This window comes from Microvirga ossetica, from assembly GCF_002741015.1.
GTDB lineage: Bacteria > Pseudomonadota > Alphaproteobacteria > Rhizobiales > Beijerinckiaceae > Microvirga > Microvirga ossetica.
The window spans coordinates 1,870,514-1,983,886 of sequence record NZ_CP016616.1 but is presented as its reverse complement, the minus strand read 5'-3'; the positions used below and the strand labels follow the sequence as shown (position 1 = coordinate 1,983,886).

General features: G+C 65.1%; 104 protein-coding genes, 1 tRNA gene, 1 other RNA gene and 1 pseudogene (2 of these 107 only partly in view). 63 read left to right on the top strand and 44 right to left on the bottom strand.

Annotation, left to right across the window (positions count from 1 at the left end; genetic code table 11):
- Positions 1-200: the 5' end (the start) of an OpgD/OpgG family glucan biosynthesis protein gene (locus BB934_RS09290; protein WP_099512714.1), read on the bottom strand. It extends 1,378 nt beyond the left edge of the window; only the first 200 of its 1,578 coding nucleotides appear in the window; its start codon is at positions 198-200; its stop codon lies off the left edge, out of view.
- Between the two features lie 171 nt (positions 201-371).
- Here BB934_RS09290 and BB934_RS09285 point away from each other — a divergent pair, with 171 nt between their 5' ends.
- The 3 genes from BB934_RS09285 to BB934_RS09275 all read left to right on the top strand — a co-directional run bounded on the left by BB934_RS09285 (position 372) and on the right by BB934_RS09275 (position 4,088).
- On the top strand, positions 372-1,325 hold the full coding sequence (locus tag BB934_RS09285; protein WP_162299209.1) for a TAXI family TRAP transporter solute-binding subunit: 954 nt from the start codon (positions 372-374) through the stop codon (positions 1,323-1,325).
- Positions 1,326-1,419: 94 nt separating this feature from the next.
- A complete protein-coding gene (locus tag BB934_RS09280; RefSeq protein ID WP_099509373.1) occupies positions 1,420-3,714 on the top strand; it encodes a TRAP transporter permease in 2,295 nt (764 codons plus the stop codon).
- A complete protein-coding gene (locus BB934_RS09275; protein WP_099509372.1) occupies positions 3,711-4,088 on the top strand; it encodes a DUF1850 domain-containing protein in 378 nt (125 codons plus the stop codon). Before BB934_RS09280 ends, BB934_RS09275 begins: the two co-directional genes overlap by 4 nt.
- Before the next feature lie 212 nt (positions 4,089-4,300).
- On the opposite strand, the gene BB934_RS09270 is transcribed toward BB934_RS09275, so the two are convergent.
- Positions 4,301-4,498 (bottom strand): hypothetical protein, encoded by a 198-nt coding sequence (locus BB934_RS09270; protein ID WP_099512713.1) that lies wholly within the window; start codon positions 4,496-4,498, stop codon positions 4,301-4,303.
- A gap of 147 nt (positions 4,499-4,645) precedes the next feature.
- Between BB934_RS09270 and BB934_RS09265 the strand changes: the two genes are divergently transcribed.
- Complete coding sequence (locus BB934_RS09265) at positions 4,646-6,241, top strand: gamma-glutamyltransferase family protein (protein ID WP_099509371.1); 1,596 nt, start codon at positions 4,646-4,648, stop codon at positions 6,239-6,241.
- Here the strand turns inward: BB934_RS09265 and BB934_RS09260 are convergent.
- Positions 6,238-7,254, bottom strand: coding sequence for a nickel/cobalt transporter (locus BB934_RS09260; protein WP_099509370.1), 1,017 nt, complete (start codon positions 7,252-7,254; stop codon positions 6,238-6,240). The two genes, BB934_RS09265 and BB934_RS09260, sit on opposite strands and share 4 nt — an antisense overlap.
- Positions 7,245-7,886 carry a DUF1007 family protein gene (locus BB934_RS09255; protein ID WP_099509369.1) on the bottom strand — a complete coding sequence of 214 codons (642 nt, stop codon included), beginning with the start codon at positions 7,884-7,886 and terminating at the stop codon, positions 7,245-7,247. The genes BB934_RS09260 and BB934_RS09255 overlap by 10 nt, the downstream gene beginning before the upstream one ends.
- 193 nt (positions 7,887-8,079) lie before the next feature.
- On the opposite strand from BB934_RS09255, the gene BB934_RS09250 reads away from it, so the two are divergent.
- Positions 8,080-11,580: an indolepyruvate ferredoxin oxidoreductase family protein gene (locus BB934_RS09250; protein ID WP_099509368.1), complete on the top strand. Its 3,501-nt coding sequence runs from the start codon at positions 8,080-8,082 to the stop codon at positions 11,578-11,580.
- A gap of 241 nt (positions 11,581-11,821) precedes the next feature.
- Here BB934_RS09250 and BB934_RS09245 read toward each other — a convergent pair whose 3' ends face one another.
- Both BB934_RS09245 and ung read right to left on the bottom strand, forming a co-directional pair.
- Positions 11,822-13,021 (bottom strand): amino acid aminotransferase, encoded by a 1,200-nt coding sequence (locus BB934_RS09245; RefSeq protein ID WP_237050229.1) that lies wholly within the window; start codon positions 13,019-13,021, stop codon positions 11,822-11,824.
- Between the two features lie 81 nt (positions 13,022-13,102).
- Positions 13,103-13,810 (bottom strand): uracil-DNA glycosylase, encoded by a 708-nt coding sequence (gene ung / locus BB934_RS09240; protein WP_099509367.1) that lies wholly within the window; start codon positions 13,808-13,810, stop codon positions 13,103-13,105.
- Between the two features lie 200 nt (positions 13,811-14,010).
- Between ung and BB934_RS09235 the strand changes: the two genes are divergently transcribed.
- The 5 genes from BB934_RS09235 to BB934_RS09215 all read left to right on the top strand — a co-directional run bounded on the left by BB934_RS09235 (position 14,011) and on the right by BB934_RS09215 (position 20,757).
- On the top strand, positions 14,011-15,522 hold the full coding sequence (locus tag BB934_RS09235; RefSeq protein ID WP_237050228.1) for a bifunctional metallophosphatase/5'-nucleotidase: 1,512 nt from the start codon (positions 14,011-14,013) through the stop codon (positions 15,520-15,522).
- A gap of 185 nt (positions 15,523-15,707) precedes the next feature.
- A complete protein-coding gene (locus BB934_RS09230) occupies positions 15,708-17,915 on the top strand; it encodes a sensor histidine kinase (protein ID WP_099509366.1) in 2,208 nt (735 codons plus the stop codon).
- 109 nt (positions 17,916-18,024) lie between these two features.
- Positions 18,025-19,086: a ferrochelatase gene (gene hemH / locus BB934_RS09225; RefSeq protein WP_099509365.1), complete on the top strand. Its 1,062-nt coding sequence runs from the start codon at positions 18,025-18,027 to the stop codon at positions 19,084-19,086.
- Between the two features lie 238 nt (positions 19,087-19,324).
- A complete protein-coding gene (locus BB934_RS09220; protein WP_099509364.1) occupies positions 19,325-20,311 on the top strand; it encodes an SPFH domain-containing protein in 987 nt (328 codons plus the stop codon).
- Entirely contained in the window at positions 20,308-20,757 is a 450-nt protein-coding gene (locus tag BB934_RS09215; protein WP_099509363.1) for an NfeD family protein, read from the top strand. Before BB934_RS09220 ends, BB934_RS09215 begins: the two co-directional genes overlap by 4 nt.
- Positions 20,758-20,909: 152 nt before the next feature.
- Here BB934_RS09215 and BB934_RS09210 read toward each other — a convergent pair whose 3' ends face one another.
- Together BB934_RS09210 and BB934_RS09205 are read right to left on the bottom strand one after the other, a co-directional pair.
- Positions 20,910-21,902 (bottom strand): KpsF/GutQ family sugar-phosphate isomerase, encoded by a 993-nt coding sequence (locus BB934_RS09210; protein ID WP_099509362.1) that lies wholly within the window; start codon positions 21,900-21,902, stop codon positions 20,910-20,912.
- A gap of 61 nt (positions 21,903-21,963) precedes the next feature.
- Positions 21,964-22,830, bottom strand: coding sequence for a UTP--glucose-1-phosphate uridylyltransferase (locus BB934_RS09205; protein ID WP_099509361.1), 867 nt, complete (start codon positions 22,828-22,830; stop codon positions 21,964-21,966).
- A gap of 306 nt (positions 22,831-23,136) precedes the next feature.
- Between BB934_RS09205 and BB934_RS09200 the strand changes: the two genes are divergently transcribed.
- Positions 23,137-24,363 (top strand): lytic murein transglycosylase, encoded by a 1,227-nt coding sequence (locus BB934_RS09200; RefSeq protein ID WP_173909434.1) that lies wholly within the window; start codon positions 23,137-23,139, stop codon positions 24,361-24,363.
- 56 nt (positions 24,364-24,419) lie between these two features.
- A complete protein-coding gene (locus BB934_RS09195; protein WP_157934103.1) occupies positions 24,420-25,679 on the top strand; it encodes an SGNH/GDSL hydrolase family protein in 1,260 nt (419 codons plus the stop codon).
- A gap of 177 nt (positions 25,680-25,856) precedes the next feature.
- Here the strand turns inward: BB934_RS09195 and BB934_RS09190 are convergent, their stop codons facing one another.
- Entirely contained in the window at positions 25,857-27,278 is a 1,422-nt protein-coding gene (locus tag BB934_RS09190) for a glutamate synthase subunit beta (RefSeq protein WP_099509359.1), read from the bottom strand.
- An 18-nt stretch (positions 27,279-27,296) separates the two neighbouring features.
- Entirely contained in the window at positions 27,297-32,015 is a 4,719-nt protein-coding gene (gene gltB, locus BB934_RS09185) for a glutamate synthase large subunit (protein WP_099509358.1), read from the bottom strand.
- A gap of 666 nt (positions 32,016-32,681) precedes the next feature.
- Here gltB and BB934_RS09180 point away from each other — a divergent pair.
- Entirely contained in the window at positions 32,682-33,758 is a 1,077-nt protein-coding gene (locus tag BB934_RS09180; protein ID WP_099509357.1) for a threonine aldolase family protein, read from the top strand.
- 174 nt (positions 33,759-33,932) lie between these two features.
- Here the strand turns inward: BB934_RS09180 and BB934_RS09175 are convergent, their stop codons facing one another.
- The gene (locus BB934_RS09175; RefSeq protein WP_099509356.1) at positions 33,933-34,391 is read right to left on the bottom strand and encodes an Hsp20 family protein; all 459 of its coding nucleotides are present in this window, start codon (positions 34,389-34,391) and stop codon (positions 33,933-33,935) included.
- A 190-nt stretch (positions 34,392-34,581) separates the two neighbouring features.
- On the opposite strand from BB934_RS09175, the gene BB934_RS09170 reads away from it, so the two are divergent.
- Positions 34,582-35,643 carry an alpha/beta fold hydrolase gene (locus BB934_RS09170; RefSeq protein ID WP_237050227.1) on the top strand — a complete coding sequence of 354 codons (1,062 nt, stop codon included), beginning with the start codon at positions 34,582-34,584 and terminating at the stop codon, positions 35,641-35,643.
- Here BB934_RS09170 and hisN read toward each other — a convergent pair.
- Entirely contained in the window at positions 35,563-36,345 is a 783-nt protein-coding gene (hisN, locus tag BB934_RS09165; RefSeq protein WP_099509354.1) for a histidinol-phosphatase, read from the bottom strand. The two genes, BB934_RS09170 and hisN, sit on opposite strands and share 81 nt — an antisense overlap.
- Before the next feature lie 145 nt (positions 36,346-36,490).
- On the opposite strand from hisN, the gene BB934_RS09160 reads away from it, so the two are divergent.
- Positions 36,491-37,750 (top strand): MFS transporter, encoded by a 1,260-nt coding sequence (locus BB934_RS09160; protein WP_099509353.1) that lies wholly within the window; start codon positions 36,491-36,493, stop codon positions 37,748-37,750.
- Between the two features lie 197 nt (positions 37,751-37,947).
- On the opposite strand, the gene BB934_RS09155 is transcribed toward BB934_RS09160, so the two are convergent.
- Positions 37,948-38,838, bottom strand: coding sequence for an N-formylglutamate amidohydrolase (locus BB934_RS09155; RefSeq protein WP_099509352.1), 891 nt, complete (start codon positions 38,836-38,838; stop codon positions 37,948-37,950).
- Between the two features lie 172 nt (positions 38,839-39,010).
- Between BB934_RS09155 and cpdR the strand changes: the two genes are divergently transcribed.
- The 5 genes from cpdR (at position 39,011) to BB934_RS09130 (ending at position 41,386) form a co-directional block, all read left to right on the top strand.
- Positions 39,011-39,367 carry a cell cycle two-component system response regulator CpdR gene (gene cpdR, locus BB934_RS09150; protein WP_099509351.1) on the top strand — a complete coding sequence of 119 codons (357 nt, stop codon included), beginning with the start codon at positions 39,011-39,013 and terminating at the stop codon, positions 39,365-39,367.
- Positions 39,368-39,456: 89 nt separating this feature from the next.
- Positions 39,457-39,531: transfer RNA gene (locus BB934_RS09145), tRNA-Val, on the top strand.
- A gap of 43 nt (positions 39,532-39,574) precedes the next feature.
- Entirely contained in the window at positions 39,575-39,700 is a 126-nt protein-coding gene (gene ykgO / locus BB934_RS09140; protein WP_009763379.1) for a type B 50S ribosomal protein L36, read from the top strand.
- 72 nt (positions 39,701-39,772) lie between these two features.
- Positions 39,773-40,378, top strand: a complete 606-nt coding sequence (locus tag BB934_RS09135) for a tetratricopeptide repeat protein (protein WP_099509350.1) — start codon at positions 39,773-39,775, stop codon at positions 40,376-40,378.
- Positions 40,379-40,393: 15 nt separating this feature from the next.
- On the top strand, positions 40,394-41,386 hold the full coding sequence (locus BB934_RS09130; RefSeq protein ID WP_099509349.1) for an alpha/beta fold hydrolase: 993 nt from the start codon (positions 40,394-40,396) through the stop codon (positions 41,384-41,386).
- Positions 41,387-41,573: 187 nt separating this feature from the next.
- Here the strand turns inward: BB934_RS09130 and pyk are convergent, their stop codons facing one another.
- The 3 genes from pyk to BB934_RS09115 all read right to left on the bottom strand — a co-directional run bounded on the left by pyk (position 41,574) and on the right by BB934_RS09115 (position 44,613).
- Positions 41,574-43,010: a pyruvate kinase gene (gene pyk / locus BB934_RS09125; protein WP_099512709.1), complete on the bottom strand. Its 1,437-nt coding sequence runs from the start codon at positions 43,008-43,010 to the stop codon at positions 41,574-41,576.
- A gap of 2 nt (positions 43,011-43,012) precedes the next feature.
- Positions 43,013-43,420: a DUF1036 domain-containing protein gene (locus BB934_RS09120; RefSeq protein ID WP_099512708.1), complete on the bottom strand. Its 408-nt coding sequence runs from the start codon at positions 43,418-43,420 to the stop codon at positions 43,013-43,015.
- A gap of 224 nt (positions 43,421-43,644) precedes the next feature.
- Positions 43,645-44,613: a DMT family transporter gene (locus tag BB934_RS09115; RefSeq protein WP_099509348.1), complete on the bottom strand. Its 969-nt coding sequence runs from the start codon at positions 44,611-44,613 to the stop codon at positions 43,645-43,647.
- 108 nt (positions 44,614-44,721) lie between these two features.
- On the opposite strand from BB934_RS09115, the gene BB934_RS09110 reads away from it, so the two are divergent.
- The 3 genes from BB934_RS09110 (at position 44,722) to BB934_RS09100 (ending at position 46,212) form a co-directional block, all read left to right on the top strand.
- A complete protein-coding gene (locus BB934_RS09110) occupies positions 44,722-45,570 on the top strand; it encodes an N-formylglutamate amidohydrolase (RefSeq protein ID WP_099509347.1) in 849 nt (282 codons plus the stop codon).
- A 17-nt stretch (positions 45,571-45,587) separates the two neighbouring features.
- Positions 45,588-45,890: a DUF1244 domain-containing protein gene (locus BB934_RS09105; RefSeq protein ID WP_099512707.1), complete on the top strand. Its 303-nt coding sequence runs from the start codon at positions 45,588-45,590 to the stop codon at positions 45,888-45,890.
- Positions 45,891-45,951: 61 nt separating this feature from the next.
- Complete coding sequence (locus tag BB934_RS09100) at positions 45,952-46,212, top strand: DUF2312 domain-containing protein (RefSeq protein WP_099509346.1); 261 nt, start codon at positions 45,952-45,954, stop codon at positions 46,210-46,212.
- Positions 46,213-46,485: 273 nt separating this feature from the next.
- On the opposite strand, the gene BB934_RS09095 is transcribed toward BB934_RS09100, so the two are convergent.
- Positions 46,486-46,968 carry an acyl-CoA thioesterase gene (locus tag BB934_RS09095; RefSeq protein ID WP_099512706.1) on the bottom strand — a complete coding sequence of 161 codons (483 nt, stop codon included), beginning with the start codon at positions 46,966-46,968 and terminating at the stop codon, positions 46,486-46,488.
- Positions 46,969-47,097: 129 nt separating this feature from the next.
- Here BB934_RS09095 and BB934_RS09090 point away from each other — a divergent pair, with 129 nt between their 5' ends.
- Complete coding sequence (locus BB934_RS09090) at positions 47,098-47,958, top strand: urea carboxylase-associated family protein (protein WP_099509345.1); 861 nt, start codon at positions 47,098-47,100, stop codon at positions 47,956-47,958.
- Positions 47,959-47,992: 34 nt separating this feature from the next.
- Here the strand turns inward: BB934_RS09090 and BB934_RS48825 are convergent, their stop codons facing one another.
- The 3 genes from BB934_RS48825 to BB934_RS09075 form a co-directional block, all read right to left on the bottom strand.
- A complete protein-coding gene (locus tag BB934_RS48825; RefSeq protein ID WP_210422141.1) occupies positions 47,993-49,672 on the bottom strand; it encodes a peptidoglycan L,D-endopeptidase MepK in 1,680 nt (559 codons plus the stop codon).
- A 231-nt stretch (positions 49,673-49,903) separates the two neighbouring features.
- Positions 49,904-51,676, bottom strand: coding sequence for a L,D-transpeptidase family protein (locus BB934_RS09080; RefSeq protein WP_099509344.1), 1,773 nt, complete (start codon positions 51,674-51,676; stop codon positions 49,904-49,906).
- 106 nt (positions 51,677-51,782) lie between these two features.
- Positions 51,783-52,811 (bottom strand): sigma-54-dependent transcriptional regulator, encoded by a 1,029-nt coding sequence (locus tag BB934_RS09075; protein ID WP_099509343.1) that lies wholly within the window; start codon positions 52,809-52,811, stop codon positions 51,783-51,785.
- A gap of 170 nt (positions 52,812-52,981) precedes the next feature.
- On the opposite strand from BB934_RS09075, the gene BB934_RS09070 reads away from it, so the two are divergent.
- The 10 genes from BB934_RS09070 to BB934_RS09025 all read left to right on the top strand — a co-directional run bounded on the left by BB934_RS09070 (position 52,982) and on the right by BB934_RS09025 (position 65,127).
- A complete protein-coding gene (locus tag BB934_RS09070) occupies positions 52,982-54,832 on the top strand; it encodes a M3 family oligoendopeptidase (RefSeq protein WP_099509342.1) in 1,851 nt (616 codons plus the stop codon).
- A 94-nt stretch (positions 54,833-54,926) separates the two neighbouring features.
- Positions 54,927-56,864: a PQQ-dependent sugar dehydrogenase gene (locus BB934_RS09065; RefSeq protein WP_099509341.1), complete on the top strand. Its 1,938-nt coding sequence runs from the start codon at positions 54,927-54,929 to the stop codon at positions 56,862-56,864.
- A 111-nt stretch (positions 56,865-56,975) separates the two neighbouring features.
- Complete coding sequence (locus BB934_RS09060) at positions 56,976-58,298, top strand: adenylate/guanylate cyclase domain-containing protein (protein WP_099509340.1); 1,323 nt, start codon at positions 56,976-56,978, stop codon at positions 58,296-58,298.
- A gap of 76 nt (positions 58,299-58,374) precedes the next feature.
- Positions 58,375-59,742: an ABC1 kinase family protein gene (locus tag BB934_RS09055; protein ID WP_099509339.1), complete on the top strand. Its 1,368-nt coding sequence runs from the start codon at positions 58,375-58,377 to the stop codon at positions 59,740-59,742.
- Positions 59,743-59,800: 58 nt separating this feature from the next.
- Entirely contained in the window at positions 59,801-61,018 is a 1,218-nt protein-coding gene (locus BB934_RS09050) for a glycosyltransferase (protein ID WP_099509338.1), read from the top strand.
- A gap of 113 nt (positions 61,019-61,131) precedes the next feature.
- Positions 61,132-61,425: an aa3-type cytochrome c oxidase subunit IV gene (locus BB934_RS09045; protein WP_099509337.1), complete on the top strand. Its 294-nt coding sequence runs from the start codon at positions 61,132-61,134 to the stop codon at positions 61,423-61,425.
- A gap of 77 nt (positions 61,426-61,502) precedes the next feature.
- Complete coding sequence (locus BB934_RS09040) at positions 61,503-62,639, top strand: Re/Si-specific NAD(P)(+) transhydrogenase subunit alpha (protein WP_099509336.1); 1,137 nt, start codon at positions 61,503-61,505, stop codon at positions 62,637-62,639.
- A gap of 21 nt (positions 62,640-62,660) precedes the next feature.
- Positions 62,661-63,110 carry a proton-translocating transhydrogenase family protein gene (locus tag BB934_RS09035; protein ID WP_099509335.1) on the top strand — a complete coding sequence of 150 codons (450 nt, stop codon included), beginning with the start codon at positions 62,661-62,663 and terminating at the stop codon, positions 63,108-63,110.
- A 4-nt stretch (positions 63,111-63,114) separates the two neighbouring features.
- Positions 63,115-64,512: an NAD(P)(+) transhydrogenase (Re/Si-specific) subunit beta gene (locus BB934_RS09030; RefSeq protein WP_099509334.1), complete on the top strand. Its 1,398-nt coding sequence runs from the start codon at positions 63,115-63,117 to the stop codon at positions 64,510-64,512.
- Between the two features lie 135 nt (positions 64,513-64,647).
- The gene (locus tag BB934_RS09025; protein ID WP_099509333.1) at positions 64,648-65,127 is read left to right on the top strand and encodes a GNAT family N-acetyltransferase; all 480 of its coding nucleotides are present in this window, start codon (positions 64,648-64,650) and stop codon (positions 65,125-65,127) included.
- Between the two features lie 279 nt (positions 65,128-65,406).
- Here the strand turns inward: BB934_RS09025 and BB934_RS09020 are convergent, their stop codons facing one another.
- The 5 genes from BB934_RS09020 to BB934_RS09000 all read right to left on the bottom strand — a co-directional run bounded on the left by BB934_RS09020 (position 65,407) and on the right by BB934_RS09000 (position 68,888).
- Positions 65,407-66,264, bottom strand: coding sequence for a tetratricopeptide repeat protein (locus BB934_RS09020; RefSeq protein ID WP_099509332.1), 858 nt, complete (start codon positions 66,262-66,264; stop codon positions 65,407-65,409).
- A gap of 222 nt (positions 66,265-66,486) precedes the next feature.
- Positions 66,487-66,720, bottom strand: coding sequence for a 30S ribosomal protein S21 (gene rpsU, locus BB934_RS09015; protein ID WP_036355008.1), 234 nt, complete (start codon positions 66,718-66,720; stop codon positions 66,487-66,489).
- Positions 66,721-66,887: 167 nt separating this feature from the next.
- Complete coding sequence (locus BB934_RS09010; protein ID WP_099509331.1) at positions 66,888-67,967, bottom strand: 5-(carboxyamino)imidazole ribonucleotide synthase; 1,080 nt, start codon at positions 67,965-67,967, stop codon at positions 66,888-66,890.
- A gap of 7 nt (positions 67,968-67,974) precedes the next feature.
- Positions 67,975-68,481 carry a 5-(carboxyamino)imidazole ribonucleotide mutase gene (gene purE / locus BB934_RS09005; protein ID WP_099509330.1) on the bottom strand — a complete coding sequence of 169 codons (507 nt, stop codon included), beginning with the start codon at positions 68,479-68,481 and terminating at the stop codon, positions 67,975-67,977.
- 206 nt (positions 68,482-68,687) lie between these two features.
- Positions 68,688-68,888: a YdcH family protein gene (locus BB934_RS09000; protein WP_099509329.1), complete on the bottom strand. Its 201-nt coding sequence runs from the start codon at positions 68,886-68,888 to the stop codon at positions 68,688-68,690.
- 178 nt (positions 68,889-69,066) lie between these two features.
- On the opposite strand from BB934_RS09000, the gene BB934_RS08995 reads away from it, so the two are divergent.
- The gene (locus tag BB934_RS08995) at positions 69,067-69,249 is read left to right on the top strand and encodes a YdcH family protein (RefSeq protein ID WP_099509328.1); all 183 of its coding nucleotides are present in this window, start codon (positions 69,067-69,069) and stop codon (positions 69,247-69,249) included.
- Positions 69,250-69,326: 77 nt separating this feature from the next.
- Here the strand turns inward: BB934_RS08995 and BB934_RS08990 are convergent, their stop codons facing one another.
- Positions 69,327-70,085: a sulfite exporter TauE/SafE family protein gene (locus BB934_RS08990; RefSeq protein ID WP_099509327.1), complete on the bottom strand. Its 759-nt coding sequence runs from the start codon at positions 70,083-70,085 to the stop codon at positions 69,327-69,329.
- Positions 70,086-70,198: 113 nt separating this feature from the next.
- On the opposite strand from BB934_RS08990, the gene BB934_RS08985 reads away from it, so the two are divergent.
- Positions 70,199-72,127: a propionyl-CoA synthetase gene (locus BB934_RS08985; RefSeq protein ID WP_099509326.1), complete on the top strand. Its 1,929-nt coding sequence runs from the start codon at positions 70,199-70,201 to the stop codon at positions 72,125-72,127.
- A 33-nt stretch (positions 72,128-72,160) separates the two neighbouring features.
- On the opposite strand, the gene BB934_RS08980 is transcribed toward BB934_RS08985, so the two are convergent.
- Positions 72,161-72,469, bottom strand: a complete 309-nt coding sequence (locus BB934_RS08980; protein ID WP_237050224.1) for a tautomerase family protein — start codon at positions 72,467-72,469, stop codon at positions 72,161-72,163.
- A gap of 203 nt (positions 72,470-72,672) precedes the next feature.
- Between BB934_RS08980 and BB934_RS08975 the strand changes: the two are divergent.
- Together BB934_RS08975 and BB934_RS08970 are read left to right on the top strand one after the other, a co-directional pair.
- Positions 72,673-73,630: pseudogene (locus BB934_RS08975) on the top strand (IS630 family transposase).
- A 123-nt stretch (positions 73,631-73,753) separates the two neighbouring features.
- Positions 73,754-73,966 carry a hypothetical protein gene (locus BB934_RS08970; RefSeq protein WP_099509324.1) on the top strand — a complete coding sequence of 71 codons (213 nt, stop codon included), beginning with the start codon at positions 73,754-73,756 and terminating at the stop codon, positions 73,964-73,966.
- A gap of 107 nt (positions 73,967-74,073) precedes the next feature.
- Here BB934_RS08970 and BB934_RS08965 read toward each other — a convergent pair whose 3' ends face one another.
- Both BB934_RS08965 and BB934_RS08960 read right to left on the bottom strand, forming a co-directional pair.
- Positions 74,074-74,790 (bottom strand): DUF1013 domain-containing protein, encoded by a 717-nt coding sequence (locus BB934_RS08965; RefSeq protein WP_099509323.1) that lies wholly within the window; start codon positions 74,788-74,790, stop codon positions 74,074-74,076.
- 262 nt (positions 74,791-75,052) lie between these two features.
- Entirely contained in the window at positions 75,053-76,051 is a 999-nt protein-coding gene (locus tag BB934_RS08960; RefSeq protein ID WP_099509322.1) for an NAD(P)H-quinone oxidoreductase, read from the bottom strand.
- A 102-nt stretch (positions 76,052-76,153) separates the two neighbouring features.
- On the opposite strand from BB934_RS08960, the gene BB934_RS08955 reads away from it, so the two are divergent.
- Together BB934_RS08955 and rcdA are read left to right on the top strand one after the other, a co-directional pair.
- Positions 76,154-76,360 carry a DUF1192 domain-containing protein gene (locus tag BB934_RS08955; protein WP_099509321.1) on the top strand — a complete coding sequence of 69 codons (207 nt, stop codon included), beginning with the start codon at positions 76,154-76,156 and terminating at the stop codon, positions 76,358-76,360.
- Between the two features lie 285 nt (positions 76,361-76,645).
- Positions 76,646-77,182, top strand: a complete 537-nt coding sequence (gene rcdA, locus BB934_RS08950; RefSeq protein WP_418294736.1) for a protease adaptor protein RcdA — start codon at positions 76,646-76,648, stop codon at positions 77,180-77,182.
- Positions 77,183-77,251: 69 nt separating this feature from the next.
- Here rcdA and rpmE read toward each other — a convergent pair whose 3' ends face one another.
- Positions 77,252-77,491: a 50S ribosomal protein L31 gene (rpmE, locus tag BB934_RS08945; RefSeq protein WP_099509319.1), complete on the bottom strand. Its 240-nt coding sequence runs from the start codon at positions 77,489-77,491 to the stop codon at positions 77,252-77,254.
- 163 nt (positions 77,492-77,654) lie between these two features.
- On the opposite strand from rpmE, the gene BB934_RS08940 reads away from it, so the two are divergent.
- Positions 77,655-79,454 (top strand): ABC transporter transmembrane domain-containing protein, encoded by a 1,800-nt coding sequence (locus BB934_RS08940; RefSeq protein ID WP_099509318.1) that lies wholly within the window; start codon positions 77,655-77,657, stop codon positions 79,452-79,454.
- Between the two features lie 112 nt (positions 79,455-79,566).
- Positions 79,567-79,734, top strand: coding sequence for a DUF3606 domain-containing protein (locus BB934_RS08935; protein ID WP_157934102.1), 168 nt, complete (start codon positions 79,567-79,569; stop codon positions 79,732-79,734).
- A gap of 7 nt (positions 79,735-79,741) precedes the next feature.
- On the opposite strand, the gene BB934_RS08930 is transcribed toward BB934_RS08935, so the two are convergent.
- Positions 79,742-80,164 carry a GFA family protein gene (locus tag BB934_RS08930; RefSeq protein ID WP_099509316.1) on the bottom strand — a complete coding sequence of 141 codons (423 nt, stop codon included), beginning with the start codon at positions 80,162-80,164 and terminating at the stop codon, positions 79,742-79,744.
- 199 nt (positions 80,165-80,363) lie between these two features.
- On the opposite strand from BB934_RS08930, the gene pip reads away from it, so the two are divergent.
- On the top strand, positions 80,364-81,317 hold the full coding sequence (gene pip, locus BB934_RS08925) for a prolyl aminopeptidase (RefSeq protein ID WP_099509315.1): 954 nt from the start codon (positions 80,364-80,366) through the stop codon (positions 81,315-81,317).
- 1 nt (position 81,318) lies between these two features.
- On the opposite strand, the gene BB934_RS08920 is transcribed toward pip, so the two are convergent.
- The 9 genes from BB934_RS08920 to tkt all read right to left on the bottom strand — a co-directional run bounded on the left by BB934_RS08920 (position 81,319) and on the right by tkt (position 91,588).
- Positions 81,319-82,347 carry a peptidoglycan -binding protein gene (locus tag BB934_RS08920; protein ID WP_099509314.1) on the bottom strand — a complete coding sequence of 343 codons (1,029 nt, stop codon included), beginning with the start codon at positions 82,345-82,347 and terminating at the stop codon, positions 81,319-81,321.
- Positions 82,347-83,309, bottom strand: a complete 963-nt coding sequence (locus tag BB934_RS08915) for a flagellar motor protein MotA (RefSeq protein WP_099509313.1) — start codon at positions 83,307-83,309, stop codon at positions 82,347-82,349. Before BB934_RS08915 ends, BB934_RS08920 begins: the two co-directional genes overlap by 1 nt.
- Positions 83,310-83,423: 114 nt before the next feature.
- Entirely contained in the window at positions 83,424-84,218 is a 795-nt protein-coding gene (locus BB934_RS08910) for an inositol monophosphatase family protein (RefSeq protein ID WP_099509312.1), read from the bottom strand.
- A 129-nt stretch (positions 84,219-84,347) separates the two neighbouring features.
- Positions 84,348-85,247 carry a tetratricopeptide repeat protein gene (locus tag BB934_RS08905; RefSeq protein ID WP_099509311.1) on the bottom strand — a complete coding sequence of 300 codons (900 nt, stop codon included), beginning with the start codon at positions 85,245-85,247 and terminating at the stop codon, positions 84,348-84,350.
- A complete protein-coding gene (locus BB934_RS08900; protein WP_099509310.1) occupies positions 85,247-85,897 on the bottom strand; it encodes a thiamine phosphate synthase in 651 nt (216 codons plus the stop codon). The genes BB934_RS08905 and BB934_RS08900 overlap by 1 nt, the downstream gene beginning before the upstream one ends.
- A gap of 293 nt (positions 85,898-86,190) precedes the next feature.
- Positions 86,191-87,279, bottom strand: coding sequence for a class II fructose-bisphosphate aldolase (fba, locus tag BB934_RS08895; protein ID WP_099509309.1), 1,089 nt, complete (start codon positions 87,277-87,279; stop codon positions 86,191-86,193).
- Positions 87,280-87,397: 118 nt separating this feature from the next.
- Entirely contained in the window at positions 87,398-88,588 is a 1,191-nt protein-coding gene (locus BB934_RS08890; protein ID WP_099509308.1) for a phosphoglycerate kinase, read from the bottom strand.
- 13 nt (positions 88,589-88,601) lie between these two features.
- On the bottom strand, positions 88,602-89,609 hold the full coding sequence (gene gap, locus BB934_RS08885; protein ID WP_099509307.1) for a type I glyceraldehyde-3-phosphate dehydrogenase: 1,008 nt from the start codon (positions 89,607-89,609) through the stop codon (positions 88,602-88,604).
- Between the two features lie 44 nt (positions 89,610-89,653).
- Positions 89,654-91,588: a transketolase gene (gene tkt / locus BB934_RS08880; protein WP_237050305.1), complete on the bottom strand. Its 1,935-nt coding sequence runs from the start codon at positions 91,586-91,588 to the stop codon at positions 89,654-89,656.
- 497 nt (positions 91,589-92,085) lie between these two features.
- Between tkt and BB934_RS08875 the strand changes: the two genes are divergently transcribed.
- The 11 genes from BB934_RS08875 to ybgC all read left to right on the top strand — a co-directional run bounded on the left by BB934_RS08875 (position 92,086) and on the right by ybgC (position 99,405).
- Positions 92,086-92,382 (top strand): DUF4164 domain-containing protein, encoded by a 297-nt coding sequence (locus tag BB934_RS08875; protein WP_099509305.1) that lies wholly within the window; start codon positions 92,086-92,088, stop codon positions 92,380-92,382.
- Positions 92,383-92,384: 2 nt separating this feature from the next.
- Entirely contained in the window at positions 92,385-92,753 is a 369-nt protein-coding gene (locus BB934_RS08870) for a cell division protein ZapA (RefSeq protein ID WP_099509304.1), read from the top strand.
- Between the two features lie 205 nt (positions 92,754-92,958).
- A non-coding RNA gene (ssrS, locus tag BB934_RS08865) (6S RNA) lies at positions 92,959-93,115 on the top strand.
- A 6-nt stretch (positions 93,116-93,121) separates the two neighbouring features.
- Entirely contained in the window at positions 93,122-93,709 is a 588-nt protein-coding gene (locus tag BB934_RS08860) for a 5-formyltetrahydrofolate cyclo-ligase (protein ID WP_099512705.1), read from the top strand.
- Between the two features lie 9 nt (positions 93,710-93,718).
- Positions 93,719-94,540 (top strand): TIGR00282 family metallophosphoesterase, encoded by an 822-nt coding sequence (locus BB934_RS08855; protein WP_099509303.1) that lies wholly within the window; start codon positions 93,719-93,721, stop codon positions 94,538-94,540.
- A gap of 195 nt (positions 94,541-94,735) precedes the next feature.
- A complete protein-coding gene (locus tag BB934_RS08850) occupies positions 94,736-95,428 on the top strand; it encodes an exopolysaccharide biosynthesis protein (RefSeq protein WP_157934101.1) in 693 nt (230 codons plus the stop codon).
- 143 nt (positions 95,429-95,571) lie between these two features.
- Complete coding sequence (locus BB934_RS08845; protein WP_099509301.1) at positions 95,572-96,318, top strand: YebC/PmpR family DNA-binding transcriptional regulator; 747 nt, start codon at positions 95,572-95,574, stop codon at positions 96,316-96,318.
- Positions 96,319-96,822 (top strand): crossover junction endodeoxyribonuclease RuvC, encoded by a 504-nt coding sequence (gene ruvC / locus BB934_RS08840; protein WP_099509300.1) that lies wholly within the window; start codon positions 96,319-96,321, stop codon positions 96,820-96,822.
- A gap of 253 nt (positions 96,823-97,075) precedes the next feature.
- Positions 97,076-97,693: a Holliday junction branch migration protein RuvA gene (ruvA, locus tag BB934_RS08835; RefSeq protein WP_099509299.1), complete on the top strand. Its 618-nt coding sequence runs from the start codon at positions 97,076-97,078 to the stop codon at positions 97,691-97,693.
- Between the two features lie 208 nt (positions 97,694-97,901).
- Entirely contained in the window at positions 97,902-98,948 is a 1,047-nt protein-coding gene (gene ruvB, locus BB934_RS08830; protein WP_099509298.1) for a Holliday junction branch migration DNA helicase RuvB, read from the top strand.
- A 19-nt stretch (positions 98,949-98,967) separates the two neighbouring features.
- Complete coding sequence (gene ybgC, locus BB934_RS08825) at positions 98,968-99,405, top strand: tol-pal system-associated acyl-CoA thioesterase (protein WP_173909507.1); 438 nt, start codon at positions 98,968-98,970, stop codon at positions 99,403-99,405.
- Here the strand turns inward: ybgC and BB934_RS50205 are convergent.
- The 3 genes from BB934_RS50205 to BB934_RS08815 all read right to left on the bottom strand — a co-directional run bounded on the left by BB934_RS50205 (position 99,402) and on the right by BB934_RS08815 (position 102,068).
- Positions 99,402-99,536: a hypothetical protein gene (locus tag BB934_RS50205; RefSeq protein ID WP_257792370.1), complete on the bottom strand. Its 135-nt coding sequence runs from the start codon at positions 99,534-99,536 to the stop codon at positions 99,402-99,404. The two genes, ybgC and BB934_RS50205, sit on opposite strands and share 4 nt — an antisense overlap.
- 93 nt (positions 99,537-99,629) lie before the next feature.
- Complete coding sequence (locus tag BB934_RS08820; protein ID WP_099509297.1) at positions 99,630-101,309, bottom strand: thiamine pyrophosphate-binding protein; 1,680 nt, start codon at positions 101,307-101,309, stop codon at positions 99,630-99,632.
- Positions 101,310-101,339: 30 nt separating this feature from the next.
- On the bottom strand, positions 101,340-102,068 hold the full coding sequence (locus tag BB934_RS08815) for a CapA family protein (RefSeq protein WP_099509296.1): 729 nt from the start codon (positions 102,066-102,068) through the stop codon (positions 101,340-101,342).
- A 216-nt stretch (positions 102,069-102,284) separates the two neighbouring features.
- Between BB934_RS08815 and BB934_RS08810 the strand changes: the two genes are divergently transcribed.
- The 9 genes from BB934_RS08810 (at position 102,285) to BB934_RS08770 (ending at position 112,627) form a co-directional block, all read left to right on the top strand.
- The gene (locus BB934_RS08810; RefSeq protein WP_162299150.1) at positions 102,285-102,911 is read left to right on the top strand and encodes a GntR family transcriptional regulator; all 627 of its coding nucleotides are present in this window, start codon (positions 102,285-102,287) and stop codon (positions 102,909-102,911) included.
- Between the two features lie 93 nt (positions 102,912-103,004).
- Positions 103,005-104,630 carry a CapA family protein gene (locus BB934_RS08805; RefSeq protein WP_237050223.1) on the top strand — a complete coding sequence of 542 codons (1,626 nt, stop codon included), beginning with the start codon at positions 103,005-103,007 and terminating at the stop codon, positions 104,628-104,630.
- Positions 104,631-104,741: 111 nt separating this feature from the next.
- The gene (locus BB934_RS08800; RefSeq protein WP_099509293.1) at positions 104,742-105,752 is read left to right on the top strand and encodes an ABC transporter ATP-binding protein; all 1,011 of its coding nucleotides are present in this window, start codon (positions 104,742-104,744) and stop codon (positions 105,750-105,752) included.
- Positions 105,749-106,693 (top strand): ABC transporter ATP-binding protein, encoded by a 945-nt coding sequence (locus tag BB934_RS08795; protein WP_099509292.1) that lies wholly within the window; start codon positions 105,749-105,751, stop codon positions 106,691-106,693. The genes BB934_RS08800 and BB934_RS08795 overlap by 4 nt, the downstream gene beginning before the upstream one ends.
- 4 nt (positions 106,694-106,697) lie before the next feature.
- Positions 106,698-107,651, top strand: coding sequence for an ABC transporter permease (locus BB934_RS08790; protein WP_099509291.1), 954 nt, complete (start codon positions 106,698-106,700; stop codon positions 107,649-107,651).
- Positions 107,648-108,598, top strand: coding sequence for an ABC transporter permease (locus BB934_RS08785; RefSeq protein WP_099509290.1), 951 nt, complete (start codon positions 107,648-107,650; stop codon positions 108,596-108,598). Before BB934_RS08790 ends, BB934_RS08785 begins: the two co-directional genes overlap by 4 nt.
- A gap of 35 nt (positions 108,599-108,633) precedes the next feature.
- Positions 108,634-110,325 carry a peptide ABC transporter substrate-binding protein gene (locus BB934_RS08780; protein WP_099509289.1) on the top strand — a complete coding sequence of 564 codons (1,692 nt, stop codon included), beginning with the start codon at positions 108,634-108,636 and terminating at the stop codon, positions 110,323-110,325.
- A 60-nt stretch (positions 110,326-110,385) separates the two neighbouring features.
- A complete protein-coding gene (locus BB934_RS08775) occupies positions 110,386-111,369 on the top strand; it encodes a D-2-hydroxyacid dehydrogenase family protein (RefSeq protein WP_099509288.1) in 984 nt (327 codons plus the stop codon).
- Positions 111,320-112,627, top strand: coding sequence for an MFS transporter (locus BB934_RS08770; protein WP_099509287.1), 1,308 nt, complete (start codon positions 111,320-111,322; stop codon positions 112,625-112,627). The genes BB934_RS08775 and BB934_RS08770 overlap by 50 nt, the downstream gene beginning before the upstream one ends.
- Positions 112,628-112,638: 11 nt before the next feature.
- Here the strand turns inward: BB934_RS08770 and BB934_RS08765 are convergent, their stop codons facing one another.
- A protein-coding gene (locus BB934_RS08765) for a LysR family transcriptional regulator (RefSeq protein WP_099509286.1) crosses the window boundary here: on the bottom strand, positions 112,639-113,373 show its 3' portion. Its footprint extends 162 nt past the window's final position; the window shows 735 of its 897 coding nt (coding positions 163-897); its start codon lies beyond the right edge, outside the window; the stop codon is at positions 112,639-112,641.

Here is a 113,373-nt window from a genome sequence, read left to right as displayed (position 1 = left end):
ATCTCCGGCGAAGGGCTCGGCGGCGCCACGTAAGGCATGCGCGACATGGTCTGGGCGCGCCGCTTCAGCTCCTCGAAGGAGAACGGGGCGGGCGCTGCCATTTTCAGGCCTTGCTGTGCCAGGACCTGGCCGGAAAAGCCTTGCGCAGCAAGGGCGGCCGTGGCGGTGGCGGTTTGAAGGAAGCGGCGGCGATTGATCATGGATGAGCGCATGTGATCTCTGGGAAGGACGCACCCCTACCGACCAAGGTGGCAGGATTAAGTCCCTCTTAGCCTCTTGAGAAATCTTCGTCAGCGGTCAATGTAGGCCCACACACAGGCGTAGCGGAAGCCGCGCCATAAATTAGGGAGTACGCCATGTATCGAAACGTCATGCGCCGCGTCATCGGCGCAGCGGCCGCCCTTGCGCTTGCGGGTGCGAGCGTGCCGGCCCAGGCCCAAGACTTCATCAACGTCCTGACCGGCGGCACCTCCGGCGTCTATTACCCGCTCGGCGTCGCGCTTTCCAAGGTCTTCACCGACAAGGTGCAGGGCTCCCGTCCGTCGGTCCAGGCCACCAAGGCTTCGGTGGAAAACCTCACCCTCCTGCAGCAGGGCAAGGGCGAGATCGGCTTCACCCTCGGCGACAGCCTCGCCATGGGCTGGGCCGGCGACGAGGAAGCCGGCTTCAAGGGCAAGCTCGACAAGCTGCGCGGCATCACCGCCATCTATCCCAACTACATCCAGGTGGTGGCGACCCAGGAATCCGGCATCAAGTCGCTGGCGGATCTTAAAGGAAAGCGCCTCTCCGTCGGCGCGCCGAAATCCGGCACCGAGCTCAACGCCCGGGCGATCCTCCAGGGCGCGGGCCTGACCTACAAGGATCTCGGCAAGGTCGAGTATCTGCCCTTCGGCGAATCCGTCGAGCTGATGAAGAACCGCCAGCTCGACGCCACCCTGCAATCGGCAGGCCTCGGCGTCTCCTCGATCCGCGACCTCGCCACCTCGGTGCCGATCGTCGTGGTGGAGATCCCGGCCGCCGTCGTGGACAAGGTCGGATCGCCCTACGTGAAGGTCACGATCCCCGCCAACACCTATGGCGGCCAGACCGCTCCCGTGCAGACGGCCGCTGTGGTGAACTACCTCGTCACCCATTCCGGCATGAAGGACGAGGCCGTCTACCAGATGACCAAGGCGATCTACGACAGCCTGCCAGATCTTGCCGCAGCCCATGCCGCAGCCAAGGACATCAAGCTGGAAAGCGCGCTCTCCGGCATGCCTGTCCCGATGCATCCGGGCGCGCAGCGCTATTTCGACGAGAAGGGCGTGAAGAAGCAGGGCTCCTAAACCCTTCGGACCATTTACAATCAGGCCGGGGCAGGTGAACTGCTCCGGCCTTTTTTATGAGACTGAAGAACGATCATCGAGGAGACGCTGCGCGATGAGCCAGGGTGTGAACACGTCGGAAATCGCTCAGATGGAAGCGCCGGCCGAATCCGTAAATCCCGAGCATGGGCTGCCGGAGAGCTTCGGCGAAGGCCTCACCGGCCGGCTTCTGTTCTGGATCGCCGTCTCGTTCTCCACCTTCCAGATCATCACCTCCTTCGGCATTCCCCTCGACCAGCCCTTCATCGCGGGCTTGAGCCTCACGCATCTCTGGGGCGTCGCCATGGTGGCCTGGGCGGCCTGGCTGATCGGGCTTGCCGTGCGCCGCCGCAGCATCGTCGACGGCGCCATGGCCTGGCTTGCCGTTGCCGGCGCCTTCGGGCTCGTCCTCTGGTTCGGCGGCAGCATGCCGAGCCAGGTCGTGCGCACCATCCATGTGGGCTTTCTCTGCCTCGTCGCCGGAGCGATGATCGCCAACCACCGCTCCGGCTCGTCGTCCCTGCGCGCCGTCGGCTGGATCGTCGGCGTCGCCAGCTTCCTGGTCGGGCTGTACCATTGGGCGCTCTACGAGGAGCTGATCGTTCGCGCGGGCGAACTCACCACGCTCGATCTCGTCGTCGGCATCGCCGGGATCGCCATCCTGATCTATCTCATCTGGCGCGTTATGGGACCGGCCCTTCCGATCGTCGCCGGCCTGTTCCTGTCCTATTGCCTGTTCGGACATTGGCTTCCGGCCCCTCTCGACCATCGCGGCTATTCCCTCGAGCAGGTGGTCGAGCACATGGCGTTAGGAACGGAGGGCATCTACGGCACGCCGACGCTTGTTTCGTCCACCTACATCTTCCTGTTCATCCTGTTCGGCGCCTTCATGGAGAAGGCCGGCGTCATCGATTTCTTCAACGACATCTCGATGGCGGTGTTCGGCGACAAGCAGGGCGGCCCCGGCAAGGTCTGCGTGGCCTCCTCCGCGCTCATGGGCACGGTCTCCGGCTCCGGCGTCGCCAACGTGGTGGCCTCGGGCCAGTTCACGATTCCCCTGATGAAGCGCTTCGGCTTCACTTCTGCCTTCGCCGGCGGCGTCGAGGCGACCTCGTCCATGGGCGGCCAGATCATGCCGCCGGTCATGGGAGCGGTCGCCTTCATCATGGCCGAGACCATCGACGTGCCGTATTCGAAGATCGTCGAAGCCGCGATCATTCCCGCAATCCTCTATTTCGCGGCCTGCTATCTCGCGGTGCATCTGGAAGCCGGCAAGCGCAACCTGCGCGGCCTGCCGAAGAGCGAATTGCCGAACGCCTGGACCGAGCTGAAGACGAAATGGTTCCTCATCGCTCCGCTCGGGGTGCTCGTCTATCTGCTCTTTACCGGCTACACGCCGCTCTTCGCCGGCGCGGTGGGCCTGTCGCTCACCGTGGCGCTCATTCTTGGCACCGCCATCGCCACCGGTCTCGGCACACAGGCTCTTCGCATCGCATTCTGGGTCGGGCTTGCCCTGGTGGCCGCTTATTCGCTCGCCTCGACCGTGACCCTCGTCGTTCTCGTCGTGGCGGCCCTGTCCCTATGGAACGCCTTCTCCGGCCGCGGGCGCACGACGCTTCAGGCCTGCGTCGAGGCCATGGCGGACGGTGCGCGCCAGGCCTTGCCCGTTGGCCTCGCCTGCGCCGTGGTCGGCATCGTGATCGGCACCATGACGCTCACCGGGCTCGGCACCATCGTCGGAACCTGGATGATCTCCATCGGCAAGGAGAACATCTTTGCGGCCCTCGTGCTCACGATGATCTTCAGCCTGATCCTCGGCATGGGCATCCCGACGATCCCGAACTACATCATCACCTCGTCGCTCGCTGCCCCCATCCTGCTGCAGCTCGACGTGCCGCTCATCGTCTCGCACATGTTCGTGTTCTATTTCGGCATCATGGCAGACCTGACGCCGCCGGTGGCGCTCGCGGCCTTCGCGGCGGCGCCGATGGCGAAGGAATCGGGCCTCAAGATCGGCGTCCAGGCGGTCCGGATCGCGCTGCCCGGCTTCGTCATTCCCTACATGGCCGTCTACGACCCGACCCTGATGCTGCAGCCGGTGCCTGGGCTCGAAGGCGTGGGCTACTGGCTCGCGGTGGTCTACATCGTGCTCAAGGCGACACTTGCCATGACATTGTGGGGAACAGCCTCCATCGGCTATTTCCTGAAACCCCTGTCCTGGTGGGAGCGCCTCTGGGCGACCGTCGCAGCGGCTCTGCTCGTGGCGGCGATCCCGCTCACCGACGAGGTCGGCTTCGTGCTCTCCGCCCTCTTCGTCGGGTTCCACGTCTGGCAGACGCGCCGGGTCGCTACGCCTGCCATTAGTCGATGATCTGCCTGCTCGCCGGCTCCACGATCGCGCCCCTCATGGCGGGCGCGATCACGCTCGCCTGGACCCATTCGGTCGAGAAGATCGTGTGGGAGGAGGATTGGCGCTCGACGCCGGCGGGGCTCGAGCTCGTCGAGGCGCGGGTGCGCGGCTTCGGGGCCGGCATGGAGCCGCCGCCGGAGGCGAGGCTCGTCAACGGGGTCTGGTCGTGGAGGCCGAACCTGCCGCCTCAAGCCCAGGTGATCATGCGCCGCTCGGGCGGGACGGCAGATTGGCGGATCTGCATCGCGGGCCAGTGCCGTCCGATGGAGGCTTATGTGCCGCCTGCGGCCGACCCGGTGGTGATGAAGATTTGCGAAGGCGTTCGACAGCCCTAATGAACACCGTTCTCATCCTGAAAGTCTGGCCTGATCCCTAAGCCCTCATCCTGAGGGCCGCCGGAGGCGGCGTCTCGAAGGATCAGGGCGCCTCCAGAGAACACTGGAGCCTCCTTCGAGACGCAGCTGCGCTGCTCCTCAGGATGAGGTCGAGAGTTTGATAAGCCAGCCTCTTAGGATGAGGTTCTGGTAATGACCTTGCTGAATGCCGATTAGGCCCGGCCCGTGAGCGGCTCGACGGCGACGCAGCGGCGCCAGAGATGGACCAGGGTGTAGATGGCGAAGAGGCTGAAGAGGACCATCAGCGCGTAGCCGACATAGTCGCCGAGCTCGAACAGGCCCGCGATGGCCCAGCCGGCGGCGATCGCCACGCCGAAGACTTCCGCGCCCACCAGGATCATGATGCTCATGATGGTGATCACGTTGCGCCAGTTGGTGCTTTTCGCCTGAGCCAAGGTTGCCTCACTCCGTTTCTTGCAGATGGGACTACCCTAAACGCCCCCTCGGGTGCAAGGTCTCCCCGAATCTCATTCTGTCGCGCCCCACATTCAAGGCCCATGCCCGAAACCCCCGTCTTCTCGACCGCCGCCGTCGCGGCTCCTCATCGGCTCGCAGCCGAGACCGGCCAGACGATCCTGGCTGCCGGCGGCAATGCGGTCGAGGCCATGGTCGCCATGGCGGCGACGATTGCCGTGGTCTATCCGCACATGAACGGGCTCGGCGGAGACGGCTTCTGGCTCGTACGCGAACCGAGAGGCCGTATCCATGCCCTCGACGCCTCGGGGCCGGCCGGCTCGCTCGGCACCATCCGGCGCTACCGGGACAAGCACTACGACGCCATCCCGCCGCGCGGGCCCGATGCTGCGCTCACTGTCGCAGGGGCCGTGAGCGGATGGGGGCTGGCGCTGGAGCTCGCCCGGGCGCTCGGCGGGCAGATGCCCCTCGATCTCCTGCTCGGCGATGCCATCCGCTTTGCCCGCGAAGGCCATGCCGTCGCTGCGGCGGAGGGGCGAAATCCGCTTCTGGAGGAGGCCGCCCTGTTTGCCGCTCCCGGCTTTGCCGAGGCCTTCCTCGTCGAGGGCAAGCTCCCGGAGGCCGGCACGCAGCGAAAGAGCCTCAAGCTCGCCGATACCCTCGACCGGCTCGCCCATGCGGGCCTGGCCGATTTCTACCGGGGCGATGTGGGACGCGAGATCGCCGCGGATCTGGAGAGGATCGAGAGCCCCGTCACCCGCAAGGACCTGGAACGTTACCGCGCCCGGGTGGTGCAGCCCCTGTCGGTCCGGCTGGGGCATTCGACCGTCTACAACCTGCCGCCGCCGAGCCAGGGGCTGGCCTCGCTCCTGATCCTCGGGATGTTCGAACGGCTGAACGTGAAGCATGGTGAGACGCCGGAGCACCACCACGGACTGATCGAGGCCGTCAAGCGCGCCTTCGCCATCCGCGACCGGGTGGTGACCGATCCTAGGGAACTCACCCACAACCCGGCCGACTTCCTCACCCCCGCCGCGCTGGAACGGGAGGCGTCCATGATCGAGAGCCGCCGCGCCGCGCCTTACCCGCCACGTTCGGCCGAGGGCGATACGGTCTGGATGGGCTGCATCGACAGGGACGGGCTGGCGGTGTCCTACATCCAGTCCGTCTACTGGGCCTTCGGCTCCGGCTGCGTGCTGCCGGCAACGGGCGTCCATTGGCACAACCGGGGCCTCGGTTTCTCCCTCGACCCCAAGAGTCTCAGAGCCCTGGAGCCGGGCCGCAAGCCCTTTAACACCCTCAATCCGGGCCTTGCCGTCTTCAATGACGGGCGCGTGCTCTCCTACGGAACCATGGGCGGCGACGGGCAGCCGCAGACCCTGGGCCAGATTTTTACCCGCTATGCCGATTTCGGCATGAGCCTCGCCGATGCGGTGGACGCGCCGCGCTGGCGCTTCGACAAAGCATGGGGTGCGTCCTCCGCAACCCTGAAGGTGGAGGATCGCTTCGATCCAGGCCTGCTGCGAGCCTTGTCCGGCTTCGGCCATCCTATCCAAGAACTGGGCAAGCCCTATGCCGATGCGCTCGGCCATGCGGGTATGCTGGTGAAGCACCCGCGCAACGGGCGCGTCGAGGCCGTGCACGATCCGCGTTCGGATGGCGGATCGCTCGGCCTCTAGCCAACCGCCCAGAGGCCGTAGAGGAGGCTTGCTCCCAGGACGAGCACGAAGGCGGCCGCCAGAAGCTCGAGCCCCGCGATGGCGATGGCGCCCGAGGCTCCGCGTCCGCCGGCGATTCTCAAAGCCGCTGCCTTGAAGAAGACCGCGAGCGCGGCGATGGCGCCGGTGGTGAGCGCCGTGCCGAGCGCCATGGCGAAGGCGGCGGCGATGCCCGCCGCGAAGACGCCTTGCGACAGGGCGAAGACCAGGACGATGAGGGCCCCCGCGCAGGGGCGGATCCCGGCGGCGATCGCCACGCCCGCCATGTCGCGAAAGCGCGTCAGGCGGCCGAGTTCCTCGGGCGGCGGCATGTGGACGTGGTCGCAATCGTCCTGAACCAGGGCGAGCGGGTTGCGGCTCAAGGCCAGCACGCCCAAAAACTTGCCCGCCTTGCGCCAGGCGATGACCGCGCCGAGCAGGGCGACGGCGAGAAAGCTCGCCAACTCCACGTTCATCGCGAGCTTGTTCATGGTGGAGGCGGTGGCGCGCAGCAGGATGCTTACGACGGACACGATGGCGATGGCGACCAGGGCCTGCACGAGGGCGGCCGCGAGGCTCAAGGCGAAGCCCTTGCGCAGGGCCTTCTCGTCGGCCACGAGATAGGCCGAGATCACGCCCTTGCCGTGCCCGGGGCCGGCGGCATGGAAGATCCCATAGGCGAAGCCGACAAGAAGGAGGGAGTACAGCGCCGAGCCGTTCTGCTTCATCTCCCGCACGCCCGCCTGCAGGTTGCCGTAGAAGCCGGATTGCACCGACAGGATCCAGGCGCCGAGGCTTCCCGACGGCGTCGCCTCGCGCAGGCCCATGCCGAACGGGTTGCGCGGCGGCGGCTTGCTCACCGGTCCGAGCCAGAGGCCGATCAGCCCCATCGCCAGGGCGATGATGGCGACGGCCGCCAGCATGATTCCGAGCCGCCGCCACAGCGGTGCGCGAGCGGGGTTCGGAAGGGCAGGGGCGTCGGATATCAGGGACATGCGATGATGGCCCTGTTGGAATATTCGATGCCGATATCCTGCGTCTGGATCGCGCCTTCGTCCTGCAGGATCTGCTGCATGGTGGCATCGAGCGGCTTGGCCTTGGCGATGCTGGTCACGCAGCCCTGCGGCGCATCGGCGAGTGAGATGGGCGCCTGGCCCTCCGAGAGGCTGAAATAGACGAAGAAGGTCGGATCCTCGATCTCGATGGAGACGGCCCCCGAGGGCACCGCCGGCGCTTTCAGCGGCAGGAAGAAGGACATGGAAACTTGGGTCTTCTCCATGCTCATCCGAGCCTCACGCGGCGGATCGAAGGCCTGCGGCTTGCCGCGGGCTTTGAGCACCGTGAAATAATCGAACTCGTTCAGGGAGGCGGCATTCTCGGTGGCGAGGTCCTGGAGCTCTTCCGGGGAGAGCTTGCCGTCGTTGTTCGTGTCGAGCCCTTGCGTAACGTAAGCCGTATAGGCCTCGTCGAAGGTCCAGTGGTGGCGCACGCCGGTCACCTTCCCGTCGGGCGCGAAGACGACCTCCGCCTTGGCGGTGACCCAGACATGGGGATGCGCGAGCGCCGGCGAGGCCAGTCCCATGCCTACGGCGGCCAGGGAGGATTTCAGACCGAGACGGCGTTTCATGCGTTGACCCTGGAAAAGCGACGCTCCGAAAGCGATATGCCGCTTTCATGGTTAACAGAGGCGAAACGAAGGCGCGACCGAGACGGCTCGATTGACGGCCTCCGGAAAATATGTCAGCATTACTGACATATTTCATGACAAGAAGACCGGAACACCGGCAGCGGGGCAAAAGGCTCCAGGAGGACAACGGGTCATGGCCGACGGTCAGGTGGCGCTCCGTAACGTTACGCTCGACGACAAATACGATCTCTCCAAGGATCACGTCTTCATCACCGGCACGCAGGCCGTCATCCGCATGCTGCTGATGCAGCGCGAGCGCGACAGGCTCGCGGGCCTGAGCACGGCCGGTTTCGTCTCCGGCTATCGCGGCTCCCCCATCGGCGGCCTTGACCAGAATCTCTGGCGCGCCCGGAAATGGCTGGAGTCCTCCAACATCGTCTTCCAGCCGGGCCTCAACGAGGAGCTTGCCGCGACCGCCGTCTGGGGCTCGCAGCAGGCCGAGATTCGCGGCGACGGCAAGTATGACGGCGTGTTCGGCCTCTGGTACGGCAAGGGGCCCGGCGTCGACCGCTCCGGCGACGTGTTCCGCCACGCCAACATGGCCGGCTCCTCGAGGCACGGCGGCGTGCTGGCGCTGATGGGCGATGACCACACGGCGGAATCCTCCACCGTCGCGCATCAATCCGAATTCCACTTCGTCGACGTGATGATCCCGATCCTGAATCCGGCGGGCGTTCAGGAGATCCTCGATTACGGCCTCTACGGCTACGCCATGAGCCGCTTCTGCGGCACCTGGGTCGCCTTCAAATGCGTGAAGGACAACATCGAATCGACCGCCTCCGTCGATGCGTCCCTCGACCGGGTGAAGATCGTCATCCCCGACGACTTCACCATGCCGCCGGGCGGGCTGAACATCCGCAACCGCGACGGCGTGCTCGACCAGGAGGCGCGGCTTCAGGATTTCAAGCGCGACGCCATGCTGGCTTTCGTGCGCGCCAACAACCTCAACCGCATCGTTCTCTCCGGCGGCCGCAACGCGAAGATCGGCATCATCACCGTCGGCAAGTCCTATCTCGACGTGCGCCAGGCTCTCGACGAGCTCGGCCTCGACGAGGTCAAGGCGAACGACATGGGGCTCCGCCTCTACAAGGTCGCCTGCCCGTGGCCACTCTCGCAACGCGAGCTCGTCGATTTCGCGCGCGGCCTCGACAAGGTCATCGTGGTCGAGGAGAAGCGCTCCCTCATCGAGGTGCAGCTGCGCGAGGAGCTTTACGGCACCGCCAACCAGCCGCTCTGCATCGGCAAGAAGGACGAGGAGGGCCGCTGGCTCTTCCCGGTGAAGGGCGCGCTCGATCCCAACGACATCGCCATCGTCATCGGCGAGCGGCTGCTCGCCTATCACAACAACGACGACCTGCGCGGCCGCGTGGCGCGGCTTCGCCATGCGCAGGAGGTGCTCGTCGCCACCAGCGACGTGGCGACCCGCACGCCGCATTTCTGCTCCGGCTGCCCGCACAATTCCTCGACCAAGGTGCCGGACGGCATGCGCGCCTATGCGGGCATCGGCTGCCATTACATGGTGCAGTGGATGGATCGCTCCACCGAAGGCTTCACGCAGATGGGCGGCGAGGGCGCGAACTGGATCGGCGAGGCGCCGTTCTCGAAGCGCGGCCACGTGTTCCAGAATCTTGGCGACGGCACCTACAACCATTCCGGCGTTCTGGCCCTGCGCTGGTCGATCCACACCAAGACCAACGTCACATATAAAATCCTGTTCAACGACGCGGTCGCCATGACCGGCGGGCAGCCGCATGAGGGCAAGCTCACCGTCGACATGATCGCCCGACAGGTGCGCGAGGAGGGCGTCGAGCGCATCGCGCTGGTCACCGACGAGCCGGACAAATATCCCAAAGAGATGCGCTGGCCGTCCGGCATGACGATCCATCACCGCAGCGAGCTCGATTCCGTGCAGCGCCGGCTGTCGGAAGTCTCCGGCGTGACGGTGATGATCTACGATCAGACCTGCGCCTCGGAAAAACGCCGCCGCCGCAAGCGCGGCGAGTTCCCGGATCCGGACAAGCGCGTCATCATCAACGACCTCGTCTGCGAGGCCTGCGGCGATTGCTCCGTGCAGTCGAACTGCGTCGCCGTGCAGCCGGTCGAGACCGAGTTCGGCCGCAAGCGCCAGATCGACCAGTCGAACTGCAATAAGGACTTTTCCTGCGTGAACGGCTTCTGCCCGTCCTTTGTGACGGTGCACGGCGCCGAGATCAGGAAGGCGGTCCCCGAGACCGCCTCGACGGACGGCGCGGCGTTCAAGCCGCTGCCCGATCCGGCGATCCCCTCCATCGACCGCACGTTCAATGTGATCGTCACGGGTGTGGGCGGCACGGGCGTCGTGACGATCGGCGCGATCCTCGGCATGGCGGCCCATCTCGAAGGCAAGGGGCTGGGCATGATCGATATGGCCGGCCTCGCCCAGAAGGGCGGCGCGGTCTACAGCCATGTGCGGCTCGCCAACAACCAGGACGACATCCATGCCATCCGCGTGAGCGCGGAATCGGCGCATCTCGTGCTCGGCTGCGATCTCGTGGTCACCGGCACCAAGAAGGTGCTGGCCTCCGTGAAGGAGGGACAGACCGCGCTCGTGGTGAACACGGCGGAGGTGATGCCGGGCGAGTTCACCCGCAACGCCGATTTTTCCCTGCCGACCGAGCGCCTGAAGCGCGCAATCAAATCGGCCGCGGGTGCGGATGGCGTGTCCTTCGTCGACGCGACGGCGGTTGCGACTGCGCTTCTCGGCAATGCGATCGCCGCCAACATGTTCATGCTGGGCTATGCCTACCAGACCGGCCGCGTTCCGCTCTCCGGTGAAGCCATCGAGAAGGCGATCGCGCTCAACGGTGAAGCCGTGAAGATGAATCTTTCCGCCTTCACCTGGGGCCGCCGCGCGGCTGCGGAACCCGAGCTGATCGCCGCCATGATGAGCGAACTGAAGGCGCCGACGGAATCGCGCAAGCTCTCCGAGACGCTGGATGAAGTGATCGAGCGCCGCGTCGCGTTCCTGTCGGATTATCAGAACGCGCGTTACGGTCGGCGCTACGGCAATCTCGTCGGGCGCGTGCGTGAAGCGGAAGAGAAGGCGGTGCCGGGTTCGACCGCGCTCACCGACGCGGTGGCACGCTCGCTGTTCAAGCTCATGGCCTACAAGGACGAGTACGAGGTGGCGCGTCTCTACACGAACGGCCATTTCGAGAAACAGGTGGCATCCGCCTTCGAGGGCGACAACCTGCGTTACGAGTTTCACATGGCGCCGCCGATCCTCGCCACGAAGGACCCGGTCACGGGCCTGCCGCGCAAGATGAGCTTCGGGCCGTGGATGCTCAAAGCCATGGGCGTGCTGGCGAAGTTCAGGCGGCTTCGCGGCACGCCTCTCGACGTCTTCGGCTACAATCACGAGCGCCGCACCGAGCGCCAGCTCGTTCGCGAGTTCGAGGGGCTGATCGCGGAGATCGTGGCGAAGCTCGATGCCGGCAATCATGCTGCCGCTGTCGGGCTCGCGGGCATCCCGCAGAAGATCCGCGGCTTCGGTCACGTCAAGGAGCGTAACTTGAAAGCGGCGAAGGCGGAGGAGGCGGACCTGCTGGCCAAGTTCCGCGCCGATCCGCAGCCGCTGCCGATTGCGGCGGAGTAAACGGTTCAACTATCGTCATCCCGGACGAGCGAAGCGAGATCCGGGATCGCTTTCAGAATTGAGCGCCTGAATCACCACTGTCATCCCCGCGCAGGCGGGGATCCATAAACACCATTCTGCGAGAATGAAGTACCGTCACCGGTTATGGATTCCGGGCTCCGCTGCGCGGCCCCGGAATGACAGTGCTTTGCTGGTCTTGCGATCCCGGATCGGCTGACGCCGTCCGGGATGACTGCATTATTCACCCCTGCGTCGCCTCGACGAAGCTCTTCGCCACCTTCGGCACGTTCGCCTCGTTGAGGCCCGCCACGCACATGCGGCCGGAGCCCACGAGATAGACGCCGTCGCGCTCGCGCATGGTGTCGACCTGTTGTGCGCTCAGTCCCGTATAGCTGAACATGCCGCGCTGGGTCGTGAGGAAATCGACGTCGATCTCGTTCGAGATGGCGCGGATCTCGTCGGCGAGACGCTTGCGCACGGAATCCATGCGATTGCGCATGGTCCCGACCTCGCGCTCCCATTGCGCGCGCAGGTCGTCGTTGCCGAGCACGGTGGCGACGAGGAGCCCGGCCGTCATCGGCGGGCTCGAATAGCTGCGGCGGACCGCGAGCTTCAATTGCCCGAGCACGCGCTCGGCCTCGTCCGCATCGCGGCAGACGACGCTCAAGCCGCCGCAGCGCTCGCCGTAGAGCGAGAAGTTCTTCGAGAAGGAATTGGCGACGAGGCAGCTCGCGCGCTCCGCATAGCGGCGCACGAAGGCGGCGTCCTCGTCGAGGCCGGTGCCGAAGCCCTGATAGGCCATGTCGAACACCACGATGTGGTGCTTGGCGACGAGCACGTCGGTGACGGCTTGCTGCTGGCGCTCGTCGAGATCGACGCCGGTCGGGTTGTGGCAGACCGGCTGAAGCACGACGATGGAGCCGTTCTCCGCGGTTTCCAGCGCCTTGACCATGCCGTCGAAATCGACCGAGCGGTTGGCGCGGTCCCAATAGGGATAGGTGGTGGTCTTGAAGCCCGCCCGCTGGAACAGGCCGTGATGGTTCTCCCAGGTCGGGTCGCTGACGAGGACGCTCCGGCCGGGGCAGTGCTTGGCGAGGAAGTCGGCGGCGATGCCGACCGCTCCCGTGCCGCCGATGGTCTGGATCGTCGCGACGCGCTTCTCGGCAACGGCCGGATGCCCGGCGCCGAAGACGAGCTTCTGCACACCCTCGCGATAGAGCGGGTGCCCTTCCATGGGCAGATAGGGCCGCTCCGCGAAGCCTGTCCGCTCATAGGCAGCCTTGACCGCAGCCAGCACCGGAATGCGGCCGTTCTCGTCCGTGTAGACGCCGATGCTGAGATTGACCTTCTCCGTTCGTGGGTCGGCCTTGAAGCTGTCGTTGAGAGACAGGATTGGGTCTCCAGCGAAGGCTTCGACCTGTCCGAACAGTGATTCCGTCATGATGATCTCCAGGGCCATCGTGGCCGCATCGATTCCGTGCCGGCAGACCTAGCTCCGGTGGAGGGCTCTTCGCAAGGTTCTTCAGGCATCCAGGCGCCAGTCTATCGGCTCCAACCCCTTCCCCGCGAGCCATGCATTCGCCCGGCTGAAGGGCTTCGTGCCGCGGAAATCGTTGAGGCGGTTGAGCGGGGAGGGGTGGCCCGCCTCGATCACGAGATGCTTCGTCCGGTCGACGAGCGCTGCCCGCTTGCGGGCCGGGCCGCCCCAGAGCAGGAAGACGACGGCAGGCTGCTGCGCCGAGATCGCGGCGATGGCCTGGTCGACCAGGGCCGACCAGCCGAACTTCATATGCGCGCCCGATCGCCCGGCCTCGACGGTCAGCGCCGTGTTGATCAGGAGCACACCCTGCCTGGCCCATTTCGACAGGTCGCCCGATTTCGGCATCGGCACGTCCAGGTCTTGCGCCATCTCGGCGAGGATCGTGCGTAGGGATGCGGGCAGCCGGCGGGAGCCGCGATAGGAGAAGGCGAGGCCGTGGGAATCGCCCGGCGTCGGATAGGGGTCCTGGCCCAGAACGACCACCTTGACCTTGTCGAGCGGCGTCAGGGAGATGCTGGTGAACACCGCCTCCGGCGGCGGCAGCACCTGGGCGCCGGAGGCGACGACCGCGTCGACCTTGGCCGCGACACGATCCGCGCTCCCGTCCTGGAAGAAGGGGAGGCCGAGCCATCCCGAGACCTGGGGGGCGACGCGGAACGCGGCGAGCGCTTGGCTGATGGGTCCGGTCATGGGGAGAGAATGCCTTTGAGTGAGGTCGGGCACAATCGATGTGCCGGCTAAGGGATCTGGCGGCGGCGGATGAAAAAGACGTCGGGAATGCCACGAATCCGGGCGTGGAATCCGTCGACAGAATGTTACTTCTGTGACACGTTGCCGGTCTAGGTTCCATGGCCCTCACCCACGGATCCAACCTTCTACGAGGACCTTACATGATGCTTCAGAGCCGCCCTTCCGCTGCGTTTCGCGCCGGGTTCCTTGGATTGTCCATGCTGCTGTCGGGCACGGCCCTAGCGCAGGAGGCCGTCACGATCCGCTTCGTCCAGACCAACGACATCGACCGCATGAGCCCCGAGAAGGGCCGCGGCGGCTTTGCCAAGCTGGCCACCGTCATCAAGGAGGAGAAGGCGAAGGGCAATGCCTTCTTCGTCCATGCCGGCGACACGATTTCGCCCTCGCTCCTGTCGGGCTTCGACAAGGGTGCCCACGTCATCGACATCCTGAACCGCATGGGCGTCGATGCCATGGCGCCGGGCAACCACGAATTCGATCTCGGCGACGCGGCCTTCCGCGCCCGCATGGCCGAGGCCAAGTTCGACGTGCTGGCCACCAACATCGTCGACGGCAACGGCCTGCCGGCCAACACCAAGCCCGACAAGATGGTCGAGGTGCAGGGCATCAAAGTCGCGTTCTTCGGCCTCACCACCGAGGAGACCCCGATTGCGTCGAGCCCGGGCACCATCAAGTTCTCCTCCACCATCGACACGGCCCGCGCCAAGGCGAAGGAGCTGCGCGAGAAGGGCGCCGACATTGTCGTCGCCGTGGCCCACACGCCGCTCGAAGTTGACATGATCGTCGCCCGCTCCGCCGGCGTGGACCTGATCATCGGCGGCCATGACGAGCACCTGCTCGCCTTCTACGACGGCAAGGTCGCCCTCACGGAATCGGAGTCTCAGGCCAATTACGTGGTGATCACGGAGCTCGCCGTCACCAAGGCCACGAAGGACGGCAAGACCTCCGTCACCTGGTCGCCGAATTTCCGCATCATCGACAGCGCCACCGTGAAGCCCGATCCGGAGATCGAGGCCGTGGTGAAGGGCTATGAGGACAAGCTCTCCAAGGAGCTCGACGTCGAGATCGGCATGACCGAGACGGCGCTCGACAGCCGCCGCGCCACCGTGCGCGGAGGCGAGGCCGCCATGGGCAACCTGATCGCCGATGCGCTCAAGGCGGCGGTCGGCGCCGATGTCGCTCTCACCAATGGCGGCGGCATCCGTGCCGACAAGCAATATCAGGCCGGTCAGAAGCTGACCCGCCGCGATATCCTCTCGGAAATGCCCTTCGGCAACACCACCGTGCTGATCGAGGTGACCGGCGCGCAGATCAAGGATGCGCTCGAGAACGGCGTCAGCCAGGTGCGCGAGCTCGGCGGCCGCTTCCCGCAGGTCGCCGGCATCGTGGCCGAGGTCGAGGTGAAGGAGCCGGTCGGAAGCCGCGTGAAGTCGGTCAAGATCAATGGTGCGCCGCTCGATCCGGCCAAGACCTACAAGCTCGCCACCAACGACTTCGTGTCGCGCGGCGGCGACGGTTATCGTTCGTTCATCGGGGCCAAGTCGCTGATCGACGTCGCGGCAAGCCAGCTCATGGCAAGCCAGGTGATCGATTACGTGACCAAGGCCGGCAAGGTGTCGCCCAAGGTCGAAGGCCGCGTCGTCCTTCGCTGATCGGGCGACGTTTCACGTTCTCGCGCCGGAACCTGCAAGGGTTCCGGCGTTTTCATTAGGGCGGTGAGGCAATCTCCCGTCATTGGGTTCGATGGAGGTGGCGCAAATTCCCTCTCCATCAACGGTCGCTGCTGTGCCATTCTCGATGAGTACGGCGAATCTGCATTTCGATACGGTCTTATTACTTGCACGTCTCATCGCGCTCGGACCACATCAGCCTGGCTCAAAAACGCCGCCGCCGCTCGCTGGCGCGCGGCCGGCTGACCTTGTTCATGGGCCTGTTCGGGGTCGCGTTCATTCTCCTGACCTTCGGCTACATCGCCTGGGAGCAGCGCAACCGACTGATCCAGCGCAACGAGGACGACCTCGGGAACGCCGCCTTCTTCCTGGCCGATCACACGGCGCGGCTCCTCGAGGTGACGGACCTGACACTCAAACAGACCATCACCCTGGTGCAGGGACGCAACTGGGACGAGGTCGAAACCTCGAGGCCGCTCTGGCAGCAGATTCATGCGATCCAGGATTCCCTGCCCTATATCGAGGACATCTGGCTCAACGACCCGAGCGGCCGGCTTCGCCTGACATCGGCGCAGTTCCCGCCTCCCGCTGCGAAGGCGTCCGGTCGCGACGTCTTCAGCGCTCAGGCGAGCGAGGATCACGGCCTGTTCGTCGGCGAGCCGATGCTGGGGCGGGTCTCGAAGGTGCCGACCTTCATGATCAGCCGCCGTCTTTCGAGCGCGAACGCGGAGTTCGGCGGCACCGCCTCCGTCACCGTCTCCCTGTCCTATTTCTACGATTACTGGTCGAAGGTCCGGCTGCCGAGAGGAGGCCGGGTCGCCCTGATGCGGGCCTCCGACGCAGCGGTCATCGCGCAATATCCGCCGCCGCCCGATGGGCTCTCTTTCGCGCCAATCGACAAAGCGGCCTTCGATGAAGCGCTGCGGACCACCGCTCAGGCAGGCCTGTATTCGTACATCGCCGAAGGCAGAGAGCGGACAGGGGCCTATCGCCAGGTTGGCGGGGTGCCTCTGTACATGAATGTGAGCATGCCGGTCGATGCCTATTGGACGCCCTGGTATGTCCAAACGCGGCTCTACGGCGCCTTCGCGCTCATTGCCCTTCTGGCCTTGCTGGCGCTGACCGCGCTCGCTTCCGAGCAGTTTCACGAGCAGGCAGCCAATGCGGCGCTGCTGGAACGCCAGGTGTCGGTGCGGACGAACGAGCTGCGCACCGAGACCGCCGCGCTGGAAATCCTCAACCGGACGGGGAGCGCGCTCGCGGCGGAACTCGACCTCGACCGCATCATCGAGAATGTCGTCGATGCCGGGATCGAGCTGACCGGGGCGCAGTTCGGCGCCTTTTTCTGCGGCCTGTCCCAGGACGGCAAGGAGCATTACGCGACATTCGGCACCAGCGGATTCAGCGAGGCCTTCGCCGCCCTGAACGTCCGGGAGATCGCCGCGCCGGCCTTCAAGGACGGCGAGACGGTGCGCCTCGACAATATCGCGGTCGAGCAGGGTCATGACGGGACGCCTTTCACGGCGGAGGCCGCACCCGAGGCTCCCGTGATCCGCAGCCTCATGGCGGTTCCCATCCTGCTGCGGACCGGCGAGATCCATGGCATTCTCGTCTTCGGGCACGAGAGGCCGCAGATGTTCAGCCAGCGCACGGAGCGGCTGCTCGGGGGCCTGACGGCCCAGGCCGCCATCGCGCTCGAGAACAGCCGCCTCTATCGCAACGCCCAGAGCGAGATCGAGGAGCGCAAGCAGGCCCAGACGCAGCAATCGCTGCTGATCCGCGAACTGCATCACCGTGTCAAGAACACGCTCGCCACCGTCCAGGCGGTGGTGGGCGCCACCGCCCGCTCGGCCCTGAGCATCGACGACTTCTACCATGCCTTCGTCGGGCGCATCATCTCGCTCGCCAACACGCATTCGCTGCTGACGGAGGCCGTGTGGCAGACCGCATCCCTGCGCGAGATCATGGAGAAGGAGCTGCGTCCCTATAACGATACCAGGGGCGAGCGCGTCAGGCTGGAGGGCCCCGCCGTGGAGCTGCCCTCAGAGGCTGCGGTGCCAATCGGCATGGCGATCCATGAACTGACCACCAATGCCGCCAAATATGGCGCCCTGTCGGTGCCGCGCGGACAGGTATCGGTCTCCTGGCAGGCCGAGCCGGTCGAGGATGGAACGCGGCTCAAGCTCGTCTGGCAGGAGCGGGGCGGGCCGAAAGTCTCCGCTCCCGCCAGGCAGGGCTTCGGCTCGCGCCTCCTGCACCGGGTGCTGGCGACGCAGCTCAACGCGAAGGTCGAGATGGATTTCGATCCGGAGGGGCTGCGCGTCGCCATCGACACCGTTCTCAAGCAGGCCCGGTTTCCCGAGATGGGCGTCTGACCCGGGCCGATGCGCTGAGGCGTCCTGTTGGCGGAACCGCCGCAACCTCTTATCTAGAGCCGATCCAAGAGCGGGATTCGCCGAGAATTCTGCGGCCAAGGGGCTGTTGATGAACGAGAGCGTGAAACTGACCGATCTGCGCCAGGGCGTCCGCCCGGTGGACCACCCGCCTGCGAGGGCCGGGCGGATCGGCGTTCTTCTGATGAACCTGGGAACGCCGGAGGGCACCGGCTACTGGCCGATGCGGCGCTACCTGAAGGAGTTTCTCTCCGATCGGCGCGTCATCGAGACTCCGCGCCTCATCTGGTGGCCGATCCTCAACCTCATCATCCTCACCAAGCGCCCCGGCCCCAAGGGCCGCGATTACGCGTCGATCTGGAACAACGAGCGTGACGAGGGCCCACTCAAGACCATCACCCGCAACCAAGCCGAGAGGGTCGCCGAGCACCTGAGGACCGTCGCCGGTGACAGGGTCACTGTCGATTGGGCCATGCGCTACGGCAAGCCGGAGGTGCGCGAGCGTATCCAGGCCCTCCTCGATCAGGGTTGCGACCGCATTCTCCTGGTGCCGCTCTACCCGCAATACGCGGCTGCGACTTCGGCCACCGCCTGCGATCAGGCCTTCCGCGCGCTCATGGACATGCGCTGGCAGCCGAGCGTGCGCGTCTCGCCGCCCTACCACGACGATCCGGTCTATATCGACGCCCTCGTCGCTTCCATGAAGAAGGAGCTGGCGAAACTCACCTTCGAGCCGGAGGTCATCCTCGTCTCCTTCCACGGCGTGCCGAAGGAATACCTGCTCAAGGGCGATCCCTACCATTGCCAGTGCGTGAAGACCTGGCGCCTGATGCGCGAGGCCTTCGGCTGGCCCGAGGACAAGCTCCGCATGAGCTTCCAATCCCGCTTCGGCAAGGCGGAATGGCTGCAGCCCTACACGGACAAGACAGTGGAGGCTCTGGCTTCCAGCGGCGTGAAGCGCATGGCCATCGTCGCGCCAGGATTCTCGGCGGATTGCCTGGAGACCCTGGAAGAGCTCGACGTCGAGAACCGCGAGATCTTCATGCATCACGGCGGCGAGCAATTCGCCTATCTGCCCTGCCTCAACGACGGCGACGACGGCATGCGCGTCATCAATCATGTCGTCGAGCGCGAGCTTCAGGGGTGGATCTAGCAATCGCTAAAACTCACACCTCATCCTGAGGAGCCGCTGAAAGCGGCGTCTCGAAGGAGGGTCCAGAGAGCACTGGAACATCCTTCGAGACGGTCACTTCGTGACCTCCTCAGGATGAGGACAGAGGATTATCCAAGTAGCGAAGGACCGGCCATCGAGCTGACGATGCACCGCTCTAGGACGCGAAGCCTGTTTGCGTTAGCGTGAGCCCTCTGCAACGGGGTTGCCTGGGGGGCTCATGCCGCTGAGTGGTTTCGACATCTTCGTCATCGTCCTGGTCCTCGTCGTCATCGTGACGATCGCCATGGGCATCAGGACGGTCCCGCAGGGCTATGCCTATACGGTCGAGCGGTTCGGGCGCTATTCGCGCACGCTCACGCCGGGCCTCGGCCTGATCGTGCCCTATATCGATCAGATCGGGAAAAAGGTGAACGTCATGGAGCAGGTGCTCGACGTTCCGAGCCAGGAGGCCTTCACCCGGGACAATGCGGGCGTCACCATCGACGCGGCCGCCTTCTATCAAATCCTGGATGCCGCCAAGGCTTCCTATGAAGTCTCGAACCTGAACCAGGCGCTCCTGGTGCTGACGATGACCAATATCCGCACGGTCGTCGGCTCCATGGATCTCGACCAGCTTCTCTCCCATCGCGATGAGATCAACGAGCGGCTGCTGCGCGTCGTCGATGCCGCCGCCTCGCCCTGGGGCGCCAAGGTCACGCGCGTCGAGATCAAGGACATCCTCCCGCCGCAGGATCTCGCCGGCGCCATGGCGCGGCAGATGAAGGCCGAGCGCGAGAAGCGCGCCGCCGTGCTCGAGGCGGAAGGCCTGCGCCAGGCGGAGATCCTGCGCGCCGAGGGTCAGAAGCAGTCGCAGATCCTCGCTGCCGAAGGCCGCAAGGAAGCGGCCTTCCGCGATGCGGAGGCGCGCGAGCGGCAGGCGGAGGCCGAGGCCAGGGCCACCGGCATGGTCAGCGAGGCGATCACGAAGGGCGATCTCGCCGCGGCGAATTTCATCGTGGCGGAAAAATACATCGACGCGATCCGCGCTCTCGCCTCGGCGCCGAACCAGAAGGTGGTGATCGTGCCCATCGAGGCGGCCGGTCTTGCCGGAACGCTCGGCGGCATCGCGGAGCTGACCAGATCCGTGTTCGGCGAAGGTGGGGCGGGTCTCAACAAGCCCGCCCGCACTGTTCCTACGGTGACGGGAGGAAGTGAGCGTCCATGATCCAGAACGCTTTCATCAGCCTGGGAGCCTGGGCCTGGATCATCCTCGGCGTCGTCTTGATCGGCGTCGAACTGATCGCGCCGGGCTCGTTCTTCCTCTGGCTCGGATTAGCCGCCATCGTCACTGGGTTGCTGGATGCGGTTTTGGGTCTATCCTGGCAGACCGCGGCGCTTTTCTTCGCGCTGCTCTCGGTCGGAGCGGTCGTTCTGGGGCGGTTCGTCATGCGGTCCAAGACGCCGCCGGAGACCGATGCCGCCCCGCTCAACCAGCGCGGACAATCCCTGGTCGGGCGGGTCTTCACCCTCGAGGCACCAATCAAGGACGGCGAGGGCCGCATCCGTGTCGACGACAGCTCCTGGCGGGTGACGGGCGCCGACCGCTTCGCCGGCGCCAAGGTCAGGGTCGTGCGGGTCGAGGGAACGACCCTGGTGGTGGATGATCCGTGAGCATCCTGACAGTCTGGCTCGTAAATCTCTCCCCTCATCCTGAGGAGCCACGAAGTGGCGTCTCGAAGGAGAATCCAAGGCACACTGGAGACGCCCTCGTCCTTCGAGACGGCCTGACGGCCTCCTCAGGATGAGGGCTGTGTGGCAGACCTTCAGGCCGCGCCGGCGCGCAGCAGGTCGAGGTAATGCACGAGGCCGACGGGCCGGCCGTTCTCGACCACGATGAGGGCCGTGATCCGGGAGGCCTCTTCCATCTCAAGGGCGGTGGCGACCAGGGCGTCGGGCGCGATGGTGCGCGGGGTCTTGGTCATGATCGCCGTCACCGGCAGGGTCATGAGGTCCGGCGTCAGGTGGCGGCGCAGGTCGCCGTCGGTGACGATGCCGGCGAGCGTGCCGTCGGAATTGACCACGATCACGGCGCCGAAGCCCTTGCGGCCGATCTCGCCGATGGCTTCGTCCATGCGGGCTTCGAGTCCGACGACGGGAAGGCGCTCGCCGATATGCATGATGTCGCGCACGAGCTTGAGGCGGGCACCGAGCTTGCCGCCCGGATGAAACACCTTGAAATGCTCCGCCGTGAAGCCGCGCTTTTCGAGAAGAGCGACCGCGAGGGCGTCGCCGAGTGCGAGCTGGATCGTGGTCGAGGTGGTGGGGGCAAGCCCGTTGGGGCAGGCCTCCTTGGCCTTCGGCAGGGTCAGGCAGATGTCGGCGGCGCGTCCCAGGGTCGATTCCGCATTCGAGGTCAGCGCGATCAGCGGCACCCGGAAGCGCCGGGAATAGGCGATGATGTCGGCAAGCTCCGCCGTCTCGCCCGACCAGGACAGGGCGATGATCACGTCGTCGGTCTGGATCATGCCGAGATCGCCGTGGCTCGCCTCGGCCGGATGGACGTAGTGGGAAGGTGTGCCCGTCGAGGCGAAGGTGGCGGTGATCTTGCGGCCCACATGGCCCGACTTGCCCATCCCGGTGACGACGACCCGGCCCCTGGCCGCAGCCAGCGTTTCGACCGCGGCCGTAAAATAGGAGCCGAGGCCGTTGCCGATGGCCTCCATCAGGATCGTCAGGCCGTCCCGCTCGGTCTCGAGCGTGCGCAGGGCCGAGGCGATGGGGTCGGGTGAATGGGGAGCTTGTTGTGCAAGTGCCATGGCCGCCCTTTAGCATAAGCGGGCGGCCATGAGGAACCCTCTGGCGGAACCCTCGCGCTTGCTACTTCTGCCGCAGCAGGGCCTCGAGCTCGCGGCGGAAATCGGCCGAAAGCTCCTCGCGCTCCAGGGCATAGGCCACGTTGGCCATGAGGAAGCCGATCTTGGAGCCCGTGTCGTAGGTCTTGCCCTCGTACTTCATGCCGAAGAAGGGCTGCTCCTTCATCAGGCGGATCATCGAATCCGTCAGCTGGATCTCGTTGCCGGCGCCGCGCTCCTGGGTCGAGAGCAGGTCGAAGACCTGCGGCTGCAGGATGTAGCGTCCGGAGATGATGTAGTTCGACGGCGCAGTGCCCTTCGGCGGCTTCTCGACCATGCCGGTGATCTCGAAGGTCTGGCCGAATTCCTGGCCAACCGAGACGATGCCGTATTGGTGCGTCTGGTCCGCGGGCACCTCCTCGACGGCGATGATGTTGCCGCCGTGCTTGTCGTAGGCTGCGATCATCTGCTCCATGGAGCGGCGGCTGAGCATGTCGGGCAGGATCACGGCGAAGGGCTCGTCGCCGACGAGCTCACGGGCGCACCAGACTGCATGGCCCAGGCCGAGCGGCTCCTGCTGGCGGGTGAAGCTCGTCTGCCCGGCCTTCGGCTGATCCTTGGCCAGAAGCTCGAGTTCCTTGGTCTTGCTGCGGCCTTCGAGCGTGCGGTTGAGCTCGTAGGCGATGTCGAAATGGTCCTCGATCACTGCCTTGTTGCGGCCGGTGACGAAGATGAAGTGCTCGATCCCGGCGGCGCGCGCCTCATCGACCACGTGTTGCACGACGGGGCGGTCGACGACGCACAGCATCTCCTTGGGGACAGCCTTGGTTGCCGGCAGGAACCGGGTGCCGAGACCGGCGACGGGCAGAACTGCTTTGCGGATACGCTTCATTGATGGGGCCATGATTGAGCATTGGAAAGGAAGGGTAATCTAAGCCAGGACCTGGAAAAGAAAACCGGTAAAGGTCAAGCTTCGGCCGCCTGAATTGCGGCTGAACGGTTCCGGTTAAGCTGTCAACAACGGCGCTTTTGAGGAGATGGACGGGCCGATCGGCGAAGGCTGCGTCTCATCGGGCGCGAGATCGGGAGGAGCGGCGCATAACGCCGCACGCGCAACAAGGTATCTGTCAACCGCGTGTTAACCTGCTTAGTGTCGCAATAGCAGAACAGATCTGTCCTGTTTCCGTGAGCGACTTTCATGCGCCAGAAGCTGTCCCTGATGCGCCGCCTCTCCGGCGCACTCCTTCTCGGTCTGAGCTTCACCGCCGGCGTGGCGGCAGCCTCGGCACCCGTCCTGGCGCAGGACGTCTCCGAGGCCGGGTTCCAGCGCTTCGTACAGGGGCTCTGGCCGGCGGCCAAGGCGCGCGGCGTGTCGCGGGCGACCTTCGAGGAAGCCTTCCGCGGCGTCGAGCCCGACGCCAAGATCATCGCGCTCACGAAGAAGCAGTCGGAGTTCGTCCGGCCGATCTGGGACTACATCAACGGCGCCATTTCGGCCCAGCGCCTGAAGCGCGGCCAGGAGGTGGCTGCCGAATGGTCGAAGACGCTGGCCGCCGTCGAGCGCACCTATGGGGTGCCGCGCCAGGTGGTGCTCGGCGTCTGGGGCATGGAGACCAATTTCGGCAGCTTCACCGGCTCGATCTACGCGGTGCGGGCGCTCGCAACGCTGGCCTATACCGGCTACCGCGGCGATTTCTTCAAGGAGGAGCTGCTCACCGCGCTCCAGATCCTGGAAGGGGAGCATATCGACCGCTCCAAGATGCTGGGCTCCTGGGCCGGCGCCATGGGGCAGACCCAGTTCATGCCTTCGAGCTTCATGAAATTCGCCGTCGACGGCAACCGCGACGGGGTGCGGGACATCTGGTCGTCGGTTCCCGACGCCATGGCCTCGACCGCCAATTACCTGCGCCAGCACGGCTGGCAACCGGGCCTGCCCTGGGGTTTTGAGGTGGCGCTGCCGAAAGGCTTCGACTTCCGCCACCTGAAGCAGGATTTCGCCCGCTGGCAGGCGGTGGGACTGCGCCGCATCGACGGCAAGGCCATGCCGCGCGCGGGCGAGGCCAGCCTGTTCCTGCCGGGCGGCGCCGACGGACCGGCCTTCCTGGTCACCCGCAACTACGATGTGATCAAGGCCTACAATTCCTCCGATGCCTATGCCATGGGCGTCGCCCATCTCGGCGACCGGCTCCTCGGCGGGCTGCCGATCCAGGGGGCATGGCCCAAGGATCGGCCGATGCTGGACAGAGATCAGAGCCAGGAATTGCAGGAGCGCCTCGCCGGCCTCGGCTATTATGAGGGCACCGCGGACGGCAAGCTCGGGTCCAAGACCCGGGAGGCCGTGCGGAACTTCCAGCTCAGGCGCGGCTTGATCCCCGACGGCTATGCCGATTATGCGGTCCTGCGGGAATTGCGCGCCACCCGCTGACGGAGTTCCCCAAAGGCTCTATAATCGAGGCTGGTCCGCCCTGCATGGAACCGCCTATGACCCTGATGCCGAACCTCCGCCGACTGATGCTGGCTGTGCTGCTCGCAAGCCTGGGAAGCGGCGCGGCCCTGGCTCAGTCGGGCTACTACCCGCAACAGCAGCAACAACAGCAGCCGCGGCGCGATCTGCGGGCTTATCCGCCCGGCTATTATCCCGGAAAGCTCGTGCAGCCGGCGCAGCCCCAGCAGGGATTCAGCCTGAGGCGCTTCCTCGGCGTTCAGGACACTCCGCCGCCCGTCGTGCAGGCGCCCGTCGTGCGGCCTCGCAGGACCGCTCCGCCGACGGCAGCCGTCGCGAAACAGGAGAAGCCGAAGGTCGATCCCAGCACCCATGTGGTGGTGTTCGGCGATTCGCTGGCAGGCTTCGCCCGCCAGGGACTCGATGCGCATTTCGCCGAGAACCAGGACGTGGAGGTGGTCGCGAAGGTGCGCGGCGATGTCAGCCTCGTGCGCGCCGATCCGGCCGACTGGCCGAATTTCGTCAAGGCGACCCTCGATGGCGGACAGAAGACCTCTGTCGCCGTCGTGATGCTCGGGACGAGCGACCGGCAGTCGATCCGGGAGGGCGACGAGACGATCGAGCCCCTGTCGGACCGCTGGAAGGACCTCTACCGGAAGCGGGTCGACGCGATCGCGACCGTTTTCAAGGAGCGCCGGATCCCCGTGGTCTGGATCGGCCTGCCGCCGATGAAGAACAGCAAGATCTCAGACGACCTCGTCGCCATGAACGAGATCTACAAGGAGAGCGTCCAGCGCAACGGCGGCGCCTATGTGGATATCTGGCCGGGCTTCGTCGACGATGAGAACCGCTACACGCCGGACGGCCCCGATGTGGACGGCGAGCCCGCCAAGCTGCGCACCAACGAGGGCATTTTCTTCACCCGGGCCGGATCGCGGAAGGTCGCCTTCTTCGCCGACACGGAGATCAAGCGGATTCTCGGGCAGGGCGGAACGGCCACGGCTGCGGTCCCCCCGGCGAACATCACGCCCGCGGATGGCTCGGCCACACCGTCCATCGAGGCGGCGATTCCAGCTCCGCCGGACGCCGCTGCACCGGTGACTCTGCCGTCGAAGCCGCTCGTGGGGCCGGTCCTGCCGCTGACCCGACAGGACGTGACGCCCGGCGGAACGCTGGTGACGGCGCCGCCCAAGCTCACCGGGGACAATGCCTATCCGATCCAGCGCGCCTTGAGGGCCGGGATCGTGCCCGGCTCGCGGCCCGGCCGGGCCGACGATTTCCGCTGGCCCAATCCTTGAGTTCAGCACCAAAGCCAATACAGGGCGCGACGTCTTTTCCCTCCCCCTTGTGGGGAGGGCCAGGGTGGGGGTGTCGGCGCCATGCCTTCATAGGCTAGCGCTCACACCCCCACCTCCAACTCCTCCCCACAAGGGGGAGGAGGGCACATTGCGAGATCAGCTCTTCTCACCTCGATCTTACGCCGGCAGGATGCTGGAGCCCGTCAGGAAGATATCGATGGAGCGGGCGGCCTGACGGCCTTCGCGGATGGCCCAGACCACCAGGGACTGGCCGCGGCGCATGTCGCCGGCCACGAACACCTTCTCGCTCGACGTGCGATAGCTCCTGTCGTCGGCGACCACGTTGCCGCGCCGATCCATGGCGACGCCCGATTCCTCCAGCAGCCCCGCCTTGACCGAGCCGGCAAAGCCGATGGCGAGGAAGACGAGATCGGCCTTGAGGATGAATTCCGAGCCGGGAATCGGCTGGCGCTTCTCGTCGACCCGGGCGCAGAGCACGCCGGAGACGCGGCCCTTCTTGCCCTCGATGCCGAGCGTCGCCGCCTGGAACTCGCGCTCGGCGCCTTCCGCCTGGGATGAGGAGGTGCGCATCTTGGTCGGCCAATAGGGCCACACCGTCAGCTTGTCCTCCCGCTCGGGGGGCTTCGGACGAATGTCGAGCTGGGTCACGGAGAGCGCGCCCTGGCGGAAGGCCGTGCCGACGCAGTCGGAGGCCGTGTCGCCGCCGCCGATCACCACCACATGCTTGCCGCTCGCGAGAATCGGATCGTCGGTGACCTCCTCGCTGCCCATGCGCTGGTTGGCCTGGGTGAGATAGGGCATCGCGTAATAGACGCCTGCGAGATCCTGGCCGGGCAGGTTCGGGTTGCGCGGATCCTCCGCGCCGCCGGCGAAGAGCACCGCTTCGAACTCGTTGTGGAGCGAGGCGAAGCTCTTGTCGACGCCGACATTCACGCCGCAATGGAAGACCACGCCCTCGGCCTCCATCTGCTTCACGCGCCGGTCGATGTGGTACTTCTCCATCTTGAAGTCCGGGATGCCGTAGCGCAGCAGCCCGCCGGGCTTGGCCTGGCGCTCGAACACATGCACCTCGTGGCCCGCGCGGGCGAGCTGCTGGGCCGCCGCGAGGCCGGCAGGGCCCGAGCCGATGACCGCGACGCGCTTGCCGGTCGAAACTTCTGCGGGCTCGGGCTTGATGAAGCCCATCTCCCAGGCCTTGTCGGCGATGGCCTGCTCGATGGTCTTGATGGTGACCGGCTGGTTCTCGAGGTTGAGCGTGCACGCCTCCTCGCACGGAGCCGGGCAGATGCGGCCGGTGAATTCCGGGAAGTTGTTGGTGGTGTGGAGATTGCGCGCGGCCTCCTCCCAGTCGTCGGACCAGACGAGATCGTTCCAGTCCGGGATCTGGTTGTGCACCGGGCATCCCGTCGGCCCGTGGCAGAAGGGGATGCCGCAATCCATGCAGCGCCCCGCCTGCTTCTTCAGATCGTTGTCGTCGAGCGGCAGCGTGAACTCGCGGAAATGGCGCACGCGTTCTCCGGCGAGCTGATACTTCTGCTCCTGCCGGTCGTATTCGAGAAAGCCTGTGACCTTGCCCATGGGTTTGCCCTAAAATCCTTATTCCGCTGCCTGCAGGGTCCGGAGACGATCCATCTCCTGGAGCGCACGGCGATACTCGACCGGCATGACCTTCACGAACTTGGTGCGATAGGTCGTCCAGTTGTCGAGGATCTCCTTGGCGCGCGTCGAGCCCGTATAGGTGTGATGGTTGGTGATGAGCTGCATCAGGCGCTCTTCATCGGGGCCGGACATGTTGGCCATGATGTCGATGCGGCCCTTGGTCTCCAGATCGCCGCCGTGATGGTGGAGGCGGCGCATCAGGTCCTCTTCCTCCTCGACGGGCTCGAGATCGACCATGGACAGGTTGCAGCGCTTCGTGAACGTGCCGTCCTCGTCGAGCACATAGGCGATGCCGCCCGACATGCCCGCCGCGAAGTTGCGGCCGGTCTGACCGAGCACGACCACGAGCCCGCCGGTCATGTATTCGCAGCCGTGATCGCCCGTGCCCTCGACCACCGCGATGGCGCCCGAGTTGCGCACGGCGAAGCGCTCGCCTGCGACGCCGCGGAAATACGCCTCGCCGGCGATCGCGCCGTACATCACCGTGTTGCCGACGACGATGGAATTCTCAGGCAGAGCCTTCGAGGCAGACGACGGCGCGATGATGATCTTGCCGCCCGAGAGGCCCTTGCCGACATAATCGTTGGCTTCGCCTTCGAGGTTGAGCGTCACGCCCGCCGCCAGCCACGCGCCGAAACTTTGGCCCGCGGTGCCCTTCAGCTTCACGGTGATCGTGTCGTCGGGCAGGCCTTCGTGGCCATAGCGCTTGGCGACCTCGCCGGAGAGCATGGCGCCCACCGTGCGGTCGGAGCTTTTCACCTTCGACTCGATGGTGACGGCGTCGCCGTTCTCCAGTGCGGAACCTGCCTGCGCGATGAACGCGCGGTCGAGCACCTTGGCGATGGGATGAACCTGACGCTCCTGGTGACGGATCTCGACATTCGGGCCTGCCTCCGGCTTGTGGAAGAGCTTGGTGAAATCGAGACCCTTCGCCTTCCAGTGGTCGATGGCCGCATTCTTGTCGAGGAGATCGGACTGGCCGATCATTTCGTCGAAGGTACGGAAGCCCATCTCCGCCATCAGCTCGCGCACTTCCTCGGCGACGAAGAAGAAGTAGTTGACGACGTGCTCAGGGAGTCCCTTGAAGCGCTTGCGCAGCACCGGGTCCTGCGTGGCGACGCCGACAGGGCAGGTGTTGAGATGGCACTTGCGCATCATGATGCAGCCGGCTGCGATCAGCGGTGCGGTCGAGAAGCCGTATTCGTCGGCGCCGAGCAAAGCTGCGATCACGACGTCGCGGCCCGTGCGAAGGCCACCGTCGGCCTGCAAGGCCACGCGGCCGCGCAGACGGTTGAGCACGAGTGTCTGCTGGGTCTCGGCGAGGCCGATCTCCCAGGGCGAGCCGGCATGCTTCAGAGAGGTGAGGGGAGAAGCGCCCGTGCCGCCCTCGAAGCCCGAAATCGTGATGTGGTCGGCGCGCGCCTTGGCAACGCCCGCCGCCACCGTGCCGACGCCGACTTCCGCGACGAGCTTCACCGACACATCGGCCGCAGGGTTCACGTTCTTTAGGTCGAAGATCAGCTGCGCCAGATCCTCGATGGAATAGATGTCGTGGTGCGGCGGCGGCGAGATCAGGCCGACACCGGGGGTCGAGTGGCGCACGCGGGCGATCTTCGCATCGACCTTGTGGCCGGGCAGCTGGCCGCCTTCGCCGGGCTTGGCGCCCTGCGCCACCTTGATCTGCATCATGTCGGCATTGACGAGATATTCCGTCGTCACGCCGAAGCGGCCCGAGGCCACCTGCTTGATGGCGGAACGCTTCGACATGCCGTTCGGCAGCACGCGGAAGCGCTCGGGCTCCTCGCCGCCCTCGCCGGTGTTGGACTTGCCGCCGATGGAGTTCATGGCGAGCGCCAGGGTCTCGTGCGCTTCCTTCGAGATCGAGCCGAAGGACATGGCACCGGTGGAGAAGCGCTTCACGATCTCCTGCGCGGACTCGACCTCGCTCACGTCGACGGGCGCACGGCCCGCTTCCTCGGCGTTCCTGATGCGGAAGAGGCCGCGGATGGTCTTGAGCTCGTTGTCCTGCTCGTTCACGAGGCGCGCAAACTCGCGGTAGCGCTCCTGTGCATTGAGACGCACCGCATGCTGCAGCGTCGCGACCGTGTCCGGGTTCCAGGCATGCACCTCGCCGCGCTGGCGATAGGCGTATTCGCCGCCGATATCGAGCGCATTGCGATAGATCGGCGCGTCGCCGAAGGCGTCGCGGTGACGGCGTACGTTCTCCTCCGCCACCTCGTCCATGCCGATGCCTTCGATGGTGGTCGCCGTGCCGAAGAAGTCGCGGGACACGAACTCGGTCTTGAGGCCGACCGCATCGAAGATCTGCGCGCCGCAATAGGATTGGTAGGTGGAGATGCCCATCTTGGACATCACCTTGAGCAGCCCCTTGCCGATGGACTTGATGTAGCGCTTGATCGCCTCGTCCGCGTCCACTTCCTCCGGCAGCTCGCCCGCCTCGAGCATCGCTTCGATGGTCTCGAAGGCGAGATAGGGATTGATCGCCTCCGCGCCGTAGCCGGCGAGACACGCAAAGTGATGGATCTCGCGCGGCTCGCCGCTCTCGATCACGAGGCCGACCGAGGTGCGAAGCCCTTTCCGGATCAGGTAGTTGTGCACGGCGGCAGTGGCGAGGAGCGCTGGGATCGGAATGCGGTCCGGTCCGACCATGCGGTCGGTGAGGATGATGATGTTGTAGCCGCCGTGCACCGCCGCTTCCGCGCGGTCGCAGAGGCGGTCGAGCGCGCCGTCGAGGGCGGAGGCGCCGAGTTCGGCATCATAGGTGATGTCGAGGGTCTTGGTGTCGAAGCGGTCCTCGAAATGGCCGATGCAACGGATCTTCTCCAGGTCCTCGTTGGTGAGGATCGGCTGGCGCACTTCCAGGCGCTTGCGACGCGAGGTGCCTTCGAGATCGAGAATGTTCGGGCGCGGGCCGATGAACGACACCAGGCTCATGACGAGCTCTTCGCGGATCGGGTCGATCGGCGGGTTCGTCACCTGGGCGAAGTTCTGCTTGAAATAGGTGTAGAGCAGCTTCGACTTGTCGGAGAGCGCGGAGATCGGCGTGTCCGATCCCATGGAGCCGACCGCCTCCTGGCCGGTGACGGCCATGGGCTGCATCAGGAGCTTGAGGTCTTCCGCGGTGTAGCCGAAGGCCTGCTGGCGGTCGAGGAGAGACACGTCCGTGCGCGACTCGCGCGCCTGCACGGGCTTCAAATCCTCCAGCACGATCTGCGTGCGCTTCAGCCATTCCTTGTAAGGGTGGGCGTTGGAAAGCTGCTGCTTGATCTCGTCGTCGGAGACGATGCGGCCTTCTTCCAGGTCGATGAGCAGCATCTTGCCCGGCTGCAGGCGCCACTTCTCGACGATCTTCTCTTCCGGGATCGGCAGCACGCCCATCTCGGAGGCGAGCACCACGAGGCCGTCGTCGGTCACGAGATAGCGCGCAGGCCGAAGGCCGTTGCGGTCGAGCGTCGCGCCGATCTGCTTGCCGTCGGTGAAGCACACGGCGGCGGGGCCGTCCCACGGCTCCATGAGGGCTGCGTGATATTCGTAGAACGCGCGCCGGTCGTCGTTCATGAGCGGGTTGCCGGCCCAGGCTTCCGGGATCAGCATCATCATGGCATGCGACAGCGAGTAGCCGCCGCGCACCAGGAATTCGAGCGCGTTGTCGAAGCAGGCGGTGTCGGACTGGCCCTCGTAGGAGATCGGCCAGAGCTTCGAGATGTCGTTGCCGAAGAGTTCGGAATCGACCGAGGCCTGGCGCGCGGCCATCCAGTTCACGTTGCCGCGCAGGGTGTTGATCTCGCCGTTATGCGCGACCATGCGGTAGGGATGCGCGAGCTGCCAGGTCGGGAAGGTGTTGGTGGCGAAGCGCTGGTGCACGAGGGCGATGGCGCTCTCGAAGCGCTCGTCCTGCAGGTCGAGATAATAGTCGCGCAGCTGCGTGACGAGCACCATGCCCTTGTAGACGACGGTGCGCGAGGACAGGCTGACCGGATAATAACCGGCCGTGCGCGGGTCCTTCATGTCGTAGACGGCGTTGGAGATGACCTTGCGGGCGAGAAAAAGGCGACGCTCGAAGATCTCCGGGTCGTCCATGCCCTTGCCTTTGCCGATGAAGATCTGGCGATGCTGCGGCTCGGTGGCCTTCACGCTCTCGCCGAGATCGCTCGAATCCACCGGCACCTCGCGCCAGCCGAGAACCTGCAGGCCCTCGTCGGCGATCGCCTTGGTGACGATCTCCTCGACGAGTTGGAAGCCCTCCGGATCGCGCGGCATGAACAGGTGGCCGACGCCGTACTGGCCTTCCTCGGGCAGCCAGATACCGACCTTGGCGCATTCGGCGGCGAAGAACTTATGCGGGATCTGGACCAGGATGCCGCAGCCGTCGCCCATCTTGGGGTCCGCGCCCACCGCGCCGCGATGGTCGAGGTTGTGCAGGATCGACAGGCCCTGCTCGACGATGTCGTGCGACTTGCGGTTCTTCATGTCGGCGATGAAGCCGACGCCGCAGGAATCCTGCTCGTTCGAGGGATCGTAGAGGCCCTGGGCCGGCGGCAGACCTGGATCGCGCACGAACCGGACTTTATCAGCCGTCGTGGCCGTGCGGCTTGGCACTTCGATTTCCAGGTTCTTGGTCGGCACGTTGCTCATGGCAATCCTCACATCCGAACGCGTCTTCTGAGCATCGGACCCAAAAGTGGACACCACTTTTGGGAGAAACCCGATGCTCCGTTTCTAACTGCGCATCGTGTGAACGGAAAACCGGGTCCACTTTTCCGCACGATGCGCGTTCATTTGAGGCGGCTTTTGGGCCTGCCGGATGATCGGATCGTCCGGAGTGCCCGCCGCTTCTTCAGGTTTTCGAGGGTTGGGTCCGGCAGGGGAGCCCGCACCTCGCGGGCACCTTGGGCTGTCGTCAGCCCAGAGTCGCCCGTTCCGCCCACGTTTTGCGGGCGGTGTTCGTGGTATCTCGTTTCGTTCGCGTCGCGCGAAGCATCAAGAAAACCCCAGGGCGAAAGACAGGGTGCAGGCACCCCAAAAGGGACAGCATCGCTGTCCTAATGAGGGCAAAGTGCCAGAGATCTCCGCACTGCACAAGAGGCTTTAGAAATAATTTAGACAAAAGTTACAAGCAGGCGACTCCGAATGTAACAAAAGCAGCTTTTTGGCCCCGGGGACGAAAGTCTCCGCCGATGGGTCAACGATCTTGACATGTTGCCTCATGGCCGCAGCAACGCCGCTTTTCCATAATGGAAGCATGGCAGCCGAGCCCGGAAGCCATTCCCCTTTCCGGGCCGATGGTCTACGAGACGGGACATGAATTTCGCGAGCGACAACATCGTCGGGGGCAGCGCCCCCGTTCTCCAGGCCATCCTCGACGCCAATGCGGGGACGATGACCGCCTACGGCAACGACGAGATCTCGAAGCGGGTCAGGGCGCGCTTCGACGAGATCTTCGAACGCGAGGTCTCCGTCTTCTTCGTCGCGACCGGGACGGCGGCCAATGCGCTCGCTCTCTCCGCTGCGGTGCCGCCCTATGGGCTCTGCGTCTGCCACCGGGAAGCCCACATCATCGACGACGAGTGCGGCGCGCCGGAATTCTTCATGCATGGGGCAAAGCTCGCCGGGCTGCCCGGAATCGGCGCCAAGCTGAAGCCCGAGGACATCGACGCCTATCTGCGCAGCCTGCCCAAGGCGGTAAAGCAGATGCCGCCGAAGGCGCTCTCGATCTCGCAGGTGAGCGAGTGCGGCATGGTCTACGGGCTCGACGAGATCGAATCCTTCGGCCAGGTCTGCCGCGAGCACGGCATGGCCTTCCACATGGACGGCGCCCGCTTCGTCAACGCGCTCGTATCTCTCGGCTGCAGCCCCGCCGAGATGACCTGGAAGCGGGGTGTCGACATCCTCTCCTTCGGCGCCACCAAGAACGGCGGCCTGATGGCGGAGGCCATCGTGGTGTTCCGGCCCGATCTGGCGGAATCGCTCGGCTATCGCTCCAAGCGCGCCGGCCAGATCATTTCCAAGGGCCGCCTCATCGCGGCGCAGTTCGAGGGCTATTTCGGAAACGATCACTGGCTCGACAATGCGCGCCATGCCAATCGCATGGCGCAGACGCTCTCGGAGGGGCTTGTCCGCCTTCCCGGCGTCAGGCTCGCGTGGCCGAGGGAAGCGAACGAGGTGTTCCCGATCATCCCCAAGACCCTGGACGGAGCACTGAAAGCCGCGGGCATTCATTACAATCCCTGGACGGAGCTGAGCCTGCCCGAGACCGAGCGGGTGGCGGATCACGAGATCTTGATCCGCCTCGTTACCTCCTGGGCCACCCGTGAGGACGATGTGCAGAGGCTGCTGCAGGCTGCCTCTTCGGGGGCATCGCGCGAAGCCGCCGAGTGATCTGCCCTAACCCTGCCGCAATCACCCGCGATTGATCATCCCCAGAGACCCTTGACCCAACCAACGGGGCCCCTCCAGCCCCAGCGGGACTTTCAAGGACCAGGATCCAGAATCAAAAAAGCGCCCCGGCATGTACCGGGGCGCTCTTCGTTTGGGGATCGGTTTGAGAGGCTGTTACGCAGCCTGCTTGGCTTCGATGGTCTGAGGGCCGCTCGAGGAAATCGGGATGAGCTTCGGCTTCTTGGCCTCGGGGATCTCCCGCACGAGGTCGAGATGAAGCAGGCCGTTCTCGAGGGCCGCGCCCACCACCTGCACGCCGTCGGCGAGCTGGAACCGCCGGTCGAAGCTGCGGGCGGCGATGCCCTGATGCAGAACGTCGACTTTGCGCTCTTCGGAAGGCTGGCGCTCACCGCGGACCGAGAGGGTGTTTTCCTTGACCTCGATGGTCAGGTCGCGATCGGTGAAGCCGGCAACCGCGATCGAGATGCGATAGGCATTCTCGCCGGTGCGCTCGATGTTGTAGGGCGGGTAGCTCGGGGCCGCATCGACGCTGACGAGCTGGTCGAGCATCGAGAAGAGACGGTCGAAGCCGACCGTGTTGCGGTAGAGGGGAGCAAGATCGTACTGACGCATGGCATATCCTCCGATAGAAGCAACATGCAGAATGGATCCACCTGGCAGAGGCTGGATCCCGGTTAGCGTGCCGCCGTCATGGCCGGCACGAGCTCGATTTGGGATGTGGCGCGATGCCTGTCAAGAGCCTCGTTCCCCAAGACGTAACTGTCCTATATTGAGGGGCAGTTCCTCGATCCTGGATCCTCCCGTGGACTTCATCGCGACCCCCGACAACCCCGTACCCGGCGATCCCACCCTGGTGAGCGTCACGACCCGCGACGGTATTCCGCTCCGCGCCGCCTATTGGATGCCCGAGACGGAGGCGCCGCAGGGGACGGTCTGCGTCCTGCAGGGCAGAGCGGAGTTCATCGAGAAGTATTTCGAGACGGTGGGCGAACTGCTCGACCGGGGCTTTGCCGTCGTCGCCTTCGACTGGCGCGGGCAGGGCCTGTCGGGCCGGCAGGTGAGCAACCGGCGCAAGGGCCATGTCCGGCGCTTTTCCGATTACCGGCACGACCTGGAAGCGATCCGCGACCAGATCCTGGTGCCGCACATGCCCGAGCCGCATTTCGGTCTCGCCCATTCCATGGGCGGCGCCATTGCCCTGAACGCGGCCTACGAGACCTGGCTGCCCTTCCGCCGCCTCGTGACCACGACGCCGATGATCGCCCTGTGCATCATCAAGCGCACGCGGGCTTCCGCCTTTGTGGCGCGGATCCTGCGCTTTCTCGGGATGGGCGGCATGTTCGTCCCCGGCGGCGGCGAGACATCGATTTCCACCCTGCCGTTCAAGGGCAACCGGCTGACCGGCGATCCTAAGCGCTACGCCCGCAACGCCGAAGTCGCCCATGCCATCGGCGCAGGTGCCATCGGCGCTCCGACGGTCGCCTGGCTCGACGGCGCCTTCCGCCTCATGAAGCGCTTCGCCGATCCGCGCTATGCCATCAAGATCCGACTGCCGACGCTCATCGTGGCGGCCGGTGCCGATCCGGTCTGCGCCACGCCGGCGACCGAGCGCTTCGCCGCCCGCCTGAAGGCCGGCTCGGTGATCGTCATCCCGGGCGCCCGGCACGAGATCCTGATGGAGCGCGATGCGATCCGGGAGCAGTTCTGGGCGGCCTTCGACGCCTTCGTTCCCGGCACGCCCGATCCGGTTCCGGGGGCACGCCGGGATCTGGCGGCAGTAGGGTTAGCGGCTGAGCAGCTCGATGGCGGCGGCATGGACCCGGCGGTCGCCCGCAGCGACGATGCGCCCGCCATCGGCCGCTGAACCGCCCTCCCAGGTGGTGACGATGCCGCCGGCGCCCTCGATGATCGGCACCAGGGCGGCGATGTCGTAGGGCTTGAGGCCGGATTCGACCACGAGGTCGATATGGCCGGCCGCCACCATGCAATAGGCATAGCAATCGCAGCCGTAGCGGGCGAGCCGCGCGACGCTCTCGACCCGGTCATAGGCGCGCAGCTCGTCGCCGGCGAAGATCCGCGGGCTGGTGGTGGAAATCACTGCATCCTTGAGCGAGGCGCAGCGGCGCGTCCTGAGCTTGCGCTCGCCGCCCGGCCCCCGATAGGTCGCGCTGCCCCCGTCGCCGAAGAAGCGTTCGCTGGTAAAGGGCTGATGCATCATGCCGAAGACCGGCTGGCGCTTGTAGGTCAGCCCGATCAGGGTGCCCCAGGTGGGCAGGCCGGCGATGAAGGCCCGCGTGCCGTCGATGGGATCGAGCACCCAGACATAGTCCGCATCCGCGTTCTCGGCGCCGAATTCCTCGCCGACGATGCCGTGGGTCGGGAAGCTGCGCTTGATGAGATGGCGCATGGTCGCCTCGCCCGCCCGGTCGGCCTCGGTGACCGGGTCAAACGCGCCGCCGCGGGACTTGTCCTCCGTGGCGATGGCGGTGCGGAAGAAGGGAAGGATCGCTTGGCCTGATTGGGTTGCGAGCTCGTTGACGAAATGCGTGAAGTCGATGAGCCCCATGATGTGCGAATCCCCTGAAGTCTAATGCGGGCGGCCTTGGCCCGCCTGCCATGAGCTTTTATCAAGCGCTTGGCGTGCGGCAAGAGAGCGGCGCCGGAATGCCGTCCGAAAAGACCTGGAAGAAGACCCGAAGGACCATGAGCCGATGAATGTTGCGCCCAAGCTTGGCTCCACCCGCTCCGAGGCGGCTCTCGTCCTCGTCGCAGCGCTCGTGTCGATCTATGCGATCAGCCAGTTCCTGCGCAATTCCATCGGCGTCATCGCCAACGATCTGGCCCGCGAGCTCGATCTCACGGCCACCCAGACGGGACTTCTGTCGAGCGCTTTCTTCTTCGCCTTCGCAGCGGTCCAGATCCCCATCGGCATCCTGATCGACCGCTACGGGCCCAAGCGCACGATGCTGGGGACCGCCGTGCTGACGGTTCTCGGCACAATCCTGTTCGCGCTGGCGTCTTCCGCCTCCATCCTCATTGCGGCGCGGGTGCTGATGGGGCTCGGCTGCTCCACCTTCTTCATGGCGCCGCTGGTCATTTATGCCCGCCGGTTTCCGCCGGAACGCTTCGCGAGCCTCACCAGCCTGCAGATGGGCCTGGCCAATATCGGGACGCTTGCCGCGACCGCGCCGCTCGCGGCCTCGGCTGCCGCTTTCGGCTGGAGGGCGTCATTTCTCGCGGTGGCCGTTCTGACAATCGTCATCGCGTTCGCGATCGCCTTTCTCGTGCCCCGGGATTCCGGCTCGGGAAAGCCGAAGGAAACCTGGGCGGCCACCTTCCAGGGCGTGGCCGAGGCCCTGAAGGTGCGCTCCTTCTGGCCGGTCTTCTTCATGCACCTGACCACCTATGGCTGCTTCGCCTCCGTCATCGGGCTCTGGGGCGGGCCATGGCTGTCGGACGTGCACGGAGCCGATCTCGGAACGCGGGGCCGGATCCTGCTGCTCGGGGCGACGGCGCAGATCTGCGGCATGCTTCTCTGGGGAGCGATGGACCGCTTCTGGCTGAGCTACAAGAAGCCTGTCCTGATCGGCAGCACCGCCACGATCCTGCTTCTCGTCATCCTGGTGACGATGCCGATCGACCGGACCTCCGCCACGGTCTGGTTCCCGCTGTTCGGTCTCAGCGTCGCCTATACGCCGATCCTCACCAGCCATGGAAAGTCGCTGTTCCCGGCGGCGCTCACGGGGCGCGGGATCACGCTCATGAATATCGGCACCATGGGCGGTGCCTTCCTGTCCCAGAGCGTGACGGGAATGCTGATCGACTTGATGGGGCGCTCCGACCAGGGACTCTATCGTCCCGAGGGCTACCGCCTCGTTTTCGCGGCGTTGGCTGGCTGGCTTCTGCTCAGCCTTGCGTTTTACGTCAGAGCTATTGACCCGCATCCGGGGAGGCATGCATTAAAGGCATAAGAAATTCGAACGATTGGCCTTGCAATTTGTGCGATGCGGTGTAATTATTGCAGTGCGATATGGCGATGGCGTCGCCTTATCGTAGCCCTTCGTGGGCGTTTCCTCCCTAAACTTCGGGCCGCTGGCAACAGTGGCCTTTTTTCTTGTCTGGATCAGATCGGCGTAAAGCTGACCGGCCTTCCGGGCCGCGCTCGGGCTCACTCGGCTGCGATCGGCCTGGTCACCCATTCACCGTCGATATCGGAAATCACCTGGGTGAAGGCGCGGGACAAGTCTTCCGCCAGCACGGCGAAGGCAGGCTTCTTCTGCATGCTGCGCTCGTCCATGTAGAGCGAGCGGTTGATCTCGATCTGGAGCGCATGCCGCCCGAGGGCCGGCTCGCCGTAATGTTCGGTGATGAAGCCGCCCGCATAGGGTTTGTTGCGGATCACCGTGTAGCCGCGGCCGCGCAGGGCCGCTTCCACCAGATCGATCAGCAGGGTGGCGCAGCTCGTCCCGTAGCGGTCCCCCAGCACGATATCGGCCTTGGTCCCGTCCTCGCGGCTGACGCTCGATGACGGCATGGAATGGCAGTCGATCAGGACGGCGTGCCCAAAGATCTGGGCCGTGCGGCGAACGAGAAGGCGAAGCGCCCGGTGATAGGGCTTGTAGAGCCATTCGATCCGGTGCAGCGCCTCGTCGACGGGAAGGCGGGAGCGATAGATCTCCTGCCCATCGGCGACGATCCGCGGGACCGTGCCGAGCCCGCCGGCCACGCGCATCGAGCGCGTGTTGGCGAAGGGCGGCAGGCGGCCGTCGAACATGCGCGAGTCGAGTTCGTAGGGCTCCCGGTTGAGGTCCAGATAGGCGCGCGGAAAGCGGGCGGTCATGAGCGGCGCGCCCAGATCCGTCACCGCTCCAAACAGCTCGTCCACGAAGGCATCCTCGGAGCGCCGCAGAGCCATGGCGTCGAGCCGGGATGCGGCCAGGAAGGCGGCCGGATACACCGCACCCGCATGCGGCACGTTGAAGACGAAGGGGATCGTCTGCGCCGAAGGTTCGGTGACGGTGAAGGGAGGATCGAACTCGTCGACGATGGCTGGACGCATCAGGATATTGGTTGTTTTGGAGACGAAGCAGGTGCTCGGATCAGTGTAAGGATGGGCATTCCACTGTCCATGACAATATCGTAGCAAAGCTGCGTCGTTCTTTCACGGCTTGTTTACCCCGATCCCTCATGAAGGTGTGAAACCTTTCGCCACGATTCGGGGCTGGCAACCGATGAAGATCCTTCTCGCAGAAGACGACAACGACATGCGCCGCTTCCTCGTGAAGGCGCTGGAGAACGCGGGCTACGACGTCGCCTCGTTCGATAACGGTCTTTCCGCCTATAACCGCTTGCGCGAGGAGCCTTTCGAGCTCCTCCTGACGGATATCGTCATGCCGGAAATGGACGGCATCGAGCTGGCCCGCAAGGCCACCGAGCTCGATCCGGACATCAAGGTGATGTTCATCACGGGCTTCGCCGCCGTCGCCCTCAACCCGGATTCCCAGGCTCCGCGGGATGCCAAGGTGCTGTCGAAGCCGTTCCATCTGCGCGATCTGGTGAGCGAAGTCGATAAAATGATGGCCGCCTAAAAAAGGCCGGCCTCCAGGCTTGCGCCAGGGCCCGCTTGTGGGTATATCGCCCCCACAGCCGAAGCGGGACGTCAAAATCACCGTTTCCCGGGCGCGTAGCTCAGCGGGAGAGCACTACGTTGACATCGTAGGGGTCGCTGGTTCGATCCCAGCCGCGCCCACCATTTTCTTTTTCCGGCCTTCCCGAAGGGCCGCAGGAGACCGGATATGAAGATCCGTAACTCGTTGAAGTCGATCCGCGGCCGTCACCGCGACAACCAGCTGGTTCGTCGCAAGGGCCGAGTCTACATCATCAACAAGACCCAGAAGCGCTACAAGGCCCGCCAGGGCTGAGCTAGCGGGTGCGGCATCGCCGCACACGAGAAACTGAATTGACCGCGCATGCCGGGACCCTAAAATCCCGGCATGCGTTTTTTCGCGTGCCTGCTGGCCCTCACCCTCAGCCTTGCCGCCCTCCCGCTTCAGGCGCAGGAGCCCGCGCGTCCCAAGGATCCGAAGGAACAGGCCCCGCCTCCTCAGGCCCGCCCCCGCGCGTCCACCCTGGACGAGCTCTTCGAACGCTTGGGGAAAGCCCAGTCCGAGCGGGAGGCCGAAGGCGTCGCCTCCCTGATCGAGCGGCGCTTCGCCCGTTCCGGGTCGGATACGGCCGATCTTCTCCTGAGCCGGGCAGCCGAAGCCTACGGAAAGAAGGATTTCCCGCTCGCCGTCGAGTTGATCGACCGGGTCCTGGCGCTCCAGCCCAACTGGGCTGAGGCCTGGTACAAGCGGGCGACCGTGTTCTACCAGCTCGACGATTCGGTGGCCGCCATGGCCGACCTGCACCGGGCGCTCAAGATCGAGCCGCGGCATTTCAATGCCTGGACGGGCCTCGGCCATATCCTGATGGCATCCGACGACAAGGCGCGGGCCCTGCAGGCCTATCGCCGGGTTCTCACGATCAATCCGCAGATGTCCGACGTGAAGACCATCGTGGATCGCCTCAGCCCCGAGGTTGACGGCCAGGATCTCTAAATCCAGCTTGCGGGGATGCCCCTGCCGCTTCTCATTCTCCTCGCGCCCGCTCTGCTCCTTGCCCTGGGAGCCGCCTTCACCTTTGTCCACTCCCGCTGGATCGAGCGGCGCTATCCGCCGACCGGCCGGTTCGTCGAGGTCGAGGGCTGCAGGCTCCATTACCGGGAAGAAGGCCCCGAGCGCGACGCCGCGCGCGGCACCATCGTCCTTCTGCACGGCGCCTCGTCCAACCTCGTCGAATCCATGCTCGGTCTCGGCGCGCGCCTCTCGCAGCGCTACCGGGTCATCGCCCTCGACCGGCCGGGCCATGGCTGGAGCGAGCGCAAGCGGGGCTTAGGCGAGGCCGAGCCCGCCCGGCAGGCCGCGCTCCTCGCGGGCGCCTTGCGGCAGCTGGATGTGCGCAATGCCGTTATCGTCGGGCATTCCTGGTCGGGAATGATCGTCCCCCATCTCGCCCTCGATCATACCGATGTGACAGGGGCGATCCTCGTCCTATCCGGCATCACCTCGCCCTGGCCGGGCGGCACGATCGGCTGGTACCGGCGCCTGATCGATTCCCGGCCGGGCTGGCTGATGTTCCGCACCCTTGCCGTGCCGGTTCTTCTCATGCTCCGGCCATGGATGAAGAAAAAGACGTTCTGGCCGCAGGCGGCCCCTCGGGGCATCGTGAAGAAAGCCTTCATCCCGCTGGCCTTCCGGCCCAAAGCCTTCGAAGCCAACATGCAGGACTTCGCCGTCATGTATCACGCAGTCGTGGAGCAGAGCGTGCGCTACAGGGACATCCGGCTGCCGACGGTCGTGATCGCGGGCGACGAGGACCAGATCGTCTGGACCGATCTTCACAGCCGCTCCTTCGCCCGGGAGGTGCCGGGCGCCGAGCTGATCCTGATGCCGGGCATCGGCCACATGCCGCAATACGCCGACCGGGAGACGGTGCTGGCCGCCATCGAGGCCCTGGCCGGGCGGGTTGAGCCTGTGGATTCCCTCCCCCTTGCGGGGAGGGGTTAGGGGTGGGGGTGGTTCGACTGGGTACGAGATCTATCCAGTCCGGCGCTGTATCGACCTATAGCTCTCTGGAACAGACGCAGCGCTCTGACTTTCCGCCCCCCTTCATCCCTCCCCGCAAGGGGGAGGGATGAGCGAGTCTCGTCATGTCGACATGCAGGATGAAGGCGAGATTTGAAAGTCTCGCAATTTAAGCCTGAGCCGCGTGCTCCTGGCTGATGAAGGCGATGCGCACCATGTTGGTGGCGCCGGGCGTGCCGAAGGGCATGCCGGCCACGATGATGATGCGCTCGCCGACCGCGGAGTAGCCCTCGCGCAGGGCGAACTTGCAGGCGCGGAACGCCATGTCGTCGATGTCGCTCGCGTCCTTGGTGCGGATCGAGTGCACGCCCCAGACCAGCGCCAGCCTGCGGGCCGTGTTCTGGCTCGGCGTGAGCGCGATGACCGTCGAGTTCGGCCGCTCGCGGGCGATGCGGAAGGCGGTCGAGCCCGAGAAGGTCCAGGCCGCCACCGTCTTCAGGTTGAGCGTATCGGCGATCTGGTGCGAGGCAGCCGCAATCGCGTCCGAGCCCGTTGCCTCCGGCTCCGGATTGAGCGTGCGCATGATCGACCAGTAATTCTGGTCCTGCTCGACCTCTTCGGCGATCCGGTTCATGGTGGCGACCGCATCGATCGGGTACTGGCCCGAGGCGCTTTCGGCCGAGAGCATCACCGCATCGGCGCCGTCATACACGGCGGTCGCCACGTCAGAGACCTCCGCGCGGGTCGGCACCGGCGAGGTGATCATCGATTCCAGCATCTGGGTCGCCACCACCACGGGCTTGCCGAGCTGGCGCGCGGTGCGGACGATGCGCTTCTGGATGCCGGGCACCTTCTCGAGCGGCATCTCCACGCCGAGATCGCCGCGGGCGACCATGACGGCGTCGGAAATCTCGACGATCTCGTCGAGGCGCGCGATTGCCTGCGGCTTTTCGAGCTTGGACATGACGAGCGCCCGGCCGCGGGCGACCTTCTTCACTTCGGCCACGTCCTCGGGGCGCTGCACGAAGGAGAGGGCGATCCAATCGACGCCGGCATCGAGCGCCGCTTCGAGATCAGAGCGGTCCTTGTCGGTCATGGCGGCGACGGGGATCACCGTATCCGGCAGGCTCACGCCCTTGCGGTTGGAGATCTTGCCGGCGACTTCGACGATGGTGGTGGCCGAGCCCTCCTTCACGCTTTTCACGCGCAGCCGCAGCTTGCCGTCGTCGATGAGCACCGTATGGCCGGGCTCGAGCGAGGAGAGGATCTCGGGATGGGGCAGGTGCACGCGTTTTGCGTTGCCGGGCGTCTTGTCGGCATCGAGGATGAAGGTCTGTCCCGGTTCCAGCATGGCGCTGTCGCCCTCGAACATGTCGACGCGCAGCTTCGGCCCCTGCAAGTCGGCGAGGATGGCGATCGGGCGCTTGAACTTGGCCTCGACGGCGCGGATCATTTCGACCCGCTCCTTCAGGCGCTCGCGGGGCAAATGGCTCATGTTGAGGCGGAAGACGTCGGCGCCGGCCTGGAACAGCTTGGCGATCATCTCGGGGTTCTCGGAAGCCGGTCCCAAGGTTGCTAGAATCTTCGTGCGCCGCGCGCGTCTCATCGTCATGGGCCCCCTGGCCGGTTCGTTTCGGTGAGCTGGATCGTCCAGCTCTTCTGCTCACCCGTATCGACTTCGAAGAAGCCGCTGCGATCGAAGCCTCTGGCGAGGCAATCTTCCGTTCCCCGGATCGTGAATTCCCGCTCGCGGGTGCACATGAAGGAGCGTCCGCTCCATTCGCCGCCCCGGTCGTAATCGATGGCGTAGATATAGTAGAAGCGCCCGCCGAGCTGTCCCTTCAGCAGGGTCTCGCAGCCGCGGGACGTGAGGTTCCACCAACCCTCCGTCACCCAGCCCTGCGCGTCGCGATAACCGAGAGCGATGCCGACCCGGCTCGACGTCATGTTGCACAGGCGCAGGTCCGCCTTCGCCGGCGAAGCGGCCAGCAGAAACCCGCCGACGACAAACGTCACGGCTGCAAGGCTTCGCCGCCGGAATGCAGACGATGGGGAGAATGCGGCGCTCATGGATATGGTTTGGTCAATTCGAAGGAATGAAATCGCACAATGCCGGGACAACTTTGGCGAATCCTTGTCGGTCAGAAGCGTCCCCGGAGCAAGACTTTCCAGCATGCCGGCCGCAGAATTCGCGCGCCGCGCGGTCTCATCGACATGAAGGCGCGGCTATCCGGTGGCTTTCACTCCCCGTTCGAAGGGTGTTTCGACCCCGATCCGTCATTCTGATCGGCCTTCGGGCGGGCGATCCAGATGCCGAAGAGGATCAGCGCGCCGCCCAGGCTCTGGACCAGGGTCAGCTCCTCGCCGAGGATCGCCCAGCCGAACATTGCCGCTGCGATGGCCTCGAGAAAGATCACGAGGGACGAGAAGGTTGCCGGCAGGCGCCCGAGCGCGATGGCGAGAAGCCCCTGGCCGCCCGCATGGCTGACATAGGACATGGCCAGAAGCGCCGCGATGCCCTGCGCCGTCTGCGGGATCACCCGCGTGTCGAAGAGAACCGCAATGACGAGGAGGATGGCGGACGTGATCAGGCCGGCCTCGAAGGTCACCCGTGCGGCGCCGGCCGTCTTCCTGGCCTTGCTGGCAGCCAAAAAATACATGCCGAAGAAGAAGGCCGTGGCGACTCCGTAGAGATCGCCCTCGATCCGGGCGGGATCGGCGTGAAGGCTCTGTCCGATCAGGGCCGCGCCGCCGAGAAGGCAGAGGGCGAGGCCCATGAAGGTGCCCCGGGACACCTGCTGCCGGAACACGAGCCAGACGGTCAGCACGACGAAGAGCGGTGCCATGGTGGCGAAGAAGGTGGCGTTGGCCACCGTCGTCTTGAGGATCGCCAGGTGCCAGAAGAACAGATCCCCGGCGAAGACGATGCCGCCGAGGATGCTCGCCCTGGAGAAGCGGACCTTCGGGGCGTCGGCGGGCGCTCGCTTCTCCTCGATTCGCATCCAGGCATAGAGCAGGGGCAGGCAGAGCGAGACGCGCCAGAAGGCGCTGGCGAAGGGCCCCACATCGGCCGGCGCTCCGCCCATGTCGGCGGAGGCGAAACGCACGAAGATCGGGGAAATCCCCATGGCCACGGCGCCGAGGCAGAGCGCGGCAAAAGCGGAGGCGAAGCCCGAATCGACGCGGGCCGTGGTGGATGTCGGGGACATGTCGGTCGTGAAAGTCTGTTGCGCGGAACGTCGCGTTGTCAGGGTTGGAGGGGCAGGGTAAGGCTTTTCCTCCGCCGTTCAATCCATCCGCCCTGAAATCCTTGCCCCATGTCCGCTTCCGCCGCGCTCAGGCTCGACGAGCCCTCTCTTGAGCCCTGTCCCGTCGAGATCGTTCCCGGCCCGGTCGAATCGGGCATCCTGATCCTGTGCGACCACGCTTCCAACGCGGTGCCGCCGGATTTGGGCGATCTCGGCCTGCCGGAAGCCGAGTTCGAGCGTCACATCGCCTACGACATCGGCGCGGCGGCCGTGACCCGCTCGCTCGCCAGGCGCCTCGGGGCTCCGGCGATTCTCACCCGGTTCTCGCGGCTCGTCATCGATCCCAACCGGGGCCGGGACGACCCGACCCTGGTCATGCGCCTCTCCGACGGCGCCGTCGTGCCGGTCAATGCCGGAGCGGATGAGGCGGAGGTGCAGCGGCGCATCGCCCGGTTCTACGATCCCTACGACGATGCCATCGCGGATGCGATTCACCGGGCTATGGCGGCCGGCCATCCGCCGGTCGTCGTGACGGTGCACAGCTTCACGCCGGTCTGGCGCGGCTGGCCCCGGCCCTGGCACGTGGGGATCCTGTGGGATGCGGACGACCGCTTCGCCAAGCCGCTCCTGGAAGGGCTTCAGGCCGAGGGCGGACTCGTCGTCGGCGACAACGAGCCCTATGATGGGGCGCTCGCCGGCGACACCGTCGACCGGCATGCCACGATCCGGGGCCTCGCCAATGCGCTGATCGAGATCCGGCAGGATCTGATCGCATCGAGTGAGGGCGCCGAGGAATGGGCCGAGCGCTTCGCCCGGTTGCTCATGCCCTTGGCTGCCCATGCGGATTTGCGCCTGCCGACGATCTTCGGCACGCGGACCCGCGACCGCCTGCGCCAGCATGGAGGATCAAGCCCATGAAGGACATCGACCCGATGATGGACATCGACGAGAAGACCCGAACCGAGCTGGAGGCCGCCGCCTTCCGCAGGCTCGTCGGGCATCTGCGCGAACGCACGGATATCCAGAACATCGACCTCATGAACCTGGCCGGCTTCTGTCGCAACTGCCTGTCGAACTGGCTAAAAGAGGCCGCCGACGAGCGTGGCGTCGATCTCTCCAAGGAGGACAGCCGGACCCATGTCTACGGCATGCCCTACGAGGAGTGGAAGGAGCGTCACCAGCGCGAGGCTTCTTCATCGCAGCTTGCCGATTTTGAGAAATCGAAGCCGGGGCATTAAAACGGCTTCAACCAAATGACCATAACACTGGCGCCAATGCCATCAATCAGGGGCTTCATTCATGGATGACGCAGCTTTCAACACCGAATCCGTCGCAGCCGACCAGCTGAAGGCCTTCATCGAGCGCATCGAGCGCCTCGAGGAGGAAAAGGCCGGCATTGCCGGCGACATCAAGGACGTCTATGCCGAGGCCAAGGGCAACGGCTTCGACACCAAGGTCCTGCGCAAGATCATCTCCCTGCGCAAGCGCGACTACGCCGAGCGCCAGGAGGAAGAGGCGATCCTCGAGCTCTACATGCAGGCGCTCGGGATGGTGGGATAGCGCGAAGCACGTGCCATCGGGTGTTTCAAAGGCCCTGCAGCATCACGCTGCAGGGCCTTTTTATTTCGGAGCGCTGGGCGTCACTCTCAGCCTCATCCTGAGAGTCTGGCTCGTCATCCATCATGAGGCGTAGGTGCCTTCTCCCTCCCCCTTGTGGGGAGGGCCGGGGTGGGGGTGTCGGCGCCCCACCTTGATAGGCTTTCGCCCGCACCCCCACCTCCAACTCCTCCCCACAAGGGGAGGAGGGTTTCCCGCGCTTTAAGAGCCAGCCTCTCACGATGAGGGCTTAGGTTGTGGCATGCTGTGAGGATGGATGTCTGACGTGTCGGCCAGCATCAGCCTCTGCAAGACGTCGAGCGTCTCGGACGGGAGAGGGGTCGAGCGGCGGGTTTGCCTGTCGACCATCACGATCGTGGCCTCGGTGGTCGCCACGAGACGCCCGTCGTTGAAGATGCCCTGGGCCAGGGTGAACGAGCTGCGTCCCACGCGCACGTCGCCCGTGCCGATATCCACCGTGCCGGGCCAAAAGAGTTCCGCGCGGAAATCGATCAGCAGGCGCGCGATCACGAAGCTCCGGCCCTCGCTCGCGAGGGGCCTTTCCGGATCGTACATGAAGGCGACCCGGCCAACTTCGGAAAACGTGGCGAAGACCGCGTTGTTGACGTGGCCCTGGCGGTCGAGATCCGCAAACCGGATATCGGTGGAGGTCAGGCTCGGGTAGTCCTCCAGCACGCGTTGGGTCTTTAGGTCATTCATCGAGCGTCCTTGCGATGAGGCCATAAAATACGTTGCGGCGAAGGGCTCAAGCGAAAAGACTCGCCTCCCGCTCGCCCTGGGCGATCCAGTTTCATATAAGAACCCGAACGCGAAACGCTGGAGAGATTCATGAAGCTCGCCCGGGACCAAGTATCCGAACCTGCCGACGCGAATGCGCGCCGCACAATCGCTCCCGTCATCTGCTATCCCGTCGAGACCTTGCCGCGACCGGATCTCGACGCCTATCGCGCGGCGCGCGAAGGCTGGCAGAAGGTGGACGAGGTGATCGTGCCGCCCAGGGACGCGCGCACCTTCAACGTGCCGGCCGGCTGCTTCTTCCGGATCGTGAGCATCGAGGGGCCGCAGGTGGGTGACCTGAACCTCTGGGCCGCGGAAGACATCGACGAGCGCTTCTTCTCCGGCAAGACGCGGGCGCTTCACGGCACGCATCTGTCGACCGGCGACCAGCTCTGGTCGTGCCTGCCTTACCTGCGGCCGATGGCGACGATCACCCACGACACCCTCGACTGGTACGGCTTCGACGAATACGGCGGCTCCGTCCATGACGTGATCGGCACCCGGTGCGATCCCTATACGCACCGGCTGCTCTCGGGCCACGAGTACCATCATTGCTGTCACTCGAACCTGACCCGCGCGCTCGCCCATCGCCTTTCCCGCCCGAAAGACGAGGTCGAGCCGGCGGTGCACGATGTGTTCAACGTCTTCATGTGCACCGGCTTCACCCGAGACACGGGGCAGTACTTCATGAAGGCGAGCCCGGTGCGGCCGGGAGACTACCTGGAATTCTTCGCCGAGATCGACCTGCTCGGCGCGCTCTCCGCCTGCCCGGGCGGCGATTGCAGCGCGGAGCATTCGAGCGACGTGGCCGTCTGCCACCCCCTGCTGGTCGAGGTCTTCAGGCCGAAGGCGCCGCCGCAGGGATGGGCCTCGCCGGCGCGCAACGGCTACAGCCGCAAGCACGAGGACTGAAACGAAAAAGGGCTCCTTTCGGAGCCCTTTTCTCTCATCGCACCACGTTCAACGGCTTGACCGCCGGTCCAGTGAAGCGGTTCGTGGCCAGGTCGCCGACGGGCTTGCTCGAGAAGCCCATATGCAGGCTCGGCTCCGCCGACATCAGGGCGCTGAGCGCCGTGGCCGGAGGTTTCTTCGCAGCCGTCGACGCCTTGGCCACCGGTTCGGGTGCCGGCTTGGACTTTACCGCCTTTGCCAGATCCTTCGGTGTCGAGCCCGTCACCGGAATGTCGACGGGCGCAGCCGAGGCCACCACAACGGGGCGCAGGTCCGGCCGCGGCGGCGGCAGCGGATGCTGGATCGCCGCCATCTCCGTGGAGCCGCGCAGTTCCGGGATGCCCGGGATCGGGTTCGTGTCGGCCAGGGAGCCGGGACGGGCCGGCGGCAGCGGCGCATAGGCGAGGGCGACGGTGCCGGTGACGGCGTCGGTATCCGCGTCGTCCGCATCCGGCCGCCGGGGCGGCATCGGCGCGAAGGCCATGCCCTTGGCGATGGACAGGTCGGCGTCCCGTGCCTCCGGTCCCTGCTGCCAGCCGAGGGCGGGTCCCGAAGCGGTCTGGACCGTGCCCGGCGCGCCGTTGATCCGGGTCGGCGGCAGCGGCGCGGCCGGGGGCGGCGTCAGATCCTCACGCAAAGCGGGAGCGATGGCCGCCACCACGGCGGGTGCCGGCTGCTCCGGCCGCGGCTGGATCGCGACAGGCGCCCGCCGTGCCGGCTCGGGAGCCTGGACCGGTTGCAGCGCGGCAAAGACCGTCGCATTCGAATCGCTGGCGTAGTAGCTCGAGGCCGGCTGCGGCTGCTGGCGGGAGGCGATGAGCGCCCGGCCCGGTCGTGAGGCCGCGCGGATCTCCTCCGCATCCTCGTCCTCGTCGTCGCCGCCACCGAACAGGGTCGCCCAGAAGCTCTTGCGACGCGGCTGCGAGGAGATCGCCTCTTCGGCATCGGCATAGGCCGAATAGCCGGCGACCGTGCCGCCCTTGGCAAGCACCTCGGCCCGCGCCTCGTCATAGCCCGGCAGAGGGCGGCCGTCGGACGGGATATGGACGGTCTTGCCGTCAGGGAAGATGTTGGCGAGCTGGGCGCGGGTCATGCGCGGCCAGGCGCGGACGCTGCCGACGTCGAGATGCACGAAGGGCGTGTAGGCGTTGGGATAGTAGCCGACGCCCCCGTTCTGGATCCGCATGCCGATGGCGCGCAGGCGCACGGTGGACACGTCGGGCAGGTAGAAATCCATCGCCTTGCCCTGCATGTGCTGGCTGTTCTTGGCCACCGCGCTGGAGCGCCGCCTGAGCATGGAATTGGTATTGGGTGAGCGGTAGCCCGAATTCACACGGATCGGCTCGTTCGACCCGGACTCGCGGTAGACCTCCCACACCGTATCGAACAGGCGCGGGTCCATGCGCGTCGGCTCGTCGCGCCGCCAGTCGCGCAGGAACCAGTTCAGCTGCTGCAGGCCGCCTGAATCGTATTGGCCGTTGCGCCGGAAGGTGACGCTGAGGCTTTCCTTGGTGTTGTTGTTGTAAAGGCTCAACGTGCGGGTATCGCCGTTGGCGACGGCATCCTGCGTGCCGTGCGCCCCGCCCACCATGACGGCCAGAAAGGCCGCAAGACCAATGCCGACGCGGAGCGCCAGAGCATCGGACCCAAAAGTGGACCCACTTTTGGGATTCATCCGATGCTCATTTTGAACCGGCGCATCGTTGGACGCGGTAAACCGGACCCACTTTCCCGCACGATGCGCGAGGCGGTCAGTACGCAATACTCTCACTGTGATACTCGTCTTTACCGGTCCGCACCCGGAGATGCGGCAATCCTTATAGTGAAAGGATCTTTGCCGAAGACGGTTACCTTCGCGTTAAGTGAGGATGAGAAATCGGCCGAAAAACGTGGTGGGAAAAGGGGATTATTCGGACAGGTTCAGGGCGGCGCGGACCTTGCGGTCGAGGCCGTAGATGTCGTCGAAACGCTTCACCTCGCCCTTCTCGTCGACCGCGAGGGTGAAGTAGGTCAGGTGAACCGGCAGGGGATTGGTGAGGTTCACATAGCGCTCGCCCTTGCCGATGAGCCCGCGCAGCTTCTCTTCGGTCCATTTGCCGTCCTTGCCCATGATCTCCTCGGCGAGCTCGAAGGGCTTGTCCACGCGCACGCAGCCATGGCTGAAGGCGCGCTTGCCGGCCGCGAAAAGATTGCGGTTCGGCGTATCGTGCAGGTAGACCGCATGCTGGTTCGGGAACATGAACTTCACGAAGCCCAGCGCATTGCGCTCGCCCGGCGGCTGCTGCACCGAGATCCGGTCGCCGCGGCGGATGATCTTGTAGCCCTTGCGCGCGGCGTAATAGGGATCGTTCGCGAGCGCCGGAAGGATCTCTTTCTTCATGATCGAAGGCGGGATCGTCCAGGACGGGTTCACCACGAGATATTTCATGTTCTCGGAGAAGATCGGCGTCTGCGACTGCTCCTTGCCGACGATCACTCGGGCCTGATGCACCACATTGCGGCCCTCGACCACCTGAAGGCGGTATTCGGGGACGTTCACCATGATGTGCCGCTGCCCCAGATCGGCCGGCAGCCAGCGCCAGCGCTCCATGTTGGCGATCAGCTCCGACTGGCGCTGCGCTACGGACGGGCCGGAGAGGGCGGCCACCGTCTGGGGGTTCAGGACGCCCGTGTTGGGCAGGCCCTTTTCCTTCTGGAAGGCGGCGACCGCCGAGGCCAAGCGCTCGTCGTAGATCGTCTGGTTGTCCGAATCCTTCGCGAGATTGAAGCGCGCGCGGATCAGCGGCACGCGCGGGTCCTTCATGCCCACGCGCAGGGTCGGGCCCTTGGGCAGGCGCACGCTCGGCTGCGAGGGATGGCTTTCGCGCAACTGCGCCAGGCGCTCCTTCAGGGCCCGGTAGCCGGCATGCGGCGGGTTGTAGGATTCGAGCGCTCCGCCCGCATCGCCGGCGGCGGAGACCCTGCTCAGCACCTCGTCGACCGCCGGCAGCGACAGCTTCGGGGTCACGAGCGCCGAAAGGCGGGCAAGATCGACTCGCGCCCCGCGGGCGTCGCGGGCGTAGCGGATCGCGGCAAGGGAGAGCTTCACGTCGGATTTCGCCCATTGCGCGGGCGGCGCATCCTTGCGCAGGCCCCGGTCGGGCAGGGCGTAATCGGCGGGATCGAGGCCGTCCTCGTCGGCTGACCTCAGGCGTTCCATCGCGCCGGACGCGGCGGGCGACCAGGCGCCGTCCCGGGCCCAGATCAGCGGGCGCTCGGCTTTCGCATAATAGGCGGAGAGCGCCTCGCGGTCCTTGCCGCTCACGCGCATCTCGCGCATGGCGGCATCGTCCGCGAAAAGTCCCGCGACGGCCATGCGGAAGACATCCGCCTGCATCAGGGCGGTCACGGGCGCCGCATCGGGGAGCGGAATATCGATGGCGGGGGCCGGCTTCAGATCGGCCGCATCGATGGCGACGGGAGCCGGTTCGATCGCCGGGATCGCGTCGGAGGCCATGCCCGCCGTCGCGGGCGTCTCGACGACGTCATGGAAGGAGGGCTCTGCAGGAGCAACGGCCAGAACGGGCGTGGACGCATCCTGCGGGGGGCTGCCTGCATCTTCCGCGAGGGCGGAGAGCGGAAGGAGGGAGACCGACCCAATCAAACCGAGCCAAATGGCCGCCTTGCGCAAGTCACGCATGACTTTGCTCCTCATCGCAATGAAAGTGGAGGATAGGAGATTCCTCCATCAAATGAATTTCGTCAGTGTTCGCGCGCACGTTCTGTTACGCTTAACGCGCGAAACGTCATGCGGCTTCATCGGATAGGCCAAGTTCTTTCAATTTTCTGTAAAGAGTCGACCGTCCGATTCCCAGATGCCGCGAAATCGCCGACATGCGTCCGCGATAATGGGCAAGCGCGAAGCGAATCGCCTGCGCCTCCAGATCGGCGAGCGTGAACATGTCGCCGGCATCGTCGACGAGCGGGAGGGCGTTGGGGTCGCGCCGCGCAATGCGCTCGCTTGCGTAGGTTGTCTGCAGGACAGGCGCTTGGGCAATCGGAAGCGGCGGGATCTCGATGCGCCGACCCTGCAGATGGGACGCGATCTGCGGGAATTCCGTCGGCGTGAGAAAAGGACCCTCGGCCAGGATCACGGCGCGGTAGACCGCGTTCTCGAGCTGCCGCAGGTTGCCGGGCCAGTCGTAGCGGGCGAGCAGGCCTGCGGCCTCCGCGGACAGGCCCCTGATCCGCTTGCCCTCGTCGGCCGCGAAACGGCGGACGAAGCGATGCGCCCAATCGGCGATGGCCTCCCGTTGCGCCCGCAAGGGGCGCACGGATATCGGCAGGGCCTGGAGGGCGTAGAAGAGATCCTCGCGAAAATGGCCGGACCGCACCGATCCGGCGATGTCCAGACCCGCAGCAACGATCCTGACGTCGTGGCGGCGCGGAGAGCGTGCGCCGTCCTGCCGGTGCAGGAAGGCTAAAAGTTCGCTCTGGTCGTCCGCGCCGAGCCGCTCGACATCGTCGATGAAGAGGGTGCCGCCATGCGCTTCCTTAAGTGCGGCGGGAAGGCGAGAGGACAGGCCCTGAACGGGAGCCTCTCCGGCGTGAAGGCGGATGAAGGAACGCTCCCGGCGCTCGCCGCAATCGTGGATCGCCCGTGCCAGGGCCGGCGCGCCGCTTCCCGGCTCGCCCTCGATCAGGACCGGCAGGGAGGACCTTGCGGCGCGCTCCGCCAGCCGGCCGATCCGCTCCCGCTCGGAGCCGGCAGCGGGTTTCTCGGTCTCGCCGCGAAGGGCACGGATGTCGTCTGCAAAGAGCCGTGGAAGAGGCATAAGGCGGCGGGACGCTTTCGAGAATCGGTCGCGCGATGCTGGTCGGGAAAGGGTAAACCGCCTGTTAACGGGGCCATCCCGCCCTCGGTTGGAATGGGTTGATCCGGAGAGCGCGGCGGCCAATATGTGTGGAAGAATTTTCCTCACCGATCCTAGGCAGGCCTTCGCCCGTGACCGTTCAGACAATCTCTCCCTCGCACCATCCCTCCAGTGCCGGCGCCGTGCAGGCCGAACTCGGGGCCCTGCCCGAATGGAACCTCTCCCATCTCTATCCCGGCATGGACAGCGAGGCGTTCAAGGGCGATCTCGCCAGGGCCGAGGCCGAGTGCAAGGCGTTCGCCGCCGCCTATCGCGGCAAGCTCGATGAGATGGCGCGGGACGAGCGGGCATCGGAACGGCTCGACGAGGTGGTGAAGCGCTACGAGGCGCTCGAAGACCTTCTTGGACGCCTCATGTCCTATGCCGGCCTGGTCTATTCCGGCGACACCACGGATCCGATCCGCGCGAAGTTCTATGGCGACACCCAGGAGCGCCTGACCGCCGCCTCGACGGAACTCCTTTTCTTCGGGCTCGAGCTCAATCGCATCGAGGACGCCGTGCTCGACAAGGCCATGAGCACCGGGCCGCTCGCCCATTACAGGCCCTGGATCGAGGACCTGCGCAAGGACAAGCCCTATCAGCTCGAGGACAAGATCGAGCAGCTCTTCCACGAGAAGTCGGTGACCGGCCGTTCGGCCTGGAACCGCCTCTTCGACGAGACCATCGCTTCCTTACGCTTCACCGTGCGCGGCGAGGAGCTGCCCATCGAGCCGACCCTCAACAAGCTGCAGGACCCGGACGAGAGCGTGCGCAAGGACGCCTCGGACGCGCTCGCCAAGACCTTCAAGGCGAACCTGCGCACCTTCACGCTCATCACCAACACGCTCGCCAAGGACAAGGAGATCTCGGACCGCTGGCGCGGCTTCGAGGACGTGGCCGATTCCCGCCATCTGGCGAACCGGGTCGAGCGCGAGGTGGTGGAGGCGATGGTCTCCGCCGTGCGCGAGGCCTATCCGCGCCTGTCCCACCGCTATTACGCCCTGAAGGCGAAGTGGTTCGGCAAAGACAAGCTCGACCATTGGGATCGCAATGCGCCGCTGCCGAAGGTCGAGCAGCGCACCATTCCCTGGAACGAGGCCAGGGACACGGTGCTCTCCGCCTATTCCGCCTTCTCGCCGCGCATGGCCGACATCGCGCAGCGCTTCTTCGACGAGGATTGGATCGACGCCCCGACCCGGCCCGGCAAGGCGCCCGGCGCCTTCGCCCACCCGACCGTGCCCTCGGCGCATCCTTACGTGCTGCTCAACTACCAGGGCAAGCCGCGGGACGTGATGACGCTGGCGCACGAATTGGGCCACGGCGTGCATCAGGTCATGGCCGGCCCCAACGGCGCGCTCATGGCGCCGACGCCCCTGACGCTCGCCGAGACGGCCTCCGTCTTCGGCGAGATGCTCACCTTCCGCCGCCTGCTCGACCAGACCACCAATCCCGTGCAGCGCAAGGCGATGCTGGCGGCCAAAGTCGAGGACATGCTCAACACGGTGGTGCGCCAGATCGCGTTCTATTCCTTCGAGCGCAAGGTGCATGTGGAACGCCGCAACGGCGAACTGACAGCCGACAAGCTGTGCGAGCTCTGGATGTCGGTGCAGGACGAGTCCCTAGGCCCGGCGATCCGTCTCGGGGAAGGCTACGAGAGCTTCTGGACCTACATCCCGCACTTCATCCATTCGCCGTTCTACGTCTACGCCTATGCCTTCGGCGATTGTCTGGTGAACTCGCTCTACGGCGTCTACGAGCGCTCCAACGAGGGCTTCGTGGACCGCTATTTCGCGCTGCTCTCCGCCGGCGGCACCAAGCATTACTCGGAGCTTCTCGCTCCCTTCGGCCTCGATGCCAGCGACCCCGCCTTCTGGCAGATCGGCCTGTCGATGATCGAGCGGCTGATCGGCGAGCTCGAGGCGATGGAGTCCGCAACGGCGTAAATGCTCTGCCCCGAGCGGCGGCTGACTTGCCGCTCGGGGCATATCGACCAAATCACATGACGAGCGCTGTACGGGGGCCGATTCGGAGTCGACCATGGCAGTTCGTATCGGGAGTCAGGCTGCGGACAGGCTGAGCGGCACCAGCGCCGCCGATGTGATCTACGGCTATGATCCGAATGCCGGAACGCCGCCCACGATGGCGGCCAACGCGATCGCCTCCGGCCTGGTCAATCCCCTGTACCTGACTTCGGCTCCGGGCAATTCCAACCATCTTTTCATCATCGAGAAGCGCGGGCAGGTGAAGGTCTATGATGCCGGCACCGGCCAGGTCCTCGCCACGCCTTTCCTCACCGTGAATGTTGCAACGGACGGGGAACAGGGCCTCCTCGGCCTCGCCTTCGCACCGGATTTTGCGACGAGCCGGCGATTCTACGTCTATCTCAGCACGACGGACGGCGATGTGGAGATCCGCGAATACCAGACGCTGGCCAACAATCCCTTGGTCGCCAATCCGTCCAGCATGAGGCTCATCGATCGGATCGATTACCCATCCTCCACCAACCATCGCGGCGGATGGATCGGGTTCGGGCCGGACGGCTATCTCTACGTGGCGACCGGGGATGGTGCGAACGGAGCCAATTCGCAAAGCCTCAATCAGCTGGGCAAGATCCTGCGGCTCGATGTGAATGGCGATGCCTTCCCTGCCGACGCGAGCAGAAACTACGCCCTGCCTGTGGACAATCCGGCGTCCATAGACGGGATCGCAGGCAGCGCGATAGGGACGGGGATCTATGCGGCGGGCCTGCGCAATCCATGGCGCGTGAGCTTCGACCGGCTGACCGGCGAGCTTTATATCGGCGATGTCGGCCAGAGTGCCTATGAGGAGATCAATCTCGGAAGCCCCGGCGCCAATTACGGCTGGAGCGTCACCGAGGGGCCTTTTAAGCCCGGATCGTTCCCGAATTTCACGAATCCGATCCATGCCTATGACCGCAGCATCGGTCAGGCGGTGACGGGCGGCTATGTCTATCGCGGGCCGGAGCAGGACTTCCAGGGAACGTATTTCTTCTCGGATTTCGTCAGCCATAAGATCTGGTCCCTGCAGCGCGCCTCAGGCTCCTGGTCGTTCACGGATCTGACCGGTCGGGTGGCCGTCGGCGGCGGTCCGATCGGTTCCGTTTCGTCCCTGGGGGAGGATGCATCCGGAAACCTCTACATCGTCGATTATGGAGGCAAGATATTCCGCCTCGATCTCAAATCGCGCGGCGGCCCCGATCCCGCCGACGATGCGGCGGACATTCTCAACGGGGGCGGCGGCAACGATCGGATCTTCGGCGGCGGCGGCAACGACTCGCTGTTTGGCGGCAGCGGCGATGACAATCTCCAGGGTGGGCCAGGGGCCGATCTCCTGTCGGGCAGCAGCGGCTTCGACTATGCCGATTATCGCGATTCCGCAGGCCGCGTGCTCATCGATCTTGCGAAGCGCACGCAGGCCGGAGGCGATGCGTCCGGCGACCGCTTGTCGAGCATTCAGGGCGCGTGGGGCAGTGCGTTCAACGACGCCATGAAGGGATCCGACTCCCATGACAGTCTTCGCGGTGGTGGAGGGAACGACAGTCTCGCCGGCATCGCAGGCAATGACAGGCTTTATGGCGATGCCGGTCGCGATACGCTCGTCGGAGGGCCAGGCAAGGACTTGTTGTCCGGTGGGCCGGACGCCGACGTGTTCCGCTGGCAATCGATCGGCTCCGTCGGTGTCTCCCTCGATCGCGTGGACCTTGTGCGGGACTTCAGCACGAGCGCCCACGATCTGCTGGATCTGGCGAGGATCAATGCCAATGCTCTTCGCAGCGGCAACCAGGCTTTCGCTTTCATCGGCAGAGGCGAGTTCACGGCAGCGGGACAGGTTCGGTACGAGGTCGTGGGAACGGAGGCGCGCGTGCTTCTGAACACCGATGCCGATCAGGATGCGGAAGGCATCATTCGTCTTGCCGGTATCCGCAGCCTGAAAGCGGGGGACTTTCTCCTCTAGCCATGCGGGTTCTGGCGGCCTTTCTGCAGGACACAGAAACGGCGTTGTCAGGCTTGACTCTCTGAGGCCGGAACTCGCCAAATTCCCCACGACGGAGTTGGGATGCCTGTTATGCCGGTCGACACGCATTACGCCAGAAGCGGCGATCTGCGGATTGCCTATCAGGTGGTCGGCGAGGGACCGCTCGATCTCGTGTTCGTCCCCGGCTTCATCTCCAACCTCGATCTCTATTGGGACGAGCCGAACATGGCTCACTTCCTGTCCCGGCTTGGCTCCTTCAGCCGCCTGATCCTGTTCGACAAGCGAGGCACCGGCCTGTCGGACCGGCTCGGGAACCTGCCGAGTCTCGAGGAGCGCATGGACGACGTGCGCGCGGTGATGGATGCGGTGGGCAGCGAGAAGGCTGCCCTCTTCGGGATTTCCGAGGGCGGCGCCATGAGCATGCTTTTCGCTGCAACCTATCCCGAGCGAACCCAGGCGCTGATCCTCTACGGCACCTATGCCGACTTCCATACCTGGGTTCTGCCGCATGAGCGGTTCGAGCCTTTTCTGGAGAAGATCGACCGGACCTGGGGGCAGGGCGAGAGCCTCACCGCCTTCGCGCCGACGAAGGTCGGGGACGAGCGCTTCCGGCAATGGTGGGGACGATTCGAGCGGCTCGGCGCCAGCCCGTCGGCCGTGATCGCGCTCATGCGCATGAACAGCCAGATCGACGTGCGCCACATCCTGCCGACGATCCGCGTCCCGACCCTGGTTCTGCACCGCGCGGGCGACACGCGGGTCAATGTCGAGGGCGGCCGCTATCTCGCGGCCAACATTCCCGGCGCGAAATATGTCGAGTTCCCCGGCATCGACCACGTCCTGTGGGCCACCGATGCGGGCCCCGTCGCCGACGAGATCGAGGAGTTTCTCACCGGCACCCACGCCGAGAGCGAACCCGACCGGGTGCTGGCCACGGTCCTGTTCACGGACATCGTCGATTCTACAAGCCGCGCCGAGGAGATGGGCGATCGCGCCTGGCGCGTTCTCCTCGACCAGCATGACAGGATCGTGCGCGGCGAGATCGGCCGCTTCCGCGGCCGGGAAATCAAGACGCTCGGCGACGGATTCCTCGCAACCTTCGACGGGCCCGCCCGCGCCGTCCGCTGCGCCGGCGCCATCATCGAGGCCCTGCGCACGTTGAGCCTGCAGGTCCGCTGTGGCGTCCATACCGGCGAGATCGAGATGATGGGAGACGATATCGGCGGCATCGCGGTGCATATCGCGTCCCGCATCGCTGCGCTCGCCGATGGCCGCGAGGTCCTGGTGTCGCGTACGGTGCGCGATCTCGTCGCCGGCTCCAACCTGCACCTGGAGGACCGGGGCGCCTTCGCCCTCAAGGGCCTGACCGAGCACATGTCGCTTTTTGCCGCCGTCGGCAGCCAGAGGGCCTGACGCCGCAGCGACCTAGCGTTCGGCGCCGCACGACATATCTTAAGCTCTCCGGTTTCAGAGCAAGAGATCTCACGTCATGGCCGATTCCGACCGCGAAGCGAACCGCTTCTCCGCGCGCGCTGCCCGCTATGCCCGGGTCGGCGCCAATATGGGCGGGGTGGCGGCGCGCATGGCGGGATCGCGGCTCTTCGGGGGCGATGCACGCGATGCCTCCAATGCGGCGGTGCTGGCCCAGGCGCTCGGCGGCCTGAAAGGGCCGATCATGAAGGTGGCGCAGCTGCTGGCCACCATCCCCGACCTCATCCCGCCGGAATACGCCGCCGAGCTGCAGAAGCTGCAGAGTGAGGCGCCGCCCATGGGGGCAGCCTTCGTCAAGCGCCGCATGCAGGCGGAGCTCGGGCCGCAATGGCAGGGCCGGTTCGGCTCCTTCGATCTCAACCCCGCCGCCGCCGCCTCCCTCGGTCAAGTCCATCGGGCCAGCACGAAGGATGGCGAGACCATCGCCTGCAAGCTCCAGTACCCGGACATGCAATCCGCCGTGGAGGCGGATCTCCAGCAGCTCGAATGGGTCTTCGCCGTCCATCGCCGCATGGATCCGGCCATCGACACCCGCGAGATCGCCAAGGAGATCGGCGAGCGGGTGCGCGAGGAGCTCGATTACGAGCGCGAGGCCAGGCATGCGGCTCTTTATGCCGAGGCCCTTTCCGATGTGGACGAGGTCCGTGTGCCGCGGGTCCATCCTGAGCTGTCGACGAAGCGCCTCCTGTCGCTCGAATGGCTCGAGGGCGAGAAGATCCTACAATTCACGGAAAGCCCCGTCGAGATCCGCAACCGGCTGGCAGTGGCGATGTTCAAGGCCTGGTGGCATCCCTTCAGTCATGCGGCCGTCATCCACGGCGATCCGCATCTCGGCAATTACACCGTCTTTTCCGAAGGCGGCGAGCCGGGGGGCATCAACCTTCTCGACTATGGCTGCGTCCGCATCTTCCATCCGCGCTTCGTCGGCGGCGTGGTCGATCTCTATCGCGGCCTTCAGACCGACGACCGCGCCCGCGTCGTCCATGCCTACGAGACCTGGGGATTCAAGAGCCTCTCGAACGAGCTGATCGACATTCTCAACATCTGGGCCCGCTTCATCTACGCCCCGCTCCTCGACGACCGGGTCCGCACCGTGGCGGACGGGGTGAAGCCCGGCGAATACGGCCGCCGCCAGGCCTTCGAGGTGCACAAGGCCCTGAAGGAGAAGGGGCCGGTCACCGTCCCGCGGGAATTCGTTTTCATGGACCGCGCCGCCGTCGGTCTCGGCGCAGTCTTCCTGCATCTCAAGGCGGAGCTCAACTATCACCGCCTCTTCGAGAACGAGATCGAGCGCTTCTCCCTCGAAAGCCTGGAGCAAAAGCAGAAAGAGGCGCTGAGCGCTTCCGGTTTACCAAGTCCTGTGTAATGAGGTTGCATCTTGCGCCGTTCGGCCTTAGGGCATGACGAAGCGTTAGGGGCACCTGATGAAGATCGCTTTCGTTCACCAGAATTTCCCGGGCCAGTTTTTGCGCCTGTCCCGGAGCTTCGTCGCCGAGGGGCACGAGGTCGTGGGCCTCGGGATGGTCAAGCAATGCGCGATCCCGGGCGTGAAGTACTATTCCTACAATGCCGTCCCCGGTCCGGAGGACGCGCCGTATCAGAACCGCTACTCCCCCGTCATTCCGCGCCTGCGCCGCGCCTACGGCGTCGCGCACAGGGCCAAGGAGCTGGCGCAACAGGGCTTCGAGCCGGATGTGGTGGTGGTCAATACAGGCTGGGGTGAGAACCTCTTTCTGAAGGACATCTGGCCCAAGGCCCGCCACGTCGCCTATTTCGAGTATTATTACCACGCCAAGGGGCAGGACCTCGACTTCGATCCCGAGTTCCCGGTCACCAACGAGGAGGTAATCTGGCGCCTGCGCCTGAAGAACTCCATGCAGCTCGGCGCCCTCGATGCGGCGGACCTCGCCGTGGCCCCGACGCGCTACCAGCGCGACACGTTCCCGACCTATCTGCACGACCGGCTCGCCATCATCCACGACGGCATCGACACAAAGAGGCTCCAGCCCGATCCCAAGGTGCGGATCCAGCTCGGCCAGGATGGGCCCCATCTCACCCGCGACACCCCCATCGTCACCTACGTGACCCGCAACATCGAGCCGATGCGGGGCGCGCATATCGTCTTCAAGAGCTTGCCCTATCTCCTCGATATCGACCCGGACCTCCGGGTGGTGATCATCGGCGGGCGCGGCACCAGTTATTCCGGCTCGGCACCGGAGGGAAAGACCTGGTTCGACGTCTTCAAGTCGAGGATCGAGCGGCCTGTCGACTGGTCCCGGGTGCATTTCGTCGGAAACCTGCCCTACGACCAGTTCGTGAAGGTGCTGCAGGTCTCCTCGGCCCATGTCTACATGACCTATCCCTTCGTGCTGTCCTGGTCCTCCATCGAGTCCATGGCGCTGGAATGCCGGATCGTGGCCTCGGATACGGAGCCGGTGCGAGAGATCGTCCAGGACGGAGTGAATGGGCGCCTCTTCCCCTTCTTCGACGAGAAGGCGCTCGCCGAGCGGGTGCGCGAGACCCTGACCGATAGGGAGAAGTCCGCCGCCATGGCGGCGGAGGCCCGCAGGATCGCGGTGGCGCAATATGATTACGAGACCGTCTGCCTGCCGCAATGGCGCGCGTTTCTCGGGATCAGTTAAGAGCGAAATGCATTCATAAAGTTTTCATTTGGAGCCATTCGAAAGATTGCGGCTCCTCATCTCATGCGTTAAACGCAGCCATTAACACGTGACGCTGAACAGGGCTTTGAAGTATGGCCGATACAAAACACGCGCCGCATGGGGGCTACAGTCCGGATATGGATGCCCGCACCCATGAGGAGACCTATCAGGGATTCGTCAAGTTCGCGGAGATCGCGACCGCGGTCATCATCTGCCACGTCCTGGCGCTGGCCGTCGGCGGCATCAAGCATGCCTGGGTGACGGCGATCTTCGGCGTCATCCTCTCGCTCGCCGCGGGCGGTCTCGGCGCCATGGCTCCGTCGATCGGCGTGCGTGCTCCGGCAGCCGTCGCCATTCTTCTTCTTCTGGCGCTCGTCTTCTACTGAGCCTCGAGAGAGCGTTGACGGAAACAAACGACAAGAGCTTGATCTCGAGCCATTGACCTAATCGCAGGGGGACCACAATGCGGATCGCCGTTCTCTCCGAAACCGATGGAGCGGAGACACGCGTTTCCGCCACCCCTGAGACCGTCAAGAAATACAAAAGCCTCGGCGCTGACGTGGTCGTCCAGGCCGGGGCCGGCGCGAAAGCCGGCGTTCCCGACGCCGAGTTCGAGGCTGCCGGCGCTTCGATCGCTTCTGGCGCCGCCGAGGCCCTCAAGGATGCGGATGTCGTCCTCAAGGTCCGCCGCCCCGCCGAGGGCGAACTGACGGGCGCCAAGCCCGGCGCCCTGGTCATCGCCATCATGGACCCCTATGGCCAGGACGCGGCCCTAAAAAGCCTCGCCGATGCCCAGGTCGCCGCCTTCGCCATGGAGCTGATGCCCCGCATCACCCGCGCGCAGGTGATGGACGTTCTCTCCTCTCAGGCCAATCTCGCCGGCTACCGGGCCGTCATCGACGCCTCGGCCGAATACGGCCGGGCATTTCCGATGATGATGACCGCCGCCGGCACCGTGCCGGCCGCCCGGATCTTCGTCATGGGTGCCGGCGTCGCCGGCCTCCAGGCCATCGCCACCGCCCGCCGCCTCGGCGCGGTGGTGACCGCCACCGACGTGCGTCCCGCCGCCAAGGAGCAGGTGGAGAGCCTGGGCGCCAAGTTCGTCGCGGTGGAGGACGAGGAGTTCAAGCAGGCCGAGACGGCCGGGGGCTATGCCAAGGAGATGTCGGCGGAGTACCGGGCCAAGCAGGCCGATCTCGTCGCCTCCCACATCGCCAAGCAGGACATCGTCATCACCACGGCCCTGATCCCTGGCCGGCCGGCGCCGAAGCTCGTGACCCGGGCCATGGTCGAATCCATGAAGCCCGGCTCGGTCATCGTCGATCTGGCGGTCGAGCGCGGCGGCAACGTCGAGCTGGCTCAAGCAGGCGGGGTGGTGGAGCATAACGGCGTCAAGATCGTCGGCCACCTCAACGTGCCCGGACGCCTCGCCGCCACGGCGTCCAGCCTCTACGCGAAGAACCTCTACGCCTTCGTCGAGACGCTGGTGAACAAGGAAACCAAGGAACTGGCCGTGAAGTGGGACGACGAGCTGGTCAAGGCCACCTGCCTGACCCGCGACGGCGCCATCGTTCACACCGCATTCCAGCCGACCGCTTAACCCGTCCAAGGGGAGGACACCATGGCAACGCTTACGCCCGAACAGGCCGTCGAGCAGGCCCGAGCGGCGGCAGAGGCCGCGAGACGCTCGGCCGAGGCGGCCCAGACCATCGCCGATCAGGTCGCCGATGCGGCAGGAGCCGCCGCGGCCGCCGTCACCCACGGGGCCGTCGACCCCACGGTGTTTCGCCTCGCCATCTTCGTGCTGGCGATCTTCGTCGGCTACTACGTGGTCTGGCAGGTCACCCCGGCGCTGCACACTCCGCTCATGTCGGTTACCAACGCGATCTCCTCGGTCATCGTGGTCGGCGCGGTCCTGGCGGTGGGCGTCGACGTGGCGCCGGCTCTGGGCGAGGGGCCGATCTGGGCGCGGGCGCTCGGCTTCATCGGGCTCGTCCTTGCCTCGATCAACATCTTCGGCGGCTTCCTGGTGACCCAGCGCATGCTCGCCATGTACCGCAAGAAGGGGTGAGGCGATGTCGGCCAATCTAGCCTCGATCCTCTATCTCGTCTCGGGCGTCCTCTTCATCCTGGCCCTTCGCGGCCTGTCGCACCCGACCACCTCCCGTCAGGGCAATCTCTACGGCATGGTGGGCATGGGGATCGCCATCCTCACCACCCTGTTCGTGTCCCCGCCGAGCGGCATCGGCGGCTGGGCGCTGGTGATCCTCGGCCTCGGCATCGGCGGCGGCATCGGCGCCGTGGTCGCCAAGCGGGTGCCGATGACGGCCATGCCGCAGCTCGTCGCCGCCTTCCACTCCCTGGTCGGCCTCGCGGCGGTCCTCGTGGCCGCGGGCGCGCTCTACGCGCCGCAGGCCTTCGGCATCGGCTCGGTCGGCACCATCCACGGCGGCTCGCTGTTCGAGATGGCGCTCGGTGTGGCCATCGGCGCCATCACCTTCACCGGCTCCGTGATCGCGTTCCTGAAGCTCGACGGGCGCATGTCCGGCAAGCCGATCCTGCTGCCGAGCCGGCATCTCCTCAATATCAGCCTCGGCCTGCTGCTCCTCGTTCTGCTCGTCTTCTTCATCCGCACGGAGAGCCACGCGGTCTTCTGGCTGATCGTGCTGATCTCCTTCGTGCTCGGCGTCACGCTGATCATCCCCATCGGCGGCGCGGACATGCCGGTGGTGGTGTCGATGCTCAATTCCTATTCGGGCTGGGCGGCGGCGGGCATCGGCTTCACGTTGGGCAACCTTGCGCTCATCATCACCGGCGCGCTGGTCGGCTCCTCGGGTGCGATCCTGTCCTACATCATGTGCAAGGGCATGAACCGCTCCTTCATCTCCGTGATCCTCGGCGGCTTCGGCGGCGAGACGGCGGCCGCCGGCAGCGGCGCGGTCGAGACCCGGCCGGTGAGGCAGGGCTCGGCTGACGATGCCGCCTTCATCATGAAGAATGCCTCGAAGGTCATCATCGTGCCGGGCTACGGCATGGCGGTGGCGCAGGCGCAGCATGCCCTGCGCGAGATGGCGGACGAGCTGAAGGCCGAAGGCGTCGAGGTGAAATACGCCATCCATCCGGTGGCGGGCCGCATGCCGGGCCACATGAACGTGCTGCTCGCGGAAGCCAACGTGCCCTACGACGAGGTGTTCGAGCTCGAGGACATCAACGGCGAGTTCCCGCAGGCCGACGTGGCCTTCGTGATTGGCGCCAACGACGTGACGAACCCCGCCGCCAAGACCGATCCGGCCTCGCCGATCTTCGGCATGCCGATCCTCGACGTGGAGCGCGCCAAGACCGTGCTGTTCATCAAGCGCGGCATGGGCTCCGGCTATGCCGGCGTCGAGAACGAGCTGTTCTTCCGCGACAACACCATGATGCTCTTCGGCGACGCCAAGAAAGTGGTCGACCAGATCTTGAAGAACCTCTGATCCGGTTCGGATCGTTGAGAATGCCCGGCCTCGTGCCGGGCATTTTTATTGGGATCGACAGTGGCAATGAACGACCATCATGACGGCCCGCGCAAAAACTGATTTAAGAAGCCGTCTTCTGACCCGGATACTCTCATGTCGTCCATCGCCCTCCGCACCGCCCTTCCTTTCGACAAGGACAAGGTCGTCGAGCTGATCCACCGGCTCAACGTCTTCGAAGCCGATCTCGTCGGCGACCGGCGGCGCGATTACGGAGCGGCGGCGGAGTATTACGACGAGCTGATGCAGCGCCTGTCCCGGCGCAACGGCCGCATCGTCCTGGCGGAGACGGAAGGGGTCGTCGTCGGCGTCATGGGTTTCTCGCTCGATCAGGATGCCGCCTACGTGTCCGACGGCCTGCGCAACCACGGCACGGTGACGGACCTGATCGTGCATGACGACTGGCGCGGCCGCGGCATCGGCAAGATGCTGCTGGCCGAAGCCGAGCGCCTGACGAAGGAAGCGGGTCTGAAGCGCCTGTTCATCGGCGTCCTCGTCGCCAACGAGCGCGCCGAACGTACCTATCGCGCCTTCGGCTTCGAGCCCTACGTGTCGATCATGTCGAAGGACGTGTGAAGGGACGGGTAAGCCGTCCTGATTTCCTCGGCTTTATCGTCAGCTTTCAGCAATCGAGAAGCCCGAGGCTTTCCACATACAAAAGAAGCGCATGCAGGTCCGCATGCGCTTCCAGAAGTCTTTCGATGAGGCGCAGGTGCGTTCTCCCTCCCCCTTGTGGGGAGGGATTAAGGGTGGGGGTGTTGGCGCCGGAGCCTGATAGGCTATCGCTCACACCCCCACCTCCAACTCCTCCCCACAAGGGGGAGGAGGGTTTCCCGTGCTTTGCGAGTCAGACTCTCAAGAGCGGAACAGGCCGCCGCCCTGGAGGCGGGTCGAGCCCTGGCGGGCGACGCTGTTGCCGTTGTCGATGGCGAGCGCGTGCTGGTAGCTCTCGATCGCCTGCTGCCGGTCGCCCTTGCGCTCGTAGGCGACGCCGCGCCAGGCCCAGGAATTGGCATCCTTGGCATCGACGTTGAGGGCTGCGTTGAAGTCCTCGATGGCCTTGTCGAACTGGTTGGTCGCCACGAAGCTCTGGCCGCGGGCAGCGTAAGGCGCGCCGACGAAGGGGTTGCGGTCGATGGTGGCGTCGAAATCCAGGATCGCCTGCGGGTGCATGCCCTGGCGCTGGTAGAGCAGGCCGCGGGAATGGAGCGCTTCGGCGGATTCGGGCAGGAGGCGAGTCGCCATGTTCAGGTCGCTCAGCGCCTCCTGATACTGGTTCTGCGCCCGGTACAGGTTGGCGCGGCCGATATAGGCCGGGCCGTAGTTCGGATCGGCCTGGATCGCGCGGGAGAAATCGGCCAGCGCCTGATCGTTACGGTTCGTCTGGCGCAGGGCGAGCGCCCGGTTGGTGTAGGCTGGCGCGTAATTGGGATCGAGCTGTACCGCCTTGCCGAAATCCGACATGGCGCTGCTGTAATTGCCGACGCGGGCGTAAGCCGCGCCGCGGGTGTTATAGGCGCCCGGATCGTTCGGGTTGCGCTGGATCACGTCCGAGAGCGAGGAGATGTTGACGGTGCTCGTGCCCTGCGTGTCCTCTTCCACCACCGCGATGCGCTGGGCGGGGCCACTGCCCACGGTGCTGCAGGCGGAAAGGCCGAGGGCGACGAGGGTCAGGCTCAAGGGGGCAAAACGGCGAATCGATGGGGCGAACACCTTCGTCTCCAGCTTATCTACTCACGTACCAAGGAAGCGGCACTCTGGCGGGAAATCCTTAACAGCCGTGAAACAAGGCATCAAAAAGGCGCTGCCGCGCAAGAGGCCTGCCTATCGGTTCGGAGGCCAAGCCCCAGACATGCAAACAGCGCCCCGCTTCACGCGAAGGGCGCTGGTTCACAACCGATAGGCCAGCCTTGAGAAAGGCTTGCTCAGAAGAGCTTAGCGGGTCGTCGGGCGGGGCTTCGAAGGCAGCAGGCCTTCGCGCTGCATGCGCTTACGGATCAGCTTGCGAGCGCGGCGAACGGCCTCAGCCTTCTCGCGGGCCTTCTTCTCAGACGGCTTCTCGTAATGACCGCGAAGCTTCATCTCGCGGAAGATGCCCTCACGCTGCATCTTCTTCTTGAGAGCGCGGAGCGCCTGGTCGACGTTGTTATCCCGGACAAGAACCTGCACGCGAATTCCTCGTTTTGATCCGTTTCGATTGTGATAAAAAACAACGAGGCGCGTCATGCGCACCTCTCACTGGCCGGCGTCGATACCAGAAGAAGCCTTGCCTGTCCAGGGTTGCCCTTCAAGAAAAGCGCCGGTCAAGTGTGACAACGGCCCCGGTTTGAAAAGGTTCAGCCCTTCTCCGGAAAAACCCGCGTGACGTGTCCCATCTTGCGGCCCGCCCGGGCCTCGGCCTTGCCGTAGAGGTGCAGATGCGCCCCGGGCTCGGCCAGGATTTCCTCCCAGGCATCGGCATCGTGCCCGATCAGGTTCTTCATCTCGACCCGGCCGAGCCGGGCCGTCCCGCCGAGCGGCCAGCCGCAGACGGCGCGCACATGCTGCTCGAACTGCGAGGTCGCGGCGCCGCCCAAGGTCCAGTGGCCGGAATTGTGCACCCGCGGAGCGATCTCGTTGACCACGAGGCGCTCACCGCCGCCCGCGGTCACCAGGAACAGCTCGACCGCCAGGACGCCGACATAATCGAGCGCCTCGGCGATGGACCGGGCGATTCCGACGGCCTGCTCTTCCGTCGCATCCGAGACGCCCGCCGGAACCTGCGTGGTGTCGAGGATGTGGTGGCGGTGCTCGTTGGCGCACAGGTCATAGGCGGCAAAGGCGCCGGAGGCTGTGCGGGCGGCAACCACGGAAACCTCGCGCTCGAAGGGCACGAAGCCTTCGAGGATGGCGGCGGCGCGGCCGATCTCGTCCCAGGCGGCAACGGGGTCGGTCTCGGGCCGGATCATCACCTGTCCCTTGCCGTCATAGCCGAAGCGCCGGGTCTTGAGCACGGCCGGTCGGCCGATCCGCTCCAGCGCCGCAGCAAGCTCGGCCTCGTCCGAAAAGGTCTCGAAGGGAGCGACGTCGATGCCCAGGCCCGCGATGAAGCTCTTCTCCAGGAACCGGTCCTGCGACACGGCCAGCGCCTGGGCGTTGGGGGCGAGCAGGGCATGGGCGCTTAAGGTCGAGGCGGTCTCGCTCGGCACGTTCTCGAACTCATAGGTCACCACGTCGACCGCCTTGGCGAAGCGCACCAGGTTCGCCTCGTCCTCGTAAGCCGCGATGGTGATTTCGGTCGCCACCTCGAAGGCCGGGCTGTTTTCCTCCGGCGCATAGATGTGGGCCTTCAGGCCCAGCTGTGCGGCGGCCATGGCGATCATGCGGCCGAGCTGTCCGCCGCCGAGGATACCGAGGGTGCAGCCGGGACGGATCATCGGGTGGTCAGCCTTCGTTGGAGGGCCGCTCGGCCACGCTGTCGCTCTGGCGCTTGCGCCACTCGTCGAGGCGCTGGCTGAGGGCGGAATCGTGCAGGGCGAGGACGGCGGCGGCGAGAAGGGCTGCGTTCACGGCGCCCGCCCGACCGATGGCGAGCGTGCCGACGGGAATGCCGGCCGGCATCTGAACGATGGAGAGGAGGCTGTCCTCGCCCGACAGCGCCTTGGATTCCACCGGCACGCCGAAGACGGGCAGGGGGGTCATGGCAGCGGTCATGCCGGGCAGGTGGGCCGCGCCGCCTGCGCCGGCGATGATCACCTGGAAACCCTCCGCCTTGGCGTTCCTGGCGAAGGCATAGAGCCGGTCCGGGGTGCGGTGGGCGGAGACGATGCGGGCATCGTAGGCGATGCCGAGCGCGTCGAGGGTCTCGGCGGCATGGCGCATGGTGGCCCAGTCGGACTGGCTGCCCATGATGATGGCAATGGGGGTTCCCGTCATGGCGTGCTCCGGCATGAGGCCTTGATGTCCAGCGGGAATAGCGAAGCCGCCCGGGGCAGGCAAGGCCGTTCACCGCAAAAGGCTAGCGCATCGTGCGGAAAAGTGGATCCGGTTTTCCGCGCCGAACGATGCGCCGCTTAATGGACTGAGCATCGGATTGGATCCCAAAAGTGGGTCCACTTTTGGGGCCGATGCTCTAGGCTTCTGATGCTCTAGGCTTCTTATGCAATGATGTCGGGGGTGAGCTGATCCTCGAGCCGGATGATCACATCCTTCAGGGCGAGCTTGCGCTTCTTCAGACGCTGGACCTGCAGCTGATCCCCCGCAACCATGCTCTCCAGTGCGTCGATCGCCATATCCAGATCGCGATGTTCCTGCTTGAGGCGGGCCAAGTCCGCTTCCAGTTCAGCCAATTCGGTCATTTAAACTACCCAAGATGCCAGGTCGTTGTCGGCCGCCGGGCAAGAGGGGCGGAATTATGCTCTCGGGGCCTGTGGAGGGCAAGCATCTTCCATGGTCGATTCTTCGAATTTCGCCTTCGACTCGCCACACTCTCGCTGGCACAATTGCGCCGTCAGTAAACACATAGGAGGAACTGACATGCCGCTGCAGAATCACCTGACGGAACTGGAACGGAAGCATCGGGCTCTCGAGCGCGAGATCCAGGATACCCTTAACAGACCGTCGATGGATGACATGAGGCTGGCAGAACTCAAGCGAAGGAAGCTTCAGCTCAAGGACGAGATCGCAAGACTGAGAACCTCCGAAACGGCGGTGCACTAGCCGCGAGGTTCCTCGAGAATTCCCACACCAGGAAGCCGTCGCTTCACATCCGGGGCGACGGCTTTTTGCTGGCGAGGTCAGAACAAAGCGGCCGCGCCGTCATAGACAAGCTTTATCCCCACCAGGACCAGCAGCACATAGACGGCCGTGTAGAAGCTCTGGCCCGAGACGCGCCGCACGAGCATCACGCCGGCCCAGGTGGAGGCGATAGCCACTGGAAACAGGGCGCCCGCCGTTGCCATGTTCTCGACCGTGAACTGCCCGAGCGCCAGATAAGGCGGCACCTTGATCCAGTTGACGAGGGCGAAGAGCACCGCACCTGTGCCCACGAAGATATCCCGCGGCAGCCGCTGAGGCATGACATAGATCTGGAAGGGCGGTCCGCCCGCATGGGCGACCATGCTGGTGAACCCCGTCACCCAGCCCCAGAAGATGCCGCGCGGCACATCGGCCGGGGCAGGCTTCGGCGGGGTTTTGCGGCGCTCCACCACCATGCGGCGGACGGCGAAGGCCACGGAGATCAGGCCGACGGCCAGCTTGACCGCTGCATCGGAGACCTGGGCCGCCAGGAGATAGCCCGTCACGATGCCGGAGATGGCGCCGAGGAGCAGAATGATCACGTTGTGGCGGTCCCAGGTGTGCCGATAGGCCCAGACCGATACAACGTCCTGGACGATCAGGATCGGCAGGGTGATAGCCGCCGCCTGCACGGGCGATACCACGAGCGCCATCAGGGGCAGCGAGAGGGCGCCGAGGCCCGAGAAGCCGCCTTTGGCAAGCCCCAGCAGGATGACCGCTGGAACGGCGGCGGCGTAGAAAAGAGGATCGGTAATCACGAATGCACTCGCCGAAAGTCGACTCACCGAAAGTCGCGCCTGACCACGGCTTAGGGGCCTGCTACCACAGCAGGCTCTTGAAGTCTCATGCAGTGAACGCAACGGGGAGCGCCATGCCATCGACCCAAAGCCGCTATCGAGAGGTCTATGCCGGATGGCAATCCGATCCCGTGGGATTCTGGGAGGCGGCCGCGTGGGATATCGATTGGATCAGGCCGGCGGACAAGGTGTTCGACAGCCAAGCCGGCGTCTATGGGCGCTGGTTCGTCGGGGCTGAGTGCAACACTTGCTACAACGCGGTCGACCGGCATGTCGCCACGCGCGGCGACCAGGCGGCAATCATCTACGACAGCCCGGTCACCAACACGAAGCGCAGCATCACCTATGCCGAGCTGCAGGACGAGGTGGCGACGCTGGCCGCCGTGCTGCAGGAGATGGGCGTCGTCAAAGGGGATCGCGTCGTCATCTACATGCCGATGATCCCTGAGACCAGCTTCGCGATGCTGGCCTGCGCCCGCATCGGGGCGATCCATTCCGTGGTCTTCGGCGGCTTTGCGGCGAAGGAGCTCGCGACCCGCATCGACGACGCCAAGCCGAAGGTCATCCTCTCCGCCTCCTGCGGCGTCGAGGGCGCCCGGGTCATCCCCTACAAGCCGCTGCTCGACGAGGCGATCACGCTCTCCACCTCGAAGCCGGAAGCCTGCCTCGTCTTCCAGCGACCGCAGCTCGCATGCGCGCTTAACGACGGCCGCGACCGGGATTGGACGAGCGCCGTCGACGCCGCGCGGGCCGAGGGACGCAAGGCCGAATGCGTGCCGGTCGCGGCCACCGATCCGCTCTACGTGCTCTACACCTCGGGTACGACCGGCGTTCCGAAGGGCGTGGTGCGCGACAATGGCGGCCATATGGTCGCGCTCAAATGGTCCATGGGCCATTTCTTCGGCGTGAAGCCGGGCGAGGTGTTCTGGGCCGCCTCGGACGTCGGCTGGGTGGTCGGCCATTCCTACATCGTCTACGGACCGCTTCTCCACGGCTGCACGGCCGTTCTCTACGAGGGCAAGCCGGTGGGCACGCCCGATGCCGGCGCCTATTGGCGGGTGATCTCCGATCATGGGGTCGTGACGCTGTTCACCGCGCCCACGGCCTTTCGCGCCATCAAGAAGGAGGATCCGAAGGCGGAACTCCTGAAGACATACGATCTCTCCTCGTTCCGCGCCCTGTTCCTCGCCGGCGAGCGCGCCGATCCCGATACGGTGAAATGGGCCGAGGACATTCTCCGGGTGCCCGTCATCGACCATTGGTGGCAGACGGAGACCGGCTGGCCGGTGGCCGGCAACCCGCTGGGACTAGGAGCTCTCCCCGTGAAGCACGGCTCTCCCACGGTGGCGATGCCGGGCTATACCCTCGAGGTGCTGGACGAAGGCGGCAAGCCTGTCGCTCCCAACACCATGGGCGCCATCGTCATCAAGCTGCCGCTGCCGCCCGGGGCGCTGCCGACCCTCTGGCAGGCGGACAAGCGGTTCAAGGAATCCTACCTCTCGGTCTATCCCGGCTACTACAACACCTCGGATGCCGGCTATCTCGACGAGGACGGCTATATCTGGGTGATGGGCCGCACCGACGACATCATCAACGTCGCCGGCCACCGTCTCTCGACCGGCGGCATGGAGGAGGTGCTGGCCTCCCATCAGGCGGTCGCAGAATGCGCCGTGATCGGCGTGAAGGATTCGCTGAAGGGCGAGGTGCCGTGCGGCTTCGTGGTGCTGAAATCCGGCATCGACCGGCCGCCGGAAGAGGTGGAGGCGGAACTCGTGGCCCTGGTGCGCGACAGGATCGGGCCGGTGGCCGCCTTCAAGCTGGCGATCACCGTAGCGCGCCTGCCCAAGACCCGGTCCGGCAAGATCCTGCGCGGCACCATGAAGAAGATCGCCGATGGCGATGCGTGGTCGACGCCCGCCACCATCGACGATCCCATGGTCCTGACCGAGATCGGGGACGTGCTGCGAGCGAGGGGGCTTGTCGGAGCACGCGATGGAGCCTGAGTCGTGGCATTGGTGTCGGATGCCGATTTTATCCTACGGCCCGATTTCGCTGGCAGGAATGCCCTGGAGACCCCAATTCACCGGCTCAACCTCGATAAGGACCGTCTGGATGTCGCTCGCAGGCACTCCGAACGCGCCGAGCTCCTCCACGAGGGCTGCATAGAGGCGTCGCTTGATTTCCAGTGAGCGGCCAGGAAAGAGGGTGATTTCCACCATAACGTACGACGGCCCCTTGCCCTGTGGAGCGATCATGGCGCCGTCATCATGCTCCATCAGCCGGATGCATCCATGATCGCGAATCCCGAGGCCGGTTTGCAAAGCGCGTTGCACCGCTTCGACCACCTCACGTCGGCGAGGCTCGATCCAACCGCGGCGTGTGTCAATTCGGGTTGCTGGCATAGGGTCGAAACCTAATAACAGAGCTGTTCCAATCGCCATCATCTGACACCGCAGGAGCGCTGGCTAGAGCCTCGGACCGGAAATGAGACTCCTGGCTTCTGTGCGAGGCCGAGCTGTGATTCACTGCCTGGACTGGGAGGTGGATTATGGGTCATTGCTATTCCCTGGATCTGCGGGTGCGCGTCGCCGACTTTGTCGATGCAGGTCATTCCTGCCGGGCGGCAGCCCAGCACTTTGACGTCAGCGAGAGTTTCGCCATCAAGCTGGTGCAGCGGAAGCGGCGGTTCGGCTCGCCGGCACCGGCCCGGCAAGGCCGTCCGCCCGGACGCGGCAAGCTGGTGCCCTATGAGAGCTTCTTGATCCAGACGGTCGAGGCCGAGCCGGCCATCACCATGCCCGAGCTGGCCGCAAGGCTGCTGACTGAGCATGGGATCGTTGCGGCTCCCGCGATGCTCTCGCGCTTCCTGTGCCGGCACGGCTTCTCATATAAAAAAATGCCTGATGGCGGCGGAGTGCGCACGCGCCGATGTGCGGGATGAGCGCCGGGTCTGGCATGCCCAGCGCCAGCCGCGCATGCGCCAGGAGACGCACCGGCTGGTGTTCCTGGACGAGACGTATGTCAACACCAAGATGACGCGCCTGCGCGGGCGGAGCCGCAGGGGCCAGCGCCTACGCATGAAAGCTCCCTTTGGACACTGGAAAACCCATACCTTTCTGGCTGGGCTACGGTGCAACGAGTTGTGCGCGCCGTGGATCATCGATGGCCCGATCACCCGGTTGGCGTTCGAGGCTTACATTGAGACGCAGCTCGCGCCGACGCTGCGCAAAGGCGATGTGGTGATTCTCGACAACCTGGCTGTCCACAAGAGCGAGAAGGCCGCTCAGTGTCTGAAGCAACGCGGAGCCTGGTTCCTGTTTTTACCTGCTTATTCGCCTGATCTTAATCCAATTGAACAGGCCTTTGCCAAGATCAAAGCGCACTTGCGCAAGGCCGAGGCCCGAACGTTCGACGCGCTCTGGCGAGCGCTCGGTGAGATCTGCAACCTGTTCGAACCACAAGAGTGCTGGAACTACCTTAAGGCTGCCGGATATGCGTCCGTTTAACCGTCCGATGCTCTAGCGCATCGTGCGGAAAAGTGGGTCCACTTTTGGGTCCTGTGCTCTAGAACCGATATTGTGCATCGGGCGCCCATGGCCCTGGGCCGGACAGGATGCCGAAAGGTCGGAATGACAGGGCAATCGGACAATGACCTTCAGGCGAGCTTCGAGGTGCTTCTGGCACAGGTGCTCACGACGGATGAGAAGGCGCAGGAGCATGAAGCCTTGAAGAAGGCGCGCGGGTCGGCGCGCAGGCAGGCCGTTGCGGCAAAGGCGAGCTTCGAGCGCAATCGCGACAGGCCCGCAAAGCCGCGCAAGCGGCGTCCCAGGCGCCAGGGCTGAGCGTTAGCGCACCGGGCGTCAGCATTGGATCCGATTTTCCGCACGCTGCGCTAGACGATCCCGCAAACGAAAAGGCCCGGAGCGATCCGGGCCTTTTTGCGTGAACCTTACTCTTCGTCCTCGTCGGAGCGCTTGAGCTGCTTGAGCTTGGCGAAGACGGAGTTGACGTCGATCTTCTCTTCCTGGACCGGCTTCGGGCGGCTCATGTCGGCGAAGGGGTCGACCCGCTCCGGCGCCGTGGAGACTTCCGCTGGCATCAAGGTGCCGCCATGCTCCTGAACTTCCACATGCGGACGGTCCTTGGCGGCGCGCTGGACCTCGAAATCGAGATCGATCTGCGAGCACAGGCCGAGCGTCACCGGATCCATCGGGGAGAGGCTGGCCGAGTTCCAGTGAGTGCGTTCGCGGACCTGCTGGATCGTGGTCTTGGTGGTACCCACGAGGCGCATGATCTGCGCGTCCTTCAGCTCGGGATGGTTGCGCACTAGCCAGAGGATCGCGTTCGGGCGGTCATGGCGGCGAGAGACGGGGGTGTAGCGCGGCCCCTTCTTGACCCGCTTCTGCTCAGGCAGCTTCACCCGCGATTCGGCGAGCCGGAGGCGATGGTTCGGGTCACCTTGAGCCTTCTCGATCTCCTCGCGGGTCAGCTGGCCCATGGTGATCGGGTCCGAGCCCTTGATGCCTGCCGCGACTTCGCCGTCGGCAATGCCCTTCACCTCGAGCGGGTGGAGCTTGCAGAAATCGGCGATCTGGTCGAACGACAGGGATGTGTTCTCGACGAGCCAAACGGCTGTCGCCTTCGGCATCAGCGGTCCCTGGGACATGTAAGCGAACCTCCTTCAGGCCGGGCGCCGGCCAATCGGCGCCGCACGGCAAAACTCTCTCTCGCTCCGAACCGGTGCGGACCGGAGCATCTCGTCTCACGATGTGAGGGAAACGAGATGATTATAGGGATCGTGCCGCGATGTTGCAAATATTTGGAGCACCGGACGCGAAACCCAACCTCACCTGCGCCCGACGCGCGCTTTTTCGGCTCGCGCCAGCGTCCATCGCGCTGAACCCGGGCCGTTCGTGGGTCTCCCGACGCTAGAGGATGAGAACGATCTTGCCGATATGCTCGCCGCCATCCATGCGGGCATGGGCCTTGGCCACGTCGGCGAAGGCGAAGCGCGAATCCATCACCGGCCGGCACCGCCCCTCAGCCAACAGAGGCCAGACCTTGTCCTCGAGGGAGCGGGCGATCAGGGCCTTCTCCGCCGGCGGGCGCGGCCGCAGGGTCGAACCCGTATGGGTCAGGCGCTTGACCATCAGCCGGCGGAAATCGACCTCGGCCTTGGGTCCCTGGAGAAAGGCGATCTGCACGATCCGCCCGTCCTGGGCCGCGGCCTCGTAGTTGCGCGGGATGTATTCGCCCCCGACCATGTCGAGGATCACGTCGGCGCCCTGGCCTCCGGTCGCCTCTTTGACCGCCGCGACGAAATCCTGCGTCCGGTAATTGATGGCGATGTCGGCACCGAGCCGCAGGCAGGCGTCGCATTTCTCCTGGCTTCCGGCGGTGGCGATCACCCTGGCCCCGAAGGCCTTGGCGAGCTGGATCGCGGTGGTGCCGATGCCCGAGGTGCCGCCATGGACGAGAAGGGTCTCGCCCGGCTGCAGGCGGCCGCGGTCGAACACGTTGGTCCAGACGGTGAAATAGGTTTCCGGAACCGCGCCGGCCTCCTCGATGGACAGGCCGGCGGGGATGGGAAGCGCGTTGCTCTCGTGAACGACCGCATAATCCGCATAGCCGCCGCCCGGCACCAGGGCCATGACGGGTGTGCCGACGGGATATCGCGTGGCGTTCGGGCCGGCGGCCGCCACGTCGCCGGCGATCTCGAGCCCGAGGATGTCGGGAGCGCCGGGAGGAGGGGGATAGCCACCCTGGCGCTGAATCACGTCAGGGCGATTCACGCCCGCCACCTTCACGCGGACCAGGATTTCGCCCTCCTTCGGTTGGGGAACGGGACGCTCGACGACCTTCAAGACGTCCGGCCCGCCGCTGCCTTCGGCGACGACTGCCCGCATCATGTTCGGAAGTTGCCCCATTTTTCCCTCCTTTGGCCAACAATCTCCCCCGGATATAGGCTCCGTTGGCAAGGAAAACACGCCGGACTAAGTTGACGACGAACCGCTGAAGAGGAGAACGCAATGGCCTTCGATCCCTTCGCCGATGAGCCGCGCAAGATCGTGCGCGGACATGAGATCGGCCAGGACCTCTCACTGCTCTCCATCGACGAGCTCGATGAACGGGTCGAGACGCTGGAGCGCGAGATCGCCCGCCTCAAGGAAGCGAAGGCCGGCAAGGAAAGCTCCCTTGCGGCCGCGAGCGCCTTCTTCAAGCTGGGGCAGGACTGACGCGGGTGTAACGGGGAAACGTCCTTAACGGCCCGTTAACCATTCTCGGCTAGGAATGAGGGCGTCCGGAGCCTTCTCCCGGATGCCGAGTGGCTTTGAAGCCCACTCTGTTTGACGCTTCCCTGTTAGACTTGAAGAGCCGCCCGAGAGCGGCTCGATTTTTGTCGGATTCGGGCTTAACCTTAAGAAGAGGTTACCGAGGCAAGCCTTGCCTGTCCGTCCTATAATCGTCCCATGAATTGAACAGACCTCCGGCCCGTTACGGCGGAGTGCAGTCCCTGGGAGATGTGCGTGAACGAACCCGACGTGATCCAGCTCGACGTCGATCCTGTCCGGTTCGGGCAGAGTTTCGTGGGTTCCGACGCCTTCAAGGCCCTGTTCCAGGAGGGCATGGAGCTCGTCGAGGAGACGGCGGCCTATCTCGACGGCGCGGGCCGCGAGGAATCGCGCCACCTGTCGCGCCAGGCGAGCCTCGTCTATGCCAGCGAGAGCATGCGCCTCACCACCCGCCTGATGCAGATCGCTTCCTGGCTCCTGCTGCAGCGCGCCGTGGCTGAGGGGGAGATCTCGGCCGACCAGGCCCAGACCGAGAAGAGCCGCGTGCGGCTCAATGCGTCCGACAGCGCCACGACGATTGCCGAATACGAGGCGCTTCCGGAGCGCCTGCGCGAGCTCATGGGCCTCGCGACCCGGCTCCACGCCCGCATCCTGCATCTCGAACGGCTCATCGCCGAGGCCGGGGCGGAAGGCCGGCCCTCGGCCCAGAATCCGGTCGCGGCCCAGCTCGGCCTGCTGCAGCGGGCTTTCGGCCCAGCGGAGTGAGAAGCAACGAAAAAGCCCCGCCGAAGCGGGGCTTTTTGCAGTCCTGTCTGAAACGATCCGCGTCGCGGATTACTTCTTGGCGCCGAGGCCCAGGTTGCCGAACTTCGAGTTGAAGCGCGACAGACGACCGCCGCGGTCGAGCAGCTGCTGCGTGCCGCCGGTCCAGGCCGGGTGGGTGTTCGGGTCGATGTCGAGGTTGAGGGTGTCGCCCTCTTTGCCGTAGGTCGAGCGGGTCGTGAACTCGGTGCCGTTGGTCATGACCACCTTGATGAAGTGGTAATCGGGATGATCGGTTTCTTTGCGCGCCATTGCCATAGTCCTTCTTGCGGCCAGCCAAGCCTGGTCAGCCCGCAGCGTAGATCGAGCCTGAATTGATGAATGCGCGCCTATACCTCACTTAAGACCTTGAAACAAGCCGGGGCAAAGGTGCTAAACCCTGCCGCAACGAGATTTCCCGGAAACGAAGGGTGTCATGGCCGATTTCTCCGAAGGGCAGACCCGCCCCAAGGCTGCGCTGAGCGCCTTGAAGCCGCTCATTCCCTATGGCCTCGCCTACAAGGGCCGGATCGCGGCGGCGCTGGCGGCTCTGGCTATGGCCTCTGCGGCAACGCTGGTCGTGCCCGTGGCGGTGCGCCGGGTGATCGATTTCGGCTTTTCCGAGCAGGGCCGGGCCTACATCAATGCCTATTTCGTCCTGCTGATCATCGTGGTGGGCGTGCTCGCCCTGGCGAGCGCGCTGCGCTATTACCTCGTCATTACCCTCGGCGAGCGGGTGGTGGCCGATCTGCGCTCTGCCGTCTTCCGGCATCTGACCTCCCTCGATCCCGCCTTCTTCGACCAGACCCGGAGCGGTGAGATCGTGTCGCGGCTCACCGCGGACACGACCCAGGTCAAGGCGGCTTTCGGGGTCAGCATCTCGATCGCCCTGCGCAACCTCTTCCTCTTCCTGGGCGCCACCGTGCTCATGATCATCACGAGCCCGAAGCTCTCCGCCCTGGTGCTGCTCGCGATACCCGTCATCGTCCTGCCCCTGGTCTTCTCGGGACGGGCCGTGCGACGCCGCTCACGAGCGGCGCAGGACCGGCTTGCCGATGCCTCGGCCTATGCGGCAGAGGCCATCGGCGCGGTGCGGACCATGCAGGCCTTCGGCATGGAGCGCCTCACCGCCTCCCGCTTCACCGCCGCCGCCGAGGAGGCATTCGACGCGGCACGGCTTTCCACCACCATGCGGGCCCTCCTTACGGGTGCCGGCATCTTCCTGGTCTCGGCGAGCGTGGTGGGCGTACTCTGGTACGGAGCGCAGGACGTGCTGGCGGGCGAGATGACCGGCGGGCGCCTGTCGCAATTCGTTCTCTACGCCGTCTTTGCCGCGAGCTCCCTCGGCCAGCTGTCCGAGGTCTATGGCGAGCTCGCCCAGGCGGCCGGCGCCGCCGAGCGCCTCGGTGAGATCCTCGCCGCCAAGCCTGCGGTCGAAGCGCCCCGCAATCCCAAGCCGCTGCCCAACCCGCCCCTCGGCACGGTGGCCTTCCAGGACGTGCATTTCTCCTATCCGACCCGCTCCGAGCAGCGGGCTCTGCACGGCCTGAGCTTTGCCGTTTCCTCCGGCGAGCGTGTCGCCATCGTCGGACCCTCCGGCGCCGGCAAGAGCACGATCCTGCAGCTGCTGCTGCGCTTCTACGATCCGCAGGGCGGCACGATCTGGGTCGATGGCGTGCCGGTCGCCGAGGCCGATCCCTTCGCGCTGCGCGCCCGCATGGGCCTGGTGCCGCAAGAACCGACGATCTTCGCCGAGAGCGTGCTCGACAACATCCGCTACGGCCGCCCCCAGGCGGCGGAAGAGGACGTGCGCCGGGCGGCCGAGCTCGCCTCGGCCGACGGCTTCATCCGGGCCATGCCGCAGGGCTACGAGACCATGATCGGCGAGCGCGGCGTGACCCTGTCGGGCGGCCAGCGCCAGCGCCTCGCCATCGCCCGGGCGATCCTGAAGGACGCGCCCATCCTGCTCCTCGACGAGGCGACCTCGGCGCTGGACGCGGAGAGCGAGCGCAAGGTCCAGACGGCCCTCGATCGGCTGATGGAAGGCCGCACCACCCTGGTCATCGCCCATCGGCTCGCCACCGTACGCTCCGCCGACCGCATCCTGGTGATGGACCAGGGCCGGATCGTGGAGGAGGGGACCCACGAGGCGCTCCTCGCCCAGAGCGGCCTCTATGCCCGGCTGGCCCGGCTTCAGTTCACGGCCGACGAGGAGCATGTCGCGGCTGCGGAGTAGCCATTGCCCTAAAAAGATGCACCTCCGCGGGCTGACTTCCTCCGAGCTACTCCCATTTGATTTCCATTAAGCCGAAACGGGCGCTTGGGACCGGCAGGGAGGAGGCATGGTCGTGAGCAGGCGGCATCCGCAGGATTCCCCCCGCATCAACATGTATGAGGCCTGGGACCTGCAATATTGGTCGAACCGGTGGAACGTCCCGCGGCAGAGACTCGTGGACGTCATCCGGCGCGTCGGCGACCAAGTCGAGGATGTCGCCCAGGCACTGGGGAAGAATTAGCCGACGATCACTCGGCCATCGTCTCGCCGGAGCCGCCAAGTTCGGCCGGAAAATCCTTCAGCTTGGGCAATCCGTCCCGCATGGGCAGCACCGTCTCCGCATAATTGACATGGACGGCGGGGACGAAAGCCAGCGTTGGAATCGTTGCGGCATACACGTCCACGACGCCCCAAAGCGGGTGCCTGTTCATCAGGTGCCCGCCGCATTTCGCGCAATATTGACGCTGGCTGCGCTCGGTCTTCTGGAATGTGGCGACATGCTCTTCCCCGGATGTGATCCGCACGGCCTCCGGCTTCCAGAGGCTGAAGGCATTCACGGGCCCGGCGGACCACGAACGGCACGATTGGCAATGGCAGTAGCCCATGGCCTCGGGGTCTCCATCGACCTCCACTGTGACTGCGCCACAAAAACAGCTTCCCAGGTGCGTCATGGTTCATCCCTTCAGGTTTGCCCCATCACAGACAGCCGGCAGATGCAGGAGAATGACACGAAGACGGGTCAAGCGAACCGGCCAGCGGTCCTGCCATCATAAACCGAACCGCGGCACCATTATAGGCAACGATGCGAGTGGCCGACGTGACGGACGACACCTCCTCGACGTGCATCCTCAAAATCGACATGCTGGGTGCATGACAACTTTGTACCCACCCATCGAGCCCTACGAGACCGGCATGCTCGATGTCGGCGACGAGCATCGCATCTATTGGGAAGTATGCGGCAATCCCGATGGAAAGCCTGCTCTGGTTCTCCATGGCGGTCCCGGCTCCGGCTGCACCGTGAATGCGCGGCGCTACTTCGATCCGAAGGCCTATCGCATCGTGCTGTTCGATCAGCGCGGGAGCGGGCGCAGCACGCCGCATGCGAGCGTTCCCGATGTCGATCTTTCGACCAACACGACAGGGCATCTGCTCGCCGATATCGAGCGCCTGCGGCAGCATCTCGGGATCGGGCGCTGGCTGGTGCTCGGCGGATCCTGGGGCTCGACCCTGACGCTCGCTTATGCCGAAGAGAATTCCGAGCGCGTGAGCGAGATGGTTTTGTTCAGCATCGCGACCACCACGCCTTCGGAAATCGACTGGATCACCCGGGGCGTCGGCATGTTCTTTCCCGAGGCTTGGGAGCGCTTTCGCGACAATGTCCCGTCGGCAGAGAGGGAGGGCAATCTCGCCGAGGCCTATCACCGGCTCCTCATGCATCCCGACCCCGCCATCCATGAAAAGGCGGCACGGGCTTGGTGCGACTGGGAGATGGCCATCGTCGCGGTCCATCCCGGTCACACCCCGCACCCCCGATACGAGGATCCGGCGTTCCGCTTAGGGTTCGCACGACTGGTGACCCATTACTGGCGGCACCGGGCCTGGCTCGATGATGGGGTTCTCCTGCGCGGTGCAGGTCGTCTCGCCGACATTCCCGGCATCCTGATCCACGGCCGGCTCGATATCGGCGGACCGCTCGTCACGCCCTGGCAGCTTCACCGTTCATGGCCGGGGAGCGAGCTGATCGTCGTGAGCGAGGCGGGACACGATGCGCGCGATCCGGGAATGACGGAAAGCATTGTCGCCGCGACGGACCGGTTCGCGTGACTCAGCGCTCCGTCAGTTTCAGCTCGATGCGCCGGTTGCGGGCGTAAGCCTCATCCGTCGTGCCGTTGTCGAGGGGCTGGAACTCGCCGAAGCCGGCGGCGACGAGGTGCTGGGGCTGGACGCCGCGGGCGATGAGCGCCTGCACCACGGCGATGGCGCGGGCGGAGGACAGGGCCCAGTTCGACGGGAAGTGCGACGTCGCGATGGGCCGCTGGTCGGTGTGGCCGTCGACGCGAATCACCCAGGGGATGTCCGGCGGCACCTGACGCTCCAGCTCGACCAGGGCGGAGGCGATGCGGTCGATCTCCCCTGAGGCCTCCGGGCGCAGCATCGCCTGGCCGGCCTGGAAGAGCACCTCCGACTGGAACACGAAGCGGTCGCCGACGATGCGCACGTCGGGGCGGGTGCCGAGGATCTGCCGCAGGCGCCCGAAGAAGTCGGAGCGATAGCGGGCGAGTTCCTGCACCCGCTGCGCGAGGGCGACGTTGAGGCGGCTGCCGAGATCGGCGACGCGGGCCTGGCTTTCCCGGTCGCGGTTCTCGGAAGCCGAGAGGGCCTCTTCGAGCGCCGCAAGCTGGCGGCGCATGGCGAGGATCTGCTGGTTGAGGATCTCGACCTGGCTGAGCGCCCGGCCGGTCGTCTGGCGCTCGGTCTCGAGCTGGGTGTTCAGCTCCCGCGCCTGGGCCTGAACGGAGCCGCCGGTATCGAGAAGCGCCTGCAGGCGCGCGCGCTCGGCCTCGTTGGCGCGCAAGGTCGTCTGCAGCGAGGTGACGGACTCCTCGATATTGCGCCGGTTCGAGCGCTCGAGGGAGAGAAGGTCGGTGAGCTCGGAGATCTGGCGGTTCAGCCGGTCGAGCACCGTGTCGCGGCCGGACAATTCGCGGGAGAGGAAGAACTGGCCGACCGTGAAGACCGAAATGAGGAAGATGATGGCAAGCAGCAGCGTGGACAGGGCGTCCACGAAGCCGGGCCAGTAATTGATCTGCCCCCCGCGCCCGCGCCTACGTCCTCCAGCGCTCGAGACCGGCATCAGGGCAGCCTTTCACGGGAGAGGCGGTCGAGAACCTGCTTCAGCTCCTTCTCGCGGGTGGCCTGCGCCTCGACCCAGTCGCGGATCATCTGCTGCTCCGCCCGCATGTGCTGGACGAGGCCCTGCACGCCTTCGGCGAGGTTCGCCATGGCCTGGGTCGCCGCCCGTCCGCCGGCGCCGTCGTTGACGGCGGCGGTCAGGCGGTTGAGGGCGATGGCCAATTCCTGCGGGGTGCCGGTGCGCAGGGCAGGCTCGGCCGGCGTGTCCATGGTGGAGGTGGCGAGCCAATCCTCCAGCTCCGTGTAGAAGCGGTTCTGGGCCTGGCCGGCCTGGAGGTCGAGAAAGCCGAGGACGAGGGAGCCGGCGAGGCCGAAGAGGGAGGCCGAGAAGGACAGGCCCATGCCCTGCAGGGGGCCGGCGAGCGAGTTCTTCAGCTCGTCGAACAGGACCGCGGAATCCTGACCGGTCCTCAAGGAGGAGATGATGCGGCCGACCGAGCCCACCGTGTCGATGAGGCCCCAGAAGGTGCCGAGCAGGCCCAGGAACACGAGAAGGCCGGCCAGATAGCGCACGATCTCGCGGCTCTCGTCGAGGCGCGCGCCGATCGAATCGAGGACGGAGCGGGTCGCGGCGATCGAGAAGCCGGACTGGCCGGGGCGGCTGCCGAAGAGGGCGGCCAGCGGCGCAAGCAGCACCGGCGGGTTGGGGGCGGCGATTTCTTCCTCGCCCGGCCGCTGGTCGTTGACCCAGCGCACCTCGCGAAACAGGCGCCCGACCTGCCGGATCGCCAGCAGGATGCCGATGAACATGACGCCGAGAATCAGGGCGTTGAGGCCGGGATTGGCCTGAAAGGCCTCCCAGATCTGCCGATAGAGGATGAAGGCAACGAACGCTGCCAGAAGCAGAAAGACCCCCATGCGGATGAGGTAGATCCACGGTGGGGTAAGGGGGCGATCCGCCATCTCTATCCTGTGCCTTGGTGCTTCGGGGCGGATCCAATGTGACCGCGCCCGTCCGAAGGATCAAGCGCGACCATGGTGCTCTGCAACCTGCGCGAACAGAAATATCGGCCGGGGCTACCCCTTTGCCTTCTTCAGGAGCTTGAGCAGTTCGCGGTGCATGATCTCGTTGCCGCAGGCGATCGAGCCCTTGGTGAGCGGGTCGCCGCCGCCATCCGCGTCGGAGACGAAGCCTCCGGCCTCACGGATCAAGAGAATGCCCGCGGCGACGTCCCAGGAATTGAGGCCGCGCTCCCAATAGGCATCGAAGCGCCCGCAGGCCACATAGGCGAGATCGAGGGAGGCTGCGCCCCAGCGGCGCATGCCGCCCACATAGGCCATCACGGAGGCTGCCTCGCGCAGATAAAGGCCGTGATCGCCCTTGCCGATATGGGGCAGGCCGTTGGCCACCACCGCATCGGCGAGATCGCCGCGGGCGGCGACGCGGATGCGGCGGTTGTTGAGATAGGCGCCCTTGCCGCGCTCGGCGATGAAGAGTTCGTCCTTGGCCGGGTCGTAGATCACGCCGGCAACGATCGTGCCGTCGCGCTCGAGGCCGACGGAGATCGCGAATTGCGGCAAGCCGTGCAGGAAGTTCGTGGTGCCGTCGAGCGGGTCGATATGCCAGCGATGGCTCGGATCGGTGCCCTCGACGATGCCTTCCTCCTCCATGATGAAGCCATAGCCGGGGCGGGCCTTCTCCAGCGCCTCGCGCAGGATCTTCTCCGCCTTGCGGTCGGCGGCGGTGACGAAGTCGCCGGGGCCTTTGCGGGAGACCTGCAGGTTCTCGACCTCGCCGAAATCGCGCTTCAGGGAGCGCGAAGCCTTCATCACGGCATCGGTCATGACGGTCATGAGGGGCGAGCGGATCATCGTACAGGTCCTGGCAAAGAGCGGTTTTCAAAAGAGAAGTGGTCGATGGACCACGGGAGGGTTTGCGTCAAGCGGTGGATCAACCGGGCCAAGGCGCAATTGATCCAAAAGGCTTCAGGTTTTACGCGTTTAGCGCATGCCGAGGCGTTCGGCGGCCAATTTCTCCGCGCGGGTGCGCTCGTCGGCGGTCAGGTCCTTGAAGGCATTGTCGAGCCACGGGTCGCTGAGGCCCTGGGCGGCGGCGAGGATATGCCAGGCGGCGGCATCGACCCTGTTGGCGGGCACGCCGCGGCCGGCGACGAGAAGGCGTGCGAGGCGGTTCTGGGCGATGGCGTTGCCCTTGGCGGCGGCGCGGCGGAAATAGCGCGCGGCCTGGGATTCGCTCGCCGGAACTCCGTCGCCGTTGAAGAGCAGGATCGCATATTCCACCTCGCCGACCGAGCTGCCGTTGCGCGCGGCGCGCTCGAACAGGCGGGCGGCTTCCTGCGCATTCGAGGCGACGCCCCGTCCCTTGAGATAGAGCACGCCGAGCGCATGCTGAGCGTCCGGGATTTCCGCCTCCGCCGCCTTCTTCAACAGATCGACGGCCTTTTGCAGATCCGCGTCGCTGCCGCTGGTCAGCAGGAGCAGGCCGAGGTTGTGGGAGGCCACGGGGCTGCCCTTGGCGGCGGCCTCTTCCAGCCAGGCGCGGCCCTGCGCCTGATTCTTCGCCATGCCGCGCCCGTCGAGCGCCATGAGGCCGAGGGAGGCGAGCGCATTGGCATCGCCGCGCTGCGCTGCTAGGCGATACCATTCGGAGGCCTTCTTCGGATCGATCGCGACGCCCAGGCCCTGGTTGTATAGCTCGCCCAGAAGGGTCATGGCGGCGGCATCGTTGTTGTTCTTCTCCAGTCGCAGGTTCGCCTCGCGGAACGCCGTCAGATAGAGGCCGCGCTGGTAGGCGCCGTAGGCGAAATCGGGCTGTGCCGCATGGCTCGACGTCGCGGAGACCGCGAGAAGGACGCCGCCGATGATCCAGGACGACCGCATCAGCGCGAAGCCTCCTGGCGTTCCAGAATCTCGGCTGCTGCCTTCACGGCCGCCGCCGGCCCCTCCGGATGGGTCCAGACCGCATCGCTTAAGCCGATGAACTCGGCCTGCGTCGCGGCGAGCGGTGCGACGGCGTCCAGGCTTGGCGCGAAGGCGACGCAGGGTGTCTCGAAGATCTCGGCCCACCATGACGCCCGCTCGACCACGCTCTCCAGGGAGGGCAGGGACCCGTCGGGACGGGGCTCGCCGAAGAGCAGGTAATCGGCCCCGGCCTCTCCGAGGCCCATGGCGTCGTCCTTGCTGCGGATCGCGCCGGCTCCGATGGCGCGCTCCGATTTCAGCCGCTCGCGCAATTCGCGCAGGCGGGCAGGATCGCCGGGGATGTGGACGCCGTCGGCACCGCCCCTTGCGGCCACATTGGCGAGATCCGCCTTGGCCTCGGAGGCGACGATCACGGCCGCCCCATGCTCCTGCGCCGCGGGGGCGAGGGCCTTCACCAGGTTGGTCAGACCGCGCTCGTCGGCCGGCGCCAGCCGCAGCAGGACGGCCGCGACAGCACCGGTCGCGCAGGCCTCGGCGAGCCGTGGCGCGAAGGAGGCGTCGTCCAGGACGGGGGTGATGAGATAGAGGCGGGCGGCGGTATCGGCCATGGGTCCAGGTCACGAGATGAGGAAAGACAGCGTTCCCATAGCGAAAACGGGGCCATCTTGCGAGGCCCCGCTTGTCGATCACGATTGAGGCGAATGTTGAGTCCGACCGCATCTTTCCCTCCCCCTTGCGGGGAGGGGTGGGGGTGGTGCGACCGGGTGAGCGATCAACCAATTCAGACGCTGTAGCAACCTTCATGCTTCTCGAATGAAGCACCCCGCTTTGACTTTCCGACCCCACCCTCAATCCCTCCCCGCAAGGGGGAGGGAAGAGAGGCGGAGTCCGGAAGCCCTCTTTACTCCGCCGCCTGACGGCTTGCGGCGAAGGTCGGGTCGAGCTCGCCGGAGGCGTAGCGCTTGGCCATCTCGGCGAGCGTGAAGACACGCTTGATCTTCGAGGCCTGGCCGGCGGTGTTGAACTCCTGCAGGCGCTGTTTGCAGAGCTTCGTCATCGCCTCCATGGCGGGCTTGAGGTACTTGCGCGGGTCGAACTCGCCCGGGTTCTCGGTCAGGACCTTGCGGATCTGGCCGGTCATCGCCATGCGGTTGTCGGTGTCGATGTTGATCTTGCGCACGCCGTGCTTGATGCCGCGCTGGATCTCTTCCACCGGCACGCCCCAGGTCGGCTTCATCTGGCCGCCGTACTGGTTGATGATGTCCTGCAGGTCCTGCGGCACCGAGGACGAGCCGTGCATCACGAGATGTGTGTTCGGGAGCTTCTTGTGGATCTCCTCGATCACGTTCATCGCGAGGATCGCACCGTCGGGCTTGCGGGTGAACTTGTAGGCGCCGTGCGAGGTGCCCATGGCGATGGCGAGCGCATCGACCTTGGTCTCGGCCACGAACTTCACGGCCTCGTCGGGATTCGTCAGCAGCTGGTCGTGCGAGAGCTTGCCCTCGGCGCCATGGCCGTCCTCGGCCTCGCCTTCACCGCTCTCCAGCGAGCCGAGCACGCCGAGCTCGCCTTCCACCGAGATGCCGCCGAGATGGGCCATCTCGACCACCTTCTTGGTGACGCCGACATTGTAGTCCCAATCGCCCGGGGTCTTGCCATCGGCCTTGAGCGAGCCGTCCATCATCACCGAGGTGAAGCCGGCCTGGATCGCGGTCATGCAGGTGGAGGGCTCGTTGCCGTGGTCGAGATGCACGCAGACCGGGATATGCGGATAGATCTCGGTGACCGCGTCCATCATGTGCTTGAGCATGACGTCGTTGGCATAGGAGCGCGCACCGCGCGACGCCTGGATGATCACCGGCGCATCGACCTCGCTCGCCGCTGCCATGATCGCGAGCGCCTGCTCCATGTTGTTGATGTTGAAGGCAGGCACGCCATAGCCTTGCTCGGCTGCGTGATCCAGAAGCTGCCTCATGGTGATGCGGGCCATTTCGTCCTCCTTATTGGGCGCTGGCTTTTAAGCGCACCGAAACTGAACCGTAGCTTAAGCGATGTTTCCGACGCGCTTCCCGAACGAGGAAGGGTTAGTCCCTTGCCCGGAAGAGCTTTTAGGCTCTCAGCGCGTCCACGCCGGGCAGGGGCTTGCCCTCGAGCCATTCGAGAAAAGCGCCGCCTGCGGTGGATACATAGGTGAAGCTGTCGGCAACGCCAGCGTGGTTGAGCGCCGCCACCGTATCGCCGCCGCCGGCGACCGAGACGAGCTTGCCGTCCTTGGTGCGTTGCGCCGCATGCCGGGCCGCGGCCACCGTGCCCTGGTCGAAGGGCGGGATCTCGAAGGCACCGAGCGGGCCGTTCCACACCAGCGTCGCCGCATCGTTGATCGCAGACGAGATGCGCTCGACCGATTGCGAGCCGACATCGAGGATCATCTGGTCCTCGGGGATCGCATCGATCCCGTAGGTGTGGTTGTGCGCGCCCGCCTTGAACTCGTAGGCGCAGACGCCGTCGACGGGCAGGATGATGGCGCAGTTGGATTCGCGCGCCTTTTCGATGATGCGCATCGCCGTCGCCGCGAGATCCTTCTCGGCGAGGGACTTGCCGACACCGAGGCCGGTGGCGTGGATGAAGGTGTTGGCCATGCCGCCGCCGATGACGAGGGCATCGACCTTGGTGACAAGGTTTTCGAGCAGGTCGATCTTGCTGGAGACCTTGGCGCCGCCGACGATGGCGACGAGAGGGCGCTTGGGCGCCTCCAGGCCCTTCGTCAGGGCGTCGAGCTCGGCCTGCATGGTGCGGCCGGCGTAAGCGGGCAGCACGCGGGCGAGGCCCTCCGTCGAGGCATGCGCCCGGTGCGCCGCCGAGAAGGCATCGTTGACATAGAGATCGCCTAGCGTCGCCAGTTCCTTGACGAAGGCCGGGTCGTTCTTCTCCTCGCCCGGGTGGAAGCGGGTGTTCTCGAGAAGAAGCACGTCGCCGTCTTTCAGGGCGCTAACGGCCTTGGCTGCGGCCTCGCCGATGCAGTCATCGGCGAAGGCCACGGGCTTGTTGAGGTGCTTTGCGACCGCTTCCGCGACAGGCTTCAGGGATTCCTTCAGGTCGCGTCCCTTCGGGCGTCCGAAATGGGCGAGAAGGATCACCTTTCCGCCCTTGTCCGCAATCTCCCGAATGGTGGGAAGGACGCGCTCGATGCGCGTCGCGTCCGTCACCCTGCCGTTCTCCATCGGGACGTTGAGATCCACCCGGACGAGAACGCGTTTTCCCTTGACGTCGGCCTGGTCGAGCGTGCGGAAGGCGGTCATGAAGCGGCCTCCCTTAGATGAGCTTCGCCATGGCGACGGCGGTATCCGCCATGCGGTTCGAGAAGCCCCATTCGTTGTCGTACCAGGACAGCACGCGCACGAAGTTGCCTTCCATCACCTTGGTCTGGTCGAGGTGGAAGACCGAGGAATGCGGATCGTGGTTGAAGTCGGACGAGACGTTCGGCTGGTCGGTGTAGCCGAGAATGCCCTTGAGCGGGCCGTCGGCGGCAGCCTTGATCGCCGCGTTGATCTCTTCCTTTGAGGTGTTCTTCTTGGCGACGAACTTGAAGTCGACCACGGAGACGTTCGGGGTCGGCACGCGGATCGAGGAGCCGTCGAGCTTGCCGTTGAGGTCGGGCAGGACGAGGCCCACCGCCTTGGCGGCGCCGGTCGAGGTCGGGATCATGTTCAGGGCCGCCGCGCGGGCGCGGTAGAGGTCCTTGTGCATCTGATCGAGCGTCGGCTGGTCGTTGGTGTACGAATGGATCGTCGTCATGAAGCCTTTCTCGATGCCGACCGCATCGTGAAGCACCTTCGCCACCGGGGCGAGGCAGTTCGTGGTGCAGGAGGCGTTCGAGATGACCACGTGGTCCTTCGTCAGCTTGTCGTCGTTGACGCCGTAGACGACCGTGAGATCGGCGCCGTCGGCCGGGGCCGAGACGATGACGCGCTTGGCGCCGGCGGTCAGATGCGCCGAAGCCTTCTCCTTCGAGGTGAAGATGCCGGTGCATTCCATGGCGATGTCGACGCCGAGCTCGCGATGCGGCAGGGTCGCCGGATCCTTGATCGCCGTGACGCGGATCTTCTTGCCGTTGATGACCAGGAACTCGCCGTCGACCGCGACGTCGGCCGGGAAGCGGCCGTGCACGGAATCGAAGCGGAGCAGGTGAGCGTTCGTCTCGACCGGTCCGAGATCGTTGATGGCAACCACCTCGATGTCCTTGCGGCCGCTCTCCACGATGCCGCGGAGGATGTTGCGTCCGATGCGACCGAATCCGTTGATCGCGACCTTCACCGTCATAGTCTTAGCTCCCTTGTGTAACGAGGCCTAAGGTTTCTCGTGCCTCAGAGATTGTGTGTCCGGAGAACCTTTTCGGCCACGGCTTCGGGGGTGATGCCGAAGTGCTTGTAAAGGTCCTTGTAGGGCGCGCTCGCCCCAAACCCATGCATGCCGACGAAAATTCCGTCCGGGCCGATGACCGAATCCCAGCCGAAGCGCACGGCCGCCTCGACCGCAACCTTGATCGGCGCATCGCCGATGATCCGGGCGCGAACCTTTTCCGGCTGAGCCAGGAACAGGTCGAGGGAAGGCACCGACACGACACGAACCGCGAAGCTCTGGTCCTCCAGGAGCTTCTGGGCGGCGAGCGCGATCTCAACCTCGGAGCCCGAAGCGAAGATCGTGGCGCGGGCCTTGCCCGATGCCGGCGACAGCTCGTAGGCGCCCGTGGCCGAGAGATTGTTCGCGCCACCCTCCTTACGCACCTGCGGCAGGTTCTGGCGGGTGAGGGCGAGCGTCGACGGGCCGTCGGTGCGCTCGAGCGCGAGCTGCCAGCATTCGGCAGTCTCGATCGCGTCCGCCGGGCGGAACAGGCGCATCTTCGGCATGGCGCGAAGCGCCGCCAGATGCTCCACCGGCTGATGGGTCGGGCCGTCCTCGCCCAGCCCGATCGAGTCATGGGTCATCACGTAGACGACCGGGATGCCGGCAAGCGCCGCGATGCGCATGGCGGGGCGGGCGTAGTCGGTGAAGACCAGGAAGGTCGCGCCGGCCGGCACGTAGCCGCCATGCAGCGCGATGCCGTTCATGGCTGCCGCCATGCCGTGCTCGCGGATGCCGTAATGGATGTAGCGGCCGGCATAATGGCCGGGCGAGATGGCGGTCAGGTTCTTGGTCTTGGTGTTGTTCGACGGCGTCAGGTCCGCCGAGCCGAGCACCAGCTCCGGCACCGCCTCGGTGATGACGTCGAGGGCGATCTCGCTGGCCTTGCGGGTCGCGACATTCTGCGGCTCGGCGACGAGTTTGTCCTTCAGCTTGGCGACCGCATCGGCGAGCCCCTGCGGACGCACGCCCTTCACGCGGCGCTCGAACTCGGCGCGCTTGTCGGCGGGCAGGGCCTTCAGGCGCTCGGCCCAGGCCTTGCGCTGGCGGCGGCCCTTCTTGCCGGCCTTGGCCCAGGCGTCGCGGATGGTGTCCGGGATCTCGAAGGGCGCGTGGTTCCAGCCGAACGCGGCCTTGGCGCCGGCCAGCTCCTCGGCGCCGAGCGGCTCGCCGTGAGCCTTCGAGGTGCCTGCCTTCTTCGGGGCGCCGAAGCCGATGGTGGTCTTGCACGCGATCAGCGTCGGCTTGTCGGACTTCTGGGCGCGGGCGATGGCGCGCTGGATCGCCTTCGGATCGTGGCCGTCGACGCGCAATGCGTTCCAGCCGCAGGCCTGGAAGCGCTTCACCTGATCGACCGAGTCGGACAGCGAAAGAGGACCGTCGATGGAGATGCCGTTGTCGTCCCACAGGACGATCATGCGATTGAGCTTCAGGTGGCCGGCGAGCGCGATCGCCTCGTGGCTGAGGCCTTCCATCAGGTCGCCGTCGGAGGCGAGCACATAGGTGTGATGATCGACGAGATCGTCGCCGTATTCGGCGTTGAGCATGCGCTCGGCGAGCGCGAAGCCCACGGCGGTGGCGATGCCCTGGCCCAGCGGGCCCGTGGTGGTCTCGACGCCGGGGGTCATGAAGTTCTCAGGATGCCCCGGGGTCTTGGAATCGAGCTTGCGGAAGTTTTTCAGCTCGTCGATGGTCACGCCCTTCACGCCCGTCAGGTGCAGGAGCGAGTAGAGCAGCATCGAGCCGTGGCCGGCCGACAGGATGAACCGGTCGCGGTCGGGCCAGGTCGGGTCCGTGGCGTCGTATTTCAGGAACTTGGTGAACAGCACCGTCGCCACGTCCGCGGCGCCCATGGGCAGGCCCGGATGGCCGGATTTGGCTTGTTCGACGGCGTCCATGGCGAGGACGCGCACGGCGTTCGCCAGATCGGAATGGGTGACGCGATCGGCGGGGACGGTATCTTGCACGGCGAGATCCACAGTCTTGAGGGCCCCGCAACGGGGCGGTCTGTCCGGAAAAAGGCGTGGGCTCCTTAACACGCGACCGGGGCGAGTCAAAGGCACCCGGCGGCTGAATTCCCTGAAGAGGGGACTCATAATGACTGCTGGTTCGCTACAAACACAGGCGCCTTCTCCCTCCCCCTTGTGGGGAGGGATTAAGGGTGGGGGTGTTGGCGCCGGAGCCTGATAGGCTATCGCTCACACCCCCACCTCCAACTCCTCCCCACAAGGGGGAGGAGGGCTTCACGGCGTGCTGATTCATTGATGAGCCAGACTCGCAGGGCCGTTGCCTGGGCTCCGCTTGGGGGTATCCTTGCCCCGGCACGGCCCGACCGAAAACCGGGTCCACTTTTCCGCACGATGCGTTAGTGTCGTTCCCGATTCCAGGAGGCACGATGGCGGCACCCACACTCGACGAGGCGATGAAGCGGCTGGAAGTGGCCTTGGGGCTTCTCGAAGCCTCGATCTCGCGGCGCCTGGATGCCGATACGCGACGCGGCGGCCTGGAGACCGAGCTCCAGCTGATGCAGGACGACCGCGCCCGCCTCGCCGTCGAGCTCGATGGGGCCCTGACCCGCCTGCACCGCTTCGAGGCCGCCACCGACGATGTGTCCCGGCGGGTCCGGCAGGCCATCGGCGCCGTCGAAACCGTGCTTGCCCAGGCCGGCCAGCTCGTGACCGAGGAGGGCTGAGGATGCCCCAGGTCACCGTGACCATTGCCGGCCACACCTACCGGATCGCCTGCGCGGAGGGCGAGGAGGCCCATCTCGAAGGCTTGGCGGCCGCCTACGATGCCAGGGTCGAGGAAATGCGGGGCACCTTCGGCGAAATCGGCGACCTGCGCCTCCACGTGATGGCGGCGATCGCACAGGCCGACGAGCTGGACGAGGCCAAGCAACGGATCGCCGCGCTCGAAGCGGAGGTGGCGGCACTCAACAGCGTCAACGCCGCCAGGGACGAACGCCTCGAGCGGATCGAGATGCGGCTTGCCGAGGGCATCCAGATGGCAGCGGAACGAATCGAGGGCCTCGCGCGCAGCCTCAACGCGGCGGGGCAGGGATAGCTATCATGCCTTGCCGTCATCCCGGACGCCGTCAGGCGATCCGGGATCGTGAGCAGGATAAGGCACTATTCTTGTTCGACGATCCCGGGTTCTGCTGTGCAGCCCCGGGATGACAGGCTCTTGCCTCATCAGCCCTCCGAAAAAGACTGGCTCTCGCCCGAACTTTCCCCTTCCCCCCAGGCGTCCCGATCCCTACATAGATTGGGCGGGGCTGCGGGGCGCGTTAGGAGTTCATATTCCCCGGGGCCTTATCGATCCTGAAGGGAGCTGTCCCTGACCCGGTCCCTGGACCGGGACATACGGCGCCCACCTACTTTGTAGGTTCCCGGGATCGCTTCTCCGACGGTTTCTGTGGCTCCGCACCTTTCATGACCTCTTCTCCCCCTCCCGCAGCATTGAAAGAGCGCCTGCGCAACGGGATGCTCGCGCGCCGCGATGCGCTCGACGAAGGCTTCCGCGACGAGGCCGCCGGCCGAATTCTCGAGCGTGCTCTCGACCTTCAAGACCTGAACGGCATCACCCCCGTCGGCGCCTATTGGCCGATCCGCAGCGAGGTCGATCCGCGCCCGCTCATGGAAGCGCTTCTTGAGCGAGGGCAGGATGTCTCCCTCTCCCAGATCCTCCATCCCCACTTGAGCTGGCGCCTCTGGCAGCCCGGCGACGTGCTGATCAAGGGCGGCTTCGGCGTGCGCGAGCCCGGCCCGGATGCGCCGGAAGTTTTCCCCAAGGCGCTGATCGTTCCCCTCGTCGCCTTCGACCGCAGGGGAGGGCGCATCGGCTACGGCAAGGGTCATTTCGACCGGGCCATCGCGGGTCTGGAAACGCAGCATCCGGTCTTGACGGTCGGGCTCGCTTATGCGGTTCAGGAGATCGACGAGGTTCCGATCGAGCCCCATGACCGGCTCCTCGACATCATCGTCACGGAAGCCGAGCTCATTCGGACGAAATCCGCATAGGGACTTATCATGCGTCTTCTTTTCCTCGGCGACATCGTCGGGCGGCCCGGCCGCAACGCGGTGATCGAGCGCCTGCCCGGCCTTCGCGACCGCTGGCAGCTCGACTGCGTCGTCATCAACGGCGAGAACTCCGCCGGCGGCTTCGGCATCAACGAGGCGATCTGCGACGAGATCCTGGCCGCCGGCGCCGATGCCATCACGCTCGGCAACCATTCCTGGGACCTGCGCGAGACCCTCGTCTTCATCGAACGCCAGCCGCGGCTGCTGCGCCCGGTGAACTATCCGCCTGGAACGCCCGGGCGCGGCGCAAACCTCGTCGACACGCGCTCGGGCCACCGGGTTCTCGTGGTCAACGTCATGGGCCGCCTCTACATGGACCCGCTCGACGATCCCTTTGCCGCTGTCGACCGGGAGCTCGAGACCTGTCCCATGGGCCAGGTGGCCGATGCGGTGATCGTCGACGTCCATGCCGAGGCGACGAGCGAGAAGGAGGCCATGGGCCATTACTTCGACGGGCGGGCGAGCCTGATCGTCGGCACCCACACCCATGTGCCGACCGCCGATCACCGGGTCCTGCCCGGCGGCACGGCCTACATGACCGACGCGGGCATGTGCGGCGACTACGATTCCGTGCTCGGCATGCAGAAGGAGGAATCGATCCGCCGCTTCCTTCAGAAAACTCCCGGCCCGCGCATGGAGCCGGCCCTCGGCGAGGGCACGCTTTCCGGCATCGCGGTGGAGACCGACGACCGCACGGGATTGGCCAAGCGCGTGGCGGCTCTCCGCCTCGGGCCGAACCTGGAAGAGACCTGGCCCCGCTTCTGGGACTGAGGCCATTTCTCACGTCATGGCCGGGCTTGTCCCGGCCATCCCGATCCGGTGAAGCGCCGCGCTTTTCTTAATCGGGATCACCGGCACGAGGCCGGTGATGACGTGTGGGATGTATGGAAGGGAAATGCTCGACAGCGGACGCTCCCTTGGCGCGGAGCGTTGCCGTTCCCATCTCTCCCGTCACGGAGGAAGCCGGTGGACGTGGATACAGAGTCGAAGGGCGCGAGGAAGAGCATCTATCGCGCGGAGAGCGAGTTCCACCGGGCGCATGCGCACCAGAGCGCTTCCGCGGTGCTGCGCGCCGTGATCGACGAGGCCAAGGGTGAGACGATCTCGATTCGGGAGATCATCGAGGCCTTCGGCGAGCGCGCCTTCGGCTTCGTGCTGATCCTGTTTTCCCTGCCCAATTGCGTGCCGGCCCCGCCCGGAATCGCCGGCATCGTCGGCACGCCGGTCCTGATCTTCGGCATCCAGATGATGCTGGGCCACACCCGGCCCTGGCTGCCGGGCTTCATTCTGCGGCGCACCGTCTCGATCGCGAAGTTCAAGCGGCTCATCGACATCGCCGAGCCTAAGCTCCAGAAGCTCGAGAGCTATTGCAAGCCGCGGCTGCTCCAGCTCTTCGGCCCGTTCGGGGACCGGGTGGTCGGGTTCTTTGCCTTCCTGGTCGCCGTGTCGGTGCTGATCCCGTTCCCGGGCACCAACTTCCCGCCGTCCATCGCGCTGGTCATCGCCTCCATCGCCGTGATGGAGGAGGACGGCTATCTGCTGATCGTCGGCTATCTCATCGGCCTTGCCGGCCTTGCCTACACGGCCACGGTGCTCGGCGCCTCCTACCACCTGATCCTGGCGACCATCCACAACCTGCCGTCCTGGCTTGGGTTCTAAGGGCATCGGTATTTTCCGGATCGGATGCGGGGGGCTTTGCCTGAAGCCCTCCGCCGTCCTATAAGCCTGCCATCGTCAACTTCTCCGGCCTGACGGGCGCTTGAACCACAAGCCGCCCTCGGCCGAATATTCCGGAGGCCCCGATGGCCGGGCATTCACAGTTCAAGAATATCATGCACCGCAAGGGCAAGGTGGACGCGGTGCGCTCCAAGGTGTTCTCCAAGCTCGCCCGCGAAATCACCGTCGCGGCCAAGATGGGCATGCCCGATCCCAACATGAACCCGCGCCTGCGCGCCGCGATCCTCGCCGCCCGCGCCGAGAACATGCCCAAGGACAACATCCAGCGCGCCATCAACAAGGCGACCGGCGGCGATGCGGAGAATTACGACGAGATCCGCTACGAGGGCTACGGGCCCGGAGGCGCGGCCATCATCGTCGAGGCGATGACCGACAACCGCAACCGCACGGCCTCCGACATCCGCTCCTACTTCACCAAGAGCGGCGGCAACCTCGCCGAGACCGGCGCCGTCTCCTTCATGTTCGACCGGGTCGGCTACGTCGAGTTCGGACCGGAAGTCGCCGATGCCGACGCCATGCTGGAGGCCGCCATCGATGCCGGCGCGGACGACGTCGTCTCCTCCGAAAACGGCCACGAGATCTATTGCGACCAGGGCAATCTCAACGAGGTGACCAAGGCGCTCGAGGACAAGTTCGGCGAGCCTAAGGCCTCCAAGCTCGTGTGGAAGCCCCAGACCCCCGTCGCCGTCGACGACGAGACCGGCGAGAAGCTCATGAAGCTCATGGAGTCCCTCGAGGAGCACGACGACGTCCAGAGCGTCTACGGCAATTTCGAGCTTTCCGATGCCCTCATGCAGAAGATGGCAGGCTGAGTGAGCGAACGCGTCCGCATCCTCGGCCTCGATCCCGGCCTGCGCAACACGGGCTGGGGCGTCATCACCGTCGAGGGGACGAAGCTGTCCTTCGTCGCCTGCGGGGTCGTGACCTCGGACGGGGACCTCGCACTGGCCTTGCGCCTCAAGCAGCTTCACGACCGGCTGACGGAGGTGATCCGGACCTGGACGCCCGACGAGGTGTCGGTCGAGGAAACCTTCGTCAACAAGGACGCCCAGGCGACCCTCAAGCTCGGCCAGGCCCGCGCCATGTCCCTGCTGGTGCCTGCGCTCCATGGGCTGCCGGTGGCGGAATACGGCGCCAACCAGGTCAAGAAGACCGTGGTCGGCGTGGGACATGCCGACAAGGATCAGGTGCAGGCCATGGTGAAGATCCTGCTGCCCAAGGCTGACTTCAAGAAAGCCGACGCGGCCGACGCCCTCGCCATCGCCATCGCCCACGCTCACCACCGCAAGGCCCGCGCTTTGGCGGCGAGCTATTAATTTGTTACAGAAGAGCAAAGCGTCATCCCAGACGGCGTGAGCCGATCCGGGATCGCGAGACCAATCGGGCGCCTCTTCCCTCCCCCTTGCGGGGAGGGGTAGGGGTGGGGGTGGTTCGACTGGGTGAGCGGTCAGGTAAGAACGGCGCTGTATTGACCTCATGCTTCCATGATGAGGCGCAGCATCCCGACTTTACGACCCCCACCCTCAATCCCTCCCCGCAAGGGGGAGGGAAGCAGGAGCGACAAAGAACGTGATCGGCAAACTCAAAGGCGTGGTCGATTCCTACGGCGAGGATTTCGTGATCCTCGACGTGCACGGGGTCGGCTACGTGGTCCATTGCTCCTCCCGCACCCTCCAGAACCTGCCGCCCACCGGCGAGGCGGCGGTTTTGTCCATCGAGACCCATGTGCGCGAGGACATGATCCGCCTGTTCGGCTTCCGGTCGGATTCGGAGCGCGAGTGGTTCCGGCTGCTCCAGTCGGTCCAGGGCGTGGGCTCCAAGGTGGCGCTCGGCATCCTCTCCGTGCTCGATCCCGGCAACCTCGCGACCGCCATCGCTACCAGCGATAAGGCCTCCGTCGCCCGCGGTCCCGGCGTTGGCCCTAAGCTCGCTCAGCGCATCGTGTCGGAACTCAAGGACAAGGCGCCCGCCTTCGCCTCCGTCGACCCGGCCCTCATCCGCCTCACCGGCGCGGTCGAGGACAGGAGCGCGCCGGCGCCCGTGACTGACGCCATCTCGGCCCTGGTCAATCTCGGCTACCCCCAGGTCCAGGCCTCGGCAGCTGTTGCCGCCGCGATCAAGCAGGCCGGCGAGGAGGCCGAGGCGAAGACGCTGATCCGGCTGGGTTTGAGGGAGCTTGCGAGATAACCCTCTGTCATCCCCGGCGGCCGCAGGGCCGGGGAGGGGATTCACGGACACACGCTGTCGCTCTGGATTCCCTTCCCTCGCTTCGCTCGCCGGGAATGACAAGAGGAGTTCATGGTCCACCGCGTGGGTGCGTTCCTGTTTTGATCTTGTTAAGAATGGCGTATTAGAGCCTCATCGCTTATATGAAGCCCCTGGAAGGTAAGCCTCTTTGACCGATTCCCGCCGCCTGATCAGTCCCGAGAAGCGCGAGGACGATGCCGAAGCGTCGATCCGGCCGCTGTCGCTCGACGATTTCACGGGCCAGAAGGCCGCGCGCGCCAATCTCCAGGTCTTCATCGATGCAGCGAAGTCCCGGGGCGACGCCCTCGACCACGTGCTCTTCGTCGGGCCGCCGGGGCTGGGCAAGACCACGCTCGCTCAGATCGTCGCCCGCGAGCTCGGGGTCAATTTCCGCTCGACCTCCGGCCCGGTGATCGCGAAAGCCGGCGATCTGGCGGCGCAGCTCACCAACCTCGAAGAGCGCGATGTGCTCTTCATCGACGAGATCCACCGTCTCAACCCGGCGGTGGAGGAAATTCTCTATCCGGCCATGGAGGATTATCAGCTCGACCTCATCATCGGCGAGGGCCCGGCGGCCCGCTCGGTGAAGATCGAGCTGCCGAAATTCACGCTTGTCGGCGCCACCACCCGCGCAGGCCTGCTCACCACGCCCTTGCGTGACCGCTTCGGCATCCCGATCCGGCTCGAGTTCTATACTGTCGACGAGCTCGAGCTGATCGTACGCCGCGGCGCACGGGTGCTCGGCCTCGGCATGAGCGAGGAGGGCGCCAACGAGATCGCCCGCCGCTCCCGCGGCACCCCGCGCATCGCCGGGCGCCTGCTGCGCCGGGTGCGCGACTTCGCCATCGTGGAGGGCGTCCAGACCGTCTCCCGCGATCTCGCCGACCGGTCGCTGCGCCTCCTCGACGTCGACCCCATCGGCCTCGACCTGATGGACCGCAAGTACCTGACCATGATCGCCGGTTCCTTCGGCGGCGGTCCGGTCGGCATCGAGACCATCGCCGCGGCCCTCTCCGAGCCGCGCGATGCCATCGAGGATATCATCGAGCCCTATCTCATCCAGAAGGGCTTCGTGCAGCGCACTCCGCGCGGACGGGTCCTCACCCCCCATGCCTTCCGGCATCTCGGCATCCAGGAACCCACCCGCGAGAGCGCGGCGCAGTTCGGGCTGTTCAACGGGGATGGGGATGAGTGAGAGGCGCGATCAGGGCGGGATGATCGGCTCTCATCTTTCCGGCTTCATGCAGGACGGCGCTCATGTCCTGCCCATCCGCGTCTATTACGAGGACACGGATTTTTCGGCCCGCGTCTATCACGCCAGCTATCTGCGCTTCATGGAGCGCGGTCGCACGGAGCTGCTGCGGGCGGTCGAGGTGGCGCAGTCGGACCTTCACGCGGAGATGGACGGCCTCGCCTTCGTGGTCCGCAAGATGATGATCGACTTCCGCGGCGGAGCCGTCATGGACGACGTGCTCGCCATCGTCACCCGGCCGAAGGAGATGCGCGGCGCATCGATGACGCTCGCCCAGGAGGTCCGGCGCGGCGACGAGGTGCTGGTCGCTGCCGATGTCATGGTCGCCGCTGTCAGGGGCGGGCGGGCCGTGCGGATTCCGGACGAGCTGCGCGCGGCGCTGACGGCGGCTGCACCTTAGGACCACGATGCCTTGTCGAGCACGGGCGTGCGCTCGACCGGAAAGCGGCGGCGCTTGAACCGAGACGACAGAGCGGCTCCTCGATTGCCCTGCAACGGAGCTTTACCGGCCTTCTGAAACTCGAGTCCCATCAGCCAAACTACCACGGACATCCGGAATCGGGTGAAGAGCCGACCGATGCACGTCTGCGCTGAATAGCCGGGCTCGAGTCACTCCGATGATCTCTAGTGTGACGCTCCAGCGCGACTGGCCATCTGGGTGGCCATGACACGGTCGTTGATCGGAACATCCAGCAGCGCGGGACCGTCGCCTGTCGCGAAACGCTCCACGAAAGCTGGCAGTTGGATCAGATCGTCGAGCCGTCCGGCCATCAGCCCGAAACCTTGTGCCACTGCCACTAGGTCAGGGCGGCCGAAAACGGCACCGCTGTCGGTTACGCCTCTTGCTCGCAATTTATGGATCTCCGACCCGTAAGCACCGTCATTCAAGACTACGACCAGCACCCGCAGTCCGCAGCGCTGCATCGTTTCCAGCTCCTGCACATGCATCATCAGGCTGCCGTCCCCATCCAGCAGCACCACCGGCTGCCCAGGACGAGCGGCTGCCACTCCCATAGCGAATGAGGTGCCATTGCCGATCGCGCCGAACTCGCGGATGGTCAGGAAGCGGTCGTGTGGCCGACCGCGCATCTGGGCCGTGAAGGACGATACGTGGCCCGACGTGTTCACCAGATGCCAGTCCTTAGGGATTGCCCGATCCAGAGCCAGCACTGCCGCACGAGGATCGTGAACGCCGTCAGCGCTGCTCGGTTCGGCCGCCGGAAATACCGGCGTCTCGCGCAGCCGCGCTGCCAGCGCCTCACTGCGCCAGTCGGCGGCGCGTTCGGGAACGGCTGCGGCGAGGGCCTGAAGCGCCAGCGTCGCATCCCCCCGCATATGGATGTCGGCTGCCACCCGGCCTTGGCTGAGTGTCGCCGGGTCGGTGTCGATCTGCAGAACCTGCGCGTTGGGCCAGAATTTGCCGCCCATGGAGGTGTGGTAGGCCAGCGACGTCCCTGCCGCGACTACGAGATCCGCCTCCTTCAACACCTCCGTTGCAACCGGGGAGGCGAGGCCTCCGGCAATCCCGGCATCGAAGGGATCGTCGTGGTAAAGGCCTCGCGCGGGCAGCGTCGTAGCCAGCAGACCGTCGCATCGAGCTGCCAATTCCCGAGCAGCTTCTACCGCTGCCGGAGCCGTCGCGCCCAGACCGCCAAGGATGACCACCCGCCGCGCCGCTGCAAGTCTTCTCGACGCTTCGGCGAGATCGTCGGGATGTGGTTGGATGGGCGAGCGACGGGCCAGCACCTTCCATGCAGGCGGGGGCAGGAGAGGCTCCTCCGCCAGCGGGCGGTCCTGAAGGTCCATCGGCACGCCCAAAACCACCGGGCGACGTTCCTCCACGGCCTGGATGAAGGCATCGCGCACGGCCTCCGCCATGCGCTCAGGCGCATGAAGGCGCTGATAGGCGGCACCGGTAGCCTGGACGAACGGAGCCTGCTCGATCATCTGGTTATACCACGCGGCTTTCAGCGGCGGCTCTCCCGCGAACACCACCAGTGGGATACGAGCCAGCACGGCGGCAGGCAGCGCCGTCATCGTCTGGGTCAGGCCCGGGCCACAGGTGACGCTGGCCACGCCGACCCGCCCGGTCACCCGCGCCCAGGCCATGGCAGCGGCCACGGCACAATGCTCATGCCGAACATGCACCATGCGGCAGCCGCGTTCGGCCAATCGCGAAGCCCAGTACATGTTGGCATCGCCCAGCAGTGCAAAGCAGGTATCGACCTTTTCCTGCAGGAATGCCGAAGCGAGCAGATCGTAGAGCCGCAAGCCGCGATTTTGCTGAGACGTGCTATCCGACATTCGAAAGTCTCCGCATGGTTGGTTCACAAGTCAGACGCCAGGGATGACCTGAAGTGCGGGCGCCAAGCTGCCAAGCAGGGTCTGAGGCCAGGGGATATGCAGCAGGCGCTCGAACACGAGATAGAGGAAGGCGGTCGTGCATGCCGACATTGCAAGCACAAGCGACCAGCGCTCACGGGCCTCCAATCTCATATAGGCTACGACAAAAATCGCATTCGTCACGAACAGGCCCAACGTGGCCAATCCAGCCAGAATGGCCAATAGCCACAAGGCGAAGATGCCTGCCCGCGCGGCGATGCCGCCTTTACGCTGTCCGGCCACCTCGTAGGCCTTGTTTCCCGTGCTCAGTGCGACCAATGCCACGCGCCCATCGGGCGCCTCGGCGTAAACGGGAGCGCGTGCCTCTTCGAGATCGGTGCCGATGCCGGCGCAGGCCATGCCGGCTGCTTCGCAATGCGCACGGGTGGAGCGGATGCCCAACGTGCCGAAATCGAATGAATGGTTGCTCGCAGCGGAGACCAGATCGACGCCTGCCCATGCCAGCTCGTCGGCAACGGACGGCGGCGCAATCAGGTAGCTGCCTGTCCAGTTGGCGCTTTTCGGGCCTTCCAGTTCCGCGGTAGAGCCGATGACGGTCTCGAGATGGGCGTAGGTCACGTCTCCCGCGCGCATCCGGTCCATTACTCCGGCGAAGCCCGGATGGCCGTACCGCGACCATGGCCGGGCCATCATGCATTCACCGGCCAGCACGATCTTCATCTGGAGCTCCTCCCTCAAGGCAAATCGAGATGGTCTATATTGGTTTTATTTGGTATACCAATGTGAACCAAAGAGATCTGTCAACACCTTTTCACCCTGGAGGCGCATGTGCTACGACCATTTCAGAGTTGGAACGACCGGCCTGCAGTCCAGGTCAGGGACACCATGGAAGCTGAGCCACTAAAAGCCATTCGCTCTCGCGATCCCGATAAGTCCTTGCCGGACTGGGTTTATTCCCAGATCCGCGAAGCCATTCGCTCCGGACATTTCATCCCTGGCGCCCGCCTGCGCGAGCGGGATGTGGCGACGCAGCTGAATGTCAGCCGCACGCCGGTGCGCGAGGCTTTGCGGCGGCTCGAGGTTGAGGGCCTGCTGAGTGCGTCGCCCCAGAAAGGGCTGCGGGTCGCGGAGCTGGATTCGCAGATGATCAACGAGCTGTATTTCATGCGGCAGGAACTGGAAGGAACCGCCGCTTGGCTGGCAGCCCGCAACGCATCGACGGCCGAACTGAGGCTGATGCGGCTGATCGTGGATGAAGAGGCGGAGCTTCTGGACAGCCCGTCCGATCTGGGCCGACTGAACTATGCCTTGCATCAGACGATCCAGGGCGCCGCGCAGAACCGCTATCTGGTGACCTCGCTGAATGTGCTGCGCGACGGGATGATGCTCATTTCATCGACCAATCTGCATAGCCCGACGCGGGCTAGGGCGGCCCATGACGAACATTGCCGGATCGTCGAGGCCATCGAGCGCGGCGATGCCGATGGGGCGAGGGCGGCCGCACGGGCGCATGTCGTTGCTGCGCATGAGGCAAAGCTTCGGGAAAAGTCGGCGATCGCCTGACGGCTGCTCCGCCGTCTCATAGAAAATGTGGTGCCCGTCCGCTGTGGATCGGCTTGCTGCTTTCGCCCTGGGCGAGGGGAGGCCAGGATCCTTATGCCCGCCACGGCGCTTGGCGGTGACGGACCGGTCTCACCGCGGAGTGACGCCAGCAGGCCGAGGTCATTATATCAAATTGATATATCTGAAAGGCAAATTGCAAACCTAGTAATACCCCCCTTGCATGTTACCTTTGAAATGTACGGGAGCCAGATCGATGGGTCTCGTTGGGACGAGTTTCGAACTCAAGACATCTTAGGCGAATGCGGCAAGGCATTGCGGCGCGCAGTAGCGGGCAACGCGCTGGGCCAGGGAGGATTTATGACGACATCGCGCAATTGGAAAGTGACGCTGGCGGGCGAATGCATGCTGAACCGTCCGTTCGCCATGCACGACGAACCCGACTTTCTCAAAGTCGGCGAACTGCTGAAGGATGCCGATATCACGTACGGCCACCTCGAGATGAATTTTGCCGATTACGATGAGCTCAAATGGCCGGCGCGTGGTCAGGGCATCGGCAGCTTCATGATGGCGGATCCCGAGATTGCCAAGGACCTGAGGTGGGCCGGCTTTGACATCATGTCGACGGCTCACAACCACAGCTTCGACTTCGGCGCCGAGGGGCTTCTGGCCACAAAAAAGCACATGAAGGCCGCAGGCATCGTCACGGCGGGCACCGGCGCCGATCTTGAGCTGGCGAGTGAGCCTGGCTATGTGGAGAAAAAGAATGGCCGCGTTGCGCTCGTCTCCACCAGCTCGGGAAACCAGCACTTCATGTGGGCCAGTCATCCGAAAGGCGCGCTGCGCGGCCGGCCCGGCGTCAACCCTCTTCGCCTGAACTTCGAATTCATGATCGATGAGCAGACAGCTCGAAACCTCAAGGATTTCGCGCAGAAGCTCAACATCGCGAAAGCGCCGAAGCATGGCAGGGAAGGCTCCTTCGGTATTCAAATCCCCGGCGCTCAGCAATGGGGCGATCCCGACTCCTTCTTCGTCGGCGATCGCTGCGAGATCATCAGCCGCTGCCATCAGAGGGATCTCGATCGCAACTTGCGCTCCATCGACGAGGCGCGTTCGATGGCGGATCTCGTCATCGTCGCACATCACTTCAGCGTCTCGGACGGTCCGCGCGGCGACACGCCTCCGAAATTCGTCCAGCAATTCGCTCGTGCTGCCATCGACGGCGGCGCGGATATCTATGTTGGGCACGGTTGGCATCGCACGCTCGGCATCGAGATCTACAACGGCAAGCCAATCTTCTACGGTCTCGGAAACTTCTTCGCCCAGTCTGAATTCATCCAGCGCGTGCCCTACGATAGCTACGACGCCTGGGGGCACGACGTGGACCGCCTGCCGATGCTCACGCCGGCTGCCCATCCACTCCATCCGGGACTCGATACGCCGTCGGACACATGGTGGAGCTCGGCCATCATTCAGCTGGAGATGGACGACCAGAAAGTGAAGCGCATCCTCCTCCATCCGGTGGAAATGGGGCGCGACTCCTCCGGTCAGGCCAACCAGACGCGCCGGACGGGCAAGGGCGAGCATCACCTCACCGAGGGACGCCCGATGATGGCAAAGGGTGAGGATGCCGTGCGCATTCTCGATCGGTACCGTCGCCTGTCGGAGCCGTTCGGAACCTATATCGAGATCCGAAACGGCGTGGGAATCGTCGAGCTTTGAGACTTGAAGCTGCGGCCTGCGGCAGAGAGGATCCGCCGCAGGCCGCACAAGCAAAACAGATGAACTGACGCGGTTCTGCGCCAAGGGCATCGTAGAAAAGGGAGGTGACGCATGCAGCACGCTGACCAATTGGTTGCCGATGCGCGCACCGTCGCGAATGCCACAAGTTCGTCGCCGTTGCTGGATGTCAGCGATCTCACCGTCACGTTTCCCGGTGCAGCAGGACCTGTCCAGGTTGTCAGGGGACTGAGCTATTCCATCGCCCGCGGAGAGACGCTCGGCATCGTCGGGGAAAGCGGTTGCGGCAAGACGATGACCTCTCTTGCGCTGCTCGGGCTGATTGCAGGCGGGAAGGTCGGGGGCACGATCGGGTTTAATGGAAGCAATCTGGCTTCCTTCTCCCAGCGCCAGTGGCAGCAGCTGAGAGGACGCGATATCGCGATGATCTTCCAGGAACCGATGACCGCCATGAATCCGGTCATGCAGGTGGGCCGCCAGATAGGGGAGGTTCTTACCAAGCACGAGAAGCTTTCCCGGCGAGTGGCGGATAAGCGTGCCGTCGACCTTCTCGCATCGGTCGGAATTCCATCGCCGGCCCGGCGGGCTCAGGATTACCCGCATCAGCTGTCCGGCGGCATGCGCCAGCGCGCTATGATCGCCATGGCGCTCGCCTGCCGGCCCCAGCTTCTGATTGCGGACGAGCCCACCACCGCCTTGGACGTTACGATCCAGGCGCAGATCCTCGACCTGATGCTGACGCTTCAGGACGAGGCGAAGATGTCGATACAATTCATCAGCCACAATCTCGCGGTCGTGTCGGAAGTCGCCCATTCGATCATGGTCATGTATGCCGGCAAGGCTGTCGAATACGCACCCTCCGACGACCTGTTCGCCAATCCGCTGCATCCCTACACGCAGGGCCTGATCGCGACTCTGCCGGATCCCGACAGGCAGGTGAAGCGCCTGTACGTCATTCCCGGCCGCGTAACGTCCGGCATCACAGTCGGCTGCCGTTTCGCCGCCCGCTGCCCGCGGGCGGACGAGGGATGCCGCCGGACGGAGCCGGATTTCGTGGAGGTCGCGCCGGGTCATCACGTAGCCTGTCACAAGGTTGGATCATGACCGAACTTCTGACGCTCGATCGTATCCATGTCGACATCCCTCTGGAGGGTGGCTTCCTCAAACCAAAGACCGTGCTGCAGGCCGTCAACGACGTCTCGCTCACGGTCTCGAAGGGCGAGACGCTGGCGCTCGTGGGAGAGAGCGGAAGCGGAAAGACCACACTGGGCTATGTCGTGGCGGGCCTGCGCAAGCAGACGGCCGGAACGGTCACATTCGGCGGCAACCGAGCGAATGCAGACGGGCGTCCTCCGGTGCAGGTGATCTTTCAGGATCCCTTCTCCGCACTGGATCCGCGCATGGTCGTTGGCGAGATCGTCGCAGAACCTCTGCGGCTGAAGGGCGTCGCGTCGAAAGCGCGATTGGCGAGGGCGATCGAGGTCCTCGGCCAGGTGGGGCTCCCTCCGGAGGCGGCCGGTCGCTATCCCCATCAATTCTCAGGCGGTCAGCGCCAGCGCATCGCAATCGCGCGGGCGTTGATCGCGGAACCGGAAATGATCGTCGCCGACGAGCCCTTGTCTGCCCTCGACGTTTCGATCCAGAGTCAGGTGCTCAACCTGCTGGACGACATCAAGCAGCAGCACGGGATCAGCTATCTTTTCATCAGCCATGATCTTGGTGTCGTCCGGCACTTAGCAGACCGGGTCGCCGTGCTTTATCTTGGGCGGCTGATGGAAGTCGCATCGCGCGACGATCTCTTCGGTACCCCGAGTCATCCCTACACGCAGGCTCTGCTCGCCGCCGTTCCCCGCATCGGCAAAGGGCGTCGAAAGAAGGAGCAGATCCTGAGAGGCGAGATGCCCTCGCCGCTTGCTCCTCCCTCCGGCTGCGTCTTTCACACACGGTGCCCGCGCGCACAAGCCATCTGCCGTGAGACGAGGCCGGAGCTCCTGCCGGCTCCGGGTCGCCCCACGCAATTGTCCGCCTGCCATTTCAAGGACTGAGCCGATGTTGAGATACACGATATCGCGCCTTCTCCAAGCCGTGCTCGTCATTCTCGTGATGTCGCTGCTGCTCTTCATGCTGATCGGGCTGATGCCCGGCGATCCGGTGGAGAACATGCTCGAAGGCAACCCATCGCTCACGCCGGAGACGATGGCGCAGATGCGCGCTCTCTATGGGCTCGATCAGCCCGTCTACGTCCGCTACGGACACTGGCTCTACTCGGCGCTGCATGGCGATCTCGGCTATTCCAGCGTCTACTTTCGCCCCGTCCTCGAGGTTCTGGGGCCTGCGATCGTCCAGACGGCGAAGCTCCTCGTGGCGACCGAGATCATTAGCATTCCGCTAGCGATGCTGCTCGGCGCCCTTGCGGCGCGCAGGCCCGGCGGCTGGACGGACAGCCTGATCAGCCTCTTCGCCTTCGCGAGCATTTCCCTTCCCGGCTTCTGGACGTCCCTCATCCTCATCATCGTGTTCTCGGTAAAACTGGGATGGCTCCCCGCCAGCGGCACACCGCTGATGGGAGATGCTTCGTTGAGCGAGCAGATCGTCCATATGATCCTGCCGGTAACGGTCCTGACATTCTTTCATGTCGGCCCGCTGGTGCGCTACGTCCGCGCGTCGATGATCGAGACGCTGAATTCCGATTTCGTCCGAACCGCACGCGCGAAGGGTCTGTCTGAAAGTGCAGTCATCATCCGCCATGCGCTGCGCAATGCTCTTATCCCGATGGTGACCGTGCTGGCGCTGGGGTTCGGGTCCCTGTTTTCAGGTGCCTTGGTTGTCGAAACGATCTTCGGCATGCTGGGCATGGGCAAGATCATCTATGACGCCGTCAGCAACATCGATTTCAACCTAGCGCTTGTCGGCCTCCTGCTGGCGACCATCGTCACTCTGCTGTCGAGCCTTCTGGCCGACCTTGCCTATGCCTGGCTCGATCCGAGGATTGTCCTGAAATGAGCACCGCGACCTTGTCAGACGTCTCGACACTCTCCCGTGAGAACTCGGTCTGGAGAAAGCGCTGGGAGAGGTTTCGCCACAACAAGCTGGCGATGGTATCGCTGGTCTTCGTTCTACTTCTGGCTTCTGCCTGTGCGATGGCTGGACCGATCGAATACCTGATGGGCCTCGATGCCAACGCGACCAGCCTGCTGCGGCGGTTCCGGCCGCCATCCGCTCAGCATTGGCTCGGCACCGACGATCTCGGCCGGGATGTCCTCCTGCGACTGCTCTATGGCGGGCAGGTGTCGATTGCCGTCGGCCTTCTGGCAACCTTCATCACGGCTGTCATCGGGATCGCGGTCGGTGTGATTGCCGGCTACGTCGGGGGGCGGTTCGACAACATCCTCATGCGGATGACGGATTGCATTATCGCTCTGCCTCTGATCCCGGTTCTGATCGTCCTTGGCGCCGTGGACCTCACGAAGATTGGTCTGAGCCAGGATTCTGCCGCTTCGCCGACGGTGGTCTTCCTGAGGATCGTGATCATCATTGCGCTCGTGGACTGGACCACGATTGCCAGGATTGCACGCGCGGGCACCATAACGGTCCGCAATGTCGATTATGTGCGGGCTGCGACCGTGAGCGGCGCCAGGGGACGCTACAACATCCTCGTTCACATCCTGCCGAACATCGCAACGCCACTGATCGTTGCCATGACGCTCTCCGTCGGCCGCATCATCCTGTTCGAGTCGACCCTGAGCTTTCTCGGCTTCGGCATCGTTCCGCCGACGCCGACATGGGGCAACATGCTGACCAACGCACAGCAGCTGATCATCTCGGCGCCGATGCTCGCCGTCTACCCGGGCCTTCTCATCTTCAGCACGGTCATGGCGGTGAATTTCGTCGGCGACGGGGTGAGATCTGCCTTCGACCCGCGCGCGGAGACAGGTTCAGGTTCGCATTGACAAAGCGCGGTAAACAAAAGCCTAGGGAGGAAGAAATGAAGTCTGTAAAGTCAGTTCCAATATCGTTCGCCAAAGTCATCCTGGCCGGCGCCGTCATTGCGGCTGCCGGATCGTCCGTGGCGACGGCACAATCCAACAAGAGCCAGCTCGTCGTGGGCCAGCTTCAATTCCTGACGAACTTCCATCCGTTGGTTCAGGTCAACAACACCAAGCGCCTGGTCGTCAACTATTCGCTGAGGCCGATGACGGCTTTCAACGAGAATGTCGAGAACCAGTGCATCCTTTGCGAGACGCTTCCGACAATCGAGAACGGTCTTGCGAAAATCGTCGACATGCCTGATGGCAAGAAAGGCATGAAGGTGACGCTGGCCCTGAAGAAGGGGCTCGCCTGGGGCGACGGTGTGCCGGTTACGTCGAAGGACATCGAATTTACCTGGAAGATGGGACGCGATCCGAAGATCGGATTTTCCAACTACAATGCGTGGGACCGCGCCTCGGAACTGGAGATCGTCGACGACAGGACCGTCATTCTGACGCTTCCTCAGGTTCTTTCCAGCTACAATTCCTGGGATCAAGTTCTGCCGGCGCATCTGGAAGGGCCGGTCTATGCAGCCAATCCGACGCTCGACACATATGTGAAGCAGTCGCTCTACAACACGCAGCCGACCAATCCAGGTCTTTGGAACGGCTCTTATCTTCTCAGCGACTATCAGATCGGCACGCGCATCGTGTTCACTCCCAACCCGAAATGGCAGGGAACCAAGCCGCACCTGCAGCGCATCGTTCTAAGCTACCGCGATAACTCCTCGGCATTGCTTCAGAACCTTCTTGCCGGTGCCGTCGATGCGGTACCCGTCAGCCCCGGAGGCATCAGCTTTTCGCAGATGCTCGATCTGCGAGCGCAGCAGCCGAAGAAATTCACATATCACCTCGCTTACGGAACCAATCTGGAGCGCATCGCGGTCAACTTCGACAATCCGATTCTAAAGGATAAGTCGGTGCGTCAGGCACTTCTCTACGCCATCGACCGGAAGGCGATCAGCGACGAACTGTTCGGCGGCCTGCAGCCGGTGGCGCATGGCATTCTTAGCGATCAGAATGCGTTCTACAACAAGGACATGATGATCTATAAGTACGATGCGGCAAAGGCAAAGGATCTGCTTGCGAAGGCAGGCTGGAAGCCGGGCCGCGACGGGATCTGCGTCAATGGGCAGGGTGATCGCCTCTCGCTTGAGCTGGTGTCGACTGCGGGCAACCAGACTCGGGAGCAGATCGCCCAAGTCATCCAGAGCCAGATGAAAGAGGTCTGCGTCGAGATCAAGAACAACTTCGTGCCGCTGCAGGAATTCAATGGCGAAATGGCGCGCAAGAGGAAGTTCAAGGCGCTGATGATGTCGTCGATCGATTTCTCGCCTTCCGTCTCTCCCCGCATTGCGCTTGGTTCCGACGCCATCCCGAAGGCGGAAAACAACGGCGTCGGCAACAATTTCTCTGCATATGCAAGCCCTGACATGGACAAGGCGCTCGGCGAGCTGGAAATGTCACTCGATCCCAATGCCGCCAAGAAGGCATGGGGAACGGTGCAGCAGATCTTTGCGGAAGACCTGCCGATGCTCCCGCTTTACTTCTACCCGCGGGCCTATGTTGCCGTGCCTGATCTGGTGAACTTCCGGCAAGGCACTCTCGATCCGCTGCAGATCTGGTCGGAAGAGTGGGAACGCAAATAGGGCGCTACGCTCGTCTGAGGACTGCTGAAGATCGGTCAATGGTGGAATTGAAGGAATCCGATGAGGTTGAACATCGCCGTTCTGGACGACTATATCGGCGTCTCTCAAACGGTTGCGGATTGGGAGCCTCTGAAGGCTCGTGCCAACGTGGCCGTGTTCGGCAAGCCACTTTCCGTGCCGGAGGAGGCGGCGAGGGAACTCGCCGACTTCGATATCATCTGCACTCTGCGGGAGCGCATGCCGATACCGGCATCGCTCATCGAGCGCCTTCCGCGTCTCAAATACATCGTCGTGACGGGCAAGCGATACGATACGGTCGATGTCGCCGCGGCGGCTGCCCGCGGCATCATGGTCTCCAATACGCCGGTCGGGGGAGCCGGAAGTGGCGGCGTCGCTGAACTCGTCTGGGGGCTCATTTTGGCTCTCGCCCGCCACATCCCATCCGAAGATCGGTCGATGAGGGACGGAGGGTGGCAGAACCAGGCAGGGACCGCGCTGGGAGGAAAGACTCTCGGCATCCTTGGTCTCGGCGGTCTCGGTCGCCGGGTCGCCGAGATCGGGAGGGTGTTCGGCATGTCGATTCAGGCCTGGAGCCAGAACATGACCGATGAGCAGGCTGAAGCTGCCGGCGCCCGCCGCTTCTCGAAGGAGGAACTGTTCGCCACAAGCGATGTGGTGACGATCCATCTCGCCTTGGGCGACCGCACGCGCGGTATCGTCGGCGCACCCGAGTTGCGCGCCATGAAGCCGACCGCCTTCCTGGTCAACACCGCGCGGGGCGCCATCGTCGACGAAACGGCCCTGATCGACGTGTTGCGGGCGGGGTCGATCGCCGGTGCCGGTCTCGACGTCTACGAGCAGGAGCCTCTGCCCGTGGATCACCCTTTCCGCAGCCTGCCGAACGTCGTCATGACGCCGCATCTCGGCTATTTCACCCGTGAAATGCTGGGCACTTATTACGGGGACGCCATTCGTTTGATCGCGGCATTTCTCGATGGCAGACCCGACCGGGTCGTCAACATGCCCGTCGATGCCTCGACTTAAAAAGCTTCTGCGAAGGCTAGGCACGAGACTTGGTGGTTCGCCGATCGTTCGGCTACTGACGAGCGGCCAGTTCGCGATCTATTCGGCAGGCAACTGCGTGTCGCTCCTCGGCACGTGGATGCAGAGGATCGGCTGCAGCCTCCTTGTCTGGAACATGACGGAATCGACGTTCTGGCTCGGAATCCTCGCGGCGGCGGACCTGCTGCCGACCCTCTTTATCGGGCCTTTCGCCGGAGCGGCGGCAGATCGATGGGATACGCTGAGGCTCAACCGGATCTGTCAGGCCGTCCTCACGGCTGTCGCGGCTCTCATGACAATCCTGATCGTCTGCGGCTTTTTGAGCCTCACCATGCTGATCGCTCTCGTTGCACTGCAGGGTTGCGTGATTGCGTTGAGCCAGCCCGCACGCTTGGCGCTCGTCCAGGAGCTTGTGGCGTGGGAGGATATTCCCGCCGCGGTCGCCATCAATTCCATGAACGTCAATCTTGCAAGGTTGGTCGGGCCTGCCATTGCAGGATTGATGGTCGTGCATTTCGATGTAGCCTGGGTCTTCCTACTGAACGCCATCGTCACGGCCATTTTCGTTGCAACGCTCGGCGTCATCGCGACGGTTCGGAACACCGAGCGGGCCTTTGGCCGAAACGTGCTCGCCGACATCGTTGCCGGCTTTCGCTATCTGATCGCCGATCGCGGCATGCGTGTCATGTTGTTCCTGCTGCTGATTGGGGGCGTCACAATCCGTTCCGTTGCGGAAATGCTTCCAGCGTTCGCTGCCGAGCACTTCTCTCAGGCTGCCACGGGGCTCGCCGTTCTGACATCGACGATGGCCCTGGGGTCAATCCTGGCCGGGTTTAGCATGGGGACCTACCTTGTCACGAGCCGCCTTCCGCAGCAGATCATCCTATCCTGGCTACTCTCGGCGTTCGCCGTCATTGGCTTTGCCCTTGCCCCGCATTCCTGGCTTCTGTCGTCCTGCGCGATGGCAATGGGGTTTTTCACCTCGCTCGCCCTCATTGGAACACAGACCTTTGTCCAGCTACGCGCTCCGCCGCCTATGCGCGGGCGGGCTCTCAGTGTTCATGGCCTGCTCTTCCGGGCCAGTCCCTCGCTCGGCGCACTGATGCTTGGATTCGCCTCGGACCTGTTTCGCTTGACCGTGCCGGCCGTCGCGAGCGGAGGCATCATGCTGCTCGTGGCACTGGTATTTCTGCTTTCGGCGAAGCAGTTCGGATCCGGGCTCAGCCGCGACGACCGGTAGACGATCCGCGGCTATTTACGCAGAAGCTTGAGGCTGAGATCCTTGAGGATACGGAAGGCGGCCTCCTGTAGCCTGTTGTTGACCCGGCGCGCGGGCTGGACAAGCTGAATGGCAAGGACCAGTTCCGGCCCGACGATTTTCCGCACGGCAAGGCCTGCCCCTGCGCCCTTGGATTCCATTGTACGGATCGATGCCACGGTGAAGCCAAACCCATCCCGGGCGAGGTCGAACATCGTATCGAGGGGATCGAGTTCGAAGACAAGGTTCAACTTCTGGCCAAGGCGCGCCAACTCGGAATCGAGCAGGACCCTCGTGCTATTGGGCCGGCATGCGACGATCATCGGCAGGGAAGCCAAGGCCTCTAGCGGCACCGGTCCGACATCGTCGAAGGCTCCCTCCGCACCGACCAAATAGAGCGATTCTTCAACGAGATCGGTGACCTCGAGCATTGGGGAAGAGGGCGCGTCGAACATGATCACCATGTCGAGACGCCCCGACAACAGCCACTCCTGCAACTGGCTGGAACGTCCATGGACCAATGTGACCTGGGCATCCGACAGTTCTTCCCGCAAACGGCGAATGAGAGCGGTTGCGATCGCGACCGAGATTGTTGCCGGCAGGCCGATCGCTACCTTGCCGGACTTGCCGGTTCGCGCATTCTCGATATCCTCATAAGTGCGCTCGATGAGCCGGAGAATACCGCGCGCATTGCTCAAAAGCCGCTCGCCAGCCTCGGTTGGCTCGAC

What these genes read in the sequence shown, in the direction of transcription:
- BB934_RS08795 (WP_099509292.1), top strand. Translation starts at nt 105,749, where the DNA reads ATGACCGAACTTCTGACGCTCGATCGTATCCATGTCGACATCCCTCTG.
- tkt (WP_237050305.1), bottom strand. Translation starts at nt 91,588, where the DNA reads ATGGACGCCGTCGAACAAGCCAAATCCGGCCATCCGGGCCTGCCCATG.
- BB934_RS09275 (WP_099509372.1), top strand. Translation starts at nt 3,711, where the DNA reads ATGATCTGCCTGCTCGCCGGCTCCACGATCGCGCCCCTCATGGCGGGC.
- BB934_RS09210 (WP_099509362.1), bottom strand. Translation starts at nt 21,902, where the DNA reads ATGGCACTTGCACAACAAGCTCCCCATTCACCCGACCCCATCGCCTCG.
- BB934_RS09080 (WP_099509344.1), bottom strand. Translation starts at nt 51,676, where the DNA reads ATGCGTGACTTGCGCAAGGCGGCCATTTGGCTCGGTTTGATTGGGTCG.
- BB934_RS08930 (WP_099509316.1), bottom strand. Translation starts at nt 80,164, where the DNA reads ATGACGCACCTGGGAAGCTGTTTTTGTGGCGCAGTCACAGTGGAGGTC.
- BB934_RS09215 (WP_099509363.1), top strand. Translation starts at nt 20,308, where the DNA reads ATGATCCAGAACGCTTTCATCAGCCTGGGAGCCTGGGCCTGGATCATC.
- BB934_RS08955 (WP_099509321.1), top strand. Translation starts at nt 76,154, where the DNA reads ATGGCCTTCGATCCCTTCGCCGATGAGCCGCGCAAGATCGTGCGCGGA.
- BB934_RS09035 (WP_099509335.1), top strand. Translation starts at nt 62,661, where the DNA reads ATGGCAACGCTTACGCCCGAACAGGCCGTCGAGCAGGCCCGAGCGGCG.
- BB934_RS08875 (WP_099509305.1), top strand. Translation starts at nt 92,086, where the DNA reads ATGGCGGCACCCACACTCGACGAGGCGATGAAGCGGCTGGAAGTGGCC.
- fba (WP_099509309.1), bottom strand. Translation starts at nt 87,279, where the DNA reads ATGGCCCGCATCACCATGAGGCAGCTTCTGGATCACGCAGCCGAGCAA.
- purE (WP_099509330.1), bottom strand. Translation starts at nt 68,481, where the DNA reads ATGCCGGAGCACGCCATGACGGGAACCCCCATTGCCATCATCATGGGC.
- BB934_RS09030 (WP_099509334.1), top strand. Translation starts at nt 63,115, where the DNA reads ATGTCGGCCAATCTAGCCTCGATCCTCTATCTCGTCTCGGGCGTCCTC.
- BB934_RS08805 (WP_237050223.1), top strand. Translation starts at nt 103,005, where the DNA reads ATGCCCGCCACGGCGCTTGGCGGTGACGGACCGGTCTCACCGCGGAGT.
- BB934_RS09000 (WP_099509329.1), bottom strand. Translation starts at nt 68,888, where the DNA reads ATGACCGAATTGGCTGAACTGGAAGCGGACTTGGCCCGCCTCAAGCAG.
- BB934_RS08940 (WP_099509318.1), top strand. Translation starts at nt 77,655, where the DNA reads ATGGCCGATTTCTCCGAAGGGCAGACCCGCCCCAAGGCTGCGCTGAGC.
- BB934_RS09065 (WP_099509341.1), top strand. Translation starts at nt 54,927, where the DNA reads ATGGCAGTTCGTATCGGGAGTCAGGCTGCGGACAGGCTGAGCGGCACC.
- BB934_RS08890 (WP_099509308.1), bottom strand. Translation starts at nt 88,588, where the DNA reads ATGACCGCCTTCCGCACGCTCGACCAGGCCGACGTCAAGGGAAAACGC.
- BB934_RS08780 (WP_099509289.1), top strand. Translation starts at nt 108,634, where the DNA reads ATGAAGTCTGTAAAGTCAGTTCCAATATCGTTCGCCAAAGTCATCCTG.
- BB934_RS09055 (WP_099509339.1), top strand. Translation starts at nt 58,375, where the DNA reads ATGGCCGATTCCGACCGCGAAGCGAACCGCTTCTCCGCGCGCGCTGCC.
- BB934_RS09155 (WP_099509352.1), bottom strand. Translation starts at nt 38,838, where the DNA reads ATGCGTCCAGCCATCGTCGACGAGTTCGATCCTCCCTTCACCGTCACC.
- BB934_RS09130 (WP_099509349.1), top strand. Translation starts at nt 40,394, where the DNA reads ATGCCCCTGCCGCTTCTCATTCTCCTCGCGCCCGCTCTGCTCCTTGCC.
- BB934_RS08910 (WP_099509312.1), bottom strand. Translation starts at nt 84,218, where the DNA reads ATGATCCGCTCGCCCCTCATGACCGTCATGACCGATGCCGTGATGAAG.
- BB934_RS09060 (WP_099509340.1), top strand. Translation starts at nt 56,976, where the DNA reads ATGCCGGTCGACACGCATTACGCCAGAAGCGGCGATCTGCGGATTGCC.
- BB934_RS50205 (WP_257792370.1), bottom strand. Translation starts at nt 99,536, where the DNA reads ATGGGACTCGAGTTTCAGAAGGCCGGTAAAGCTCCGTTGCAGGGCAAT.
- BB934_RS08870 (WP_099509304.1), top strand. Translation starts at nt 92,385, where the DNA reads ATGCCCCAGGTCACCGTGACCATTGCCGGCCACACCTACCGGATCGCC.
- BB934_RS09175 (WP_099509356.1), bottom strand. Translation starts at nt 34,391, where the DNA reads ATGCGTCAGTACGATCTTGCTCCCCTCTACCGCAACACGGTCGGCTTC.
- BB934_RS08900 (WP_099509310.1), bottom strand. Translation starts at nt 85,897, where the DNA reads ATGGCCGATACCGCCGCCCGCCTCTATCTCATCACCCCCGTCCTGGAC.
- BB934_RS08995 (WP_099509328.1), top strand. Translation starts at nt 69,067, where the DNA reads ATGCCGCTGCAGAATCACCTGACGGAACTGGAACGGAAGCATCGGGCT.
- BB934_RS09100 (WP_099509346.1), top strand. Translation starts at nt 45,952, where the DNA reads ATGGATGACGCAGCTTTCAACACCGAATCCGTCGCAGCCGACCAGCTG.
- BB934_RS08915 (WP_099509313.1), bottom strand. Translation starts at nt 83,309, where the DNA reads ATGGCGGATCGCCCCCTTACCCCACCGTGGATCTACCTCATCCGCATG.
- BB934_RS09270 (WP_099512713.1), bottom strand. Translation starts at nt 4,498, where the DNA reads ATGAGCATCATGATCCTGGTGGGCGCGGAAGTCTTCGGCGTGGCGATC.
- rpmE (WP_099509319.1), bottom strand. Translation starts at nt 77,491, where the DNA reads ATGGCGCGCAAAGAAACCGATCATCCCGATTACCACTTCATCAAGGTG.
- rcdA (WP_418294736.1), top strand. Translation starts at nt 76,646, where the DNA reads ATGTGCGTGAACGAACCCGACGTGATCCAGCTCGACGTCGATCCTGTC.
- BB934_RS09205 (WP_099509361.1), bottom strand. Translation starts at nt 22,830, where the DNA reads ATGAAGCGTATCCGCAAAGCAGTTCTGCCCGTCGCCGGTCTCGGCACC.
- BB934_RS08920 (WP_099509314.1), bottom strand. Translation starts at nt 82,347, where the DNA reads ATGCCGGTCTCGAGCGCTGGAGGACGTAGGCGCGGGCGCGGGGGGCAG.
- BB934_RS09050 (WP_099509338.1), top strand. Translation starts at nt 59,801, where the DNA reads ATGAAGATCGCTTTCGTTCACCAGAATTTCCCGGGCCAGTTTTTGCGC.
- BB934_RS08775 (WP_099509288.1), top strand. Translation starts at nt 110,386, where the DNA reads ATGAGGTTGAACATCGCCGTTCTGGACGACTATATCGGCGTCTCTCAA.
- BB934_RS09200 (WP_173909434.1), top strand. Translation starts at nt 23,137, where the DNA reads ATGCGCCAGAAGCTGTCCCTGATGCGCCGCCTCTCCGGCGCACTCCTT.
- BB934_RS09105 (WP_099512707.1), top strand. Translation starts at nt 45,588, where the DNA reads ATGGACATCGACGAGAAGACCCGAACCGAGCTGGAGGCCGCCGCCTTC.
- ybgC (WP_173909507.1), top strand. Translation starts at nt 98,968, where the DNA reads ATGATCGGCTCTCATCTTTCCGGCTTCATGCAGGACGGCGCTCATGTC.
- BB934_RS08860 (WP_099512705.1), top strand. Translation starts at nt 93,122, where the DNA reads ATGACCTCTTCTCCCCCTCCCGCAGCATTGAAAGAGCGCCTGCGCAAC.
- BB934_RS08985 (WP_099509326.1), top strand. Translation starts at nt 70,199, where the DNA reads ATGCCATCGACCCAAAGCCGCTATCGAGAGGTCTATGCCGGATGGCAA.
- BB934_RS09045 (WP_099509337.1), top strand. Translation starts at nt 61,132, where the DNA reads ATGGCCGATACAAAACACGCGCCGCATGGGGGCTACAGTCCGGATATG.
- BB934_RS09265 (WP_099509371.1), top strand. Translation starts at nt 4,646, where the DNA reads ATGCCCGAAACCCCCGTCTTCTCGACCGCCGCCGTCGCGGCTCCTCAT.
- BB934_RS09110 (WP_099509347.1), top strand. Translation starts at nt 44,722, where the DNA reads ATGTCCGCTTCCGCCGCGCTCAGGCTCGACGAGCCCTCTCTTGAGCCC.
- BB934_RS08960 (WP_099509322.1), bottom strand. Translation starts at nt 76,051, where the DNA reads ATGGGGCAACTTCCGAACATGATGCGGGCAGTCGTCGCCGAAGGCAGC.
- hisN (WP_099509354.1), bottom strand. Translation starts at nt 36,345, where the DNA reads ATGGGGCTCATCGACTTCACGCATTTCGTCAACGAGCTCGCAACCCAA.
- BB934_RS08800 (WP_099509293.1), top strand. Translation starts at nt 104,742, where the DNA reads ATGCAGCACGCTGACCAATTGGTTGCCGATGCGCGCACCGTCGCGAAT.
- BB934_RS08770 (WP_099509287.1), top strand. Translation starts at nt 111,320, where the DNA reads ATGGCAGACCCGACCGGGTCGTCAACATGCCCGTCGATGCCTCGACTT.
- BB934_RS09025 (WP_099509333.1), top strand. Translation starts at nt 64,648, where the DNA reads ATGTCGTCCATCGCCCTCCGCACCGCCCTTCCTTTCGACAAGGACAAG.
- ung (WP_099509367.1), bottom strand. Translation starts at nt 13,810, where the DNA reads ATGACCGGACCCATCAGCCAAGCGCTCGCCGCGTTCCGCGTCGCCCCC.
- BB934_RS09135 (WP_099509350.1), top strand. Translation starts at nt 39,773, where the DNA reads ATGCGTTTTTTCGCGTGCCTGCTGGCCCTCACCCTCAGCCTTGCCGCC.
- BB934_RS08905 (WP_099509311.1), bottom strand. Translation starts at nt 85,247, where the DNA reads ATGCGGTCGTCCTGGATCATCGGCGGCGTCCTTCTCGCGGTCTCCGCG.
- BB934_RS09190 (WP_099509359.1), bottom strand. Translation starts at nt 27,278, where the DNA reads ATGGGCAAGGTCACAGGCTTTCTCGAATACGACCGGCAGGAGCAGAAG.
- BB934_RS08790 (WP_099509291.1), top strand. Translation starts at nt 106,698, where the DNA reads ATGTTGAGATACACGATATCGCGCCTTCTCCAAGCCGTGCTCGTCATT.
- BB934_RS09160 (WP_099509353.1), top strand. Translation starts at nt 36,491, where the DNA reads ATGAATGTTGCGCCCAAGCTTGGCTCCACCCGCTCCGAGGCGGCTCTC.
- BB934_RS08820 (WP_099509297.1), bottom strand. Translation starts at nt 101,309, where the DNA reads ATGTCGGATAGCACGTCTCAGCAAAATCGCGGCTTGCGGCTCTACGAT.
- BB934_RS09040 (WP_099509336.1), top strand. Translation starts at nt 61,503, where the DNA reads ATGCGGATCGCCGTTCTCTCCGAAACCGATGGAGCGGAGACACGCGTT.
- BB934_RS09075 (WP_099509343.1), bottom strand. Translation starts at nt 52,811, where the DNA reads ATGCCTCTTCCACGGCTCTTTGCAGACGACATCCGTGCCCTTCGCGGC.
- BB934_RS09250 (WP_099509368.1), top strand. Translation starts at nt 8,080, where the DNA reads ATGGCCGACGGTCAGGTGGCGCTCCGTAACGTTACGCTCGACGACAAA.
- BB934_RS08845 (WP_099509301.1), top strand. Translation starts at nt 95,572, where the DNA reads ATGGCCGGGCATTCACAGTTCAAGAATATCATGCACCGCAAGGGCAAG.
- BB934_RS09260 (WP_099509370.1), bottom strand. Translation starts at nt 7,254, where the DNA reads ATGTCCCTGATATCCGACGCCCCTGCCCTTCCGAACCCCGCTCGCGCA.
- BB934_RS09255 (WP_099509369.1), bottom strand. Translation starts at nt 7,886, where the DNA reads ATGAAACGCCGTCTCGGTCTGAAATCCTCCCTGGCCGCCGTAGGCATG.
- BB934_RS08785 (WP_099509290.1), top strand. Translation starts at nt 107,648, where the DNA reads ATGAGCACCGCGACCTTGTCAGACGTCTCGACACTCTCCCGTGAGAAC.
- BB934_RS48825 (WP_210422141.1), bottom strand. Translation starts at nt 49,672, where the DNA reads ATGAATCCCAAAAGTGGGTCCACTTTTGGGTCCGATGCTCTGGCGCTC.
- BB934_RS08855 (WP_099509303.1), top strand. Translation starts at nt 93,719, where the DNA reads ATGCGTCTTCTTTTCCTCGGCGACATCGTCGGGCGGCCCGGCCGCAAC.
- BB934_RS09235 (WP_237050228.1), top strand. Translation starts at nt 14,011, where the DNA reads ATGATGCTTCAGAGCCGCCCTTCCGCTGCGTTTCGCGCCGGGTTCCTT.
- gltB (WP_099509358.1), bottom strand. Translation starts at nt 32,015, where the DNA reads ATGAGCAACGTGCCGACCAAGAACCTGGAAATCGAAGTGCCAAGCCGC.
- BB934_RS09010 (WP_099509331.1), bottom strand. Translation starts at nt 67,967, where the DNA reads ATGATCCGTCCCGGCTGCACCCTCGGTATCCTCGGCGGCGGACAGCTC.
- gap (WP_099509307.1), bottom strand. Translation starts at nt 89,609, where the DNA reads ATGACGGTGAAGGTCGCGATCAACGGATTCGGTCGCATCGGACGCAAC.
- BB934_RS08965 (WP_099509323.1), bottom strand. Translation starts at nt 74,790, where the DNA reads ATGTCCCAGGGACCGCTGATGCCGAAGGCGACAGCCGTTTGGCTCGTC.
- BB934_RS09090 (WP_099509345.1), top strand. Translation starts at nt 47,098, where the DNA reads ATGAAGCTCGCCCGGGACCAAGTATCCGAACCTGCCGACGCGAATGCG.
- hemH (WP_099509365.1), top strand. Translation starts at nt 18,025, where the DNA reads ATGAACGAGAGCGTGAAACTGACCGATCTGCGCCAGGGCGTCCGCCCG.
- BB934_RS09095 (WP_099512706.1), bottom strand. Translation starts at nt 46,968, where the DNA reads ATGAATGACCTAAAGACCCAACGCGTGCTGGAGGACTACCCGAGCCTG.
- BB934_RS08815 (WP_099509296.1), bottom strand. Translation starts at nt 102,068, where the DNA reads ATGAAGATCGTGCTGGCCGGTGAATGCATGATGGCCCGGCCATGGTCG.
- pip (WP_099509315.1), top strand. Translation starts at nt 80,364, where the DNA reads ATGACAACTTTGTACCCACCCATCGAGCCCTACGAGACCGGCATGCTC.
- BB934_RS09195 (WP_157934103.1), top strand. Translation starts at nt 24,420, where the DNA reads ATGACCCTGATGCCGAACCTCCGCCGACTGATGCTGGCTGTGCTGCTC.
- BB934_RS09245 (WP_237050229.1), bottom strand. Translation starts at nt 13,021, where the DNA reads ATGACGGAATCACTGTTCGGACAGGTCGAAGCCTTCGCTGGAGACCCA.
- BB934_RS09180 (WP_099509357.1), top strand. Translation starts at nt 32,682, where the DNA reads ATGAATTTCGCGAGCGACAACATCGTCGGGGGCAGCGCCCCCGTTCTC.
- BB934_RS09285 (WP_162299209.1), top strand. Translation starts at nt 372, where the DNA reads ATGCGCCGCGTCATCGGCGCAGCGGCCGCCCTTGCGCTTGCGGGTGCG.
- ykgO (WP_009763379.1), top strand. Translation starts at nt 39,575, where the DNA reads ATGAAGATCCGTAACTCGTTGAAGTCGATCCGCGGCCGTCACCGCGAC.
- BB934_RS09280 (WP_099509373.1), top strand. Translation starts at nt 1,420, where the DNA reads ATGAGCCAGGGTGTGAACACGTCGGAAATCGCTCAGATGGAAGCGCCG.
- BB934_RS09115 (WP_099509348.1), bottom strand. Translation starts at nt 44,613, where the DNA reads ATGTCCCCGACATCCACCACGGCCCGCGTCGATTCGGGCTTCGCCTCC.
- BB934_RS09220 (WP_099509364.1), top strand. Translation starts at nt 19,325, where the DNA reads ATGCCGCTGAGTGGTTTCGACATCTTCGTCATCGTCCTGGTCCTCGTC.
- pyk (WP_099512709.1), bottom strand. Translation starts at nt 43,010, where the DNA reads ATGAGACGCGCGCGGCGCACGAAGATTCTAGCAACCTTGGGACCGGCT.
- BB934_RS08970 (WP_099509324.1), top strand. Translation starts at nt 73,754, where the DNA reads ATGACAGGGCAATCGGACAATGACCTTCAGGCGAGCTTCGAGGTGCTT.
- cpdR (WP_099509351.1), top strand. Translation starts at nt 39,011, where the DNA reads ATGAAGATCCTTCTCGCAGAAGACGACAACGACATGCGCCGCTTCCTC.